The organism is Paenibacillus senegalimassiliensis (assembly GCF_001486585.1).
In the GTDB taxonomy this organism is placed as follows: Bacteria; Bacillota; Bacilli; order Paenibacillales; family Paenibacillaceae; genus Fontibacillus; species Fontibacillus senegalimassiliensis.
Genome location: NZ_LN909044.1, coordinates 1 through 115343, shown reverse-complemented (window position 1 = coordinate 115343; position 115343 = coordinate 1). Strand labels below are relative to the sequence as shown.

Annotated in this window: 100 protein-coding genes, 1 rRNA gene, 1 pseudogene and 1 riboswitch (1 of these 103 running past the window's edge); of the genes and pseudogenes, 81 read left to right on the top strand and 21 right to left on the bottom strand. The window is 50.2% G+C overall.

Annotated features, from left to right (window positions below; genetic code table 11):
- The 16 genes from ctaD to BN3279_RS06235 form a co-directional block, all read left to right on the top strand.
- A protein-coding gene (ctaD, locus tag BN3279_RS06310) for a cytochrome c oxidase subunit I (RefSeq protein ID WP_187377759.1) crosses the window boundary here: on the top strand, window positions 1–324 show its 3' portion. It extends 1527 nt beyond the left edge of the window; only the last 324 of its 1851 coding nucleotides appear in the window; its start codon lies beyond the left edge, outside the window; it ends in the stop codon at window positions 322–324.
- Window positions 321–947 (top strand): cytochrome (ubi)quinol oxidase subunit III, encoded by a 627-nt coding sequence (locus BN3279_RS06305; RefSeq protein ID WP_059049803.1) that lies wholly within the window; start codon window positions 321–323, stop codon window positions 945–947. The genes ctaD and BN3279_RS06305 overlap by 4 nt, the downstream gene beginning before the upstream one ends.
- Before the next feature lie 3 nt (window positions 948–950).
- Entirely contained in the window at window positions 951–1274 is a 324-nt protein-coding gene (locus BN3279_RS06300; RefSeq protein WP_059049802.1) for a cytochrome C oxidase subunit IV family protein, read from the top strand.
- A 174-nt stretch (window positions 1275–1448) separates the two neighbouring features.
- Window positions 1449–2354, top strand: a complete 906-nt coding sequence (ctaG, locus tag BN3279_RS06295; protein ID WP_059049801.1) for a cytochrome c oxidase assembly factor CtaG — start codon at window positions 1449–1451, stop codon at window positions 2352–2354.
- A 237-nt stretch (window positions 2355–2591) separates the two neighbouring features.
- Complete coding sequence (locus tag BN3279_RS06290) at window positions 2592–3056, top strand: DUF420 domain-containing protein (protein WP_059049800.1); 465 nt, start codon at window positions 2592–2594, stop codon at window positions 3054–3056.
- 200 nt (window positions 3057–3256) lie between these two features.
- Window positions 3257–3982, top strand: coding sequence for a hypothetical protein (locus tag BN3279_RS06285; RefSeq protein WP_059049799.1), 726 nt, complete (start codon window positions 3257–3259; stop codon window positions 3980–3982).
- A gap of 39 nt (window positions 3983–4021) precedes the next feature.
- Entirely contained in the window at window positions 4022–4414 is a 393-nt protein-coding gene (locus tag BN3279_RS06280) for a GntR family transcriptional regulator (RefSeq protein ID WP_059049798.1), read from the top strand.
- A gap of 23 nt (window positions 4415–4437) precedes the next feature.
- The gene (locus BN3279_RS06275; protein WP_059049797.1) at window positions 4438–5367 is read left to right on the top strand and encodes an ATP-binding cassette domain-containing protein; all 930 of its coding nucleotides are present in this window, start codon (window positions 4438–4440) and stop codon (window positions 5365–5367) included.
- Window positions 5368–5403: 36 nt separating this feature from the next.
- The gene (locus tag BN3279_RS06270; protein ID WP_059049796.1) at window positions 5404–6309 is read left to right on the top strand and encodes an ABC transporter ATP-binding protein; all 906 of its coding nucleotides are present in this window, start codon (window positions 5404–5406) and stop codon (window positions 6307–6309) included.
- The gene (locus BN3279_RS06265; protein WP_059049795.1) at window positions 6302–7576 is read left to right on the top strand and encodes an ABC transporter permease; all 1275 of its coding nucleotides are present in this window, start codon (window positions 6302–6304) and stop codon (window positions 7574–7576) included. The genes BN3279_RS06270 and BN3279_RS06265 overlap by 8 nt, the downstream gene beginning before the upstream one ends.
- A 30-nt stretch (window positions 7577–7606) precedes the next feature.
- Complete coding sequence (locus BN3279_RS06260) at window positions 7607–8824, top strand: TraB/GumN family protein (protein WP_059049794.1); 1218 nt, start codon at window positions 7607–7609, stop codon at window positions 8822–8824.
- 138 nt (window positions 8825–8962) lie between these two features.
- Window positions 8963–10018 carry an ADP-ribosylglycohydrolase family protein gene (locus BN3279_RS06255; protein ID WP_059049793.1) on the top strand — a complete coding sequence of 352 codons (1056 nt, stop codon included), beginning with the start codon at window positions 8963–8965 and terminating at the stop codon, window positions 10016–10018.
- Between the two features lie 38 nt (window positions 10019–10056).
- On the top strand, window positions 10057–10770 hold the full coding sequence (locus tag BN3279_RS06250; protein WP_059049792.1) for a response regulator transcription factor: 714 nt from the start codon (window positions 10057–10059) through the stop codon (window positions 10768–10770).
- Complete coding sequence (locus tag BN3279_RS06245) at window positions 10767–12203, top strand: sensor histidine kinase (RefSeq protein ID WP_059049791.1); 1437 nt, start codon at window positions 10767–10769, stop codon at window positions 12201–12203. Before BN3279_RS06250 ends, BN3279_RS06245 begins: the two co-directional genes overlap by 4 nt.
- A gap of 31 nt (window positions 12204–12234) precedes the next feature.
- Entirely contained in the window at window positions 12235–12918 is a 684-nt protein-coding gene (locus BN3279_RS06240) for a PepSY domain-containing protein (RefSeq protein WP_059049790.1), read from the top strand.
- A 130-nt stretch (window positions 12919–13048) separates the two neighbouring features.
- A complete protein-coding gene (locus tag BN3279_RS06235) occupies window positions 13049–13669 on the top strand; it encodes a PepSY domain-containing protein (RefSeq protein ID WP_059049789.1) in 621 nt (206 codons plus the stop codon).
- A 69-nt stretch (window positions 13670–13738) separates the two neighbouring features.
- Here the strand turns inward: BN3279_RS06235 and BN3279_RS06230 are convergent, their stop codons facing one another.
- On the bottom strand, window positions 13739–14653 hold the full coding sequence (locus BN3279_RS06230; RefSeq protein WP_059049788.1) for a helix-turn-helix domain-containing protein: 915 nt from the start codon (window positions 14651–14653) through the stop codon (window positions 13739–13741).
- A gap of 145 nt (window positions 14654–14798) precedes the next feature.
- Between BN3279_RS06230 and BN3279_RS06225 the strand changes: the two genes are divergently transcribed.
- Window positions 14799–16223, top strand: coding sequence for an MATE family efflux transporter (locus tag BN3279_RS06225; protein ID WP_082672963.1), 1425 nt, complete (start codon window positions 14799–14801; stop codon window positions 16221–16223).
- Between the two features lie 77 nt (window positions 16224–16300).
- Here BN3279_RS06225 and BN3279_RS06220 read toward each other — a convergent pair whose 3' ends face one another.
- Window positions 16301–18175: an LTA synthase family protein gene (locus tag BN3279_RS06220; protein ID WP_059049786.1), complete on the bottom strand. Its 1875-nt coding sequence runs from the start codon at window positions 18173–18175 to the stop codon at window positions 16301–16303.
- A 371-nt stretch (window positions 18176–18546) separates the two neighbouring features.
- Window positions 18547–19038: a GAF domain-containing protein gene (locus BN3279_RS06215; protein WP_059049785.1), complete on the bottom strand. Its 492-nt coding sequence runs from the start codon at window positions 19036–19038 to the stop codon at window positions 18547–18549.
- Between the two features lie 213 nt (window positions 19039–19251).
- Between BN3279_RS06215 and BN3279_RS06210 the strand changes: the two genes are divergently transcribed.
- The 4 genes from BN3279_RS06210 to BN3279_RS06195 all read left to right on the top strand — a co-directional run bounded on the left by BN3279_RS06210 (window position 19252) and on the right by BN3279_RS06195 (window position 22220).
- Window positions 19252–19416, top strand: coding sequence for an aspartyl-phosphate phosphatase Spo0E family protein (locus BN3279_RS06210; protein WP_232436773.1), 165 nt, complete (start codon window positions 19252–19254; stop codon window positions 19414–19416).
- A gap of 59 nt (window positions 19417–19475) precedes the next feature.
- Entirely contained in the window at window positions 19476–20045 is a 570-nt protein-coding gene (locus tag BN3279_RS06205; protein ID WP_059049783.1) for a GNAT family N-acetyltransferase, read from the top strand.
- Window positions 20046–20195: 150 nt separating this feature from the next.
- Window positions 20196–21719, top strand: coding sequence for an MDR family MFS transporter (locus tag BN3279_RS06200; protein ID WP_059049782.1), 1524 nt, complete (start codon window positions 20196–20198; stop codon window positions 21717–21719).
- Window positions 21720–21878: 159 nt separating this feature from the next.
- Window positions 21879–22220: a hypothetical protein gene (locus BN3279_RS06195; RefSeq protein WP_059049781.1), complete on the top strand. Its 342-nt coding sequence runs from the start codon at window positions 21879–21881 to the stop codon at window positions 22218–22220.
- 69 nt (window positions 22221–22289) lie between these two features.
- Here BN3279_RS06195 and BN3279_RS06190 read toward each other — a convergent pair whose 3' ends face one another.
- Window positions 22290–22757: a MarR family winged helix-turn-helix transcriptional regulator gene (locus BN3279_RS06190; protein WP_059049780.1), complete on the bottom strand. Its 468-nt coding sequence runs from the start codon at window positions 22755–22757 to the stop codon at window positions 22290–22292.
- A 275-nt stretch (window positions 22758–23032) separates the two neighbouring features.
- Here BN3279_RS06190 and BN3279_RS06185 point away from each other — a divergent pair, with 275 nt between their 5' ends.
- Window positions 23033–23737 (top strand): ABC transporter ATP-binding protein, encoded by a 705-nt coding sequence (locus BN3279_RS06185; RefSeq protein ID WP_059049779.1) that lies wholly within the window; start codon window positions 23033–23035, stop codon window positions 23735–23737.
- A gap of 26 nt (window positions 23738–23763) precedes the next feature.
- Window positions 23764–24996: an ABC transporter permease gene (locus BN3279_RS06180; protein WP_232436807.1), complete on the top strand. Its 1233-nt coding sequence runs from the start codon at window positions 23764–23766 to the stop codon at window positions 24994–24996.
- Between the two features lie 8 nt (window positions 24997–25004).
- Here the strand turns inward: BN3279_RS06180 and BN3279_RS06175 are convergent, their stop codons facing one another.
- Entirely contained in the window at window positions 25005–26273 is a 1269-nt protein-coding gene (locus tag BN3279_RS06175; protein WP_059049777.1) for a BaiN/RdsA family NAD(P)/FAD-dependent oxidoreductase, read from the bottom strand.
- A gap of 120 nt (window positions 26274–26393) precedes the next feature.
- On the opposite strand from BN3279_RS06175, the gene BN3279_RS06170 reads away from it, so the two are divergent.
- The 15 genes from BN3279_RS06170 to BN3279_RS06100 all read left to right on the top strand — a co-directional run bounded on the left by BN3279_RS06170 (window position 26394) and on the right by BN3279_RS06100 (window position 45018).
- The gene (locus tag BN3279_RS06170; RefSeq protein ID WP_059049776.1) at window positions 26394–28103 is read left to right on the top strand and encodes a two-component system sensor histidine kinase NtrB; all 1710 of its coding nucleotides are present in this window, start codon (window positions 26394–26396) and stop codon (window positions 28101–28103) included.
- A gap of 86 nt (window positions 28104–28189) precedes the next feature.
- Window positions 28190–28624 (top strand): BrxA/BrxB family bacilliredoxin, encoded by a 435-nt coding sequence (locus BN3279_RS06165; RefSeq protein ID WP_059049775.1) that lies wholly within the window; start codon window positions 28190–28192, stop codon window positions 28622–28624.
- 133 nt (window positions 28625–28757) lie between these two features.
- The gene (gene nadE / locus BN3279_RS06160) at window positions 28758–29567 is read left to right on the top strand and encodes an ammonia-dependent NAD(+) synthetase (protein ID WP_059049774.1); all 810 of its coding nucleotides are present in this window, start codon (window positions 28758–28760) and stop codon (window positions 29565–29567) included.
- Window positions 29568–29791: 224 nt separating this feature from the next.
- Entirely contained in the window at window positions 29792–30427 is a 636-nt protein-coding gene (locus BN3279_RS06155; protein ID WP_059049773.1) for a YIP1 family protein, read from the top strand.
- 60 nt (window positions 30428–30487) lie between these two features.
- Entirely contained in the window at window positions 30488–31555 is a 1068-nt protein-coding gene (locus BN3279_RS06150; RefSeq protein ID WP_232436772.1) for an efflux RND transporter periplasmic adaptor subunit, read from the top strand.
- Window positions 31552–32241 (top strand): ABC transporter ATP-binding protein, encoded by a 690-nt coding sequence (locus BN3279_RS06145; protein WP_059049771.1) that lies wholly within the window; start codon window positions 31552–31554, stop codon window positions 32239–32241. The genes BN3279_RS06150 and BN3279_RS06145 overlap by 4 nt, the downstream gene beginning before the upstream one ends.
- The gene (locus BN3279_RS06140) at window positions 32238–33431 is read left to right on the top strand and encodes an ABC transporter permease (RefSeq protein ID WP_059049770.1); all 1194 of its coding nucleotides are present in this window, start codon (window positions 32238–32240) and stop codon (window positions 33429–33431) included. The genes BN3279_RS06145 and BN3279_RS06140 overlap by 4 nt, the downstream gene beginning before the upstream one ends.
- Window positions 33432–33936: 505 nt before the next feature.
- Window positions 33937–34860, top strand: a complete 924-nt coding sequence (locus tag BN3279_RS06135) for an ArsR/SmtB family transcription factor (protein ID WP_059049769.1) — start codon at window positions 33937–33939, stop codon at window positions 34858–34860.
- A gap of 231 nt (window positions 34861–35091) precedes the next feature.
- Window positions 35092–36852 (top strand): glycoside hydrolase family 2 protein, encoded by a 1761-nt coding sequence (locus BN3279_RS06130; RefSeq protein ID WP_059049768.1) that lies wholly within the window; start codon window positions 35092–35094, stop codon window positions 36850–36852.
- A 24-nt stretch (window positions 36853–36876) separates the two neighbouring features.
- On the top strand, window positions 36877–37845 hold the full coding sequence (locus BN3279_RS06125) for a glycoside hydrolase family 43 protein (protein WP_059049767.1): 969 nt from the start codon (window positions 36877–36879) through the stop codon (window positions 37843–37845).
- A 218-nt stretch (window positions 37846–38063) separates the two neighbouring features.
- Complete coding sequence (locus BN3279_RS06120) at window positions 38064–39803, top strand: extracellular solute-binding protein (protein WP_059049766.1); 1740 nt, start codon at window positions 38064–38066, stop codon at window positions 39801–39803.
- A 118-nt stretch (window positions 39804–39921) separates the two neighbouring features.
- Entirely contained in the window at window positions 39922–40893 is a 972-nt protein-coding gene (locus BN3279_RS06115) for an ABC transporter permease (RefSeq protein WP_059049765.1), read from the top strand.
- A 16-nt stretch (window positions 40894–40909) separates the two neighbouring features.
- The gene (locus BN3279_RS06110) at window positions 40910–41836 is read left to right on the top strand and encodes a carbohydrate ABC transporter permease (RefSeq protein ID WP_059049764.1); all 927 of its coding nucleotides are present in this window, start codon (window positions 40910–40912) and stop codon (window positions 41834–41836) included.
- Between the two features lie 51 nt (window positions 41837–41887).
- Window positions 41888–43666, top strand: a complete 1779-nt coding sequence (locus BN3279_RS06105) for a glycoside hydrolase family 2 protein (RefSeq protein WP_059050463.1) — start codon at window positions 41888–41890, stop codon at window positions 43664–43666.
- Window positions 43667–43692: 26 nt separating this feature from the next.
- On the top strand, window positions 43693–45018 hold the full coding sequence (locus BN3279_RS06100) for a family 43 glycosylhydrolase (RefSeq protein ID WP_089153438.1): 1326 nt from the start codon (window positions 43693–43695) through the stop codon (window positions 45016–45018).
- 380 nt (window positions 45019–45398) lie between these two features.
- Here BN3279_RS06100 and BN3279_RS06095 read toward each other — a convergent pair whose 3' ends face one another.
- Window positions 45399–46301 carry an AraC family transcriptional regulator gene (locus tag BN3279_RS06095; protein ID WP_059049762.1) on the bottom strand — a complete coding sequence of 301 codons (903 nt, stop codon included), beginning with the start codon at window positions 46299–46301 and terminating at the stop codon, window positions 45399–45401.
- Window positions 46302–46508: 207 nt separating this feature from the next.
- On the opposite strand from BN3279_RS06095, the gene acpS reads away from it, so the two are divergent.
- The 9 genes from acpS (at window position 46509) to bglS (ending at window position 56314) form a co-directional block, all read left to right on the top strand.
- Window positions 46509–46907 carry a holo-ACP synthase gene (gene acpS / locus BN3279_RS06090; RefSeq protein ID WP_059049761.1) on the top strand — a complete coding sequence of 133 codons (399 nt, stop codon included), beginning with the start codon at window positions 46509–46511 and terminating at the stop codon, window positions 46905–46907.
- A 12-nt stretch (window positions 46908–46919) separates the two neighbouring features.
- The gene (mutY, locus tag BN3279_RS06085) at window positions 46920–47996 is read left to right on the top strand and encodes an A/G-specific adenine glycosylase (protein ID WP_059049760.1); all 1077 of its coding nucleotides are present in this window, start codon (window positions 46920–46922) and stop codon (window positions 47994–47996) included.
- 545 nt (window positions 47997–48541) lie between these two features.
- Complete coding sequence (locus BN3279_RS06080; protein WP_059049759.1) at window positions 48542–49426, top strand: AraC family transcriptional regulator; 885 nt, start codon at window positions 48542–48544, stop codon at window positions 49424–49426.
- Between the two features lie 334 nt (window positions 49427–49760).
- Entirely contained in the window at window positions 49761–50624 is an 864-nt protein-coding gene (locus BN3279_RS06075) for an ABC transporter permease (protein ID WP_232436805.1), read from the top strand.
- Window positions 50625–50676: 52 nt separating this feature from the next.
- Window positions 50677–51570, top strand: a complete 894-nt coding sequence (locus BN3279_RS06070) for a carbohydrate ABC transporter permease (protein WP_059049757.1) — start codon at window positions 50677–50679, stop codon at window positions 51568–51570.
- 25 nt (window positions 51571–51595) lie between these two features.
- Window positions 51596–53236 carry an extracellular solute-binding protein gene (locus BN3279_RS06065; protein ID WP_059049756.1) on the top strand — a complete coding sequence of 547 codons (1641 nt, stop codon included), beginning with the start codon at window positions 51596–51598 and terminating at the stop codon, window positions 53234–53236.
- 12 nt (window positions 53237–53248) lie between these two features.
- Window positions 53249–54226 carry an N-acetylglucosamine kinase gene (locus BN3279_RS06060; RefSeq protein WP_059049755.1) on the top strand — a complete coding sequence of 326 codons (978 nt, stop codon included), beginning with the start codon at window positions 53249–53251 and terminating at the stop codon, window positions 54224–54226.
- Window positions 54223–55533, top strand: coding sequence for a 6-phospho-beta-glucosidase (locus BN3279_RS06055; RefSeq protein ID WP_059049754.1), 1311 nt, complete (start codon window positions 54223–54225; stop codon window positions 55531–55533). The genes BN3279_RS06060 and BN3279_RS06055 overlap by 4 nt, the downstream gene beginning before the upstream one ends.
- Window positions 55534–55546: 13 nt before the next feature.
- On the top strand, window positions 55547–56314 hold the full coding sequence (gene bglS, locus BN3279_RS06050; RefSeq protein ID WP_059049753.1) for a beta-glucanase: 768 nt from the start codon (window positions 55547–55549) through the stop codon (window positions 56312–56314).
- Window positions 56315–56447: 133 nt separating this feature from the next.
- Here the strand turns inward: bglS and BN3279_RS06045 are convergent, their stop codons facing one another.
- On the bottom strand, window positions 56448–56966 hold the full coding sequence (locus BN3279_RS06045; protein WP_059049752.1) for a MerR family transcriptional regulator: 519 nt from the start codon (window positions 56964–56966) through the stop codon (window positions 56448–56450).
- Window positions 56967–57142: 176 nt separating this feature from the next.
- On the opposite strand from BN3279_RS06045, the gene BN3279_RS06040 reads away from it, so the two are divergent.
- The gene (locus BN3279_RS06040) at window positions 57143–57994 is read left to right on the top strand and encodes an aldo/keto reductase (RefSeq protein WP_059049751.1); all 852 of its coding nucleotides are present in this window, start codon (window positions 57143–57145) and stop codon (window positions 57992–57994) included.
- Between the two features lie 98 nt (window positions 57995–58092).
- On the opposite strand, the gene BN3279_RS06035 is transcribed toward BN3279_RS06040, so the two are convergent.
- Complete coding sequence (locus tag BN3279_RS06035) at window positions 58093–58305, bottom strand: hypothetical protein (RefSeq protein ID WP_059049750.1); 213 nt, start codon at window positions 58303–58305, stop codon at window positions 58093–58095.
- Between the two features lie 60 nt (window positions 58306–58365).
- On the bottom strand, window positions 58366–58980 hold the full coding sequence (locus tag BN3279_RS06030; protein WP_059049749.1) for a superoxide dismutase: 615 nt from the start codon (window positions 58978–58980) through the stop codon (window positions 58366–58368).
- A gap of 418 nt (window positions 58981–59398) precedes the next feature.
- Between BN3279_RS06030 and BN3279_RS06025 the strand changes: the two genes are divergently transcribed.
- From BN3279_RS06025 to folE, 7 genes and pseudogenes are all read left to right on the top strand, one after another.
- On the top strand, window positions 59399–59842 hold the full coding sequence (locus tag BN3279_RS06025) for a GNAT family N-acetyltransferase (RefSeq protein WP_059049748.1): 444 nt from the start codon (window positions 59399–59401) through the stop codon (window positions 59840–59842).
- Window positions 59843–60000: 158 nt separating this feature from the next.
- Window positions 60001–60615: a signal peptidase I gene (gene lepB, locus BN3279_RS06020; protein ID WP_059049747.1), complete on the top strand. Its 615-nt coding sequence runs from the start codon at window positions 60001–60003 to the stop codon at window positions 60613–60615.
- A 23-nt stretch (window positions 60616–60638) separates the two neighbouring features.
- Window positions 60639–61079: a ribonuclease HI gene (gene rnhA, locus BN3279_RS06015; RefSeq protein ID WP_059049746.1), complete on the top strand. Its 441-nt coding sequence runs from the start codon at window positions 60639–60641 to the stop codon at window positions 61077–61079.
- Between the two features lie 82 nt (window positions 61080–61161).
- Window positions 61162–62302 (top strand): annotated as a pseudogene (gene queG / locus BN3279_RS06010) (tRNA epoxyqueuosine(34) reductase QueG); the annotation flags it as partial.
- A gap of 93 nt (window positions 62303–62395) precedes the next feature.
- On the top strand, window positions 62396–63430 hold the full coding sequence (locus BN3279_RS06005; protein ID WP_059049744.1) for an HD-GYP domain-containing protein: 1035 nt from the start codon (window positions 62396–62398) through the stop codon (window positions 63428–63430).
- Window positions 63431–63522: 92 nt separating this feature from the next.
- Window positions 63523–63753 carry a YneF family protein gene (locus BN3279_RS06000; RefSeq protein ID WP_059050462.1) on the top strand — a complete coding sequence of 77 codons (231 nt, stop codon included), beginning with the start codon at window positions 63523–63525 and terminating at the stop codon, window positions 63751–63753.
- A gap of 45 nt (window positions 63754–63798) precedes the next feature.
- On the top strand, window positions 63799–64392 hold the full coding sequence (folE, locus tag BN3279_RS05995; RefSeq protein ID WP_059049743.1) for a GTP cyclohydrolase I FolE: 594 nt from the start codon (window positions 63799–63801) through the stop codon (window positions 64390–64392).
- 115 nt (window positions 64393–64507) lie between these two features.
- On the opposite strand, the gene BN3279_RS05990 is transcribed toward folE, so the two are convergent.
- Both BN3279_RS05990 and BN3279_RS05985 read right to left on the bottom strand, forming a co-directional pair.
- On the bottom strand, window positions 64508–65653 hold the full coding sequence (locus BN3279_RS05990) for a Fe-Mn family superoxide dismutase (RefSeq protein WP_059049742.1): 1146 nt from the start codon (window positions 65651–65653) through the stop codon (window positions 64508–64510).
- Between the two features lie 111 nt (window positions 65654–65764).
- Entirely contained in the window at window positions 65765–66766 is a 1002-nt protein-coding gene (locus BN3279_RS05985; RefSeq protein WP_089153437.1) for an alpha/beta hydrolase, read from the bottom strand.
- Between the two features lie 225 nt (window positions 66767–66991).
- Between BN3279_RS05985 and BN3279_RS05980 the strand changes: the two genes are divergently transcribed.
- On the top strand, window positions 66992–67738 hold the full coding sequence (locus BN3279_RS05980; protein ID WP_059049741.1) for an IclR family transcriptional regulator: 747 nt from the start codon (window positions 66992–66994) through the stop codon (window positions 67736–67738).
- Window positions 67739–67846: 108 nt separating this feature from the next.
- Here the strand turns inward: BN3279_RS05980 and BN3279_RS05975 are convergent, their stop codons facing one another.
- The 4 genes from BN3279_RS05975 to BN3279_RS05960 all read right to left on the bottom strand — a co-directional run bounded on the left by BN3279_RS05975 (window position 67847) and on the right by BN3279_RS05960 (window position 72369).
- Window positions 67847–68890, bottom strand: a complete 1044-nt coding sequence (locus BN3279_RS05975; RefSeq protein WP_059049740.1) for a glycoside hydrolase family 130 protein — start codon at window positions 68888–68890, stop codon at window positions 67847–67849.
- 31 nt (window positions 68891–68921) lie between these two features.
- Window positions 68922–70460, bottom strand: coding sequence for a DUF3502 domain-containing protein (locus BN3279_RS05970; protein ID WP_059049739.1), 1539 nt, complete (start codon window positions 70458–70460; stop codon window positions 68922–68924).
- A gap of 76 nt (window positions 70461–70536) precedes the next feature.
- Window positions 70537–71421 carry a carbohydrate ABC transporter permease gene (locus tag BN3279_RS05965; RefSeq protein ID WP_059049738.1) on the bottom strand — a complete coding sequence of 295 codons (885 nt, stop codon included), beginning with the start codon at window positions 71419–71421 and terminating at the stop codon, window positions 70537–70539.
- A 9-nt stretch (window positions 71422–71430) separates the two neighbouring features.
- Window positions 71431–72369, bottom strand: coding sequence for an ABC transporter permease (locus BN3279_RS05960; RefSeq protein WP_059049737.1), 939 nt, complete (start codon window positions 72367–72369; stop codon window positions 71431–71433).
- Between the two features lie 260 nt (window positions 72370–72629).
- On the opposite strand from BN3279_RS05960, the gene BN3279_RS05955 reads away from it, so the two are divergent.
- Complete coding sequence (locus BN3279_RS05955; protein ID WP_059049736.1) at window positions 72630–74948, top strand: AraC family transcriptional regulator; 2319 nt, start codon at window positions 72630–72632, stop codon at window positions 74946–74948.
- Between the two features lie 70 nt (window positions 74949–75018).
- Here the strand turns inward: BN3279_RS05955 and acnA are convergent, their stop codons facing one another.
- Window positions 75019–77736: an aconitate hydratase AcnA gene (acnA, locus tag BN3279_RS05950; protein WP_059049735.1), complete on the bottom strand. Its 2718-nt coding sequence runs from the start codon at window positions 77734–77736 to the stop codon at window positions 75019–75021.
- 229 nt (window positions 77737–77965) lie between these two features.
- On the opposite strand from acnA, the gene BN3279_RS05945 reads away from it, so the two are divergent.
- From BN3279_RS05945 to BN3279_RS05880, 14 genes are all read left to right on the top strand, one after another.
- Complete coding sequence (locus BN3279_RS05945; RefSeq protein WP_059049734.1) at window positions 77966–78976, top strand: amidase domain-containing protein; 1011 nt, start codon at window positions 77966–77968, stop codon at window positions 78974–78976.
- 334 nt (window positions 78977–79310) lie between these two features.
- Window positions 79311–80408, top strand: coding sequence for a D-alanine--D-alanine ligase (locus tag BN3279_RS05940; RefSeq protein ID WP_059049733.1), 1098 nt, complete (start codon window positions 79311–79313; stop codon window positions 80406–80408).
- Window positions 80409–80455: 47 nt separating this feature from the next.
- Entirely contained in the window at window positions 80456–80779 is a 324-nt protein-coding gene (locus tag BN3279_RS05935) for a hypothetical protein (protein ID WP_059049732.1), read from the top strand.
- On the top strand, window positions 80776–81777 hold the full coding sequence (uvsE, locus tag BN3279_RS05930; RefSeq protein ID WP_059049731.1) for a UV DNA damage repair endonuclease UvsE: 1002 nt from the start codon (window positions 80776–80778) through the stop codon (window positions 81775–81777). Before BN3279_RS05935 ends, uvsE begins: the two co-directional genes overlap by 4 nt.
- Window positions 81778–81857: 80 nt before the next feature.
- Complete coding sequence (fabI, locus tag BN3279_RS05925; protein WP_059049730.1) at window positions 81858–82628, top strand: enoyl-ACP reductase FabI; 771 nt, start codon at window positions 81858–81860, stop codon at window positions 82626–82628.
- Between the two features lie 224 nt (window positions 82629–82852).
- Window positions 82853–83722 (top strand): inositol monophosphatase family protein, encoded by an 870-nt coding sequence (locus tag BN3279_RS05920; protein ID WP_187377745.1) that lies wholly within the window; start codon window positions 82853–82855, stop codon window positions 83720–83722.
- A gap of 1157 nt (window positions 83723–84879) precedes the next feature.
- The gene (locus BN3279_RS05915) at window positions 84880–87183 is read left to right on the top strand and encodes a glycoside hydrolase family 65 protein (protein WP_059049729.1); all 2304 of its coding nucleotides are present in this window, start codon (window positions 84880–84882) and stop codon (window positions 87181–87183) included.
- Entirely contained in the window at window positions 87180–89516 is a 2337-nt protein-coding gene (locus tag BN3279_RS05910) for a glycoside hydrolase family 65 protein (protein WP_059049728.1), read from the top strand. Before BN3279_RS05915 ends, BN3279_RS05910 begins: the two co-directional genes overlap by 4 nt.
- Window positions 89517–89542: 26 nt before the next feature.
- Window positions 89543–90202, top strand: coding sequence for a beta-phosphoglucomutase (gene pgmB / locus BN3279_RS05905; RefSeq protein WP_089153436.1), 660 nt, complete (start codon window positions 89543–89545; stop codon window positions 90200–90202).
- A gap of 319 nt (window positions 90203–90521) precedes the next feature.
- Window positions 90522–92327, top strand: a complete 1806-nt coding sequence (locus BN3279_RS05900; RefSeq protein ID WP_059049726.1) for a sensor histidine kinase — start codon at window positions 90522–90524, stop codon at window positions 92325–92327.
- A gap of 20 nt (window positions 92328–92347) precedes the next feature.
- Window positions 92348–93676, top strand: coding sequence for a response regulator transcription factor (locus BN3279_RS05895; RefSeq protein WP_059049725.1), 1329 nt, complete (start codon window positions 92348–92350; stop codon window positions 93674–93676).
- A 183-nt stretch (window positions 93677–93859) separates the two neighbouring features.
- Entirely contained in the window at window positions 93860–94717 is an 858-nt protein-coding gene (locus BN3279_RS05890) for a carbohydrate ABC transporter permease (protein WP_392396857.1), read from the top strand.
- 1 nt (window position 94718) lies between these two features.
- Entirely contained in the window at window positions 94719–95585 is an 867-nt protein-coding gene (locus tag BN3279_RS05885) for a carbohydrate ABC transporter permease (protein ID WP_059049723.1), read from the top strand.
- 117 nt (window positions 95586–95702) lie between these two features.
- Window positions 95703–97151, top strand: a complete 1449-nt coding sequence (locus BN3279_RS05880) for an ABC transporter substrate-binding protein (protein ID WP_059049722.1) — start codon at window positions 95703–95705, stop codon at window positions 97149–97151.
- A 69-nt stretch (window positions 97152–97220) separates the two neighbouring features.
- Here the strand turns inward: BN3279_RS05880 and BN3279_RS05875 are convergent, their stop codons facing one another.
- The 4 genes from BN3279_RS05875 to BN3279_RS05860 form a co-directional block, all read right to left on the bottom strand.
- A complete protein-coding gene (locus tag BN3279_RS05875) occupies window positions 97221–98339 on the bottom strand; it encodes a 5-methyltetrahydropteroyltriglutamate--homocysteine S-methyltransferase (protein WP_059049721.1) in 1119 nt (372 codons plus the stop codon).
- A 205-nt stretch (window positions 98340–98544) separates the two neighbouring features.
- Entirely contained in the window at window positions 98545–99513 is a 969-nt protein-coding gene (locus tag BN3279_RS05870; RefSeq protein WP_059049720.1) for a bile acid:sodium symporter family protein, read from the bottom strand.
- 21 nt (window positions 99514–99534) lie between these two features.
- On the bottom strand, window positions 99535–100845 hold the full coding sequence (locus BN3279_RS05865) for a glutamate-1-semialdehyde 2,1-aminomutase (RefSeq protein WP_059049719.1): 1311 nt from the start codon (window positions 100843–100845) through the stop codon (window positions 99535–99537).
- A 103-nt stretch (window positions 100846–100948) separates the two neighbouring features.
- On the bottom strand, window positions 100949–102028 hold the full coding sequence (locus BN3279_RS05860) for an LCP family protein (protein ID WP_059049718.1): 1080 nt from the start codon (window positions 102026–102028) through the stop codon (window positions 100949–100951).
- 129 nt (window positions 102029–102157) lie between these two features.
- Here BN3279_RS05860 and bcp point away from each other — a divergent pair, with 129 nt between their 5' ends.
- The 6 genes from bcp (at window position 102158) to guaA (ending at window position 110471) form a co-directional block, all read left to right on the top strand.
- A complete protein-coding gene (gene bcp / locus BN3279_RS05855) occupies window positions 102158–102643 on the top strand; it encodes a thioredoxin-dependent thiol peroxidase (RefSeq protein WP_059049717.1) in 486 nt (161 codons plus the stop codon).
- Between the two features lie 147 nt (window positions 102644–102790).
- Complete coding sequence (locus BN3279_RS05850; protein ID WP_059049716.1) at window positions 102791–104161, top strand: polysaccharide deacetylase family protein; 1371 nt, start codon at window positions 102791–102793, stop codon at window positions 104159–104161.
- Window positions 104162–104303: 142 nt separating this feature from the next.
- Window positions 104304–105269 carry an AAA family ATPase gene (locus BN3279_RS05845; protein ID WP_059049715.1) on the top strand — a complete coding sequence of 322 codons (966 nt, stop codon included), beginning with the start codon at window positions 104304–104306 and terminating at the stop codon, window positions 105267–105269.
- Window positions 105266–106504 carry a DUF58 domain-containing protein gene (locus BN3279_RS05840; RefSeq protein ID WP_059049714.1) on the top strand — a complete coding sequence of 413 codons (1239 nt, stop codon included), beginning with the start codon at window positions 105266–105268 and terminating at the stop codon, window positions 106502–106504. The genes BN3279_RS05845 and BN3279_RS05840 overlap by 4 nt, the downstream gene beginning before the upstream one ends.
- Window positions 106491–108845 (top strand): transglutaminase-like domain-containing protein, encoded by a 2355-nt coding sequence (locus tag BN3279_RS05835; protein WP_059049713.1) that lies wholly within the window; start codon window positions 106491–106493, stop codon window positions 108843–108845. The genes BN3279_RS05840 and BN3279_RS05835 overlap by 14 nt, the downstream gene beginning before the upstream one ends.
- Window positions 108846–108932: 87 nt before the next feature.
- Window positions 108933–110471: a glutamine-hydrolyzing GMP synthase gene (guaA, locus tag BN3279_RS05830; protein ID WP_059049712.1), complete on the top strand. Its 1539-nt coding sequence runs from the start codon at window positions 108933–108935 to the stop codon at window positions 110469–110471.
- Between the two features lie 146 nt (window positions 110472–110617).
- Here guaA and BN3279_RS05825 read toward each other — a convergent pair whose 3' ends face one another.
- Window positions 110618–110935, bottom strand: a complete 318-nt coding sequence (locus BN3279_RS05825) for a MazG nucleotide pyrophosphohydrolase domain-containing protein (protein WP_059050459.1) — start codon at window positions 110933–110935, stop codon at window positions 110618–110620.
- Between the two features lie 70 nt (window positions 110936–111005).
- Here BN3279_RS05825 and BN3279_RS05820 point away from each other — a divergent pair, with 70 nt between their 5' ends.
- From BN3279_RS05820 to BN3279_RS05805, 4 genes are all read left to right on the top strand, one after another.
- The gene (locus BN3279_RS05820; protein WP_059049711.1) at window positions 111006–111569 is read left to right on the top strand and encodes an LOG family protein; all 564 of its coding nucleotides are present in this window, start codon (window positions 111006–111008) and stop codon (window positions 111567–111569) included.
- A gap of 11 nt (window positions 111570–111580) precedes the next feature.
- Window positions 111581–112816, top strand: a complete 1236-nt coding sequence (locus tag BN3279_RS05815; RefSeq protein ID WP_059049710.1) for a mechanosensitive ion channel family protein — start codon at window positions 111581–111583, stop codon at window positions 112814–112816.
- 141 nt (window positions 112817–112957) lie between these two features.
- Window positions 112958–113058, top strand: a riboswitch (purine riboswitch).
- Between the two features lie 168 nt (window positions 113059–113226).
- Window positions 113227–114627 (top strand): NCS2 family permease, encoded by a 1401-nt coding sequence (locus BN3279_RS05810; RefSeq protein WP_059049709.1) that lies wholly within the window; start codon window positions 113227–113229, stop codon window positions 114625–114627.
- Between the two features lie 497 nt (window positions 114628–115124).
- Window positions 115125–115343: ribosomal RNA gene (locus BN3279_RS05805) — 16S ribosomal RNA — on the top strand; the annotation flags it as partial.

Genomic DNA, 115343 nt, shown 5'->3' with positions numbered 1-115343 from the left:
CGTGGTATCGATGCTTTCTGGAAAGAGAAGATGGCTGGTAACCGCGAGATGACACCTGCGGAGCCGGTGGGACCGATTCATATGCCATCACCAACCATTTTACCGTTCATGATGTCCGTAGGGTTATTCATAGCGGGCTTGGGTTTTATGTTCACGAATGATGATTTTGGCAATGGTCTAATTAATTTCCTCTTCAACAAATATATTATTGTTGGCATCGGGCTTGGAATTACGTTCGTTTCGATGTTGCTTCGTTCCTTGAACGATGACCCGGGCTGGCATATTGAGCCGGAGGAACTGAACGGGAAGGAGGTCAAAGCATGACGACGCCACATACGCTAAACACAGCGGAGACGCTTCCGCCCGAGCCGGAGAAGGCAACGCTGGAAGGGCGCAATAAAATATTGGCCTTCTGGTTGTTCCTTGGCGGTGAGGCCGTGCTGTTCGGCACTTTGTTTGCGACCTTCCTGACCCTGCGGAATCAAGTCGCAGATGGTCCATCTGCCAAGGAGTTGTTCCATTTGCCGCTGACAGCGGCAATGACGGTTATTCTCTTAGTCAGCAGTTTGATGAGCGTATTTGCGATTCAGGCAATGCACCGGGGAGATAAGAAGAAGCTGGCTGTTTGGCTGAGCGCGACAGTTGTGCTGGGGTTAGGCTTCCTGGGGATGGAAATTTACGAATTTGCCGAATATGTAATACACAAAGGGTATGGCATGACGACCAGCGCTTTCAGTTCGGCTTTCTACACGCTGGTGGGATTTCACGGAGCGCACGTACTGTTCGGGATCGCTTGGATTGCGCTGCTGATTGGGCAATTGATGAAGAAAGGGCTCACCGTAGTTACTGCACCAAAGATTTATGTGGCCGCGATGTACTGGCACTTTATCGACGTGGTGTGGGTGTTCATCTTTACGGTCGTTTATCTGCTCGGAAGGGTGGTTTAGCATATGGTCAATCAGGAATCGGAAGGCCGGGCTCCGGTGGTGAAGCGGCGTCAGCGACATGAAGGGCCGGAGAAGCATGTCATCGCTTTTATATTCTCCATCGTTCTGACGCTGATTGCATTTGCAGCAGTGGCCGCCGGAGAGGTGAATGTGGCCTTTACCGTAATATTGCTGTTGGTGATGGCTGTATTGCAAGTGTTGGTCCAACTCGGTTACTGGATGCACATGAAGGATAAGGGGCATATGATTCCGATTATCTTTATGGCTGGCGGCTTCTTCGTTGCTTTCTTGGCCATTATTGCCGCATTGTATTGGATGTGGTGGTAGATGTGGTAATATAATTTCAGGCGGAAATTCTTTTTGCAGAAACGGTACCATCCCTCAAAGGTGGGTTCTTGTTGAACCTCCTTCTACAGGGATGCTGTCACCGTTTTTGTCTGTTATTAGGGGCTTGTTCACAATTTGGACAGAACTCACATCGGCAGGAAGGGAGGGATTGACGTGCTGGGATTGGAATATTTTAATTTTGCCGATGTATGGAGTCCGGGATTTCTGGCTGTCATTTTGCTATTGCTCGGAGGGTACATTGTACTGATTGGTCCGGGATCGGAAAGATGGGGTTCGGGCGAGCCGACACCGGCCTTTCGGAAAGTTTTATTTATTCTGGGCTTGTTCTTGCTCTACCTGGCTCAAGGAGGTCCTATAGAGCTGCTCGGACATATCATGTTCAGCTTCCATATGATCAGTATGGCTTTGTCTTATCTGGTCGCTCCTCCGCTGCTTATGTTCGGACTTCCGTCCTGGATATGGAAACGGGTTGTGGACCTGCTAAGTGCGACTCCGCTGAGAAAGCTGCGGTTCATGGTTCATCCGGTAGTCGCTGCGGTGGTGTTCAATGGACTGTTCTCCTTCTATCACCTTCCCGTCGTGCATGACTATGTCATGCTCCATTTCGGGGTACATCGTCTGTATTATATCGTCTTGTTTGTGGCGGCGGTGCTGATGTGGTGGACGCTGGCGTCTCCGTTGCCGGAGAAGGCCGGAGTGCAGGGATTGAAGAAGTTGGGCTTTATTTTTCTCAATATGGTCCTCTTGACGCCGGCCTGTGGTTTGATTATCTTTGCTAAGGGGCCCTTGTACGCAACATACAGCGATCCTGCAATCTGGTCCCAAGCGATGGGATATTGCGTGTCCGGCGATCCTTCTATGCTGCTTAGCCAGTTCGGAGGCCCGGAATTCTTTGGCTATCTGGCGCCCGATATTGACCAGCAGGTAGGGGGCATCCTGATGAAGTTCATTCAGGAGATCATCTTCGCTTCCATGCTGGCTTACGTCTTCGTTCAGTGGTACAAGCAGGAGAACCGGGAGTCTGCGGAAGAAGAAATACCGCCTCGATCTATGCTTTGAGGCTTTAGATTATATTAGTTGAACTAAAGAATAGCTGAATAAGCAAGCGAGAAAAATGATTCTGAAGAAGCGGAGCGCTCGCCTTTGTGAGGGGATTTCAACTGCATAAGATCCTACTAGATAAGAGAAATCCATGAGCAACAGCGATCGTAAGAACATTTTCTCGTCTGCTTCTTTGCGTAAATCATTTGTTTAACTGATATAAATATATAAACTCACCGTTTAGGAGGAAGAAACTTGGATCTATATATGTTGTTCCCGACCATCAGCACTTCTTTTATCGTCATCAGTGCCGTGCTGGTAGCTATCGGATGGTGGCAAATTATTAAGGGCAAGCGGGAAGCCCACAAGAAGACGATGATCGCGGCGGCTATTGCTGCGTTGCTGTTCTTCATCATTTATATGTCCCGTACTGTGTTTATCGGCAACACCTCGTGGGGAGGACCCGACAGCTTGAAGGGCTATTATCAGACCTTCCTGATCTTCCACATTATCTTGGCAACAGTAGCAGCAGTCTTCGGCATTACCACACTGATACTCGGCTTCAAGGCGAAATATGCGAAGCACCGGAAATGGGGCAAGGTTACCTCAGTCATCTGGTTCCTGACGGCAATCACCGGCGTGGCGGTATATGTGCTGTTGTATCTGCTCTATCCGGGCGGTCATACGAAGCCGGTCTGGGAAGTTATTCTCGGCATGTAATAAATTTATGAAGTCATGAAAATAGCGATACGAGGGAGTGTTCCTTCGCATCGCTATTTTTATTTTTGATCATAATCAGGACGTTACTTGACTGCATAACAAAGCACAGTGTATAGTGTGTATAAAGATATATACAGTATACACACCTTTGAGAAATCACATACTGTGATTACTACAAAGAAATGAGGGAAGGTGGATGCATGTTGAATCCATGGAAGGACATATGGGCTATCGTGGAGAGGGAACTCCGTCACGACCGGTTTTACGTAATTGCGAATGTCATTTTTATGATCTATCTCGGGGTAATCATGGGTACGATAATTGATTCTGCGCAAGGAACCCAGTTCAAGTGGGCTCCTCTAGGTAATTATCTGATGCTGACGGTTGTCCCTATGACGGGGCTCTTCTTCTCCCGCAGGAACTTCAATTACATTAAGGAAGATTCCTATACACAAATGCTTCGATACTACCGGACATTGGCGATTCCGCTGAATACGATTATGTGGGGGAGACTGACCCAACTGGCTGTAGCCATGTTCATAAACAATCTGTTTCTTTATACGGCATGTTATGGATTTATACGCATGATGGGTGATTCCCTGTTGGCAGCGGATACGATGGTGGCTTTTGCGTTGACTTGGCTAGGCTGTGGATTGCTGATCAACGGGATGTTCATTTATTATGAATTTCTTACCAGCGGCAAAGTCTATTTCTGGGTTACGCTGCTCATCATGCTCGTGTTGGCCTTGGTGGTTGTTATCTTGAATGTGTGGAGAATTAATCTCTTGGAAATCACATTGGACTTCTCCCTGCGGTATGGCCTATTATCACCGCTCCTGTGGGGAACGTTGCTTGTTGGAGGCATTGGACTTTCTCTTCTAAGCATGATCACAAGGCGGAAAATGGGGATGAGGGATTTGGCATAATGAGGAACAGGCCATCGTGCAAAGGCGGGGGTGAGTAAAGTGTGGATTCCCATACAGATTAATGAGAATAGCGCTGAGCCGCTATATCATCAAATCGAATCGCAGCTTAAATCGCTAATCGTCAGCGGGCAGATTGAAGAAGGAACGTTGTTGCCTTCGATTAGGGAATTTGCAAGTGGATTGAAGTGCAGCGTCATTACGGTTCGTCGAGTCTATCAGGATCTGGAGAACGAAGGCCTGCTTCGTACGAAGCAGGGTACAGGAACCTTCGTAGCCAAGGTTAGTTCGCAGGAACGTGATGAATACCGGGAGGCCGTTGTATTGAAGGCACTTGAGGCCGCAATAGATGCTGCCAAATCACTGAATTATGATGAAGAAGAGCTAATTCGTTTATTTATGCAAATTATGGAGCAAAGATATAAAGCAACGTAAGAGCGATAAGGAGGGGAAGATTTATGGAACAAAGCCTGGCTGTGGAGCTGCGGGGCGTCGTGAAACGCCGCCGAAGAAAGAAGATCGGCCCTATTCACCTGCAAATTCCGCAGGGATACGTCGTTGCGTTGGTAGGATCTAATGGATCGGGAAAGAGTACGATGCTGAAAATGATTCAGCGAACCCTCCAGCCTGATGAAGGAGACATCTGCTGGTTTGGAGAGGCCTATGCTGGTGAACTGCCACTGGAAGTACATCAGCAACTTGGATATGTAGGGGAAGTACCTGAGAGCGAAGAGAGCTTGATGACCGCTGAGGAAGCGGCACGATTTCGTTCGCGTTGGTATCCGGCCTGGGATGAGGAGCGGCTTCAAGAGTTACTGCATCGGTTCGAAGTGCCTTATCATGAGCGCTTAAGTCGAATGTCCAAGGGAGAGCGACGCAAATTTGAGATTGCGGCTACTCTGGCGACCAAGCCCAAGCTACTGTTGCTGGATGAACCATCATCGGGTCTTGACCCCTTTGCCTGGAAGAAATTGATTGATTTACTTCAAGATTGCTTGGAAGAAGAGGATGTAACCATCCTGCTGGCCACGCATGTCATAGATGAAGTGAAACGTTTGGCGGATTACATCGTACTTGTTCATCAAGGGCAGGCACTGGGAATGATAGAGAAGGATCAGCTTTTTGACAGTTGGCGAGAGGTATGGGTTCGTAGCGCCGGAGTGGGGATGAAGGGGTTGCCAGGGGTTGTGGTCATTCGGGAGGAAGGACCTTCCCTTAGCAAGCTGGTTGTGCAGGAACCTCATCTTGATGAACTGGAGCAAGTGCTTGAGAATAACGGAGTTCAGGTATTGCAAACCCGAAGTCTGGAACTGGAAGAAATATTGGAACTGTGGATGCAAGGTTATCCGCCTGCTGGACTTGCTGGAGAAGCAGCAACTTATTCATGAGGTTAATCAATCAGGGAACAGGAAGGGAGAGAGAGCATGACACATCCATTAGTGTTGAATCAGGTCATGAAGCAATTTGGAGACAAGACGGCGGTAAGTCCGATTTCACTTCAGGTCGAAGAAGGGGAAATTTACGGTCTACTGGGGGCCAATGGCGCAGGTAAAACGACAACAATGCGCATGGTGCTCGGCTTGATCTATCCGGACGGTGGACATATAACGTACCATGGCAATCCGTACAGCAAGGAGCTTCAATCCTTGATGGGATACTTACCCGAGGAACGGGGGCTATACCCTAAGGTGAAGGTGAGCGATCAGATTATCTATCTGGCCCGTCTGCGCGGAATGAATGCGGCAGAGGCTGATAAGAATCTGAAATATTGGCTGGACCGATTCGATGTGCCGGAATATTACGATCAGCGAATTGAGGAGCTGTCCAAGGGGAATCAGCAGAAAATGGGCTTTATTGCCGCCATCGTTCACAAGCCGAAGCTGGTTATCATGGATGAAGCATTTAGTGGGCTTGACCCGGTGAATGTGGAGTTGCTGAAGGCCACGGTCAAGGAACTGCGAGATCAGGGAACGAGCATCTTGTTCTCTACGCACCGGATGGAGCATGTGGAGGAATTGTGCCGGAACATTACGATTCTGCACCGTTCACAAACGGTATTGCAAGGTAATCTCAAGGATATTAAGAAGCGTTACCCTCGTGAAGAGGTTATATTGCATACGGCTGGAGAGGTCATAGGGCTACAAGAAATTCCGGGCGTTCAGCGGGTGGATCGTAGCGACCGGGGTTATGTGATTCGTATAACTCAAGAAGCGGTCGCACAGCAAATTTTACGCAAGGCGATGGAACTTAGTGTTGTTGAGCATTTCGAAGTCAAGGAGCCCACTCTGAATCAAATCTTTATCAAAGAGGTAGGTGAATCTAATGAATAAAATGCGCACGGTGATTGCCTTTACATTCATGAATAAGGTGAAAACGAAGTCCTTCGTAATCACTACACTGGTGCTGGCCCTACTGGTATCTGTAGGTCTTCATGTGCCGTACTTTATCGACCGTTTTACCGGCGGCGCTGAGCCGTCGCAGCAGCAGATTGGTGTCGTTTATAACGAACAAGCCGAGCTGGCCAAATCGCTGGAAGCCTATATAGAGAAACAGCCTACGGAAGATTACAAGCTTGTTCCTTACGAGAATGCGGATGAGGCGGTACTGCGTCAGGCGGTCCAATCCGAGGAGATTGATGGCTACCTTATGTTTGGCCAAAGCGCCGAAGGAAGCTTCCCGGCGGTCACCTATACCTCGGAGTCCGGCACAATTAGCCCGGGCCTGCAAATGACGCTGCAAGCCGCTCTGCAAAACGTCAAGGCTGAATACTTGACCAAGGGGATGCTCAGCGAGGAGCAGATCGCGGCCTTGAATGCTCCTGTACAGCTTGGTGTAGCTCAGGTCTCTACCGGTACAGCGCAAGCGGAGGGGGAAAAAGCCGGGGTATTCAATTACGTACTAGTCTACGTGCTGATTATTCTGTTCTTCATGACGATTATGATGACCGGGAATATGATCTCGGCTGAGGTTACTGCGGAAAAGAGTTCGCGGATTATGGAAATCCTCATTACGAGCGTGTCTCCACTGGCCCAGATGTTCGGGAAGATCATTGGCATGTTCTATATCGGACTGCTGCAAATCGGTATCTTCGCCGGGGTCATTGCACTGAACATCTCGTTGCCTTACAATCGGTCGGTCTTGGCTGACTTTAACCTGAATGTATCCGACATTCGCGTCGAAGTGCTCGTTCTGGGGTTAATCTTCTATGTACTTGGTTACTTTTTGTATGCGACGCTGTTTGCAGCAATCGGCTCACTGGTGAGCCGTACAGAGGAGCTGGGGCAGGCGGTTATGCCCATCACCATGCTATCCCTGGCCGCCTTCTATATCGGTATCTTCAGCCTTAGTACACCGAATTCGCTCTTGATGAAGGTGAGTTCCTACATCCCATTCGTCTCGCCGGTATCAATGATCGTGCGGGTAGGTATCGGCTCACCGCCGATCTGGGAGATTGTCATATCGTTGGTAGTGTTAGTTATCGCCATTTTCGTCTTTGGATGGTTATCCGCGAAGATTTATCGCACAGGCGTCTTGCTGTATGGCAAGCGTCCAACCTTCAAGGAACTGCGCAAGGCGATGAAGGCTTACAAAATATAAAAAATACAGAGCAGGGAGAGGATTATTTTGATGAAGCATTGGAAGAGGTTGTTACTGTCTTTAACATTATCGGCAAGCTTACTGGTTACTGCGGTACCGGCTATGGCTGCTCCGCAGGACGCGGCGGTCAAGGTTGACCAGGCTTTGCTGGACTATGATGCCCATACACCAATCGTTGAACAAGGCACGGCCCTCGTTCCGTTACAAGCTACACTTGAAGCCTTAGATGGAACCTTGACGGAAGCTGCGGATGATACGATTACTGCGGTGATTGACGGTCAGACTATCACGCTCAAGAGCAAGCTCGTACAGGTTGATGGTGTAACCTATGCGCCAATTCGTATAGTGGGCCAGGCAGCAGGCTATGATGTGCATTGGGATGCGGCTACGCGTACCGTCTTCCTGCTGTCCAAGAAGGCGCCTGATACCGTCCAGTCAGGTGGACGGGGCTTCCTATGGGAGGTCGAGAGCAATGGCAATACGGTATATCTGGTAGGCTCCATGCATATTGCCGATGACAGCTTCTATCCTTTGCGTGAAGAGTATGAGGAAGCTTTTGCTGAGGCGGATTATCTTGGCGTAGAGATTGATGTCAGCAAGGCGGCTGATGAAGCTAATCAGAAGCTGATTACGGATTTGGGTACCTATCAGGATGGAACCACGTTGAAGGATCATATTTCCGGTGAGACCTACGCCAAGCTGGGGGAGATCTTGGAGCAGGCCGGGGCGGAGGCTAACTCGCTGGATGCCTTTAAGCCTTGGGTAGCGGAGACCACAATCAGCAGTCTGAAATGGATGCAGTCGGGATATGAAGCTTCTGCGGGAGTAGATTTGTATTTTGTTCAGAAAGCGATGGAACGGAATATACCGGTTATTGAACTCGAATCCTATGAATCCCAACTTAGTATGTTCAATGACTTCTCCAAGGAACTGCAAGAGAAGAATCTCAAGGCCGTGTTGGATAATTATGATGTGCTGGACGATAGCGTAGATCAAATGGCCGAGATGTGGAAGACGGGTAGTGATGAGGACCTGCTGGAGATGACCAATAGCATGGCTGAAGACGAGGAATATTATAAGGCTATGCTCGTAGACCGCAATATCGGGATGGCTGATAAGATCGCTGGATACCTGAAGAACGGCCAAAATGAAGAGTATTTCATTGTGGTGGGTGCAGGCCATTACCTGGGTGATCATGGTGTGGTAAAGCTGCTGGAGGAGAAAGGCTACACTGTAGTTCGCAAATAAGAAAGAGTCTGTTCAATTAGAACGTCAACCCCTGAAGTGCGTAAATAAGGTCCCGGGCCTCATTTTTACGTCATTTCTGGAGCGGGTTGACGTTTTTTGTGTATAATGAAGCTTAATTTAAGCGGGAGGGAATGCAGGATGGAGAACGAGGAAAGATTCAAAGCCTGCCTACTGGGCGGGGCCACCGGAGACGCTTTGGGTTATCCTGTGGAGTTTATGAGCCTGGAGCAAATTAGAGAGCGTTACGGACCAGAGGGAATTACAAGGTTCGCTTTGGACAAATATACGAAGAAAGCCCTGGTGTCGGACGACACGCAAATGACGTTGTTTACGGCAGACGGGATTGTACGGGGTTATGAACGTTGCAGTGAACGGGGAATCGGTTCCTTTGTGGGCAGCGGGGTATACCCGGCCTACTTAAGATGGCTGTATACACAAACAGGACGCTTGGATCATGAACAATGGCTGCGTCCTGAGAGGGGCTTGGGAGACGCGGGAAGACGCTGGATTCTGGATGTGGAAGAACTGCACGCTCGCCGGGCGCCGGGACTCACCTGCCTGTCGGCTCTGGAAAGCGGTAAGGTAGGCACGATGGAGCAACCGCTTAACGATAGCAAGGGCTGTGGCGGAGTGATGCGGGTAGCGCCGGTGGGATTGTTTTTGTATAATGATCCCGAATATGCGTTTCGTACAGGATGTGAAGTAGCGGCGCTGACGCATGGGCATCCTACCGGGTACCTGGCGGCTGGAGCCTTGGCACTAATGATTGCCGAATTGTTGAACGGTAACACGATGGAGAGGAGCGCAAGCTCCGCCATGCAAGAGCTGGCCAAATGGAAGCAGAGTGAAGAAACATTGAAGGCCATGGAGCACGCGTTGGAGCTGGCGGGCAGCAGCCTGGCTATAGAAGAAGCCATCACCCGTCTGGGCGAAGGCTGGATTGCCGAGGAAGCGCTCGCGATTGCGTTATACTCCGCCTTACGGGAAGAGGAATTTACGCAGGCCTTGGCCGTGTCCGTGAACCATAACGGAGATAGCGATTCGACCGGGGCCATCTGCGGTAACTTGCTGGGGGCGCGGGACGGAATGGCGGTCATTCCGGAAGCCTGGCTGAGTCAATTGGAGATGAAGGATTTTATTGAGGAGATCTCGGATACGTTACTCCGTACTTGTGAGCGAAAGAACCATAGATAGTTGAAGCAGAAAACTTCTTTGGCGGAGGTGAGAACAGGTTGAGCGAGATTACTATACTGGTTGTGGAGGACGAACGCAAGATTGCCCGGCTTCTGCAAATTGAACTGGAAAGCGAGGGCTATGCCGTTAGCCTGGCCCCGGACGGCGTTGAGGGATGGGCTGCGTACAAGGCGGGTGGAATCGCACTGATTCTGCTGGACGTCATGCTGCCCGGAATCAGTGGCATTGACTTATTGCAGCGAATCCGTGCGGTTGATGCCGAGACACCGGTTATGATGCTGACGGCCAAAGGCTCGGTCACTGACAAGGTCACCGGACTTGATCTAGGGGCTAACGACTATGTGACGAAGCCTTTTGACATGGAAGAACTGTTAGCCCGCATTCGCGTGCTCCTGCGCAAGACGCCAACTACTAACGGTGCCGAGACAGCGGGAGAGCCCGATCCCGATGAGTGGCTAAGCGCTGCCGATCTGCGTCTTAATGAGGCTACCCGGCAGGTAGAGCGGGCGGGACAGGAGATTGCGCTAACCCAGCGGGAATTCGATCTGCTCGCTATGCTCCTTCGTCATAAGCGACTTGTTCTGGGCAGGGAGCAGTTGCTTAACCAGGTGTGGGGGTTTGAATACACAGGCAACACCAATGTGGTGGACGTATATATCCGCTATGTTCGCAAGAAGGTGGATGAAGGCTTTGCCCCTGAATTAATTCATACTGTAAGGGGCGTAGGGTATGTGCTCCGGGATGCCACATGAAGCTGGGGAGCAAGATTCATTTATACTCATCGGTGTTGTTTGCCATCTTGCTGCTGGCGGCGAATGTGACTGTGTATACGGTGTTTCACCGACTGATGATGGACCGGGAGATGAGCCAGCTATTGGCCGAAAGTCAGCAGGCGGCCGACGTACTACGTACAGCGGAAGGACGCACGGCGCTAAATGGGTTATTGCGGGCTTATGTACCGCTGGACGGAACACTCCGCTGGGTGGAGCCCACTGGCGAGGGCAGCGCCTTGGTTGCTTCCGGCAATCAACTGGAGTTGGGACGAGAGGCGCAAGTCTTCTATAGCGAACGCAGGCTGGAGCAAGTGACGATTAACGGGGAACGCTACGGCTTCGTATCGCTTCCGGTGATTGGCCCAAGCGGATCGGTGGCCAATGTCCAGATGATGTCCAGTCTGGTAGAGCTGACGGAGCTCCTGCGTATTTTGCGCCTGGTGCTAATCAGTGTGTCGGCGGCAGTGCTTGTCCCTGTAGTTATTTCCAGCGGCATTTTGGGCCGTCTTGTGATGCGGCCGATTACGAGCATGACAAGTACCATGCGTCGCATTATTCGTAGCGGGGAATTTGCCCGGCTGAAGCAGACCGGCAAATCCCGGGATGAGCTGGCCGAGATGGGCGATACTTTCAACGAAATGATTGGGCTGCTGGAGGACAGCTTTGTCCGTCAGGAGCAATTCGTCTCTAATGCTTCTCATGAGTTGAAGACTCCACTGACGATCATTGAGAGCTATGCCAGTCTCTTAAAGCGGCGGGGAGCAGAACGACCGGATTTACTGGAGGAATCTGTAGAGGCGATTCATTCGGAGGCCGTGCGGATGAAGACGATGACGGAGCAACTGCTGCTCTTGGCGACCTCCAAGCGGGAATGGAAGGCAGATATGCACGAAATCGATTTGCTTGCGTTTGCTAAGCAGGTCTCCACCATGTTCTCTCAGGTACACGATCGCAATGTTACGGTGATCACCCCATTGGAGCCTGAGTCAAAAGGGGGAACAGTCCAGGGCGAAGGCAATACCAACGTGGAGTCTCAGGAAATAATGGCTTGGGCAGACGAGGATATGCTGAAGCAGGTTCTGTTTATCCTGCTGGATAATGCTCGTAAATACAGTCAAGGTGACGTTGATCTTGTGGTAGGGAAATGGCAAGGAGCCGCATTTCTTGCGGTTAAGGATAGGGGGGAGGGAATTCCACCAGAGGATCTTCCCCATGTATTTGAACGGTTTTACCGGGTAGATAAAGCACGCAGCAGGCAGCAAGAGGGGGCCGGTGGAACGGGACTCGGCCTGTCGCTTGGGAAGGAACTGTGCGAAGCGATGGGAGCTCGGCTTGAGCTGGAGAGTGGTCTCGGAACAGGAACTACGGCCACGATCTGGCTGACGGGCTCCAAGCAGGAGGATTTGGCTTGACTATAACCCTGACAGACAGGAGGAGAGAAGCATGCACAGATTCACTTGGAAGAGTAGACGGCTAGCGGCTCTCGTTCTGGCTGGAGGGTTGCTGTTAACCTTCATCGTGGTATGGATGGTATATAGAGCAGATAGCGGTCCCAAGCTCACACTTGCCGAAGTCGAGCGAAGAGTGCTGAACACCTACGAAGGGAGTATTGTGGATAGTCGTCTGCAAGGGTCTGACGTTGTGGTTTTTCTGAAAACGGGACAGGGCTTGTACGAATTGATTGTAAAACGGGACAACGGGGATATTGCGGAGATTCGGCGGCTGGAGGAATATGCTCAGGATGACCTGTCTGCGGGTCCCTCTGATCCTGAGGGTGAACCTGCCACGGAAGAGCCTGGAACGGCACCGCCTGCGACTCAGCCTGATAACAAGCCGCCTGGAGGGGAAGGCACGCAGGGTGAGGGGACATCTCCTCCTCGCACGGACGGATTCATCTCGGAGAAGGAGGCGACTAGCCTGGCCTTGAAGAAAGTGTCAGGCCAGGTGAAGGATATCGACATCGAAGACGAAGGTGGAACGCGGTATTATTTGATTGAGATCGAGACTGGGGACGGCCGTGAGGCGGAAGTACAGTTAAATGCTGCTTCCGGCAAGGTAATCTCCGTAACCTGGGACGATGATGATACCGACGATGATGACGATGACGATGACGATGATTCCGAGTAAGCTTTTTATCATCAAATTCTAATCTTCTTGTAATGCTTCTCTTAGAATGCCCCGGTAATGTAGTAAGCGTACCGAAGATAACCGGTCACCGAAGAGAACGAACAAGAAGAACTGAAGGAGATGAATTCGGATGAAGAACAAGAAATCATGGATGCTTGGCGTTGGACTGGTGGTAGCGTTAGCGGGCACGAGTGCTGTTGTTGCTGCCGAGGCTGCGACCGCCTACATTGGCAAGGAGAAGGCGAAGCAGATTGCACTGAAGGAAGCGCCGGGCAAGGTGACAGACATCGACTTGGAGCGTAAGCGCAGTGTGGTCTACTATGAGGTAGAGATTGATCGGCAAGATAGCGGGCGTGAAGTGGATGTTCATGTAGAGGCTGTGTCCGGAAAGGTCCTTAAGGTAGAAGACGATGATGACGATGATCGTAAATGGGCAGCTACACCCGTAATTGGAAATGATAAAGGCACAGCCTCAAAGCCTGCAACAGCGACCAACAAGTCAATTACCAAGGAGCAAGCGGGCAAATTGGCACAGCAGGCAGTGAAGGGCGAAGTGATTCGCGTGGAGACGGACTGGGATGATGGCGATAAAGAATATGAGGTTACGCTGAGAACCGCCTCCGGTTATGCCGAGGTAGAGATATCGGCTTCTACTGGCAAGGTGCTGGATATTGATTACGACGATGATGACGACTACGATGATGACCATGACGATGATTATGATGACGACGATGACGACGACAGAGATTAAGTTTAGGCCTCCAATCACGCATGGCGTGGGTTGGAGGTTCTTTTTGTATGTTCAGGTGGAGCAGAGAGCTTAAGAGCGAGACTCCTTTCTTCGTGTGAAGCGTTGTCGATACTTGCGCGGGGACAGGCCTTCCAGCCGGGTGAAGCAAGCCGTGAAGTAGGCAGCCTGACTGAAGCCTACTTGCTCAGCGATCCGTTCCACAGCCAAATCGGTTTGCAGCAACAGCAGCTTGGCTTGCTGAATGCGCAGGCGCATCAAGTAGACGGCGGGAGAGCAACCGAACACCTTTTGCATGCAGCGGGCAATATATACCGGGTGAAAGTTAATACTCTCCCCTAATTTTCGGGCAGAGAACGGCTCTTGATAATGCTCACGCAGATAGGAGGCCGCTTTCTCTGCACAGGCTGATGTTGGAGATAGAGTGGTATCGGCAGCAGAGGAGGATAGCTCCACAATGATGTTCTGGAAGAGAGCTTGTTGCCGCAAGCGTATGCCATCCATATGTAGACTTTGATTCATTTCCACCAGCTCATCCAGCCAGCCGAATACCTTCTGGGGCTGTGCCAGCTTGGTGAATTGCCGCAGTGGAACTGTATACGGAGTTGCCGTGAATGCAGGCGGAGATAAATGGCTTTGAAGGTCAGGCTCAACCACCAGGGCTCCCCGTTCCCCTTCCTCATTCTCTTCGATAACTCTCCATTCCCCCAAGAGCTGAAAATGCAGCCAATGATGCAGTGTATTCTCCGTACAGCCGGTAATGGCATAATGATAGCAATCCGGACGGAGAATCAGGGAATGGCCTGCTTGAACCTCATATTCACGTCCTTCTTCACCAATGTATAGACAACCGTATACGACAACCAATAGATCAAATGCGCCGATATGTTGCCGACTGGGGTGCTTGCCGCCAGCAGGAATAATTGATGAACCGCTTACAATGTAGTGGGGCAAGGGAGGAGCTACAAATTCGATAACGGAAGGCATCTTCGGGCATCCTTTCTTAGGTTGGAATAATGAAAGATTGGGTTGATTCATTGATACATTGAGCTTAGTATAACATCTATAATGTGTTTCATGCTAACAAGAAGATAGAGAATTCGTAAGGCTTCTCGTTCTACAGGAGGTTGTAATATTGAAAAAGAATAAGAGCGCCGAAAAGGATAAATTCTCCTTATGGCTGCTCGCCTGGCCCATATTCATCGAGTTGTTTCTGCAAATTTTATTAGGTACTGTCGACACGCTGATGGTCAGCCGCATTTCCGATAACGCGGTGGCGGTCGTTGGCTTCTCGAATCAGCTCTTTAATGCCTTAACCACGTTGTTTGCCACGGTGGCGAGCGGCGCGGGGATTGTTATCGCGCAAAAAATTGGCTCGGGGCAAGAAGAGGCTGCCCGCACAGTAGCCATTATTGCTTTTAAAGTGACGGCCGGAATCGGTATCTTCCTCAGTGTTCTGTTGGTTGCCATACCTGGGCCTATCGCAACGATATTACAACTTCCGGCGGAACTGCTGCCTCTGGCGAGAATATATATATCCATCGTTGGCGGAGGAATGATTCTGACGGCCATGATCTCCATGCTCGGTACGGCCATCCGTAATACGGGGAATACGAAGGGGCCGATGTATACCGCAGTCGCGATGAACGTCATTCATATTATTTTGAACTACGGCTTTATCTTCGGGGCCTTTGGCTTCCCGCAATGGGGCCTGACCGGAGTCGCTATCTCGACAGTTGTCAGTCGTCTATTGGCTACAATTGTCCTGCTATTCATCTTTGTCGGCACGTTCCGGCGAAAGATTGTCTTTAAGGATATGGCCATATTCGACCGTGGCTTGTTCAAGGAAGTGCTGGTGATTGGTTGGCCGCTCGGGGTCAATTCGGCAAGCTGGGTATTCTCGCAATTGGCGATCTTCTCGTTCCTCGCCGTCTTGGGCTCCACCGAGCTTGCGGCGCGAACCTATATGAATACGCTGGAATCGTTTTGCTTTATGTTAGGCTTCTCCCTGGCGATGGCTGCCCAAATTCAGATTGCCCATCTATACGGCGCAGGCAAGACGAAGGAGGCGTACCGGGCTGTATTCCGTGTGTTGATTCTCGGCTTGCCCCTGGTAATCGTTAATGCCTTCATCCTTGTCTTGTTCGGGCCTAAGCTGCTCGGGGTATTCACTCAGGATACAGAGATATTGGCCTTGTGCGCTTCCTTGCTCTGGCTGAATCTACTGCTGCAGCCCGGCAAAATGATTAATATGGCGATCGGCAACTCGCTGAATGCCGTTGGCGATACGCGGTATACCATGAATATTTCCCTAATCTTCATGTCTATCGTAGCAACCGGTGGCTCCTACCTGTTCGGTATTTCACTGGGCTGGGGCATCATCGCCATTTATGCCAGCATGATTGCCGATGAATATATTCGCGGAATATTGTCCTATTTCCGCTGGAAGGGCCGCAAATATTTATTAATGAAGGAAGATGAACTTCTTCGTGAGCAGGCTGCTGAACAAGAGACGGTATTGCAGCCTGGAGTGAAGGGGCTGGCTAGCCCCTTGTAATCTTCTCATAGCAAAAAGCCACAGGTTATTTCCCAATAATGGGAAGTAGCCCGCGGCTTTCTTAATATCCTGTTCAGTTATTCTTCGGGCATCTCCCGATCTGGTAATTGCTGTACATAACTGTCCGACAGCCGGAGCAATTCAAGCGCCCGATTAAACTCGCCTTCGGTTGTTAACGACTGCTGCGGAGTATCTGTGGCCAGTGGATGCTCTGTACCGTCATTGTATCCGGCGCCCGGTATGAACAAGGCCTCATCATTCAGGAAAGAGCCGGAAGGCAGGTAATAACGCTGCGGTAGCAGGTTATATCCTGTTTGGTTCAACAGGTCCTCTCCAAAGTGCAACTGCTGGTCGAGATTAATGCCTAGTAAATTTGCCACTGTCGGCAAAATATCGACCTGACCGCCCACATTGTCCTTCACCGCTGGGGCTTCTCCGGGAATGTGCAAAATCAGTGGGATATTGATCATATCCTTGTACGTATATTCCCGTCCGTAAATCTCCTGCATCAGCGCCAAGCCTTGCTTATCCAGCGAGTACATAGGCAAGCCAAGGTGGTCACCATAAATAACGATGACGCTATTGTCCCAAAGGCCCTTCTGCTGCAAGTCCTCTACAAATTCCCCAAGTGCATAATCCGCATAGCTTTGAGCCCGGAGGTAGTCTCCCACCATATTGTCCTGGTATTGCTCTGGCAATACAATCTTATCCTTCTCCGGCGGTGTCGTGTACGGATGATGTGCGGTCATGGAAATAACATGAGAGTAGAATGGCTGGCCACTTTGCTGAGTTTTGTCCAATACTTCCGCTGTCTTCTTATACAGCACCTCATCGGATGGGCCGAAGAATACAGTATCTTCGGTTCCGAAAAATGGTTGATCATAATACTTATCGAAGCCAATCGCATCGTAGAGCTCCGCACGGTTCCAGAATTCGACCACATTGGTATGGAAGGTTGCTGTATCGTAGCCTTGCTCACGTAGTAATTTCGGCAGGCTCGGCAAGTCCTTGCTAGGATAGTTCTGCGTAGCGGCTTCATTATACGGAATATAGAATGACGTATTAACTACAAATTCGGCGTCAGACGTATTTCCTTGCCCCACCATCTGATAGAAATGCTTGAAGTAGATGTTTTCTTTCGCCAGACGATTCAGGTTAGGCGTAACCTCCTTGCCATCTACCTTCAGATCAATCAGGAAGTTCTGGAACGACTCCAATTGTATAATAATCAGGTTCTTGCCTTCGGCAACGCCAAAATAATTCGGTTCATCTGGAGCCGTAATGCCCTTTAATTGATTGACTTTCGCTTGAGTAATCTCCTTGGCATCGACCAAATCTTCCTTCTTGCTGCTGGAGAAGATCGTATAGGTCTCATAGTTGAGAATACCCATTTGCTCCGCCTTCTTAATCTCGTTCATGCTGGCCCGGTTAGGCCAAATATTAAATATGCAGACCAGAAGCGAGATGCCAAAGATGACAGCAATCACCCCGGTGCTGGCTTTCTTTAAATTAAATAAATTTTTGAGCTTCTCCGCGCCCTTCTTACGGAACAGCCAGAAGCCAATAACAACGATATCCAGGAAAATGAGCAAATAGTAAGGGGCCAACAACGAGAATACGCTGTTCTTCACAGCCGTAACCTGATTGACCTGCTCCAGAGCATGATAGGTTACCATAACTCCATAGTATTTATGATACATGATGGCCGCAAAGAACACGGCAGTAACGATCAGGTTCACCGTCAGGTAGAGCCCGATTTTTCGCTTGGAGGCGAACCATTCAATCAGGCAGAACAGCACCCAGACGAACGGAATTTCCTTGAGCAGTGGCCCCCACGGAGGAACCCCATCAAAGATAGCAATCCAAACGAGATAAATTTTCAAGATCATAATAGCGGAGAAAAAAACAAACGGCTTGATGTTTGCGAGCCGAATGCGATTTAGTTGTAGCACGGCGTGTTCCTTCCTTTCCGCAAAATGGTTCGCTATGACGTACAGGCAGCAATGAACTGCTTTGCACGTTTACACTAGCTTTACATTTTTGACGCTCCTAATATAATACATGAAATGAACGCAAGAAGAAAATAATTCAATTCACTCAATTAGCAGGAATTTCCACGTAAATCCAGGTTTATGTAAGGTTTCTGGTCATTATCAAGAGCTTGCGACCTTTTTGGCCTGATTGATGGAGAAGAATAAAGAGAGAGAAGCCCAGGGGGCGGGAATTGGAGTAGAAGCGTAATGAAGTAGCTGCCTAACATAAGAAAAGGCAACGGCACAAAACGCAGGCCGCTGCCAAATCGGAAAACTTTGCTAGCTGTTGGTTATACGGGTACAGAGAGCTCCGCATTTAATATAGAAACAAACCGTTCCAGGAAGGCTTGATCTTCCGCATCAAACCGTCCCTTGAGCGGGCTGTCTATGTCCAGAACACCTAACAGATGATCGTCCTTAACCAGTGGTATGACAATCTCGCTATTGGAGGCCGCATCACAGGCGATATGTCCCGGGAAGGCGTGAACATCCTCGATGCGTAGTGTTTCCCGGCGCTCCGCACTCGTTCCACAAACACCCTTACCCAGAGGAATGCGTATGCATGCTGGCAAGCCTTGGAACGGACCAAGAACAAGCTCCTTGCCGTCATATAAATAGAAGCCAACCCAATTAATATCTGTTAAATAGAAATTAAGTAATGCAGCAGCATTAGCCAAATTGGCCACCATGCTGCTCTCTCCCGCGATTAACGCTTCTAGCTGCGCTAAAGCCGCCTGTTGCTGCTCTTCACGGGAGCCTGAGTATGTGTCTGCCTGAAACATGTTTATATCCTCCTTGATCGCCCTTTGCTATAGCAGCGAGGCGAGACTAATCTCATTTCATTATAATAAAGTGTGCTAAATTTTATCAAATTTGCAAAATATGTTTTTTGGCATCATGAGGTAAAATAGGGTCAAGATTAAAGAAAAGGTGATCTTATGGTAGCTGAATCCTCAAAGGGCGTACGCCTTAATAATAGAAAAGTAAGCAATGATTTGAAAGCGACTATTGAGCATTTGCGGTTGGAACTGATGAATGCGGCCACGCAGGACAATTTTAGCAGCGGGACTGTGCTGGAATTAAGCCAACGTCTGGACCGTTATATCGTACTGGCCCAAAGTCAAATGCTCGGCAAGCAGGTCTCTTCCTTTGACTCGTAAGGCCCAAGTATGATTAGCTAGAATCATGCTGGCTTGATGAGACAAGGGAGGATGCAGACGTGTACAAATGCGGCGGAGATATTCCCGCGTTGGAAGGAGAACGAATTCGGCTGCGCCGTATGGGGCGCAGGGATGCAGAGATCATGTTCCAGTATTGGAGCGATCCGGTGGTTACGAAGTATATGAACGTTCCAGCCTTTGCTTCCGTACAGGAGGCATGGGAGATGATCAGCTTGCTTAACGGCTTGGCCGAAAGCGAGGATGCGCTGCGCTTTGGCATTGAATTGAAGGAGGATCGCAAGCTGATCGGTAGTTGCGGCTTTAATGTCTGGGAGCTATCTGGTGCCTATCGCGGTGAGATTGGCTATGATTTGGGGCTTGAATATTGGGGGCACGGCTATATGTCGGAGGCACTCCGTATGCTGCTCGCCTACGGCTACGAGACGATGGGGCTGAATCGGATTGAGGCTTTGGTGGACCCCCGTAACAAGGAATCGCGCAAGCTGCTGCAAGCCTTCGGTTTCACAGAAGAAGGTCTGTTGCGTGAATATCAACAAGTGGGTAACGGCTTTGTTGACCTGCTGATGTGCGCTTTGCTCAAGCAGGAATACTATTCGGCAGAAGCGTAGGAGAGAGGCTGTCATAGAGCGTTGGGACGGGCTTGCTTGGGCTGCTAACTGCCTACCTTTCATCTTTCTTTTTTCCACACGTTCCTCTATAATTGAGGCTTATGGAATCATTGACACGTGATGGAAGAAGAAAGGAAGTCAGGTTTGGTTATGGCGAAGGTTACGCTCAGACGCAATTACATACTTATTGGACTGCTCTTGTCCACATTTCTGGCCGCGATTGAAGGTACGGTGATTGGCCCGGCTGGTCCGCGCATCGTGGGGGATTTGGGCGGGGCTCACTTGCTGGGCTGGGTATTTACCGCCTATTTACTCGCTATGGCCGTCACTACGCCTGTTTTTGGCAAGATTAGCGATTTGTTCGGCAGAAAGCCGGTATTCGTAATCAGCTCCCTGTTATTTCTGGCAGGGTCGATCTTGTCCGGAACGGCGCATGGCATGGGGCAACTCATCGCCTTTCGCGCGTTGCAGGGTATTGGTGCCGGAGGTCTTATTCCGGTAACGTTTACGATTATAGGGGATATTTATTCGATTGAAGAACGCTCCAAAATTCAGGGCTGGCTCAGCTCCGTTTGGGGCATTTCGTCGTTGATTGGACCGCTGCTTGGGGGATATGTTGTCGACTCGCTCAATTGGCGCTGGGTGTTCTATTTCAATATTCCGTTTGGACTACTCTCTCTGATCTTTATTATTCGTTATCTGCATGAAGAAATCGAGAAGCGGAAGGCGCGCATCGATTACGCGGGGGCAATCACCTTTACAGTCGGAATATCGGCCTTATTGATTGGGCTGGCTACGGGTGGACAGCAGCTTGCCTGGTCTTCGCCAGCCATGCTGTCGTTGCTAGGCGGAGCGGTGGTCTGCCTGGTCCTGTTCTTCTTCGTAGAGAAGCGGGCGGCGGAGCCACTTGTTCCGCTTAAGCTATTCCGCATACGCGATATAGCGTTCTCGAACCTGGCGAGCCTGCTAGCCAGTGCACTGCTCATAGGCCTAACTTCGTATTTGCCGCTTTGGATTCAAGGCGTACTTGGACAGAACGCGACGATCTCCGGTCTGATTCTGGCGCCGATGTCTATCGGCTGGATGCTGGGATCGGTACTCGGCAGCCGTTGGCTGATTTCTCGCGGTTCTCGCTATACGTCACTCATCGGCATGATTATCATTGGGCTTGGTGCTACGGGCCTTTCCTTAATGAGCGAGAGTACGCCGCTGTGGATCATGCTTGGATGCAATGCTTTGTATGGTATTGGCTTTGGCTTTTCGTTTACCGTCTTCACAATCATTGCTCAGTCTTCGGTGGGTTACAGTCTGCGTGGTGCCTCTACGGCACTCAATTCGTTCGTCAAGTCTATGGGCCAGACGATCGGGGTGACCGCCTTCGGAACGCTGATTAATCTTCATATAGCTGCGCAAACCGTAGGCAAAACGTTCAACGGAACGCCGATTTCTCAGAATGATATCGATCAGTTGCTCTCTCCCGAGAAGGTCCATCTGCTCCCCCCGGAGCTGTGGAGTGAACTCAAGCATGTGCTTGGAGAGAGCCTGCATACCCTATTCATCGTCATGGCGGTCATTGCTGTTGTAGGCGTGATCAGCGTATTCGGTCTGAGAAATCGGACGCCAGGTGAGGAGCAGAACCGTGCATCCGGAGATATTGCGCAACGCGACTTATAGTGCGTGTTCAAATAACCGAAGCTCTAACGAGGTATAAAATAAGCAGCACCTCCACAACTTAAAATGGGAGATCAAAAAGTCGAATTTCACTTCTCGAGTTACTTCGTGATCAGGGAGACGACTTTTTGAACGACCTCTTAAGAAAGGGGGAGGTGCAGCATGAGCAGAGAACTCAACAGAGATCAAACCACGTTGGTCAATGCCTGGCAGACCCAGCTTCCGGAGTATTTGAACCCCGGAGATTCTGCGCAGGTACAGGCCGATCTTGCCGATCCGGATAGCTTGCGAATTCATATCAATGCAGCGGGTCGTCAATTCTATTCTTTTGATTTTCAGTGCTCCTACATGGACCCACGTGAGGTTCGCGTCGAGTTGGTGGATGTGGAGCGGGAGGGCCGCACCGTTGCGGAGAGCAGCACGGAGATTCAAGAACTGACCGGAGACTATGTCCGGCATATTCATGAATGTGCGCAAGCATTGGCATCGTTAACCAATCCGTAGACGAGGCCCATTCAACGAACAGAGGCTGTTCCCCCAATCACTCTAGAGTGAAGGGAGAACAGCCTCCGTTTATTTCCGCAGGAGCGGGGCCAGCTTCTCAGCTTCGCGTCCCATCTTCTTCAATAGCTCAATCATCGTTTGCTTCTCTTCATCGTTCAGGCCACTTAAGGCATGATCGATGCGATCGGAAAATTCCGGATAGAGCTGGTCCATCAGTTCCTGTCCTTGTGGGGTCAACTCCGCATAGATGACGCGGCGGTCACGCGGGCAAGGGGTACGGTGCAGGAGACCGGCGGCTTCCAGCTTATCGATGACATAGGTGACATTGCCGCTTTGCAACAGCAGCTTGGCCCCAATTTGCTGAATCGGCTGAGAGCCCTTGTAGTAAAGAACCTCCAGTACCGCAAATGCAGTAGGATTAAAGCCTTGTATTTTACTTCCCGTAACCGCGTGCTCGTTAACGCTCTTGAACGATTTGGCAAAGACTCTGTACAAATGCAGGGATAAATCCGTCCCGCGTTCTTCGGTTTTTAACATGTGCATCCCGCCTTATATTTTACTTGTGAATATTTGAACTTGGTTGGAATTAGTGTAATCTTAATGCACCGGACAATTAAAAAAAATATAATTTATCACAATTTGCAGTTTTTTAATGTAAATATTTTGCTAATTTTTTAAGGGAGTAGCAAACTGTCCGGGCTGAATTCAAGATTCGATGTCGAATTCACTCCTCAAACAGCTTCGTTCTGGGAAGACGACTTTTTGAAAATCCTCTATAATTGAAAAAACAAGCAGAGACGGAGAGATGAAACATGGAGCAGGCGTGGCTGGAAGTACAAATCGATGAAGCGGGCTATGAACCGGGTCATCCTGCCATTGAGCAAGTGTCGTTCAGCGTCCGACCGGGGGTATTGACGGGGCTGATCGGTCCCAATGGAGCCGGGAAGAGTACAACGCTGAAAGCGATTCTTAATCTGCTTCCCTTTGCGGAGATGTCAGTGGAGTTCCACGGAGGACAGGAGCATTATGCTTATATTCCCGAGCAGCCAGTATTTTATGACAGCCTGACGTTGTGGGAGCATTTGGGGCTGGCGGCAGCGATATACGGGATGGAGGAGCCGGTGTTCGAAGAGGAGGCCGGGGCACTGCTGGACAAGTTCCGGATGACGGAGGCCAGAGATTTGCTGCCGGGAAGCTTCTCCAAGGGAATGCAGCAAAAAATGATGCTGATGATCGGCTTTCTAAGCCGGCCCAATATATATATTGTCGACGAGCCCTTTATCGGGCTTGATCCAAGGGCGACGAAGGATTTTCTTGGCTTGCTGGAGGAAGAGAGGCAGCGCGGTGCAGGGGTGCTCATGTCAACGCATGTCCTTGATACAGCGGAGCGAATTTGTGATGATTTTGTTCTCATTTCCAGTGGTCATATTAAGGCGAAGGGGACACTTGAGGACATTAGGGCAACCGCTAATTTGCCGGACGCTACTTTGTTTGATTGTTTTGACGTATTGACATGAAGGCTCTTACGATAAGTCGTTTGTTTGTGCGACGGTGGAAGGATCGCCTGCGGGAGAAGCGAGATATTTTGCGCTTTACCTTTGATGGAATCGTCATGCTCTATATCGGTGTTCCCGCTCTATTGCTGGGGGGACGGGCCTATTACGGCTTGTGGCAGGATGAACTGCCAAATTGGCTTGCCGGGCTACCCTATTCCTATATCACGGCAGCTCTCATTCTCTTTATGTATGGTACAGGGGGAATTTCGTTCTATATTGAAAGGGCGGACGTATTATTTCTTCGGCAGCGGCCGAAGTGGATCAGGGGCGTGATGCTGCGGGGACTCGTTGTTTCTATAGCTGGGCAGGCTTTATTACTGCTGGCCTTCTGTGTTTTGCTCAGCCCGGTGCTTGTTCGTGTCTTCGGGATGAGCTTGATAGATATGGGGCTGCTTTATGTTTTGCTTCTGGTCGGCAAATGTGTGCATATGCTGCTGGCCCAATTGCTTGGGATATTGACGCGCGGCTGGCGACAAGTGTTGCTTCGCGCTTTAGGCTATTCGATGCTGGCTGCCGGTTTGGGTGTATCCATGACGCTTGAAATCCTTGGCAATGGCGGTAGCGTCTGGCCCGCTATAACGCTGCTTGGCGTGCTGGCGGTCTGTCTCGCCTGGTTTCGGTTCCAGTTGCGAGGGAGATTCGCGGAAGAAGTGCGCGAGGAGGAGCGCGAGAAGACGAGGCTTGTTTCTTTGTTGCTATCCTCCGTGGTGGAGCGCCCCAAAGCCCCCCGTACCGGGGTGCAAAAGCCTTGGCTATTCCTTCGTATGCGCAGATTGACCCGTTCTCGTCTACCGGAGGCCCGCATTGCGGAAGCACTCACTAAAGCTTTTTTTCGCGGAACAGAACGGAAGCAATATATTCAATTTACGCTCATAGGGGTGGGGGCCATTTTACTCATACCTTCTCCCGTCCATCTTATCGTATATGTAGCGCTGCTATTGCTCATGTTGTTTTGGTTGGGAGGGCACCGGCGGGCCTTCTTCCACTCGGAGTGGATGAAGCTTGTCCCGCTAACGGATACAGCAGAGTATCGAAGTGCCGCTACCGCCATGATGCTCTTGCTGCTTCCGGCTGCGATCCTGTTTACGGCTGCGTTCGCGGTCAAGCTGGTTCCCCCGCTATGGGGCTTGCTTGGAAGCGTCCCAGCGGGAGTGCTTATCGCCTGGTGGCTTGGTCATGTGTACGGAAGCGTGGGAATGGCATTTGAACGCACACGCTAAAGAGGCCTTTAACTCTGAGCCTCTTGTCCCGCATGATGTCCTGCTGTATAACCGGTGGTGAAGGCTGCGGTAATGTTATATCCGCCCGTGTAACCGTGAATATCGAGAACCTCTCCACAGAAGTAGAGACCTTCCACCAGCTTGGAGCCCATGGTCCGGGGATCGATTTCCTTAAGATGTACGCCGCCTCCGGTGACGAAGGCTTCTTCGAAGGACCGGGTACCGGATACCTGAATGCTAAAGGCCTTCAGCTCCGCAACAAAGGCTTGCCACGGTCCCTTGGGCAATTGCTCGAAGGTTGTTTCTGCGGGAAGTACCGCTCGGGCGAACAGCAGGGGAAGCAGGCGCTCGGGCAAGGTCCCTTTCAACACATTCTTAAGAGCCTTCTTTGGCTCATCTGCCGCCAGGTTCCGTAATTGTTGCTCCAATTCATCCGTGCTAAGATCCGGGAACAGGTCAAGCATCATGGTGACATCTTGTCCACCGTTCTTCTGCTTCACGCTCCGAATAAAGCCGCTGCAGCGCAAGGCAATAGGTCCGGATAAGCCGAAATGAGTGAACAGCATATCGCCAAGGTGGCTCACCACGATCTTGCCCTTAGCATTCAATACAGACAAGCGGACATTGCGGAGGGATAGGCCTTGTAACTCTCGGCTCTGAATGAACGGTTCGCGGGATACGATTGGTACTTCGGTGGGATACAGATCGGTGATGGTGTGGCCAGCCTGCTGGGCCCAAGGATAGCCATCGCCAGTGGAGCCCGTATGCGGGACCGATTTCCCTCCTGTAGCGACAACGATGGCCCGGGCATCCATAATTTTTCCGCCTTCGAGGGTAACGCCCAAGGTTCTGCCCTCGCCGTAGCGGATTTCCTTGACGGGATGATGGACCAGCAGGTGGACACCCAGGGAACGAGCTTTGCCAATCAAGGCATCAACCACAGATTTGGCCTTATCAGATACGGGGAACATTCTCCCGTTGTCTTCCTCCTTCAAAGCGATGCCCAGCCCTTCAAAGAAAGCGATAATATCCCGGTTGCTGAATAAAGAGAAGGCGCTATACAAGAATCGTCCTCCCCCGGGAATGTAGGTAATTAACTCATCGATTTCTTTGACATTGGTTACGTTGCAGCGGCCGCCGCCGGAAATTCCCAGCTTTCGCCCTAGCTTATTCCCCTTGTCCAGGAGCGCAACCTCTGCGCCTTGCTCTGCGGCGGCGATGGCAGCCATGAGACCGGAGGGCCCCCCTCCGATGACGATGACGTCAACCTTTTTCATACTTTTCTCTCCTTTGTTTGTACTAATATGCTTATTTGAGCAGATGCGTCATTGTAAAACGTCAAGCCCTGTGATTTAATCGAAGCAAGAATGGCATTCTTCCGTCCGGGGAGGGAGAACATGGATGTTGTAAAAGAAATGGTGCTTCAATTGCTGCTCGCCGGCCTGCCTGCATTTTTGTTTCCATTAATATCTGAAAATAGAGGCTCATTCGCTTGGCGGCGTACCGATGTTGCCGAGGGTGCTTCTTTCGTTACCGGACTAACACTGATCTGCACGCTGAGCATCGTGTTATGCAATATCTTTGCTACCCGCTTATGGGACGATGTTCCGCTGAATTTTGCCATACTTCCCTTGTTTGCCCTGATGCTGTATGGCCGACTCAGTGCCGGACTCATCATGACTCTCCTGCAACCTTTGCTTTATTTACTATTGGGCTTGGGTCATACACCCACCGGATTTATATATGAGACAAGCTTACTGCTATACCCCTTCGTGCTGCTGTCCTCACGCTTCTTCAGAAGACAGGGAAGGCAGGGTAAGGTCATCATTCTGTCGTTATTCTTCATGGCTGGAGAACTATTGATAAATGTCTCGCCCTTTCTGACAGGTACCCCTCTGATTCTACCTCAAACTCATTTCCTTATGGCGTTATCTACCGGTATTTTAGTCTCATTGGTGGCTGGCAGTGTATTTGTGCATATGATCGAGAACGCACTGGACAAAGCTAGGCTGCGCGGGCAAGTTGCCCGGCTATCGCGTGAATATTTCCGTGAAGCGGAGAAGCTCCAGCAGATGATGGATGCGGCGCCTCTCAGTATGGTATTGCTCGATCAGCAAGCTTCTATTATAGCGATAAATGAGACATTTCTACAATTATACCGTACTCAGCGTAAGGAGGACGAGCATGTGAGGCGCGAGGATCTATTGCTTCGCAGCCTTAACGATGTTCTTGCAGGGGGGCCTATTGAATCGCTTGCCGCTCGGGTTGATGCCGCGCTAACGGGAAATGCCAAGACCACGGAGTTGTTGAAGAGTAATGATCATATTTATTTTACCAGCATCTCAACACGCTATAAGAGTCATTCCGATGAAGTGCTTGGTGCTGTGGCGATCATTCAGGATATCACGGAGCTTGAGATGCTGCGTATGGAGCTTAACCATGCCGAGCGGCTTAGCCTGGTGGGGCAGATGGCCGCAGGCATTACCCATGAGATACGCAATCCGATGGCTGTTGTCCGGGGATTCCTGCAATTAATGCGGGAGAAGAGTCCACCTACGCTGGATCATTATTACCGCATTGTCATGGAGGAACTGGACCGGGCTAACAGCATTATTAGTGATTTTCTATCCCTGGCTCAGAATAGGCCAATCGTCAGCGAGACATGCCATCTGGAGGACATTGTTAAGGAACTGACGCCGTTGCTGTGGGCTGATGCCAACTTGCGCGGGCAGACCATCGAGGTCAAGCTGGACGATTCGCTGCCAGCATTGATACTGAATCCTAAGGAAATCAAGCAACTCATTCTGAATTTGGCACGTAATGCGATGGAGGCCATGGAGGATAAGGGGGAACTTACGCTTGCGGCAACTACTACGGCCACAGGTGTTGTCCTGATGGTCAGAGATACGGGTCCGGGCATTCCCTCTGAGCAGCGGGACAAGCTGTTCGAGCCATTCTTTACGACGAAGGCGAAGGGAACGGGGCTGGGCCTCAACCTGTGCTTAAGTATTGCGGAGCGTCACGGAGGAACGTTAAGTGTGGATTCCCAAGAGGGACAGGGGACGACGGTCACCGTATTTCTCCCGTTCTCTGCGGCTCCCAATTAAGAGCTTACAACATGGGTGGCAGTGTTGCTATCCGTTGCTAGAAATGTATAATTAAATTTAAGTATTCCTAAGGAGTGATTTGAAAAATGTCGATGTCATTTGACCAATATATGCGTGATATGGTTCAACCGATGAGAGATGAGTTAACGGTATTGGGTATTCAGGAATTGCGTACGCCAGAAGATGTAGAGGAGAAGGTGCCTGCATCGCAAGGAACGGCATTGATTGTTGTGAATTCGGTCTGCGGATGTGCAGCAGGCCAATGCCGTCCGGGTGTTGCGCAGGCGCTGGCGCATGATTTGACGCCGGACCATCTGTTCACTGTATTTGCCGGACAGGACAAGGAAGCGACGGCCAAGGCCCGTGAATATTTTGCACCTTATCCTCCTTCATCCCCATCCATTGCCTTGATGAAGGATGGAGAATTAGTTCATTTCATCGAGCGCCACCAAATTGAAGACCGCTCGGCCGAGGAGATTGCTGCCGACCTTACCGGGGCATTTGATCGCTTCTGCCGATAAGGCAGCGATTGGAGCGGTGAGCGCAGGTATAAGGCTAGCGCCCCGAAGTAACGGTATTTTACCGGTACGTTCGGGGCGCTTTTTTAATTTCTTGTATCTTCATTAAATAGAAATTTGGAGGGGCTGAAGAGAGATGAGTTTACAGCAGGAGATTATTGAACGCTTGGGTGTGAAGCCTGTCATTGATGTGGAGGAGGAAGTACGCAAACGGGTCGATTTTCTGAAAGAGTACGTTAAATCCTCCCGCACGACTGGTTTGCTCATCGCGATTAGCGGTGGCATTGATAGTGCGGTGGCTGCTGCATTATGCAAGCAGGCTACAGATGAGTTGACCTCAGAGACAGGCCAATCTTATATGACACTTGGGGTATTTCAGCCTTATGGCCAACAAGAGGATATCGAGCATAGCTATGAGGTAGCCAAGGCCTTTCATCTGGAGCATACAGTAGAGACCAATATTGAAGAGGCTGTTGATGAGATTGCCCTGGAAGTGGAGCATAACTTCAAGAATATCGGCAAGCCCCGTCACATCAGCCACCAAGGTAAGGGTAATGTCAAGGCGCGGACGCGGATGGTTATGCAGTATGCGCTGGCTTTCGAATTTAATCTGATTGTGGTCGGCACGGATCACGCCTCTGAGGCAATTACGGGCTTCTATACGAAGTGGGGCGACGGGGCGGTTGATATTACTCCGCTCAGTTCATTGAACAAGCGTCAGATTCGGCAGCTTGCTGCTTATCTGGGCGTACCCCAAAGCATTCTGGACAAGGCTCCATCCGCCGGTTTGTGGGAAGGGCAGACCGACGAGAAGGAACTGGGCATCAGCTATGACGATAACAGTGATTATCTCGAAGGCAAGGAGATCGATCCGACCGTCAAGGAGCGCCTGGAGGCTTTCTACCTGCGTACTGAGCATAAACGCAACCCCATTCCCGGGATTTAAAGGCGAAATGCTATCATTTGCAACATATATACGCGAGCAGAAAGGGACACCTGACTGCCGCGTTTTTTTATTTTATGGTGCTTAATAGCTATTGACTGAATCTTTCGAGCGTCTTATTCGTATAAATACATGACTGACTACATAGCGTTTGATTGTGAATTGTGTAACATGTATGGTATGAACTAGTAAGAAGCGGGTTTTACTTTGGTGGGGAGGGAACAGTTTTGAAAAATGTATTTACGGTTTTTGTTTCTCCGGAGGAGACGTTCAAACGGGTAAGGGAGAGCAAGCTTACCTGGCTTTACGCCTTGATTGCAATAGTGGTTTTGTCGGGTGCTGTTATCTTTATTCAATCATCCATTCTGGATAGGGAAATTATGCGGTCGCTGCAAAGTCAGCAAATTGATACTTCATTGCAGGAAACTGTGATGGCCACAGCCAAGACTACTGCCTATGTGATGGCTATCATTGTGCCAGTTATTCTGGCGTTCATCACGGGGCTGCTGCTGATGTTGCTTAATCTGGTCGTTCGCGGAGAAGGCAAGTATATGCAATTCGTATCCGTGGCGGCTCTTTCGGCAATGCCGGGAGTAGTGGGCAGCATCATTGCCAGCGTTGTGGCTCGCGCGGCGGGTGCACAGTCAATGACAGAGGTATCGCTTAGTCTGGGTGCGTTCATCTCGGATAAATCCAGCGCTCTGTATCATTGGCTGTCGATCATTAATCCATTCAGCTTGTGGAGCTTGTTCTTGTATGTTGTCGGTGCGTCGGTCATGATGAAGCGGTCGCGCAAAACGGTAGGGACCTGGATTGTTATAGCTTGGCTGCTTCTGTCGGTCGTTTCGATTCTTATGCTTTGATGCTTGGATACAGTAATTTTTGCTTTGCTCCTTATACATTCTTTAGATACGGGATAGGTGATGGACTTGTTTAAGAAAAAATGGTTCTGGGGCGTTGTAATCGGACTGGTTGTAATCGTCCTTGTGCTGGTAAATCTGCTGAATACGAACGGAACAGCTAAAGTAAGTACTGCTGAAGTAACAGAAGGCTCTATCGTTGAGCAGGTGTATACCAACGGCAAGCTGGAGGCGGGCGAGACTAACTCGGTCTACTCACCGGCCAGCGGTGTGGTGCAAGCGGTCGAGGTCAAGCTGGGTGACACAGTGAAGAAGGGGCAACAGTTGTTGTCCCTTGAGATGGACCAGGTGAAGGAGCAACTGGATAAGGAGCAGATTAACCTTCAGTTGACTCAGGCTGAGCGTCTGGCTGCCAAGAAGCAGCATTTCGAAAGCTTCAAGCAGGCGGTGGGTGAGAATCCGGATCAGGAAATGGAAGAACTCGATCTGACCTCCTTTGATTTGCGTATTCGCAGCAGTGAACTGACGATTCAGTCCTTGAACAAGCAATTGGCTAACTCCAGCGTGCTGGTCCCGGCGGATGGTGTGATTACCGCGCTTGCAGCCGAGGCGGGCCAAATGCTTGCCGAAGGAACCGCGCTTGCTACCATTGCTGATGTGAGTAGCTACAAAGTGACAGCCTATCTTAACGAGCTTGATGCAGGCAAAGTATCCGAAGGGATGCAGGCGGTGGTGACGGGAGAAGCCTTTGAAGGAGAATATGAGGGGAAAGTCACTTATCTCTCGCGAACGGCTGGCCTGGCAGATCAGACCTCCAAGGATACTTCGGTAGAGATGACCGTTACATTGGACAAGGTGTCTCCGGAACTGCGAGCTGGTTATAATGTGACGGTTGAAATGGAGATCCCGGATAAAGAGCGGTTGCTGGTACCCATCAACGCCGTCCAGTATGACGGAGAGAAGGCTTATGTCTATAAGGTGGAAGAAGGCATTGCAACCCGGGTTGAGGTGACCATTGGCAAAGAAAGTGAAGATCAGATTGAATTGGTTACCGGAGCGGTGAGTGGCGATGTTATTGTTACCGAGGGGGCCGATACTCTGCACGACGGAGCCAAGGTGGAGACGAAATGATTACGCTGCATGGTATTACTAAGGTGTATAAGAACGGACCACTAGAGGTGCAGGCCCTAATGCCTTTGGACCTACACATCGAAAGTGGGGAGTTCGTCGCGATTATGGGATCGTCCGGCTCCGGCAAATCGACGCTGATGAATATTATCGGTTGTCTGGATGTGCCTAGTGATGGCAGCTACGAACTGGATGGGGAGCCTGTGCAGACGTTAAGTGAAGAAGAACTCGCCAAGGTGCGCAACCGCAAGATTGGCTTCGTCTTCCAAAGCTTTAACTTATTGGGGCGGCAGACAGTTCTGCAAAATGTGACGCTTCCCATGATGTATGCAGGCCTCTCCCGCGAGAAACGTAACGAGCGAGCCCTTGATTTGCTGGACAAGGTTGGCTTGGCTGAACGAGTTAAGCATCGTCCAACCGAGTTGTCCGGGGGGCAGAAGCAGCGGGTCGCCATAGCGCGGGCATTAACCATGAACGCTCCATTGCTACTGGCAGACGAACCGACAGGGAACCTGGATACCAAGTCTTCCTATGAGATCATGGCCTTATTCAAGCAGATTCATGAAGAAGGAACAACGATTGTACTTGTTACCCATGAGCCAGATATTGCGGAGCATGCCGATCGCGTTATTACGTTTGGGGATGGCAGAATACTGAGCGACAAACGCAAAGGAAGTGAACGCTCATGAGTATATGGGAAAGTATTCTTGTTGCCCTGGACAACCTGAGGATGAACAAGCTGCGCTCCTTCCTGACCATGATTGGTATCGTGTTCGGCGTGGCTGCGGTGGTGACGGTCGTCTCCATTGGGCAGGCAGGACAGTCCTCCATCATTTCCATGGTATCGAATTATAATGATGGCTATTTCGTTGTCTATCAGAATTATTCGGAGGGCGATACGCTGGTGGACTTCCGAATGCGCGACCTTGCTGATATCCGCAAGTTACCCGGAGTACGTTATGTCTCTTCTTCAACCACGTATGGGATGAGCGGTAAGTATAAGAAGGATACACTTAACGTAACCATAACGGGGACAACCGCAGATTTGCACAAGATGCAGAAAGTTGAGATGCTCACCGGGCGCTTCTTCACCGCCCAGGAGGAGCGGGCCCGCCAGAAGGTTATCATCGTAGATAATAAATATGCCGAGAAGCTGTATGGATCTGCTGAGGGTGCCATCGGCCGCAAAGCTACCCTGTCAGGGGGTGTCTTCCGGATCGTGGGCGTATACAAACCGCAGGATAACATTATGAGCGGCATGGGCGGGGAGCAATACAGCGGTTTTGCTCCGGTCACAGCAATGCCTGCTGGAGAAAATGGAGATAATGAGCGGTTCAGCATGATTGAGGTATTGGCCGCTTCTCCCGAAAAAATTGATGACACCGTGGTAGACGTCAAGAAATGGCTGGCTGAGAAGTACAAGCTAGAGGTCGACTCCTTTGCTTCGCAAACAGGCAAGGAGGCCGAGCAAATGGTGGCCAGTACCTTCTCCATACTGCAGACAATCATCGGCTCTATTGCAGGGATTTCCTTGCTGGTCGGGGGGATTGGTGTCATGAACATTATGCTGGTCTCCGTAACAGAACGAACCCGAGAGATCGGGATTCGTAAAGCCATCGGGGCTACGCCGGGTACGATTATGCTGCAATTTATGATTGAGGCCGTTATACTCTCGTTTATCGGAGGAACGCTGGGTGCGCTGTTAGGGCTATTAGCTGCTTTTGTATTTTCACTAATCTCCGGGTTGCCGTTTGTCGTCTCTGTAGGAGCTATCATGCTGGCCTTTGGCTTCTCGGCAGCCGTGGGAATCTTCTTCGGCCTGTACCCGGCCAATAAAGCGTCCAAGCTGCATCCGATTGAATCACTGCGTTACGAATAAAGAGGAAAAAGTGCGAGTTCAAAAAGTCGGGTTTATAGGACCGAGAAGGTTGAATTTAAGATTCGATGTCGAATAGTCTCCTTGCGTAACTCCGTCCTGGGAAGACGACTTTTTGAACAACCTCTAAAAGCATCTATTGTCCATCACCTATGAACGATCTCCTCTTTACTCTTTACAAAATTGTGGTAAACTTGTTTTGTTACAAGAAAAATAAATCAATGCAAGTTATATTCTCATTTTGTTGTAATAAGTGCGAGTTCAAAAAGAGAAGACGACTTTTTTGAACATCCTCTATGAAGTGCGAGTTCAAAAAATCGGGTTAACAGGACCAAGAAGGTTGGATGAAGCCAGGGACTGAGTAGCGGAGCGTAGACAGATCTACGTGAGCAACGGAAGGCCCGGCTGAATTCAAGATTCGATGTCGAATTCACTCCTTGAACTGCTTCGTCCTGGGAAGACGACTTTTTGAACATCCTCTATAAGATGATAAGTAGGTGGACAATAGATGCTGGAACTGTCTATTAATGATCCTGACCGCTTGGTCAAGGTAGCGCATGCGCTGAGCACGCATACAAGAATCGGCATAATTAAGTTGTTGTTGGCCAAGCCCAATGTGAATGTGCTGGAAATCGCGGAGAAGCTTGATATTCCGGTGTCTACAGCGGCCAATAATGTCAAGGTGCTTGAGGATGCCGAGTTGATCGTAACCGAACTTCAGCCGGCAACTCGTGGAGCGATGAAGGTGTGCAGCCGCAACTTTGACGATGTGCACATGATCTTGAATCCGAGCGCCTACGACCACAATCGGGGCAAAGTGCAGGAAGTTGAAATGCCAATCGGCCATTTCATAGATTTTGACATTGTACCGACCTGTGGGATGGCAAACGGGGCCGGAATCATCCTTCAAGAGGATGATCCGAACAATTTCTATCATCCGGACAGCCGGAGTGCTGAGCTTATATGGCTTCGCAAGGGCTGGATCGAGTATCGCTTCCCACGTAAATTCCCTGAAGGGGCAAGGCTTCGCTCATTGGAGTTCTCCGTAGAGTTATGCTCTGAAGCGCCGAATTACAACAATGATTGGCCCTCGGAGATTACCGTATGGGTTAATGATATTGAGATCGGCTCATGGATATCTCCCGGCGATTTCGGGGACCACAGGGGCAAGCTGAACCCTTCATGGTGGTATGACAATAGTACGCAGCATGGACTGCTCAAGACGTGGTCCATTGATATGAACCGTAGCACAATCGACAAAGAGAAGTGCTCGGATGTCACGTTGTTTGATCTGCGTCTGGACATCAAGCCGTTCATTACGTTTCGAATTGGCCTTAAGCCCGATGCCAAGCATCAGGGAGGACTTAATTTATTCGGCAAGGGTTTTGGCGACTACGCACAAGGGATTATCATGCGTCTGGAGTATGATTGACGGCTGCGGTAATAAGCCTGTTGGTTCAAGCTGCAACATTTTTTAAGAGGAAATAGAAGGAAGCCCTCATATCCCCTGATCAGGTGGATAAAAGAGGGCTTCTTTTTTGTGTAAAGAAACAATAATAATAAAAGAAAGCGTTGACAATAAAATAGACGGAGGGTAGTATCTTAATTAAATACGAAATAATTGTAATAAATTAATTATTTTGTGAAGGAGAAAAGAGACTACATGACGACAGAAGTGTATATCAAGGACTATCCTAGGCCGCAGTTTGTTAGGAAGGCTTGGGTCGATTTGAATGGGCAATGGGATTTCAAATTTGATGACGGCAACAAAGGTGAGCTGGAGAAATGGCAGGATAATTTTTCCGGTGATATGAAAATTACCGTTCCTTACACGTATGAAACTCCAGCCAGTGGTATCGGGCAACAGGATCATCATTCGAATGTTTGGTACAATCGTTCCTTCGAGGTTCCAGAGGACCTTCAGGGCAAGCGATTGATCTTGAATTTTCAGGCAGTCGATTATGTCGCTAAGATTTGGGTGAACGGAGTTTACGTAGGCAGCCATCAAGGAGCTTACACGGCTTTCTCATTTGACATTACTCCTTATGTGACGGCAGGCGCGGATAATCGCTTGACGGTGAAGGCTGAGGACAGCATGGATGCCACCCAGCCGAGGGGGAAGCAACGTTGGGTGGAGCAGAATTTCGAATGCTTCTACGTGCAAACGACAGGGATATGGCAATCGGTATGGATGGAGGTCGTCGATCCTGTTCATCTCGGATCAGTGAAGGTTACCCCGGACATTGATCATGCCTCGGTGAAGTTTCAATTTCAGGTCAACGGGCCATTGAATGATCAGGAAGTACGCTTGGAGACGATTATTCGGCTCAAGGGGCGTCAGGTGAAGAAGACAAGTCTGGTTATCGACCGTGCCTGGCTGGATATGGACGTTGATCTAATACATGAAGCCAATGGACCTTGGAAGTTAAGCCTATGGGCACCGGGTAGCCCCAACCTTTATGACGTGGAATTTAATGTCTACCAGGGAGAAGAAAGAGTCGATCAGGTGCATTCCTACTTCGGGATGAGAAAAATTTCGATCGAGAAGGGGAGAATTCTGCTTAATAACCGTCCGCTGTACCAACGTCTGGTGCTGGATCAGGGATATTGGCCGGATACTCATTTAACTCCTCCGTCCGAAGAAGCTTTGATTAAGGATATCGATTTAACCATGGAGATGGGGTATAACGGCGTTCGCAAACATATGAAGGTAGAAGACGCACGCTTCCTTTATTGGTGTGATGTTAAGGGGCTTCTGGTCTGGTCTGAAATGGGAGCTACCTATGAATTTAACGATACAGCTATGCAGAAATTCTCCACCGAGTGGATGGAAGTGGTTCGTCAGCAATACAATCATCCGAGTATTATTACCTGGGTTCCGTTCAACGAGTCCTGGGGCGTCCCGCAAATCTTCAAGAACAAGAACCAGCAAAAATTTACCGAATTTATTTATCACATGACTAAAGCCTTCGATCCAAACCGTCCTGTTATTACGAATGATGGTTGGGAGCATACGGTGTCGGATATTCTCACTTTGCATGACTATATCGGCACTGGAGAAGAATTCACCAAACAATATAAGAACAAAGAGGTCATCGTTAATAATGAGCGGACCTTTAATCATCACAAGTATGCCTTTGCGGACGGTTATTCTTATAAAGGGCAGCCTGTTCTGATCAGTGAATTCGGAGGGATTGCTTTTACCTCGGATGCCGGTTGGGGCTACGGCAAGCAAGAAGCGTCGGAGGAAGCTTTCCTGGAGCGATTCCGGGGTCTGCATGAGGCAATCAAGGATTTGGATTATATTGTAGGCTATTGTTATACGCAAATTACCGATGTGCAACAGGAAACTAATGGCCTGCTGACAGAAGACCGCCAGCCGAAGGTCTCGCTTGAGGCTATCCGTGAGATTAATCTTAAATAAATGCGAGCTTAAGGAGGATACGATATGAGCGCGGCCATATTTCACAACCCGCTTCTGAATAACGGTCCAGACCCCTGGATTGTCAAGCAAAGCGACGGATTCTACTACATGATGGTGACGGCGGGTCGCCACCTGGCCTTGCGGCGAAGTCGTACCATTACGGGATTGGCGGATGAGGAGCCCAAGGTCATATGGGCGCCCTCGTCGCCAGGACCTTATTCACATAATCTATGGGCTCCTGAGCTGCATGAGATAGATGGGACTAAGTATATCTATTATACGGCGAACGACGGGGGAGGGGACGACACGCGTAGAGTATGTGTGTTGCAACTCTCTGGCACGGACCCGATGCAGGATGAATGGATATTTAAGGGAGCGGTGAATGCCGAGCACCCCGGCTTGGATGGCACGGTGCTGCCGCACAAGGGGGAGCTTTATTTCTTCTATTCCGGTTACGGTCATTTCCCTGATTATGGCTCGGCCATCTATGCAGCCCGGATGGCGAATCCCTGGACCTTGGTCGGTCCAAATGTGCTGATTACAGCGCCGACGGCGGATTGGGAGAAGCAAGGCGGCATGGCGATCAATGAAGGTCCAGCCTTTCTGCGGCGATTCGGTCGTATTTTCCTTATATTCTCGGCGAGTGCCACATGGTCTGACGACTATTGTCTGGGACTGACGTCCATTTCAGAGTCAGCGGACTTGCTTGACGCATCTGCCTGGGATAAGCATCCTGGTCCAGTGTTTGCCCAGTATCCTGAGCATGGGGTCTACGCTCCGGGACATAACAGCTTCACTATATCTCCCGACGGACAAGAGGACTGGATTGTTTACCATGCCTATGATTACTCCGAGGTCGATCAGAAACGTTCTGAGTCAAGACCACGTAGTACGCGGGTTCAGCGCTTTGGATGGACGGATAAGGGGATGCCTGATTTCGCCAAGCCTATGGCACTCGATACACCTCTAAATCGTCCTTCCGGCGAGGTATAGGAACGAAATGTGGATATTCAAATAATTTGATACAAAAAAAATGTATCAAATTATTTTTTATCACTATGAAAGCGTTGACATAGAGCGGTGAAGGGCCTATAATTTCGATATAGATACAAAATAATTGTAATAAAACATAATATTAATTTGTATCTGACTTATATCTGAATGAAGGGGGATATCATTTCTTTATGAGATTTGATCATGGGAGGATTACTATGAAAAACACTTCAAAACGCATTCTTCATCTCTTATTGGTTGCGATCCTGGTTATGGTTACGGTGACGGCGTGCAGCGGCGGTGACAACAAGGCTGACAAGGCCTCGAACGAATCGAAGAATACGGAGAACGTCCCGAAAAAAGAAAATAATTTTGCTGATATAAGTCAGGATATTCGTGGAAATACGGCTCCAACGCAGGAGCAAATCGATCAAGTGAACTTATCCTTGAATGATACTTATCTGGGTGATCCGTTTGATGAAGTTATCCCTAGTGATTACTCAGCCTATCCGGTAGAAGGCGATGTGACGCTGGAGGTATGGATGCCAGCCAACTCCGACATCCCCGACATGAACAAACATGCCATTCAGAAGCAAGTAGAGAAGCTTACAGGCATTAAAGTAAATTTCATCACCCCGCCGATCGGACAAGAGGCGGATGCCTTTACCCTGATGATCTCTTCCGGCGACTTGCCAGACATCATCATTGGCCCGGGGCGTTACCCAGGAGGATTTGAAGCCGGTGTGAATGATGGCGCTTATCTAGATTTAACAGATTTGATGGACAAACATGCACCTAATTATACAGCATGGCGCAACTCCGATGAAATGCGTAGAAAGACAACCGTTACGGATAATGGTAAGCTACTGGGCTTCTACGGCATCGCTCCTTATTCGGAGTGGACGTGGTTCGGGATGCTGATTAAGCAAGAAGCGCTGGACAAGACAGGACTGGACGTGCCGAATACGATTGATGAATGGCATACGTTCTTGACGAAGGCGAAAGAAGTAGGGTTTACGGAGCCTTTGAACTATGGCTCGAATTACGGTCAAATCTTTACAGGGATTCTTAATGGCGCCTACGGTGTGTGGGACTGGACCTTCCTTGATGGAGATGGCAAGGTAGCCTGGGGACCTGCACAGCCGAAAGCGAAGGAATACTTGGCAACGATGCAGCAATGGAACAAGGAAGGTCTGCTGAATCGCGACTGGGCTACGGCTGACTTTAACCAAAGAATGGCCTCGGCAGTGTCCAGCAAGACTGCAGTCATGATGGACTCTCCGGATACGATGTGGAGCTATTGGAAGCAGCAAAATGACATTGATTTCGTTGGAGCGCTGAACCCGATACTGAACGAAGGAGATAAGTCCGGTACCACTTACCGGAATTTTAAGAGAGCGGGCATTGAAGCCGCCATCACGACTCAGGCTGAGAATGTCGAGGCAGCCATGGCCTGGCTTGACTTCAACTTCTCCAAGAAGGGCTGGGAAATCCTTAACTATGGCGAGTATGGCACGGTACATTTGATTGACGAAGCCGGGATGCCATATTATCCGGCAGACAGCTACATTTACAAAGACCCGGATGGTCAGCCTGTTTCGGTAGCCTTGAATAAATATCGGCGTCATGCTTGGCCGAGCATTCGCGATGAGCACAACTCTAATCCGTTAATTGTGGCCGAGGGAAGCTACTCAGGAGATATTCGAGAGTATTGGACGGAGAATATGGATGCCAGCATGGCGCCGCCGCCGATCTCCTTTACGAAGGAAGAAGCCTCCAGGGAAGCAGAATTAGGTAATCAGTTATCCACACTTCGGGGAGAATATTTCGCCAAGATCATTAAGGGTGAATTACCGGTGGATGCTTATGATAAATTCCTGACAGAAGCCAAGAAGATGGGGCTGGATGAGTTCCTTAGCATCCATCAGGCCGCACTGGATCGTTATAACGAGAGATAAGGTTGTTCAATTATTTAAATAATAGGTAGGGTGACGAGGGGATGCATCGGCCAAAGCCAGTACCCCCTCGTTAGCTGTACCGACGTCAAATCTGGGACATAAGAGCAGGTGATAGGTCATGGAAATAACCCCGGGATTAGAGAAAGCAAAACCTCCCATTAAGCCCACGAAAACAGGAAATATCGGAAGCGTCATTAAGAAAGATTTCAAGAAGCATTGGTTCGCCTATATGTTGGCGATACCGGTCATTGCCTGGTATTTAATCTTTTGCTACGGACCGATGTGGGGCGTGATGATCGCCTTTAAAGATTTTAAACCGTTGCTTGGTTTTGCACAAAGTGATTGGGTAGGCTTTAAGCATTTCGTTGATTTCTTCCAAGGTCCTTATTTCTGGCGGGTTGTGAAGAATACGTTGATGCTGAATGTGTGGGGCCTTGCCTTTGGGTTTACGGCACCCATTGTTTTGGCGCTACTTCTTAATGAGGTGCGTGACGGAAAGTTCAAGAAGTCCATTCAGACGATTACGTACATGCCTCACTTTATTTCTCTCGTCGTTGTTTGTGGTATTATTCATATCTTTACGGCGGACGAAGGGGTCGTTACTCAAATCGTTCAGTTTTTTACCGGCAAGGAATATACCTCGCTTCTGGGGTATTCCAATTTCTTTAGACCGATCTATACCTTCTCGGGTATATGGCAAAATATAGGCTGGGATAGCATCATCTACCTGGCTGCCATGAGCTCCATCGACCCTGCGTTGTATGAAGCAGCGGACATCGATGGGGTTGGGCGAATCAAGAAAATGTGGTATATTACGCTGCCGCAAATCGCACCGATCATTGTCATTCTGTTCATCTTTGCCGTGGGTGGCCTGATGGCCTCCGGGCATGAGAAGATCATCTTGCTCTATAACCCATTGACCTATGATACAGCGGATGTCATTGCCTCCTACGTGTATCGACGAGGCTTGAGGGAAGCAAGCTTAAGCTTCTCCACGGCCGTTGGCCTATTTAGTGCAGTGATTAACTTTGGCTTGCTGTGGGCGACGAACAAAATCGCCAAGCGGACATCAGAGGTTAGCTTATGGTAAGAAAGAAGGATGCGATATGACAGGACAGGGAGTTATCAGCAGAAGAAGACGGAAGCCGCGGGGAGACCGGGCGTTCGACTATTTGAATTATACGGTGCTGACCGTAATTACATTGGTCTGTTTCTACCCGCTATTGCATATTTTATTTGCTTCAGTCAGTGATCCGAATGCGCTAATTGCTCATAAAGGGGCGCTGTTCAAACCGCTTGGTTTTACGCTGGACGGGTATAGACTCGTATTTAAAGATACCAGCTTGCTCATTGGTTACCGCAATACCATCATTTATGTAGGCCTCGGCACGTTTGTTAACATGGCCATGACCATCATGGGGGCATTCGTGCTGTCGCGGAGAGATTTGTATTTTAAAAATTACATCATGATTATGATTACGGTCACCATGTTCTTTGGCGGCGGGTTGATACCTTGGTTCTTGCTGATGAAGGATATCGGTATGTACAACAATCTGTGGTCCATGGTTCTGCCTACGGCCTTGAGTACATGGAATATCATTATTTTGAGAACCGGATTTCAGGCGCTCCCGGTTGAATTGGAAGAGGCGGCCACCATTGACGGAGCCAGCCAAGCCAAAATTTTGCTGCGCGTTATTCTGCCGTTATCCAAAGCGACCTTGGCCGTTATTTTCCTCTACTATCTCGTAGGGAACTGGAACTCATGGTTTAACGCTATGGTTCTGCTGAAAGATCGCCATCTATTTCCGTTGCAGCTATTAATGAAGGAAATATTGGTAGCCAATGATTCCACCGCGACGACGATTGGTAGTGCGGGCGGTGTAGTGATTAACAGTGCGGAGAGCTCGACAGCTTTCCGGGAACTGGTCAAGTATTGTGCGATTGTCGTATCTACCGTACCGATCCTGATGGTATATCCGTTCCTGCAGAAATACTTCGTTAAGGGTGTATACGTTGGTTCGATTAAAGGTTAAACGCTTCGCTAACCCAAATAAAGCATAGCATTGGAGTCGATAACAGTGACGATGAAAGCTAATGATGTGACCATCCCGCGTTCAGAATATCCGAGGCCTCAATTTGTGCGTCAGGATTGGTTGTGTCTGAACGGGGAATGGGACTTCCAATTTGATGATGCCGATGAAGGAGAAGAGGCAGGCTGGTATTTGGAGGGAGCTTCCGCTCCCTTCGCGCAGAAAATTTCCGTCCCCTTCACCTTTCAAAGCAAGCTGAGCGGCATCGCGGATCCTTCCTTCCATGATATCGTGTGGTATCGCCGTACCTTCGAGGTACCTGAGAAGTGGAGTGGCAAGCGAACGGTGCTACATTTCGGTGCGGTCGATTATGTGGCTAAGGTGTGGGTGAATGGCCAACTAGCGGCAACCCATGAAGGCGGACATACTCCGTTCCATGCGGATATTACTCCGCTGCTGAAGGTCGGAAGCAATACAATTGTATTGCGGGCACAGGATTACAGCCGTGATGTGACCTTGCCACGAGGCAAGCAATATTGGCTGGAGGATTCGGCCAGCATCTTCTATACGCGGACAACGGGCATTTGGCAAAGCGTCTGGCTGGAGCCGGTGTCGGCCGTTCATTTGGGCAAAGTGATGGTTACTCCGGATATCGACCGTAATGAAATTCGCTTGCGTACTTTTATAGAAGGGCTGCCTATCGGTGGTGGTTCCGGTGTTAAATTAAGAGTGCGTATTTCGTTCCAGGGAGAAATGGTAGCCGAAGATGAATATGTGGTTAAGGGTGCTGAGCAGACTCGCACCATCGGCTTGAATGACTTTACTGATCATGGACACGGACGGTTGTGGAGCCCGGAGCATCCGAACCTGTACGATATAGAATACAGTCTGGTACACGCAGGGGAATGTGTAGACGAGGTATCCAGTTATTTTGGGATGCGTAAGGTGTCGATTGAGAATGGCAAATGGTCGTTGAACAACCGTCCTTATTATCAGCGGCTTGTATTGGATCAGGGGTACTTCCCGGAAGGTCTGCTGACGGCTCCTACGGATGAGGATATCAAGCGTGATGTGGAACTGACCAAGGAAATGGGCTTCAATGGGGCGAGAAAACATCAGAAGTCGGAAGATCCGAGATTTCTGTACTGGTGCGACAAGCTGGGCTTGCTGGTCTGGAGCGAGGCAGCGAATGCGTATGAATATTCGGAGCAATATGTTCGCCGTTTTACGAAGGAATGGATCGAGATTATGGAGCGGGACTACAGCCATCCTTGCATCGTAGTTTGGGTGCCGCTGAACGAGAGCTGGGGCGTGCCGAACGTGCAGATTGATCAGCGTCAGCAGCAGCACGGGCTAGCGATGTATCATTTGACCAAATCGCTGGACCTGACCCGTCCTGTCGTATATAACGATGGGTGGGAGCATATGCTTACAGATCTGGTCACGATTCACGATTACGAGAGCCGCCAGGAAGTGCTGGAGGAACGTTATGCAACTGCGGAATCAGCAGTTCAGGCCATGCCAGCGAACCGCCGTATCTTTGTAGGGGGCGCATCCTATCAAGGTCAACCGATCCTCGTGTCTGAGTTTGGCGGCATTGCCTTCAAGAAGAGCGATTGGGAGGGCTGGGGATACTCTGGTGCGGACAATGAAGAAGACTATCTCCGCAAGCTTAAGGCTGTGGTGGACCCGATGTTCTCTTCCCCGATCATTCAGGGGTATTGTTATACCCAATTGACGGATGTGGAGCAGGAAATCAATGGCCTGTTGACGTATGACCGGGTGCCGAAGGCGCCGCTTGACGATATTCGCAAGATCATGACCGGAGCATAACATTCGCGAAAGGCGGGATTGCGACAATGGCAATAGCCGGGACGGGAGTCGTAAACTTTTATAATGTGCTGCTACAGGATGGAGCCGACCCATGGGTGTATAAGCACACGGACGGGTATTACTATTTCACCAAAACCACCGGCAATAACGTGACGATTTGGAAATCCCGGCACTTGACTGATCTGGATGCCGGTCAGACCCGGGCCATTCCAACTGGAGGGCATAATATATGGGCGCCTGAGCTTCACTATGTTAACGGAGCCTGGTATGCGTATTATGCCAAGGATGACGGAGACAATGCCAATCACCGCATGTATGTATTGGAGAATACCAACGCCGATCCACTGCAAGGTACATGGCAGGACAAAGGGCAAATTACCGATGCGACCAATAAGTGGGCTATCGATGGTACGGTATTGCAGGTGAATGGACAATTGTATTTTATCTGGTCTGGCTGGGAAGGCAATGTGAACGTCAGTCAGCAATTATATATCGCTCATATGAGCAATCCATGGACCATTGATTCTGCACGGGTGGAAATCTCGCGTCCTACTCTTGCATGGGAGACCAATCATTCTCCGCTCATTAATGAAGGGCCGCAGGTTGTCGTGCGAGGGAGCCAGATCCATCTGGTGTACTCCGCCAGCGGCAGTTGGACGGATGATTATTGCCTGGGGCTGTTAACAGCGAATATCTCGGCGAATCTGCTTGATCCGGCTTCATGGCACAAGCATAGCCAGCCGATCTTCAAATCGGGCAACGGATTGTATGGACCGGGCCATCACTCCTTTACGAAGTCGCCTGATGGCACCGAGGATTGGATTGTCTACCATGTCGCTAAATACCAAGGGGCAGGCTGGAATCGTGAGGTGCGATTGCAGAAATTCACTTGGCATACTGATGGTACGCCGAACCTGGGGGTGCCAGCTAATCCGAATGCGCCGATTGTCTTGCCTTCGGGCGAAGGCTCTCGTGTTCGGTATGAGGGAGAGCAGGGGACGTTTGCCGGTGTAGCGTATGCCTCGGGAAGTCCAAACGGTTCGGGCGGGCAAAAAGCAGGCCATATTGATACGCCAGAAAGCTATGTACAGTTCGAGATTGAGGTTGCGGTGTCAGGTGAATATGTATTGCTGGCCCGAACAGCCAACGGTACGACAGGTGCTTCATGGTCTCATTTGATGCTCAGTGTAAATTCCGCTCCCGCCAGTCCATTCTATATTACACATAAGGGCTGGGAGAATTGGGGGTTATCGACGGCGAACATTCATCTTACGGCGGGCGTGAATACCATTCGCTTCTCCAAGGGAGATGGATATGGCGAAGTAGACTTCTTCGACATCAAGCCGAAGTAAGGCATAGAGTTTAGAAAGCCAGTGCAGGGAGCTTATCAATGCTTCCCTGACACTGGCTTTTATTGATGTAACCGCTCATTGGGGGGATGCAAATGGGATGCAAGTGCACAGCTAGTGGGAAATTCTCCCGCTAATCTACGGAAAAAGGCTGAATTTTGAGATTTAACTGGAAAACCTCCCTATAAATCCGTACTTTATGGCCATATTTAGCGTTTTAGTCCGAATTATATGGAGGAATTCCCTATAATCATGTTTTATTACTCTCAAAGCGATTTTTATATGGAGATTTTCCCGTTAATTAGAGAGATTCAGAACGTTGAGAATGGCCTCTCTTCCGCAAACAGATTAGTCTGTAGAGATAGAGATGGTAGCTGTATCCATTATGATTTGGCTACGGGTTGAACCGGAATATAGATGTCGATTTGCTTGCCTTCCTTCGGCCAGCACCGTTCGTCGTACCACTCAAAATCAGGGGCAGCTACTTGTTCATAGCCTGATGTAGGGAACCAGTCGGTAAAGATATCGTCCCAGGTTTGCTGAATGGAAGCGACGAATTCGGTCTGGCTAGCCGGGGGCGTCGTGAAGATGGCGTATGTGGTCGCCGGAATGGTGTATTCGGTCAATCCCTCGGGAACGGGCGTTGTTTCACTGACCTCGAAGCCGATGATATAAAGGAAGGAGCCGTCTTCATTTAATGTAGTGCATACGCCTAACTCAACATTGGGATTTGTCTTGCCTGGTACAGTTCTTCCCCATTGTTCCTGGATGTATTGTTGCCAGAAGGCGGGGATCTGGGCGTTGTTCTGTCCTTCAACGGTGGTTGTGTTCATGGAGTAGCCCATAATGTGCATGGCTGGCAATGACTCGACACGATATTGCATGTCATAATCTCTCCGATCATAGGTTATTGGGTTGTTCATGTTACGCAGTAAATTGGCTTTGGAAACAATGCAGGTCAAATGACCTTGCTTACGGCATTCTGTTGGTAACATACCGAACATTTTGCGAAATGCTCGGGTGAAGGCCTCGTGGGAGCTGAAGCCACAGCTCAAAGCGATGTCCAGTACCTTTAACTCGGACGTGGTTAACAGCTCAGCCGCCTTGGAGAGTCGCCGCTTGCGGACATAGGAAGTCATCGTGTCTCCTACAAAATACAGAAAGGTGCGGTGGAAATGGTATTCAGAATAGCCCGCAGCCTTGGACACCCCGGCTAGTGTAAGTTCTTCCCCTAGCCGTTCTTCAATATAGTCGACACTTTGTTGAATAATGGTGATTTGGTTCATGAACCTTTCCTCCAGACCGGTCAAAAAGAGGTAGTGCTTAAGTTAACTATAAGTTTAGTATAGTCCAGTATAACGGTAGTTTCTTGATCATGCTTGCTCTTTATATCACAGATTCGCGTCGTGGGCCGTTCCCTGCTACAATGGGAAATGGCAGTGGCTTGCCCGCGTGGAAGCCCGGCTGGGTAATGAAGGAAGAGGGGATTTGCCTTGATTCTTGGAGTAGGACATGATGTAGTGGAAATTGAACGTATTCAGCGGATGCTGGACGGAGCGGCAGGCGAACGTCTGCGCCGGCGGATCTTAACACCTGCCGAACTGGAGCTACCAGGACAATCCGCTCGCCCGGCTGAATTTCTGGCAGGACGCTTTGCGGCGAAGGAAGCGATTAGTAAGGCTTTTGGCTGTGGCATTGGAGGTGTTCTCGGTTTTGGCGATATGGAGATAATGCCAGATCGGGCTGGCCGTCCTGCTGTCACGCTATCAGCAGCAGCCTGGGATCGCCTGGCTCTGGACAAGCAGGGGACTGGGCGCTGTGTCATACATCTTAGTATTACGCATGAACGGCAGTTGGCTTCGGCTTTTGCTGTTGTGGAACGCGTGGAATAGAAGGAGAGCAGGATGCAGGAGAGCAAGATTTTCTTTAGTACGGAATTGCTGATATGGTACGAAGGGGCGAAGCGGGATCTGCCTTGGCGCAGACATCGCGATCCTTATTATATATGGGTGTCGGAGATTATGCTTCAGCAGACGCGGGTGGATACGGTGATTCCGTACTTCCAGCGTTTCATCGAGCGCTTTCCGACGGTCACCGCTTTATCGGAGGCGCCGGAGGAGGATGTGCTCAAGTGCTGGGAAGGGCTAGGCTATTACTCGCGAGCCCGCAATCTGCAAGCGGCGGCTACGCAGGTTGTAGAGCGGCACGGTGGCATCGTGCCGGATAACAAGGCGGAGGTATCCGCCTTGAAGGGGGTTGGCCCCTATACGACAGGGGCCATCCTGAGCATTGCCTTTAACCGCCCGGAGCCGGCGGTGGATGGCAACGTCATGCGGGTGCTATCGCGTTACTTCATGATTGAAGAGGATATCATGAAGACGGGAACGCGCACCCTCATGGAAGAATTGGCCGCGGAGCTGATTCCGCAGGGGCGGGCCTCGGACTTCAATCAGGCGTTGATGGAACTGGGCGCGCTGATTTGCACGCCCAAATCTCCGCAATGCCTGATCTGCCCGGTCATGGCCCGTTGCACCGGCAGGCTTGAGGGCGCGGAGGAGCGCCTGCCGGTCAAGACCAAGGCGAAGCCGCCCGGCCCGGCGATGGACCGCCTGGCCGCGGAGCTGGCCGGGGCGGGAGTGATCGCCCGGCCGGAAGGGGCGATGATGAACGCGGAGCACACGTTCAGCCACATCCATTGGAACCTCCGCGTCTTCCGGTTTGCGGCGGAGGTTCCAGGTACAACGAGCCGCGGCGTGCCGGACGCGGCCCGGCTCAACAGCGCTAGCACCAGCGGCTTTGCTCAAATGGCTGCCGTTGCCGAGAGCACAGCCGGATACGAGACGGCTGGTGATGCTGGTGACGTTGGCGTTACTGGCAGCACGGGCAGCACGGCCGAATATCGTTGGATTACTCGGCAGGACATGGACAAGCTGGCTTTTCCTAATGTTTTCTTGAAAATATTAAACAGTTACTTTCAATAACTAGGTCGATCCTTATGACTTACGCATTAGCGGGAAATAGTCATGCTAATTGGCTGATATCAGACCTGAAACTCGAATTAAAGGGAAATTGTCCCTATAATTTAAGCGATTTCTCTCGAATCACTGTAATTCGGAAGAATTAGCTGGAGGATTTCCATATAAGAGCAGCAGATATAGGTATGTGCAGCATTTTAGCTGGAGGATTTCCTTCTAATCATAAGCTGAACGAAAGAATAAGCCATCATAATTACATCCAACCCGTACAACAACAGCCTTCTTATCCATGTCAAAAGTAGATAAGGGGCTGTTATTTGTTGGTTTGAGGACGGGTTCTCCCGGCATCGTGCTTTTGAGGAGCAAAAGGGTAAGCTGTGTCGGATATTATTCTCTTCTACCCACCATACTCACCCCTCCACCCTAAGGAGCGGCATCCGTGAACCAAGTATCCGGTAAGTCTCATTAATGGTATATTTATACGTATATTAGTAGTAGTTAACCCTGCGGATGCAGCTTGGACACTTTGCCTCAAAGGAGAGAAGCGAATCATGAAACTGGTCGGATCGGGGGGAGCTATCCCCAGGGAGAAAGTATTGTTGGACAAGAGATATCCACTTTATATTGCAGAAACGGTGGGGGTGAATGCCCAATACCAAAAGCTGCATTGGCATGATGTGCTGGAGATTAACTATATTTCCTCCGGTTGTGGCTACTACATCATTAATGGGAAGACCTTTGAATTCAAGGAGGGTGACATTCTCCTGATTAATTCTAATGACCTGCATTGTGCTTACGAGATGCGTGATCTGGTCATTCTGGTTATTGAATTCGACATCGCCTGGTTCGCCGGGAGCCTACGGTATGATCCGGAGATTCTAGCTCCGTTCAAAGAGATGGGGATTCATTTCACGAACCTGCTGGATCGAAATTCCCCGTACATCGGTGAGCTGCGTATTTTGCTGCAAACTATGTTGAAGGAGCATGAGCAGGGGCAACGTTCTTACATTTCTCTGGTGCATGCCCTGCTGCTGCAATTTCTGTCCTGCGTCAATCGCTATTTTCGTTCAAATGTGGCACATCAAAGCCGTTCAGAAATCGGTTCTATACAGTTGGAGAAGGTGCGGCAGATCATCCATACCATGGAGGAGAAGTTGGCTCATCCCTGGACTCTGGAGGAGTTAGCTGCGTCTGCCTATCTTAGTCCTTCCCGGTTCAGCGATATTTTTCGCCGAGCTGTGGGTCGTCCTCCCCTTGAATACCTCATCCAGCTTCGTCTGGAGTATGCGCTTCGATTACTGGAAACTACCCCGCACAAGGTTAGCGACATTGCGATGGAGTGCGGCTTCCGCAGTCTATCCAACTTCAATCACTTATTCCGCAAACATTTTGATATGTCTCCCAAGCACGCTCGAACTCATATAACATCAAAATAAGGAAAAGCGCTTTTAATTTCCATGAAAATAACATAAACATAACATTGGAAGTTTCATATATACGTATTTAACGTTAATTCTTAAGTTTTCAGTAAAATATCGTTGCTTTTCAGACATTTAACGGGAGAATGTAGCTAGATAAGCTTATAAAATAGTCTCAAATGGAAGAAAACCTTACGCAAGAGAAAGATGCGTAAGGTCTTTTCTTCAAAAAAAGGGGGCGACGCTGCTGCAACCCAGTATACACAAAGAGAAAAAAGGTTTGAAACGGCTTGGCCGGGACCGCAAACCTAATTTGGCGGAGAACTTTCTCAGACAGTGGGATGTTCAACTAATGGTCGTACCGGCACTGTTGTTCATCTTGGTATTCAGCTATATCCCCATGTACGGGGTGTTGATGGCGTTTCAGGATTACAACATTTTTACGGGCTTCATGGCAAGTCCGTGGGTGGGCTTCAAGCATTTCGAAATGTTCTTTCATGCCCCTGAGTTCTGGAGTGTTATCCGTAACACGGTGGTCATCAGTTTGCTTAAACTGTTTATCGGATTTCCAGCCCCGATTCTGCTCGCCCTAATGCTGAACGAAGTGCATAACCGGGTGTTCAAGCGGACCATACAGACCATCAGCTATTTGCCACATTTCATCTCGTGGGTGATCGTTTCCGGGTTTGTTACCTCGCTATTGTCAACGGATAATGGAAGCTTCAATATTTTATTGCAGCAGCTTAACCTGATTGACGAGCCTATCAATTTCTTGTCTATTCCAGAGTATTTCTGGACCATTCTCGTGACGACAGGAGTTTGGAAGGAGATTGGGTTCTCCTCCATCGTGTACCTGGCCGCCATTGCAGGAGTGGACCCCCAACTTTATGAAGCGGGAGCCATGGACGGAGCCAGCCGGTTGCGGCAGATGTTCTCCATTACGCTACCTTCCATCTTACCGGTCATCATCATTTTTCTCATCCTGAACATTGGTAATTTGCTGAATGCGGGCTTCGAGGACATCTTGCTGCTGGGCGCCAATCCGGTGCTACGGGATGTAGCGGATGTCATCGACACTTACGTGTACCGCGTAGGGATCCAGAACAACCGATATTCTTATGCTACGGCTGTCGGATTGTTTAAGGGAGTGCTTAGTGTGGCGCTGCTGGCTGCGGCTAACTATGCCGCCCGTCGGTCGGGGAACAGCCTATGGTAGTAACCGCCGTTTGTTCTGACAAGCACGCCAATCGGAAGAGAGGGAAGACGCAATGAAGCTGGCTCTGGGCGACAAGACGCTGTCCGCGGTCATTTACATCCTGCTGTTCGTGCTGGGGTTTGTCGCTTTTTATCCCTTCTGGAACGCTGCTGTAATCTCCTTCAATAGTGGAAATGACACGATGCGAGGGGGCATTACCTTCTGGCCGCGGGAGTTTACTCTGGAGAACTATGCGGTGGTATTCAAGGACGACCGGCTGCTGGGCGGCTTTGCCGTATCTGTGTTGAGAACGGTAGTGGGTACCTTGTTATCCATTTTGGCTACGGCTATTTTTGCCTATGGGATGACCAAGACCTGGTTGATTGGCCGCAAGTTCTATATGGTGGTATGCATTGTCACTATGTTCTTTAGCGGTGGGCTTATTCCTACGTACTTGCTGATTCGCGAACTGCAACTGATCGATACATTTTGGGTTATGGTCGTGCCAGGACTGATCAGTGTGTGGAACATGATCATATTCCGTACGTTCTTCAAGGGGATGCCCGCAGGTCTCGACGAGTCCGCCCGCATTGATGGTTGCTCCAACTGGGGGGTGTTGTTCCGAATTATCCTACCGCTGTCTGGACCGGTGCTGGCGACGTTGGCCCTGTTCACCGCCGTGTATCACTGGAATGACTGGTTCGCCCCTAGTATCTATATCTCTAACGTTGATTTGCTGCCGATACAAACCAAATTGCAGCAGATATTGAACTCAAACATCATGCTGGAGCAGATGTCACAGATGGATTCGGCGGCTGCCAGCCATTTGAACCGAATGAAGACGGTCACCACCAAATCATTGTCCATGGCAACGATGATGGTCGCGACAGTACCCATTTTGTGCGTATATCCGTTTGTGCAGAAGTATTTTGTGAAGGGTGTCATGATCGGGTCTTTGAAGGAATAGTTCCGCAAATGAGGGGGAGTCTTGGATGAAGCATTGGAAACATTGGATAACAACAAAAAGGCTGATGTTCACCGCCATACTGGCCGCCGTGTTGGCATTAACCGCTTGCTCAAGCGGAGGGGCTGGCAACAAGGCTAATGAAGGAGCTCCGCAAGGCGGAGGGGAAGCTACGGGAGAAGCGGGTCCGCTGACATTCACTTTCTATGGCCACTATGACTGGTACACCATGCCCAACTGGGGAGAAGACTTGTCCACCAAATGGATTCAAGAGAACAAGCAGGTCACCGTGGAGCCCATCAGTTCTGGCGGCAACGCGAAGCAGAAGCTGAGCACCATGATTGTATCCGGAGAACTGCCGGATGTGATCTGGATGGAACGGGGAGCGGATGTGGAGAAGTTGCGCTCTGCTGGCATGCTGGTTCCCTTTGATGATTATTTGGAGAAATATCCGAATTTAAAAAAATGGGCCGGGGACTCCACGCTTGATATGCTCCGGTCACCCGACGGCAAGCTGTATCAGTTCCCTAACTGGTATACGACGCAGCCTAACGGCAATGCAGGGTATCTGGTCAATAAGAAAATCTACAATGAACTTGGCGCTCCATCTTTGGAGACAACCGATGATTTGTATGCTTATCTGAAGCAAGTAAAGGCAAGCTACCCGAATGTTGTGCCTTTGGAGGTCGGGCAGGGAGGCGCTGGGATAGAAATATTGACGACGGCGTTTGGTGAGAATTATCCTGCTACTTTCACCGCAATGAAGGGTGTACCTTCGGAGAATCAATTGAATTCGCTGTTCACCGACCCGGTGTTCAGAGAAGGGATAGCATATGCCAATAAGCTCTACCGTGAAGGGTTAATCTCACAGGATGCATTCACGCAGAAGCTGGAGCAGGTTGAGCAGAAGGTAAGGAATGGACAGGTAGCGATGTACGTAGCCTCAAGTCCGACAGAGTTTGGAGCTATTGGCAATGCGTTGCTGTCGGCAGAAGATCCGGAGGCTGGCTATATCATGGTATGGCCTATTCATAAGGCTGGACTGGATAAGAACAAAATCTATCCCGGCGATTACAAGCAACAGGGCTGGAACGTGAATGTCATTACCCGCTCGGCCAAGGACCCGGAAGCGATCTTTGCCTTCCTGGATTGGATGACTGGTTCCGAAGGACAACGAATCATCATGTGGGGACCGGAGGGGTTGTATTGGGAGGGTGCGGATGAAGAAGAAGCTCCTTTATTTACGGAGAAATTCACTTCGGATACGAAAGGCCGCGATGAATTGATGAATGCCACCGTCAACTTCCAATGGGTGGGCAATACCGTGTATGTAGATAATTCGAAGATGAAATTTGAATCGACTCTTCCGCCGGAGAAGCAGAACTGGGAATCGAGATGGCAGTCGGAGATTACCTGGAAGACGCAATACAATACGACAGAATTTACGAACCTGGATCCAGCGGGAGACAGCGAAGAAGGCATTGCGGCGCAAAGTGTACTCGATATCTATACCAAGGCTCTGGCGTCGGCAGTCATGAATGCGAAGTCTGAGGCGGATGTGGCTTCCACGTTCGATAAGGCAGAAGCGGATGCACAGAAGGCGGGTTATGCCAAATTGTTGAAGTACAAGACAGAAAGATGGCAGGAGAACTTAAGTAAGCTGAAATAGGAGAGGACGGCGTTGAACTACTATTTGGGAATAGACGGTGGTGGGAGCAAAACCTTGGCCGTCGTCACCGATGAGCAGGGCACAATCCTGGGCCGGGGGCTGAGTGGATGCGGTAATCACCAGGTCCAGGTGGAACTGGCGCGGAGCAGCATTCAACAGGCGGCCGAGGAAGCAATGAAGCAAGCCGGTATTACTCGTAATCAGCTTAGTTATGCGATGTTTGGCCTGGCTGGCGCCGACCGGGAAGCAGATTTCCAGGTGCTGCGACCGATGATTGCGAATATGCAATTTCCGGTGTATGGCATTGTATGTGATACAGAGATTGGGCTGCGGGCTGGTACACGGCAAGCGGATGGCGTTGTCTTGGTATGTGGCAGCGGCACTAACTGCTATGGAATTAACAAGCAGGGCGAATCCCTACAGGTCGGAGGCTTCGGATACATGTTCGGCGATTTCGGCGGCGGAGGCGAACTGGCGGTAGAGGTGTTCCGCACGGTGATTCGTGCTTGGGAGGGCAGGGAGAGTTCAACCCTCCTGACCGAAGCGGTTCTGCAAACCCTGGATTATCCCTCAGTGGAGCGTTTGTTCCATGATTATCTAGATCGTGGAGCACGGGCTCCAAGACATTTAACCAAGCTGCTGTTCCAGGTAGCAGAGCAAGATGAAGCAGCGAGAGAAATTCTTCAGCGGCAAGGGCGCGAGCTTGGTAAGGCTGCTGCTGCGGTCATTGGCAAGCTGGACATGATGCAGGATCGCTTCGACCTGGTGTTGGTTGGCAGCGTGTTAACCCGTGGCGATCGTCGGTTCATTACACCGCAGATCGAGGAGATGATCAAGCCGTTAGCTCCAGGGTGCCGCTTGCGACGGTTAACAATGGAACCTGTGGCGGGTGCTGTTCTGCTAGCTATGGAGAAGTCCGGGCATCACGTGGAAGATGTGGTATATGACCGACTTAATGAAGGGTTGTCAGTAAAGGAGGAGCAAGCATGAAGCGGGAACTGAAAATCGCCGTCATCGGTGGAGGCTCATCGTATACACCCGAACTGATAGAAGGGTTTATTCAAAATTATGAGACTCTGCCCGTCACTGAAATCGTACTTGTGGATATTCCGGAAGGAGCGCACAAGCTGAAGATCGTGGGGCAGCTTGCCGGGCGTATGATTGAGGCATCGGGGCTACCTATCAAGCTTGCGATGACGATGGATCGGCGCTCTGCACTGGTCGGGGCAACATTCGTCACCACCCAGATGCGAGTGGGGCTGCTGCAAGCCCGGGCCTGGGACGAGACGATACCGTTGAAATACGGCATGATCGGCCAGGAGACAACGGGACCGGGCGGGATGATGAAGGCCTTGCGGACAATCCCGGTGCTGCTGGATATTTGCAAAGATATCGAAGAGCTCTGCCCCGATGCCTGGATGCTTAACTTCACGAATCCGGCGGGAATGGTGACTGAGGCAATTTACAAGCATTCCCGCGTCCGCTCCGTCGGCTTATGCAATTCACCGATTGCGGCCTACAAATGGCTGTCGTCCTTGTACGAGGTGCCAATTGAGCGAATTCACTGCGAGTTTGTGGGCTTGAACCATCTACATTGGATTAGTCAAATTACTATTGACGGCAAGTCCAAGCTTGCGGAACTGCTTGACAACCAGGAGGGGTACTCCGCGCGCAATGTTCCACAGTTTGCCTGGAACGGCACTTTGCTGCAATCCCTGAAGGCTATCCCGTCTTACTATTTGAAGTATTTCTATTTGCAGCGGGAGATGCTGGAGGAACAGCAGCAAGCAGCCTCCCGTGGGGAGACGCGCGCCGAGACGGTTCAGCGTCTGGAGGATGAACTATTTGAAATCTACAAGGACCCTGAGTTGAAGGAAAAGCCAAAGCAGTTGGAACAACGCGGAGGAGCCTACTACTCCGAAGCGGCTGTGAAATTAATGAATTCTCTGTATAATAATTCCAGAGATATCCAGACACTGAATGTTGCCAATGGAGATACCTTGGACTTTCTCCCGAAGGATGCCTGCATTGAGGTGAATTGCCAAGTAACGAGTGAGGGGCCCCTGGTTCAGCCGGTTACGGTTGTTCCAGAAGCGGCAAAGGGGTTGATTCGATCTGTAAAAACCTATGAGCAACTGGCCATCGAAGCGGCCGTTACCGGTGACCGGGGAATGGCACTGCTGGCTTTGACACATCATCCGTTGACCTATTCCGTAAATGATGTTGAGAAAATGTTGGATGAGATGCTGGAGCAGAACCGGCGTTATCTCCCGCAATTTTTCGCCCAAATCCATTAGGAGGGATAATAAGATGAAGAAGATGATGTTAGGGAAAATTCGCGGTATTCTGAGTGCAATGATGCTAGGTGTAAGCTTGCTGTTGGTCATCCCGGCTTCGGCGGCAACCGGGTTCACAGAGAATTTGAACGCTGCAAACCCAAGCATGTTCTATATTTCAGATGGCTGGGCGAACGGCTCTGACTTTGGCGTGGCCTGGAAAGCCAGCAATGTTGAATTTAACAACGGGGTGATGGCTCTTCGGTTGGATAATGTCGGGTGTCCAGCTAACTGTTTGGGTAAGCCCTATGCTTCAGGAGAGTATGCCACGAATACCAAGTACGGATTTGGACGGGTTGAGGCGCGTATGAAAGTTGCTAAGGGGACAGGTCTTGTGACCTCCTTATTCACGTATTATAATGCGGACCCCAACGTTAATCTGAACGATGAGATTGATATCGAGATTCTCGGGAAGGATACGACCAAATTGGAAGTCAATTATTTTACGGCAGGGGTTGGTAATCACAGCACGATTATAGACCTTGGCTTTGATGCTGCGCTGGACTTCCATAATTATGCCTTTGAATGGTCTCCTACCTTCATTAAATGGTATGTTGACGGTCAACTAGTGCATACGGAGACGGGATCGCGGGGTCCATTGCCTACGAATCCTGGTCATATCATGGTTAACTTCTGGGCGGGGGCAAATGCGGCAGAGCAATACTGGACAGGGAAATTTGTTTATCCAGGCTCCCCGGTACGGGCTTATTATGACTGGATCAAGTTTACGCCAGCCAGCTAAGACCCTCTGACAATATAAATTAAAGTGCGAGTGCAAAAATTATTGAACTTCCTCTTATAAGTAAATTAGACCCTCCTCTTGGGTGACAGGTGAACACACCGTCTACCGAAGGGGAGGGTTCTTTTGGTGAAGCTTAACTTAATAGGGTATTCATCCCTTGGGAAGCGGCTACCGGGCATTGGACTGAAGCTTCGGATTCAGGAAGGTCCGTTGTTCTCAAGCGGGATGCCGGACAATCGTCTGGATCCTCCCGATGGGTCTCCCATTTGGCGGGATTGGTGGTGTCGGGCATACTCCCTTCCATAATGGCCTGATATTGGCGGGCCTTCTCCTCCAGATGGGCCACACGTTGCTTCGCCTCTTCAAGTTGGACCAACGCGGCCTCCCGATACTCCATCATCATTGCGAAGCGCTGGGGAACAGTCGAGTCCCCTTCAAGGCAAAGATCGACATAGGTTTTGATATTTTCAATCGGCAGTCCCGTCTGCTTGAGGCATTTGACACCGTATAGCCAGTTAATTGATTCTTCGTCAAATAACCGAATGTTATTTTTATTACGTTGCACGCTGGGAACAAGACCTTTATCTGTGTAAAAGCGTACCGCGTGTTCGGTCAATCCTGTCATCAGCGCGGCATCTTGGACGGTATACATAGGAAATTCCTCCCCTTAAAAAATATTGTTAAAGACCGCTTGACTTCGTGTAACACGAAGGCGCTAGGCTTATTGTAACGCAAATGAGCCGAAAGCGGAAATCCCCGCTGTGGTGCCAGATTTCAGGGTAAGGCGACCATTTGCCAATTTTATATTTAATACTAGGAGGAATAAATATGCACACCGTAACTCTAAACAATGGAGTGAAAATGCCGATTATTGGCTTTGGTCTCTACCAGGTTCCCGATGCCGAAGAAAGTGAGAATACCGTATACGAAGCGTTGAAGGCTGGTTATCGTCTGATTGATACCGCTGCCGGTTACCAGAATGAGGAGGCAGTTGGGCGGGCCATCAAGCGGAGCGGCGTGGCTCGGGAAGAACTGTTCATCACAACCAAGCTATGGGTTCAGGATGCCGGTTACGAAAAGGCCAAACTGGCGTTTTCCAAGTCTTTGGAGAAGCTGCAGCTTGATTATCTGGATTTGTACCTCATCCACATGCCTTTTGGCGATTACTACGGGGCTTGGCGTGCGATGGAAGAACTGTACGACGAGGGAAAAGTTAAGGCGATTGGTGTTAGCAACTTTTCGTCGGACCGTCTGATGGACCTGATTGGTCATAACAAAATCGTACCTGCGGTTAATCAAATTGAGACGCATCCGTTTCAACAACAGCTTGCAGATGCTGCTTTCCTGAAAGGGCAAGGAGTGCAACATCAGTCATGGGCCCCATTCGCCGAGGGACGCAACAATTTGTTTGGCAATGAGACGCTGGTCACTATTGCACAAAATCACAACAAAAGCGTGGCTCAAGTTGTGCTGCGCTGGCTAACTCAACGTGAAATCGTAGTTATTCCAAAATCAGTACGTAAAGAGCGACTTATCGAAAACATCAATATATTCGACTTTGAATTAAGTTCGGAGGAGATGGCCTCCATTACTGATCTTGATACAGGGAATAGTCTTTTCTTTGCACTCAACGACCCGGAAGTCGCCAAGATGATGGCCAATTGGAAGGTCGAGCTATAAACATTTGAATCAAATAATACAACATAAAAAACAGCCCGCCTGAATATTCAGGTAGGCTGTTTTATTAGAAGTATCCTATGCTTTTCTTCCGCACGTCATCAGTTCCGCAAATTTTCCACTGATTTCATATGGTTCTGCATATCCGGCTCCCGGTGTTCCTCCTCGGATACCTTGCCGGCATTCTCGGAAGCGTTGGTGCTACCAAGCGTCTGAACGAACTCCGTAAATTGTTGCTTTTGGGTATCGTCCGCTTTCTTGGATTTCAACATTTCCTTGGGATCGTTGGTTAGCCGTTCGTTTTCTGGTGTCATAAGTAACCTTCCTCTCTTGGAGTTGGTTTTATTATGGCCTAGCAACCGGCTTTTCAATGCCTATTTTTTGGCTTCTTCGTAGAGTCGATTCACTTCATCCCAGTTCACGACATTCCAGAAGGCTGCGATATAGTCTGGGCGTTTGTTTTGATACTTCAAGTAGTAAGCATGCTCCCACACATCCAGGCCTAGGATTGGAGCCAATCCCTCCGAAATCGGGTTATCCTGATTGGGGGTGCTGGTAACGGCGAGCTTGCCATCCTTGCCAACAACGAGCCAAGCCCAGCCACTGCCGAAGCGGGTTGTTGCGGCTTTGGCGAACTCCTCTTTGAATTTATCGAATCCGCCTAGTTCGCTGTCGATGGCTTTAGCCACTGCTCCTGTTGGTTCGCCTCCCCCTTTGGGGCCGATGACCTTCCAGAAGAGGCTATGGTTCGCATGTCCTCCGCCATTGTTGCGTACAGCGGTGCGAATCGATTCCGGGATGGCGTTCAGGTCGGAAATAAGCTCCTCTACACCCTTGCTTTGCAGCTCCGGTGACTTCTCCAATGCTGCATTCAGGTTCGTTACGTAGGTATTGTGGTGCCGATCATGGTGGATATTCATGGTCTGCTCATCGATATGAGGCTCTAATGCGTTTGCAGGATAGGGTAAAGCCGGTAATTCATGTGCCATGATAATAACCTCCGATTTAATTGGACTAAAAAGTCTCCCACTTTCTATATAAACATGTACAGCGGACTGTAATCATGAAGAAGGTGGCGAAAAGCGTAAACTCAAGATCACAGAATGGTAAAGTCGATAGGTATCTTTACATACTTAACATATTCCTATTATTGGTTCCTCATAAAAATATATGCATTTCTGTGAAGCATCTGAGGACATTTCGTAAAAGTTCACAATTGTAAACGCTTAATATAAAGCGTTTTCAGAAGAAAAATGATGTATTTGGGAGATTTATATGTTTTAATGGACAAGCAAGCAGTTTTTTCTCGTTTTTTGTCTGGATTCAAAATATTAGGTTGATGTAAAAAACAAGGAGCTTGTTTTCCTGCATCAGCCCATCTTGTATGAAGAAAAGGGAGATCATAGCATGCTTATTCGTTCCTTTCAGTTGAGTGATGCAAATCAAGTGATGGAGCTATTGCAGGTGGCCTTATCAGAGGATTGCTACGAAGACACCAAGTACGCGTTTGCCAGACAACTATCTTGGGATTCCGAACTGATTATGGTCGCAGAAGTGGAAGAAGAGATAAAAGGGGTCTTAATCGGAACAATTGATCAGAACACTGGCTGTATCTATCGAATGGCGGTTCACCCGGATTTCCGTCGTCGCGGAGTAGGGCGTAGCCTGGTATCTGCGATGGAGCAACGGTTTCAACAACGGAACGTACGCCGAATCATGGTTGCAGGGGACGAACATAATAAAGCAATCATGCCGTTATACGAAGCGATGGGTTACGGGGCAAGCAAATTTCTGGAGGCTTTCCAGAAGCTTGGTATTGCCGCAACACGTTCCTTATCAGGTTCCAATTGAACGATATTCCCTGGAATATATCGGGAAATGTTGAAGCATATTCTTTATCCATTGCAAATGGATGGAGGATATGCTTTTCTATTATAGAGATTGTTTAAAATTTTGTAGAATACATGAAGGTTACGATGGACATCTATCGAGCTTAGACGAGGTGTAGGATGGAACCGGGCGTATATACGGATAATCGAGAATTGGCGGAGGAGAGCAGCCCTAGGGCGCCTCATCACCCGCCTCATCACCCAGAGACTCATTGGGTTGCTGAATTGTGGGATATACTGAAGACGATGGTAGTGGCGTTTGTCATTATGCTGCTGCTGAATGTGTATGTGTTTAATTTGTCGATGGTTAAGGGGCAATCCATGGAGCCGACGCTGAAAGAGCAAGAGCGTTTATTTGTAGACAAGCTGGTTTACTGGTTCATGGACCCGCGGCAGGGAGAGGTCGTTATTCTTAAGGACCCGAGCATGGATGCTGCCAGGAAGTCATTTCTTGTAAAAAGGGTGGTTGCCGTGCCGGGTGATACGGTAGAGGTGCGCAACCAGCTTCTTATCGTTAATGATCAGCCGTTGAACGAGGTGTATACCGATGCTCTTATCGAGGACGGAGATATGGAAGAACTGAAGCTTGGCGAGGGGCAATATTTTGTCATGGGCGATAATCGTCATGCCGGACGCAGTAAGGACAGTCGCTATTTCGGTAGCGTCAGTGAAGAATTGATTATCGGACGTGCCGAGTTTGTATTTTGGCCTGTCGGAAGAATACGTGGATTATAGCTTTTTACTGTGGAGGGAAAACCGTGAAGGAAGTTACGATTTATACGGATGGAGCCTGCTCTGGCAATCCAGGACCCGGAGGTTGGGGGGCTGTACTGCTGTTTAACGGGCATCGCAAGGACTTGTCCGGCGGGGAAGCAATGACGACCAATAACCGAATGGAGATTCAGGCGGTTATTTCTGCGCTGAGCCAGCTTAAGGAGCCATGCGGGGTGAAGGTCTATAGCGATTCTGCTTATGTCGTGAACTGTTTTCAGCAGAATTGGATACGCGGTTGGTTGAAGAACGGATGGAAGAACAGCAAGAATCAGCCCGTGGAGAACCGTGATTTATGGGAAGAATTATGGCGGCTGATGGGGATTCATCAAGTGGAGTACGTGAAGGTAAAGGGTCATAGCGATAACGAACTCAATAATCATTGTGATCTGTTGGCCCGGGAGGCGATCAAGCGCTTGTCTTCATAAATGAAGGGAAATATGAAGCAAGGGAGTAGAACATCGCCTTCGCTGTGGCAGGAGTACATGAGCAGTCGGGAGGGATCATCGAATGTCAAAGACAGCACCCGAGCAGGTCAGTCTCCAGCAGGGCGAGAACCGCTGGGCCAAATTGAAGAAGGAAATTCAGGACGTAGCCGTGGAGCTTGGCATTGATGACATCGGCTTTGCCTCCGCAGACCCGTTCTTGTCCTTGAAGTCGGTGTTGCAGGATCGTCGTGACAAGGGGTACGAGTCGGGCTTCGAGGAACGCGATATCAATAAGCGCATATATCCGGAGTTGTCCTTGGACCAGCCGGCTTCGCTCATTTCGGTTGCGGTAGCCTACCCGTCAAAGATGGAGAATCCTCCAAAGTCGGAACCGGGTAATCGCCGGGGTATTATGGCACGGTCCGCCTGGGGCCGGGATTATCACTATGTGCTGCGCGAGGCGATGGACCGACTGGAGCGCTTCATTCTGGAACGCGTGCCTGAAGCGAGGATCGAGAACATGGTGGATACCGGCGCACTGGTGGATCGGGCGGTGGCCGAACGGGCCGGGATCGGTTTTAAGGGGAAGAACTGTGCAATCATTTCCCCCAAATGGGGCTCATGGATTTACCTTGGTGAGTTGATTACGAACTTGCCGTTCCCACCAGATACTCCGGTAACGGAAGAAGGATGCGGGGATTGCACCAAATGCATCGATGCTTGTCCGACCGAAGCGCTTGTAGGTCCCGGCGTACTGAATGCCCAGCGGTGCATTTCTTTTTTAACGCAAACCAAGGGCTTTGTAGAGGACGACTTCATGGTCAAGATTGGGAATCGGCTCTATGGTTGTGATACATGCCAGATTGTTTGTCCCAAGAACAAGGGGAAATCATGGAATCATCGGCCAGAGCTACAACCTAATCCTGAGCAAGCCAAGCCATTGCTGCTGCCGTTACTGGACCTTACCAATCGGGAGTTCAAGGAGCGATTCGGAGATACCGCTGCCGCCTGGCGAGGTAAGATGCCGATTCAGCGGAATGCCGTCATTGCGCTGGGCAATTTCAAAGATGCTGCTGCTGTACCGAAATTAATAGATATAATGGTTCGTGATCCCAGACCGGTGCTACGGGGGACCGCGGCATGGGCGCTAAGTCGAATTGGTGGAGAGGAAGCGAGGGAAGCCGTTGAGCAGGCGCTTCGAACCGAACAGGATGAAGAGGTGCTGACGCGATTGAGACGTGCTGCACGGAAGCTGGTAGCCACTGATGATGAGACCGATAAGACATGATCCTAACGTGAGCGTGGAGGGGTGACATATGTTATATATCAGTATCGATGATATTGAACCGGGGCAGTATTTGGGCAAGACCGTCTATTCGGCGAATGGAACCGCCCTCTTGTCGGCAGGCATTCAGCTTACCGTATTTATGATCAATACATTAAGACGGATTGGCGTGACCATGCTGTATATTCAAGATGCCAATTACGAGGATGTAGAGCCGGAAGAGTTGCTTAGTGAAGCGACGAAACAAGCTGTATTTCGGGAGATGTCCGAGACGTTGCAGGTCATTCGGTCGGGAAAGGAATGGAGTGCGCGCAAGGTCAGTGCCAGTGTGGACAGCCTACTGAGCGATGTGCTTGGCAACAAGGAGGCGCTACTCCAACTCACAGATATTCGTACGGCGGATAATGCTGCCTATTTGCACGCTGTGAATGTATGCCTTGTTTCCTCGATGATCGGACTAAATATGGGCTTGAATTTCTCTCAGCTTAAGGATCTGGCCATTGGAGCCATGTTGCATGACATTGGTAAAGCTACGTTAACTTCGGATGATGCCATTTCAGGTGACCCCAAAGATCATCATACCTGGCGAGGGTATGAGCTGCTGCGTCACAAGCGGGAGTTCAATTTGCTGATTGCCCATGCGGCGTTGCAGCATCATGAGCGCCCGGATGGAGCCGGCTTTCCTCGTGGCATCTCGGGGGATGAAATTCATTTGTTCGCCAGAATTGTCGCGGTAGCTAACATGTATGACAACCTCATCAGCGGGGGTGGCAAGGATGGTCGCAGGATGTTGCCCCATGAGGCTTGCGAGCATTTGATGGCTTGCTCGGAGCATGAACTGGATCATGAGGTACTCGTGGAGTTTACACGGATCATATCCGTTTATCCCAATGGTTCCTCTGTCCGGCTATCCACCAAGGAGACCGGGGTGGTCGTAAGACAGCATCGGGGCTTGCCAGGCCGGCCAGTGATTAGAATTGTACGGGGAGCCGGCGATGAGATGAACGTGTCTGAAATTGATCTGGCTACGGAGACCACCTTGTTTATTGAGGCGGTTCTGGCCTAAGCTGTTGAATCAAGGAAGGGTCAATGCTATTATATTTGAAGTGCGCCCGCCCGTCGGAACCGCACGATATTAAGGCAGGGGTGGCAAAAAATATGAATATTGTAATTCCAATTATTACTTTGGTCGTCGGATTAGTTGCTGGGTTTGTAATCGGGATATTCTATCTGCGCAGACAGATGACCAAAATGCAGAGTGATCCGGAAGCGCTGCAGAAAATGGCGAAGCAGATGGGCTATAACTTAAATGGCAAACAGATGCAACGCGCACAACAGATGATGAAGAACCAGAATGGCCCATCTCGTCAACGTCCAAAGAGAAAATAGCAACTTACACATGTTAGATGAAATGAAGGGAAGGAGGCGCTAAGAATGGCCGGAGTAAAGGATTATCTAAATAAGCAGGTAGGCGATAACAGGGAGCAGATCGAACATCATGTTCGCGAGATATTGAAATTGATCGGGGAAGATGTAGAGCGGGAAGGCTTGCTGGATACCCCTGCACGGGTAACCCGAATGTACGAGGAGATTTTTGCCGGATATGCGATAGAACCCCGCGACGTGCTTGGGGTTACCTTCGAAGAGAATCACGAAGAGCTTGTCATCGTCAAGGATATTACGTACTACAGTCAATGCGAACATCATATGGCGCCTTTCTTCGGCAAGGTGCATATCGGCTACATTCCAAGTGGACATATTGCCGGTCTTAGCAAGCTGGCCAGACTCGTTGAGGCAGTATCTCGCAGATTGCAGGTACAAGAGAGAATCACATCGCAAATCGCTGATATTATGGATGAAGTATTACAGCCCCGAGGTGTCATGGTGGTTGTGGAAGGCGAGCATCTTTGCATGTGTGCCCGCGGCGTTAAGAAGCCGGGCAGCAAGACGGTCACCTCAGCCGTGCGGGGAACATTCCGTAAGGATGCAGCTTCGCGTGCGGAGTTCCTGTCATTGTTGAAGGATTAGGCTAGGACACGATATAACGAGAGAGCGCCTTTCGACGCCTAACGGGGATTATACCCACAGGCTGAGAAAGGCGCTCTTTGCCGTATACAATACAATACGATAGGGTGTGCTTTTTTTAGTAGGGCTGCCATTTCAGCTTTCTGGCGGCCTCGAATCGCTGCGCTACAGCAGGCCAGTAGACCACATTCCACCAATCCTTGATGTAGTCGGCCCGGACATTTTGGTGCTTCAAATAATAGGCATGCTCCCAGACGTCAAGGGTAAGCAAGGGTACGACATCCCATTGCGACAAGTTCTGATGCTTCTCGGCCGTAAGTATCTCCAGGCGGTGGCTACGTGGACTCCACACAAGGATGGCCCAGCCGCCTCCTTCTACCTTGGCAGCAGCTTCGGAGAATTGCTTATGGAAGGCATCGTAGCTGCCGAAGTCACGTTTAATTTGCGCCAGAAGCTCACCTTCTGGCTTACCGCCTCCCGCAGGATTCATGATGTCCCAGAAGATGGTGTGAAGATAATGTCCTGCGCCATTAAAGGCCAGTTCTCGTTCCCAATGCTTCACCAGATCGAAGTTCCCGGACTTGCGGGCTTCCTGGAGCTTCTTCTCCGCCTTGTTCAAATCGTCAACATAGGTTTGATGATGTTTGTCATGATGAATGCGCATTGTCTTCTCGTCGATGTAAGGCTCAAGGGCATCATAAGGATAGGGTAGCGGGGGCAGAGTATGCCCGCCGATGGGAACGGGGCTTTCTTCTGCTTGAGGCGAACGCCAGCCGCCTGTCTCCAGGGGAGCCGGGAGCACCGGAGGCGTCCCGCTAATGACGCTACGGGTTATTTCTCCTGGATGATTCCAGCCTGCAAGCCGATTCAGATAGTATTGGGACTTCGGAATGATATGCCCGCGAACGAAGGGAGCTTCCGCGGTTTGAGCAGCACTGCTGTATTCCAGCATGGAATGAAGCTGGCTGATAAATTGCTCTGACTGGCGGAAGGCCGCTCCAAGCAGGCGTTCTGTATGCCGGGGGAGCTCTTCTGCATGAAGCGAGACAGCCGAATCAGAAGACGCAACGCGCAAGAGCCGATCCGCAGCAGCTTCCATATCGGAGAACACCTGGCGCCAATCTTCCAGAGTCTCGTTGTACTCCTCTTCGAGTCCGCCCGTGATGTTGGAGATCAGCTTCGTATGCTCTGCCTCTTCCTGCTTCCAGGAACGGATATCTTCGAGAATACGTATAGGCAAATAAGGTCCATACATGAACAACATCAGGTTTACCTCCTCAGGTACTTAGCGTACACTCTTGATCAGCTTATGCTGGAGAAGGGTTGACCTATGCTATGCAAATATGGACCTATGGCCGGGCTTGATGCGTCACTTCTAGTTCCCTGAAGGCGTTCTGATGTTGCCAAGGAACAGGGAGACTTTGCGAAGATATTCCTTCGGGTGCTCCCGGAAAATTAGCTCATGGTGCGCGCCTTCAACAATCCAGACATCGGAGACGGGGTTGCTCTGATGAGCGGCGAGCTTCTCGGCAATGGGATAAGGTGCCTTCTCATCCTCGGTCCCATGGATAAACAGAATAGGGAACGGATAATCCTCAGACTTCACTTGAGTATAAGGGATTTGCCGCATGCTGGTTCCGTTCAGCACGGGCAGCAGCATACCGATAATCTCCAGCGACGGATGGCGTGGCAAGCCGATATGCTGGCGGATATTGTGGTACATGGTATCCGGCTCCAGCAGGAAGGTGCTGTCCAGAATCATTCCGTCAATATCCTCGTTATTTAGCGTGGCCTGTAATGCAGTTCCGGCCCCCATGGAGAATCCCCATATGATGATCTCTTCTGCGCCACGTTGTTTGGCAACCTGGATGGCTCCGAGTAGCTGCTGGGCTTCCTTCTTGCCACCGGTTGCGACCTCCTTGCTATTCTGGGCAGCAAAGCCGAAGTCAAACATGACGACATTAAAATTTTGGCTATGGGCGTAGTTGGCCAAATCATACATCGGTATCCAGGTTTCCTCGCGATTTGCCCCATATCCGTGACTAAACACGATCGTTTTTGCGGAATCCTCCGCAGGGATATACCACCCTTGCATCATTCGGCTACCATCCGCCGCCGGGAACACGATATCCTCGTACTCCAGATTTTTGGATAGCTTAGGGTTGGAGTACAGTGGCGCTACCGTAGGGTTGGACAGCACCCAGGCGATATAGCCATGAAGAGAAACAAAGCAGAACAGCAGGAAGAACAGCACGGAGAGTAAAAATGCGACTATGACATGCTTAATGCTGATTCGCCGTGTTGCCGTTGCGGAAGTGTCGCCGGTGATGTAAGCCGAAGAGGACAAGGGAAGATCATCCTGGCCGGTGTGGCTCATGTTCTTCCCTCCTTGTATTACGTATATGTGCAACTTGAAAATGTATGGAAATGACAAAATAAAGGAAAAAAATGTCGAAATAACACGATTATCTTAAATTAATCGTAAGGCGATTGACCCCCAAAGTCAATGGAAAACAAGGATGGATTGACGGAAAAGAGCATCTTTCATATAATTTATGTAACCGAGTTTCATATAGTGAAACATAAGGAGAGCTGATGCGGGGTGGAAGATCGAAAGCTAACGGTTCGTGCGGTAGAGCGGGCTTTGGATATATTGATTTGTTTTACCAGATCCAGCAATTTGGGATTGACGGAAATCGCAAGTGAAATTGGCTTGCATAAAAGCACGGTACATCGCTTATTAACTACCCTGGAGGATCGGGGGTTTGTCGTTCGTGATCCCCAGACAGATAAATATCGTTTGGGTCTGAAAATATGGGAGTTATCCGCACATTTGGCCAATAACGATGATCCGGCTATATTACTCTTGCCGCTAATGGAGCGACAGCGGGATCGGCTGGGCGAGACGGTCAGCTTATACTTGCTGGATGGCTATGAACGGCTACGAATTCAAGCGGTGCAGAGTAATCAAGCGGTTCGGCGGGTAGCTCCAGTCGGGGTAAGGCTTCCTCTGTACGTAGGCGCCTCTAGTAAGGTGCTGGTCGCTTATTCGGGTGAAGAAGTGCTGCAAGCGGTGCTGAACAGTCCGGATTGGCCTGTGTCTATTGACCGGGACTCCTATGTGGCCCAGTTGGAGGATATTCGCAAGCAAGGCTACGCTACCAGCTATGAGGAGCGAGAACAGGGGGCAAGTTCAGTTGCTGCTCCCGTCTTTGACCGAAAGGGGAAGCTCGCTGCTGCTTTGTCCGTGTCAGGCCCGGTCAGTCGGCTGACGCGGGAACGCTTGGCCGAATACGGGCCGATTCTCATTGAAGCGGCACGAGAGATGGGCGTGATGATGCCTTCTTAAGGCGCAATATAATGGAATATGTGGATAGCTGAAAATTTTCAAAGTTAGGGTTATTAGCAAACTCCCCCTTCTGTCATCCAGCTAAGGCTGAGGAAGGGGGAGTTTGATTTATTCCAGTGTATCCAGAATGTCTTGCAGAGGGATATCAGCCATGGCCATCACTTCATCGGCTGCGCCGTAATACATGCGGACCGTATTGCCTTCCAGTAAGGAACCGCACGAGAAGACAACCTTGCCAAAAAATCCGTTGACTTCATAATCGGCCTCTGGCTCCAGAAAAGGGCGAGAGGAGCGGGCCAGCACCCGGCCAGGATCATGCAAGTCAAGAAGAACGGCCCCCATGCAGTAGCGGTGCTTGCTGTCCGCCCCATGATACAAGGCCAGCCAACCCTGCTCGGTCTTGAGGGGCACAGCGCCCCCGCCCATGCGGGCGGAATCCCAACCCTGCTCGCTGAGTCCCATCAGGAAGCGGTGATTTCCCCAATGCAGCAAATCTGGCGATTCGGCGATCCACATTTCCGGTTCACCAAAGGATTTGGGGACCGGTCGATGCAAGGCAACATACTTACCTTGAATGGGTTCCGGGAAGAGCATGACGTCCTTATTTTCAGGGGCCAGCATCATCCCGTGCTTCTTAAAGCTGCGGAAGTCCTTTGTTTCAGCCAGAGCGGCACCCACCCCCCGGCTGGAGGCCGAGCTATACGTAATATAGTAAGTATCGCCGATCTGTGTAACCCGTGGGTCTTCGATACCCCAGGCCTCTAATTCATGCTCGGGAAATAAGGCCGGCTTTGGCTCAATTTCAAAGTTAATCCCGTCCTTGCTTCGGGCCACCCGCAAATGGGAAATTGAAGTTAGCATAATCATTCTACCGTCCACCGACACATAACGAGAATCGGAGAAATCATAACGGGAGTCGGATTTGCTATAACGTTGAATTTCAATGCGACCGTCCTGCCCGATTAGGGGAACCAGCACTTCGTTCTCTTGCTGGGCGATGGGGGCTTCCGCTACACGAAGTAGAAGAATGGTCTCATCACCATATTTGGCTACACCCGCATTGAAGGCTCCCAGGACCTTGAAATCCGGCCGGGAAGGAGTTACGTCTGCAACTTGGATGATCGGGTTCTTCTCACAGCGAATGACATGCATGGTTTAATCTCTCCATTCCTATATTTATCCGTTACTTTCCAGCCGTAACCGCATCGACTTGTGCCTGAATTTCTTCGATTACCTTTTGCCCGCCAACACTATTAATTTTGTCCTCCAACTGCGCCTTGCCTTTATCGGCTGCCAGGACGCCTTGGGCTAGCGGCAGGAACAATGAATCATGGAACGGGGTAAGCTTGGCGTATTCCGTCTTGACCTTCTCCGCATCAAATGTGAAGCCAGCGGTAGGACTAAGCGTAAAGTTGGCAGGGTCTGCAGAGAAATCAAACCACTTCTTGTCGTCCTCCATCATCGTATCCGGTGTACGGTTGAGCGTTGGACGCCAAGTCAGCGTATACCCCGGGAAGGAGTAGTTAGAGAGAACCTTATAGCTTGAGTCTCCAACCGCTTCCCAATCCTTGCCCGGAATGCCATATTCCATTAAGTCATGGTTCTCCTTGATGGATAACCAGTTAGCCACATCCATAGCCAAATCGGCATGCTTGGAGGAAGCTGGAATGCAGAGGAAGTTCCATTGCTGGAAGGCGGTGTAAGGCTTAGCCGTGTCTCCGTTAGGGATAAATACCTCCAGCTTGTCGCTGCCATCCGCTAGCATTTCACTATATTTCAAGCCTTCAACCCCATCTGCCGCATAATAAGTCGCAGCATATTTGCCTTGCTTGAACAAGGTTTCTGCATTTTGCTCCTGAGCAATATTTTTGGATAGAATCCCGTCGCTGTAGTATTTGGTTACTCGTTCGAAGGCATCGGCAATCATCGGACTCTCCCACTGGCCAACGATCTTCTTATCCTTAACGGAATAAGCAAACATATTGACTCCGATCTCCAGCACTTCATCCAGGGCCAAGTTAGCCGAATCGCTCAGAATGAACGGAAGCTTATCTGCCTTGATGCCGTTAATGACAAAGGGTCTCACATCGGGTTCCTTCTCCTTGATCGTATACAGGAAGGTCTCCAAGTCCTCCAGTGTCTTGATTTCGGGGAGACCATGCTTCTCGCGAAGGTCCTTGCGAATTAACAAGCCATATACCGGACCTTGCGTGGTTCCTAGCGGAATACCCATAATTTTTCCGTTAAATTTATTGTATTCCCACATCTCATCAGGGATGGAAGCCTTCAACTCCTGGCGCTCCGCTACCATGGCATCCAGCTCTTGCAGTGAATTACTAGCTATCATTTGGTTCATGGACAACCAAGGGGCATCGAGATACATATCGAATTCCTCGCCTGCCGACATTTTGACCGCTACTGAATTACCATAGTCCGACCAGGGCAGGAAGTTAATATTTAACTGTGCTCCAACATTATCGTTCTTCAGCTTATCATTGACGGCTTTCAGCACCTCATCAAAGCCTACCGGCTTGTCACCGGGGAAATAGGCCTTTAATGTAATCGCTTCCTTTGTTTTCGACACGTCTGCCCTCGCGTTGTTCTCTGATCCATCTGAATTACTCTGGCCGTTATTGGTATTTCCATTGCCGCAAGCTGCGAGCAGTAGGGATGAGACCAATAATAGTGATAAGGCCAATCCTGCGAATTTGCTTAACTTCATTGCTGTAACCTCCCTGATTTTGATTGTCTGCATCTATGCTTAACCGGAGGATTCCGGTTAGAGCCGGAATCCGTGGCTATCCTTTGACAGCGCCTACAGTAAGACCTTTGACGAAATACTTTTGCAGCATGGGGTAGAGCAGTATGATCGGTCCGATCGTCAGTACAGTGGTGGCCATTCGTACGCCATAGGTTGGTGGTGTAACCGAAATTGCCGCGCCCGAAGGAATAAGATTCTTGGCCGCTTCCATATTGGATACCATTCTGCGCAAGATCAACTGTAAAGGAAACAGCTTCTCATTGTCCACAAACATAAGACCCATAAACCAATCATTCCAGTAATTCAGAGCATAGAACAAACCTACGGAAGCCAGGATCGGCTTCGAGATCGGGACCATAATCTGAAAGAATATCCTCATCTCGTTGGCGCCATCAATTCGTGCGGCCTCCTCCAGTTCCTCTGGAATGGTGCGGAAGAAGCTAACCAGCAGGAAGACGAGAAAGGGCTGGCATAACAGGGTCAAGATCAGTACCCATACGGTGTTCTGCAAATTCAGCCATTGGCTGACCACAATATAGAAGGGGATAATACCTCCCGAGAACAGCATCGGCAAATAGCAAAATAGTAAAAACGGCGTTTGCAGCACATTGCGTTTGTTCGCCAGAGAATAGGCCAGCATAGCGGAAATGCACAATGCACTCAGCGTACCCACCAGCGTGACAAATATAGTGATGGCATATCCGTTATATAGTACATCGGATTGCAGGACAGCCTCGTAGGCGGCTAGCGATAGCTTGCTGGGGAACAGCGTATAGCCGTGCGCAATCAATTCGCCCTCATCGGTGAAGGAGCCAATGACCATTAGCAGAAACGGAAACAGGCAAAACAAGGTGAATAAGGCCAGAAAGGTGTAGGCGGTCCCAGTAAAGACATGGTCCGACGTACTTTGCTTCTGTTTCATAATTACCTCCTAGAATAAAGCTGATTCTTTCGATAATCGGCGGGTTACAGCATTCGCAGCCAGGACGAACACCAATCCCATGACGGATTGGAACAAGCCGACAGCCGAGGACATCCCGAAATCATGCAGTTGCCGCATGGAACGGAACACAAAGGTATCAATGACATCGGTTGTAGGATACAGCAGCGAATTGTCTCCGATAATCGCGTAGATCATCGCAAAATCACCGTTAAAAATTTTACCAACCGAGAGCAAGGTCATGATCATAATGGTTGGGACGAGCAGTGGCAAGGTAATGCGCAACATAATTTGCAGCTTGGAGGCTCCGTCTATTCTTGCAGCTTCATATAGATCCTCGGGTATGCCCGTAATAGCGGCAAGGAAAATGATAGAAAGGTAGCCAGCACCCTGCCAGACTCGGATCACTGTTAGAATAGCGGGCCATAGCTTTGCTTCAAACATCCAGTTCACCGGCTCCATACCGAGTCCTGACAGCCAGTGATTAATCATAGGCTCCTCGCCCCCGAATAGGGACTGAACAATCATGCCAACTACAATCCATGACATGAAATAGGGGAGGAAGATCAGCGACTGGGAAATTCGCTTGAAGTATTTATTGCGGATTTCATTGAACATTAACGCAATGAGTACCGCCGTGACCGTGGTGAACAGGATGAACAATAGGTTCAATCCCAGGGTGTTACGCAGCACAATCCAGAAGTCGTCGGAGGTAAAGAAGTAGTCGAAATTTTTCAAGCCTACCCATTCACTCCCCGTGATTCCCTTGGAGAAGTTGTAATCCTTGAAGGCAATCGTAATGCCGTAAATCGGCAGATAGCTGAATATCAAGAAGAACAGCAGCCCCGGCGCAGCCATTACATATAGAAATGGATTGTTGGCAATCTGCTTCAGCTTGGCGGTCATTCCTGCCTTTCGCTGCACTTGCATAGTTGTTCATACCCCCTTGTGTCTTTAAGGCTTAGCCGGGAATTTCAGTGCCTTGTGGGCAGCCGCGCGGTTCCCGATGAGGCAACCATAGCAAGCTGTGAGCAGCCAGACAATTCCGACTTGCTCCTCTTCCTCCTAAATGCAAAGAATCAGCGATTCCCAAAAACAACGGTAATCCAGAAATGAACGATTTGCAGGTGGATATATTCCGATATGCTACAATAATGAAGCGCTTTATATAAATACAGGGGGGCCTGTAGATGAAATTTCGTTGGCCTTGGTTAAATTCATTTCGGAAGCATCCGACCTATATGCGCATCATCTTTTATTTCGTTAGCGTCAATGTGTTGGTACTCGCTATTTCGTTCTTAGTGCTCTACTGGCAATCCTCACGTACCCTGGTTGAAGAGATTGGGGAGCATTCAGAGTCCCTGCTGATTAATGGGGCTCAGAATACAGCCCGGCTGCTGGAGTGGTCGCTGGACTTTGCCTTCTCCTCCAGCAATGATAATGATCTGAAAGTGTATGCGCTCTCTGACAAGTACAGCGACTATGAAACCTATAAAGTGTGGAGCCGATTAATGAGCATAAAAATGTCTAATCCCTCTATAGACTCGGTGTATTTAATTAATGACTACACGGACACGGTGATCGATTCCAAGCTTGGGCTCAATGAAGCAGGTGGATTCTATGATCAGGATATCTTGCAGCGACTGCGCAATCCCAGGCAAGCGGATCAAACCGTGTTGATTCCAAGAAAACTACCCGTTCCACTTCGGGCTGATACATACAAAGATGTGATTACGATTATCCGGCTTTATGAGAAGGGCAACTCCATTTCCGCCTTTGTGTTGAACGTGGATACTTTGGAGTTAATGACATTGCTTCAGAGCAATTCCCAGTATCAGAATCGGAACATAGCTGTGCTGAATGATCATGATGAGTTGGTGTTCAGCAACGTTCCACTGGATCAACAACAGATTCAGCAATATCGCAGCCGTATACACGGGACTAGCGGATGGGAGATGTTCAAGCCTGCCCAGCAGGAGACGCAATTAATGGTGTTCTCTAACACCACGGTTAAAGGCATTCAGAACTGGAGCTTTATCGAGACGATACCCAGGGATGTGATTTTGAGGAAAATTGAGGTGCTTCGCAATCTGAGCCTTATTCTGTTCAGTGGCCTATTCTTTGCTTCATTAACGATAACCGTACTCATTTCCAAGCGAGTGTACTCCCCGATTCAGGACTTGGTTCGGAGTGTGATGAAGCAACATCAGGCAGAAAGCTTTGGGCAAGAGAAGTCTGCCGACGAACTGGATTACCTGTCCAGTGTGTTCACCGCTCAGCAGGAGCAAATTGTGGAGCTGACAGCCCATTGGAGGAATAGCAAGGTGCTGGGTAGAGAGCGCTTCCTCCGTGAATTGTTGGAGCGAGGCCTGTTATCTCGTGGGGAAAACCAAGGGCAATTTGCCGAGTGGGGCATTGAACTGCCGGAGAAATACTTGTCGATTGGTCTATTCCGGATTGATCGATTTCAGGAATTTACAGAACGTTATTCTGAGAAGGATCGTCGCTTGCTCCGCTTTGCCATGGGTAATATTGTTCATGAATCTCTTAAGCTCTCAGGGCAACTTGTACAAACGGTAGATATGGGAAATGATCATGTTGCCGTTATTCTTAATATCAGTACCAACAATACAGATCATTTCACGGCCGAGCTTACAAACGCACAGCAGTTGATTAAACAATATTTATCGCTAGGGACCACCGTAGCGTGGGGAGGGGAGGTCGAGCGGCTCAGTGATCTTCATGAGGCTTATATGGAGACCTATGAGCTGTCCCAGGAGCGCTTCCGCTTGGGATATGAATCGGTTATCGTCAAGGCACCTTCCTCAGAGCCAGTCTCCGGTGAAGTCTATCATCTGCCTATTGATAAAGAACGCCAACTGGCACAAGCGATTCACAAGACGGATGGGGAGCAGGCGGTGGCTATTATCCATCAAGCCGTGGAAGCTCTTCGCTCATTGCCTTATTTTGAGAGCAAAATGTCGTTGATTACCTTGTTTATGGATGTACGCAGATTGTTGCAGGATCAGGCCGCAGGGCCGCTGCCTAGCTCATTTGGATTGACCTCGGTAGAGAATCAAATTATTCAGTTGGAAACGCTGGACCGTGTGGTCTCCTGGATGGAGCAGCTTCTGATCAAGGCCCTGGAGGAATTGGCGGCCGCTCGTAGTCAGTCCAAAAATGCGGATTTTGTCCAAGAGGTACAACGTATTATTGCCGAACAGCTTAGCAACCCGAATCTATCATCTAAAATGCTGGCCGATGAGCTTGGCTTGTCCGTCAATTATTTGCGTAGCCTGTACAAGGCGGAAACCAGCCAGTCCATCACAGATACAATCTCTGCCAAGCGACTCGAATGCATCTGCCGTGAGCTGTTGACGTCGGATTCGCCCATCGAGCCGATCATTTCCTCTTACGGCTTTTCCTCTCTGAATACGTTCTATTCTGTTTTTAAAAAGGTGTACGGCATTACTCCGTCCCAATATCGCAAAATGCATAAGGGTGAGTAGCAGCCAATGAAATAAAAAAATCTCCCCTCTTACAAAGAGGGGAGACAGCATAGTTATGTGATAAGGCTAATTAGACATGTGCCTGAATCATTTGTCGCAATACCGTTTGCAGGATGCCTCCGTTATGGTAGTAGTCCACATCCACCATGCTGTCGAGGCGGGCAATGACGGGGAAGGTGAACGTTGTGCCATCCTGGCGTGTAGCTGTGACGGTCAGTTCCTCTCCAGGCTTCACTTCATTGCTAAGCCCGGTAATATGGAACGTCTCCGTACCATCAATTGCCAGCGTGTTCCAGCCGGAGCCTTCCTGGAATTGCAATGGCAATACGCCCATGCCAACCAGGTTGCTACGGTGAATGCGCTCGAAGCTCTCGGCAATGACTGCTTTGACACCAAGCAAATACGTACCCTTAGCGGCCCAGTCGCGGGAGCTACCTGTACCGTATTCCTTACCGGCAATGACGATAAGCTCCTGTCCTTCCGCCTGATATTTCATCGAGGCGTCATAGATAGACATTACTTCGTCCGTTGGCAGATACTTCGTTACTCCGCCTTCGGTGCCCGGAGCCACCTGATTACGAATACGGATGTTAGCGAAGGTACCCCGCATCATGACCTCATGATTCCCCCGGCGTGAGCCGTAGGAGTTAAAGTCCTTGCGTTCTACATGATGGTCGGTCAGGTAACTGCCGGCAGGACTGCTTGGTGAAATATTCCCCGCAGGTGAGATATGGTCTGTCGTGACAGAATCACCGAGCAGAGCCAGCACGCGAGCATTGCGGATATCCGCGATATCGTGCAATCCATCACCAAGTTGCTCGAAGAACGGCGGATTTTGGATATACGTCGATTTGGCATCCCATTCGTACAACTCACCTTGTGGCACAGGAATGGAATTCCAACGTTCATTTTGCGTAAATACATGCTCGTATTTGGCACGGAACATATCCGGACTTACTGAGAGGCCAATTGCCGCCTTAATCTCAGCGGAGGATGGCCAAATGTCTTGCAGATACACCGGTTGATTATCGCGATCATAACCAATCGGGTCATGCTGCAAATCGATATTGACTGTACCGGCAAGGGCATAAGCAACGACGAGCGGAGGAGAGGCCAGATAGTTAGCTTTCACCTGCGCGTGGATGCGGCCCTCAAAGTTCCGGTTACCGGATAATACGGCAGCTACCGTCAAGTCATTGTCCGCAATGGCCGTGCTTACCTCGTCCGGCAACGGACCGGAGTTACCGATACAAGTGGCGCAGCCGTAACCAGCGACGTGGAAGCCAAGTGCTTCCAACGGCTCGATGAGGCCAGCCTTATGCAAATACTCGGTGACGACCAGGGAACCTGGCGTCAAGCTGCTCTTTACGTAACCCGGCTTGGTCAGTCCGCGTTCTACAGCCTTCTTGGCCAAGAGGCCTGCCCCGACCATAACGCTTGGGTTCGAGGTATTCGTGCAGCTTGTAATCGCCGCAATCACGACGGCACCGGTGCTGAGCTTACTGGTGGAACCGTCAGGATGCTTGATCGGTACCGTTTGTTCAATCTTCTCATCGCTCAGCCCGTAACCCCCCTTATCGAGAGGAGTGCGGATAATATCATTGAAGCTTTCCTTCATGGCCGTCAATTCAATACGGTCCTGAGGACGTTTGGGCCCGGCCAGGCTCGGTACCACCGAACCAAGGTCTAGCTCAATGAGGTCGGTGAATTCAGGATCTGGCGTATCACTGGTCCGGAACATGCCTTGCGCTTTATAGTAGGCTTCGACGAGGGCGATTTGTTCCTCAGAGCGGCCGGTGCCACGCAGGTAGGCGAGGGTCTCGCTATCTACCGGGAAGTAGCCGATGGTAGCCCCGTATTCCGGTGCCATATTGGCTACAGTAGCGCGGTCCGCCAATCCGATGTTGGCGAGCCCCGGGCCGTAGAATTCTACGAACTTGCCGACGACGCCTTTCTTACGGAGCATTTGCGTGACCGTGAGAGCAAGGTCAGTTGCAGTTGCGCCTTCAGCCAGGCTGCCAGTTAGCTTGAAGCCGATGACTTCCGGTGCAACAAAGTACAACGGCTGCCCGAGCATGCCTGCTTCTGCTTCAATACCGCCTACGCCCCAGCCAACGACACCCAGGCCGTTAATCATTGTGGTATGCGAGTCGGTTCCTACAAGGGAATCCGGGAATACTACGGTTTCTCCGTCTACCGTTTTGGTAGCAGCAACCGAAGCCAGATATTCCAAATTCACCTGGTGAACGATCCCGGTAGCTGGAGGTACGGCACGGAAATTATCGAAGGCAGTCTGCGCCCAGCGCAGGAACCGGTAACGTTCCTCATTACGTTCAAATTCCACGTTCATGTTGTACTCAAGCGCGTCCTCGGAGCCGAAGGCATCCACCATAACCGAGTGGTCGATGACGAGATCGACAGGCACCAGCGGATTAATCTGCTTGGGATCACCGCCAGCTTTCTTCACGGTGTCGCGCATGGCGGCAAGGTCAACAACGACCGGAACGCCAGTAAAGTCTTGCAACACAATACGAGCGGGGATAAATGGAATCTCTTTGTTATCATCGCGGCCCTCGCTCCAACCGGCGATTTGCTTCACATGTTCTTGGGTGATGGCTCTGCCGTCATATTGGCGAACAGCAGCTTCTAGCAATACCTTAATCGAGAATGGCAGCTTGGCGATATTACCAAGCCCTTGTTGTTCGAGGGCCCGTAGATCGAAGTAACGGTAGCTCTTACCGCCGACTTCCAGCATACGGGCTGCGGAGAAAAAATCACGAACTGACATGGATGAACCTCCTTGTTTCATTAGGTGAAACCATATTTCATAAATGATCTATCTCAAGTATACCTTTCCTGACGCTGCGAGTAAAGAACTTTTTGCCCTAGAAAAAGCTGGTTTATGCCCATTCCATAAGGATGTAGAGGCTTTCAGACCGGCGTAGAAGCGAACATACTTGCCTATGAAGACACATATACATATAGATGAAAGTCATTCGGTTATAGGGGGCGAAGGTGTGGCGGACGATTGGAAAAAGACGTTGTCGGTGTACGTGAATGAGCAGAATCAGGATGAGGTGGATTATCGCGCATCCGGTGGAGGGAGCGTCGTGACCGATGTCGATCATTTGCTGCACCGCGGAGAGCGGAAGCGGAAGCTACAAGCTTGGTATCATGGCCGCAGGGCGGTGCCGTTACGCTGTGAGACCCGGGCCAAACTGATTCGTGAGATCGAGAAGCGCGCAGGAGAGATCGAGGTGGATCTGCAACTGATGCGGAAAATACACTACGAGAAGGGCGGCGCCCGTCATCAGGAGGAACGAATCGACCGGCAGCGTCTGACCTTGCAGCAGGATGGCCTGGGCTGGACAATCTCGCGGGTCGAGCAGCGGGTTCCTGAACGGCACCCGGATTTGGTGTTGCCAACTATTGATGATCCCACTCATTCCGGACGAGGTGAGGTCTTGCCCCGGCCATTCCTGAATCGCAACGTTTTAGGGGATAGGGGGGCGGCTTCCCGAAGCACGCCATACCGCCGTGAGGAGGCCGTTCTGTATGCCGATCGGTGGTGGGATGGATTCAACCCGGAATTTGCCGCCTTCGAGGTGGATTGCACCAATTATATCTCCCAATGCCTCTTTGCAGGCGGTGCCCCAATAAACTATACTGGAAAAAGAGAATCGGGCTGGTGGTACAAAGGTTACATCGGCGGACGGGAAGCCTGGAGCTATAGCTGGTCCGTCTCCAATGCGCTGGAGCGCTACCTGGCACAGAGTCAGACCGGACTTCACGCGCAAGCGCTGGATCGTCCGGAGCAGTTGCAACTCGGAGACGTCATTGTATATGACTGGGACGGCAATGGTGCGTATCAGCACAGTACGATCGTAACGGCATTCGATGCTGGCGGTATGCCGCTGGTGAACGCTCACACGACGCCAAGCAAACATCGCTATTGGGACTATCAGGATTCCTATGCCTGGACGGACCAGACGGTGTACCGTTTCTTTCATATCGCTGACCGTCTTTAGAGGTTGTTCAAAAAGTCATCTTTTGATCACGAAGCGGATCGCAGAAGTGAACTCGGCGTCGAGTCTTGAATTCAGCCGGGCCTAGCGTAGGCTTCCGTAGTATGTTTCCTTCAGAAACATTTCAGATGCTCACGTACCCATGCTTCGAAGTCGTTTTCTCCGCTTATTACGTCCCTAGCTTTATCCAACTCAAGCGTTTTGAAAAAACGCACATCGGAAGCATACACTTTGGTGCTGAAAACCTGACTTTTTGAACTCTTATTTCGATTAAAATCCTGAAACTGTACTTTCAGCATAAGAGAGCAACTGTACAATAAATGAAAAGAGGTTACTCATGGGACAGGACAAATTGACCGTAGGACTTATCTATGGAGGTAAATCGGGAGAGCATGAAGTATCGCTGCAGACGGCACTGGCTGTGTCACAAGCCTTTGATTATGCGAAATACGACTTGCTACCTTTCTATATCGACAAGTTGGGGAAATGGAAAGTAGGCAGCAAACTGGCAGGCCCTTTCACTGAGCTTGCTCAACTTAAGCTGGCGGATGATGCGGGGGATACTACGGCGGCTATGAGCTTGTTATTCTCCAAACTGGCCACGGGTGAATCCAAGATTGATGTGGCTTTCCCGTTGCTACACGGTACGAATGGTGAGGATGGCACGATTCAGGGATTATTTGAAATGGCCGATCTGCCTTACGTTGGAGCTGGTGTGTTGGCATCCGCGGCAGGGATGGATAAAGTAATTATGAAGAAGCTGTTTGCCGATGCGGGCTTGGCCCAATGCAAATACAATTATTTCACCGCTACGGAATGGGAACGCTCCAGTCATGCACTGATTCAGGAGATCGAGGAGAATCTGGGCTACCCTTGCTTCGTCAAGCCGGCTAATTTGGGGTCCAGCGTTGGTATCTCCAAGGCCAGAACCCGCGATGAGCTGGTAGCTTCGGTGGCACTTGCTTTCCGTTATGACATCAAGGTCATCGTTGAGGAATTTGTCGATGCCCGCGAGGTTGAGGTTGGCGTGCTCGGGAATGATGAGCCGATGGCTTCCGTGCCGGGAGAAATTGTGTCTTCTGGTGAATACTACGATTATCAGGCCAAATATCTGGACGGTAAATCTCAAATGCTGATTCCTGCGCAAATGGACACAGAGCTTGCCGACCGGATTGGCGAATTGGCAGTCAAAGCGTTCAAGGCGGTTGCGTGCAGCGGCCTGTGCCGGGCTGACTTCTTCGTTTTGAAGTCTGATCAGACGGTGTGGATTAACGAAGTGAACACCATGCCGGGCTTCACTCCATTTAGTATGTATCCTTTATTATGGAGAGAAACCGGGGTAGCCTATGAAGTATTATTGGATCGTCTAATTGAGCTGGCTCTGGAACGTCATGCCACTCGGCAAAATCTCGAATTCGAAAGCGGCGTGAACTAGGCGGAATAACCGCCGGACCAGACCGCTTGGAAAGGAAGGTACGACGAATGGGTTTTCAAACGGAATTCAACTCGGTGTGTAAGTTCAAGAAGGAGCAAGAGCTTTACGAATTACTGGAATATGGGCGTGGCAAGATGCTTAAGGAGGGACTGCGTGTTTTTCCAACGGGACAAAAGGTTATCGCGTACACTCCTGACAATAAGGCAGTTGCTATCGTAAAAATCACGGCATGTGTCGCTGAAATCAACTTCAATGGAGAGGAAGTTACAGCGGTTGAGCTAGAGCTTATTCGTCAATTGACGGAGGAGGAGTCTGCGGTGCAGACGGCTCTGGCCTACGAAATGTTCTTTGGAGATCCTGCCAGAGCATGATCGTAAGATTTGGTTATGTAGCTATGTCGACCGTAATTGGGGAAGCATCGCCATCCAAGACGATGACGTTCAAGACATTTAGCGGACTTGCTGACCGTGAGGCAGCGGTGCGCAGACTTGAATGGATTGCGGAACACAATCTACATAACACCCTGCGTTTGTTACGGCATAACGTAGGTAATGATATTCGTGTATTTCGCTTCTCTTCGAAGCTAATCCCGCTGGCGACGCATGAGGCGTTAGCTGATTGGAACCCTTATAAAGCGCTCTTGGAGCCATTTGCCCTTGTGGGCGAATACGTGAGGAAGCACAGGCTGCGGGTTTCTTTTCACCCGGATCATTTTACGGTATTGAGCACGCCCCGGCCTGAGGTGCTTCGTTCTTCGCTGCGAGACCTGAACCATCACGTGGCTATGCTGGATGCCATGGGACTGAACGGTCAGGCCAAGAACAATATTCATGTTGGCGGAGCTTATGGGGACAAGCCTTCCGCAGGGGCACGCTTTCGTGAGAACGTGTCGGCCCTGCCGGAGCATATGAAGCAGCGCTTGACGTTCGAGAACGATGACAAGACCTTCAATGTTCCGGAGACGCTGGAGCTTTGCGAGGCCCTTGGCATTCCAATGGTACTGGATATCCATCATCAGGCTGTGAATAACGTTGGCGAGAATTTGCTGGAGCTTTGGCCGCGTATTCAGGCAACCTGGACTTTGCCCTATGCACAAGCTGACTCACCATCGGATCAACCGCTCGCTCCAAAGATTCACGCCTCCAGTCCCAAGAGTGCCGGTGACCCAAGGGCACACGCTGATTATGTTCTCGTGGGGCCTTTACTGGAGTTCTTGCGTGGCATTGCGCCTCACACCGCTCAAGTTGATGTGATGCTGGAAGCCAAGCTGAAGGACAGCGCTTTGTTCATGTTAATGGAGGACTTACAGAAGTTCGGCGGGGACGGTGTAGATATTCTGGATGGAGCCAGCGTGCGTGTTCACCCTTGAAAATTGCAGGGAAATAAGGTAAGTTGGACAAAATGGAACAATTATAATGTATATGTGTTACACCATAAAGGAGGATTATCATGGGGGATTTGTTAGCTGGAAAAAATATTGTCGTCATGGGTGTAGCCAATGACCGCAGTATCGCTTGGGCTATTGCTCAGAGCTTGTCTGCTCAGGGGGCACGCCTTGCATTTACATATGAGAGTGAACGCGTGGAAGGACGGGTGCGCAAGCTGGCCGAAACATTGCCGAATTCACTGGTTCTGCCTTGTAACGTAACGGTAGATAGCGAAATTGATCAATTGGCCGATTCGCTGCGTACGGAGTTTGGCGTATTGCATGGTTTGGTCCACAGCATCGCCTTTGCCAAGGCTGAGGATTTGGCCGGGGATTTCGTAGATACATCTCGTGAGGGCTTCGGCCTGGCTAACGATATCAGCGTCTATTCGCTGGTGGCGGTGTCGCAGCGGTTGTCACCGCTGATGACCGAAGGCGGAAGCATTATGACCATGACCTACATGGGTTCAGAGCGCGTTATGCGCAACTACAACATGATGGGCGTGGCGAAGGCTGCCTTGGAGGCTTCCGTCCGTTATCTGGCTAATGACCTGGGTCCCAAAAATATCCGCGTCAATGCGGTTTCAGCCGGACCGATCCGTACGCTTGCAGCGAAGGGAATCAGTGATTTTAACTCGATTCTTAAGCAAGTAGAGGAGAAGGCTCCACTACGCAGAACGACAGAAACGGCAGAAGTAGGCGACACCGCCATGTTCTTGCTAAGCCCGCTGTCCCGTGGCATTACGGGTGAAGTGATTTTCGTAGATGGCGGCTACAATATCGTCGGTGCGTAAATGAGGATAATGGTTTAACATGAAGAAGAAGTTCGTTTCCGGCGGGGGTGTCCCGCTTTCGGACACGAACTTTTTGTTCGTCGTGACTATTGTAGCGGGTCAGTGCCCGAATGCGGTCTGAACGGGACGAAGGCTCGCAACTTTGCAGTAGCGTCGGCGTATAGTTTTTAAGGGGTTGTTCAAAAGGTTTAAGGGATAGATTAACAGTTTACGAGGAAAGTAGAGTGAATCGATTGGAATCGAATCCGAAAGTTCCATATGTAGTAGGCAGCAAGAGCCCCACAGCCGTCGCGATCAATAGTGCCTCGAAGGCGGGGGAATGGATCAAGAGCCGGCTGGGCGGAATTCATGAGCTGAATACGAAGCAATCCCCCCATGATTTGGTCACTGATGTCGATAAGGGCGCTGAGGCGATGATCCGCAAGTTGATTTTGACGCATTTTCCGGATCACGACATTCTTGGCGAGGAAGGAGTAGCTCCGGGAGCAGCCGCTTCGGCTGCAGCACTGAGCCAGGCAGGTACATCGGATTATTTATGGATTGTTGACCCGGTAGATGGGACCACCAATTTCGTCCATGGATTTCCGTTCTTCTGTGTCTCGATCGCGTTGGCCTATAAAGGCGAAGTCATTATAGGTGTTATCTATGATCCGATGCGTGATGAATTGTTCGTAGCAGAGAAGGGCAAAGGCGCTTATCTGCATGGACAACGGGCCAAAGTATCGGGCGATGGAGTGCTGGCGGAGAGTGTGGTGGCTGTAGGCTTCAATCCGGATCGGAATTTTGCACTGCCAACCAATTTACGTGGGCTTAATGCGCTATCTGGAGAGGTACGTAGCTTGCGTGCTGCGGGTTCGGCTGCGTTGCATCTGGCTTATGTAGCCGCTGGTCGGCTCAGCGGTTACTACGAGGTTGGCCTGAACGCTTGGGACGTGGCAGCGGGTGCGCTGATCGTCGCCGAGTCAGGTGGCCGCGTAACCGATACAGCCGGGGCTCCATACAACCTGGGAGTGCGCCACTTGGTCGCCAGTAACGGCCATGTACATCAAGAGCTGCTGGACGTCATTCAGAAGGCGGATGCTACCGGACTGTAATTGCTTTAGTTGCTAGTTAGTAACTAGTTGGAGCTGGATTGTGGCGTGGGCTATGCAGGGCGCAGGTGTACTGGAAGTTGATGTCTGTCAGAGAAGGGGCCTGTGCTTGGTATAGCTAAGGTGCCGCAGTGGTAAGAACAGTCGTGTTGCTGCCCGGAGAGTAAAGTGCTCTTTGGAACCACAAGTCAGGCTTCAAGGTAAGCGGGGATTCGTCCAGAGTGGGGCGGGTGCCCGCTTTTGCGTTGTGCTAGTTCTTATTTCCTCACACTTCCCATCTCACTCATTCACTCTGCTCTGACTCACTACTACACTCCGTTTTATTTACATTCATAGTTGCACATCCACTCTCATACTCGCAAATCTAAATTAGCAGGAAATGCTCCAGCTATTTTGCTAAAAATTACCGCTGCGGACTGATTATATGGAAATCCTCCAGTTAATTGGGCGCTTTATCGAGAAAATTCTGGTTTTCCTGAAAATTAGACGGAGCTTTTCCATCTAAATAGGGTGAAAACGGCCTTTTGCTCAATATTAGCGGGAGCTTTTCCATATAAGTAATTTAGCTAGTAGGTTGCCATCTTCCCAAATGTCATTAGCTAGTTATCGACCAACCACTCACTCACTCACCACTAATCCACCAGTCACTCTACTCACCCTACTCACCCTACTCACCCCACACATCCATAATTACGTATTTCACGTACCCCACCAATCCCACATCACCACACCCGATTCTACGTAATCGATGCACCCCGCGCATCCCGTGCGTTCTACTATGCTACACACTCGATGCACTATTCCGTCAAGTTGTCTTTCTTAACTAGTTTCTTTCCCCCTCACCTTAGCCCTCCCACCTGGAATCACACTCACTCTTGTTTACTGCAACTCCGTATGATTACACATAAGCTGCTTAGTCCTGGACATTTGGCGGTGTGCGGGGTTTCGGTAAGCTGGAGGGGAGTGGCCTTGCTTATGAAGCATACGCGGTACTGCCGGTGAGAATAGCTGACAGACTTCACAAATGCATCAAGCGAAGCGCGCAGCCGGATGGTGGCCATCATGCTGCATCCATCAGGTCAAGTGTCTAGCCAACTGGCTTCACGTTGCAGCAAGCTGGGCCAAATATCAGGCGATGAAATAGGAGGAGAGGGTGGAGCATGCCGAAAATTGCGGATAAATATTTGCAGATCGATCCTTGGAAGGTTGTGGAGGAAGGTTTTGATGCGGAACGCAACCGGGTGAGTGAGTCGATTTTTTCCTTGGGCAATGAATATATGGGCGTTAGAGGTTATCCGGAGGAAGGGTATGGAGGGGACACGCTGCTGGGTAGCTACTTTAACGGATTGTTCGAGGAGAGCCCGGTTACAGCCCACTATAAAGGAATTATTAAATCACTGCGCTTTATGGTCAATGCGGTAGATTGGCTGCATACACGGATTACACTGGATGGCAAGACTCTGGACCTGGCCAAGAGCAAATTCAGCGGCTTCCGCAGGGAAGTGGATTTTCGCACGGGCGTTTACACTCGGGAGTTTGTCTGGCATTCGGCGGGTGGGAAGGACCTGAAGCTGACGTTTGAGCGCCTGGTCAGTATGAAGGTATCCCATCTGGGGGCGCAGCGCATCACTCTGGAGCCATTGAATTTTTCAGGCACGGTGAGCGTGCGTACAGGGCTGGATTTGGCCGTGCTTCATGAGGACCAAGGTCGGCATTATTGGCAAGTACAGAAGCAAGGAGAAGGAGCGGGCAAAATTGCCGGGCTGCTTGGCGTAACGGCGAACACAGGTAATCGGCTGTTCTCTGCATTCCATGTAGAAGCTACCGAAATGGTAGAGAGCAAACTTGTGAAGGACGAGAGCTACATTGGTCGGGAATTGGTGTTGTCCCTGGAGCAAGGCAAGCCCACCCAAATTGACAAGCTTGTGGTCAATGTGGCGGAGAAGGACCACTCCAAGAGTACGGATGATCTCTGGCAACAGGGAATGGAGCTAGCGGGGACAGTTGTACATGGGGGATATGATGCAGTTGCTGCTGACCAGCGGAGCTACTGGGATCAAGTATGGGCTGATTCGGACATTGCCATTGAGGGTGACCCGGAGAATCAGCAGGGGATTCGCTTTTGCATTTTCCAATTGTATCAGACCTATCATGGGGACAACCCCGGGTTCAATATTGGAGCGAAGGGGCTGACCGGGGAGGCTTATCGTGGTTTGGCCTTCTGGGACACGGAGTCCTACTGCCTGCCGTTCTACATCTTCAACAATCCGAAGGCGGCGAGAAGCTTGTTGGAGTTCCGTTACAAATCGTTGCCCGAAGCTTTGAAGCGGGCTAAGGAGCTTGATTGTGAAGGGGCGTTTTATCCAATTGCGACCATCGATGGCACGGAGAGCTGTGATCTGTGGCAGCATTCCAACTTGCAATTGCATGTCGGTACGGCAGTGGCTTACGGATTACGCCATTATGCGAGAATTACGGGGGATACGGCATTTCTGTATGAAAAAGGGGCGGAAATGCTAATCCAGATCAGCCGCTTCTACGCAACCCGTGGGCAGTGGGGCTCGCAAACGGGGCTTTATGGCTACTACGGCGTAATGGGTCCCGATGAGTTCCAATTGATGGTCAACAATAACTGTTACATCAATCTTATGGCGAAGAAGCTGTTCGAGTACACTTTGGAGGTGCTGAGCGCCATGCAGACGGAAGCGGGCGAGGCTTACCGGGGATTAGCGGCACGTCTGGAACTGACCACGGAAGAACAGGAGGACTGGCGCAATAAGGCCCAGCATATGAAAATACCGCAGGATAAGCAGACCGGGGTCTACGAGGAACATGATGGTTTCTTCGACTTGCCGCATCTGGATATCCACTCTATTCCGGTCACGCAGTTCCCGCTGTATTCGCATTGGTCCTATGATCGCTTGTATCGCTATGACATGATCAAGCAGCCTGATGTGCTGATGTTCATGTTCCTTTATAGCAGCGAATTTACCGCTCAGGAGAAGCAGGCCAACTATGATTATTATGAGCCGCGTTGTATTCATGAGTCGTCTCTGTCTCCATCGATCCATTCGATTCTTGCGGCCGAGATTGGACGATCAGATGAGGCTTACCGCTTCTTCGAATTTGCTACACGTCTGGACCTGGATAACTATAACCGGAACACGCGGGAAGGGCTGCACACCACTTCCATTGCTGCAGCGTGGATGAACATCGTGTATGGCTTCGGCGGCATGCGCTCGGACGGGGATCAGCTTATGCTGAATCCGAGCATTCCCGAACGTTGGAATAGCTATCGCTTCCCGGTAACTTACCGCGGGACCAAGCTGCTTGTGGAAGTTGATCAGGAGCGAGTGTCTATTCAGGCATCCGGCGGAACGGTGGAGATTTTGCTGTATGGGGAGTCCTGCTTAATTGGTGAAGCGGGTGTGCAGGTGCCTGTGCGGAAGGCGGTTGTCTCATGAACTGGATCGTGAATGAGAACGGGTTTGACCCGCAGCGGATTGCGATGAACGGCAACAAGTTTATGATTGGAAACGGGGCATTGGGAGTTCGGGGAACTCTGGAGGAATTCGGAAAAGAAGAACTGACAGCAACAATCATCGCTGGGCTATATGACAAGGTCGGGAACCAATGGCGTGAGCCGGTCAATGCGCCAAATGGCTTAATGACGAAGCTGCATTGGAATGGCACAGCGCTTAGTGTGCTTGAAGCGAAGAGTGGCAAGGTGGAGCTACCTCAGCATGAGCAGTTGCTGGATATCCGTCATGCGGTACATCGTCGTAAGTCGGTATTCAGCACGACAGATGGAGCCCAGGTGACGGTAAGCTCTGAGCGTTGGTGCAGCGCGGCCCGGCCGCAGTTGATCGTTCAACGCTTTACACTACAAAGCAGCCTTGACGGAGAACTCGTCATCAATACGGGGATCGATGGCGAAGTGTGGGACATCAACGGACCGCATCTGGAGCGGCTGGTGAGCGATGTGAACCCGGAGACGGATTCAAATAGAACCACCGACATATTAACGTTGACCGGTTGGACGCATGAACTGAATGTTCCGGTAACCACAGCAGCAGCGTTGGAAGGTAGCGGTCTGCCGGAAGGGTACGAGGAGCAAGTGGAGTTGCAGAGAGAAGGCCACTCCATCTCACGAACTATTCGCCTAAATATCTCTGCTGAAACGCCCTATACTTGGGTCAAATACGTATCTGTAGCCGCTGGGGCAACCGGGGACAGGCAAGTAGAGCCAAGCTCCGCCCAGGCAGCGGTATCCTCCATCTGCGAAGCGCAGCAGCTTGGATATGACAGGCTCTATCAAGAGCATGCCGAGCAGTGGGAGCGGAAGTGGTCTGCTTCGGATATTGTAATTGAGGGTGATGAGGAAGCTCAGTTAGCCCTTCGTTATAGCATGTATCAACTGCATATTATTGCTCCGGACCGCTCCGAGAAGGTGTCTATCCCGGCGCGTGGATTATCCGGTCAGGTCTATAAAGGTGCAGTGTTCTGGGACACGGAAATGTTCATGCTTCCGTTCTTCCTGTACACTCGGCCGGAGGTGGCAAGAAACCTGATGATGTACCGGGTGCACACGCTGGATGGAGCGCGGCGCAAGGCTGCGGAATATGGCTTCGAAGGAGCGTTTTACGCCTGGGAAAGTCAGGAGACAGGGGATGATGCCTGTACACTGTTTAACGTAAACGACGTGTTTACCGGACGTCCGATGCGGACCTTTTTCCGGGATAAGCAGGTGCATATCAGTGCCGATGTCGCTTGCGGGATATGGCAGTATTACGTCTTTACTGGCGACGAGAGTATCTTGCTGGACGGCGGGGCAGAAGTCGTATGGGAGTGTGCGAAATTTTTCTACTCTTACGCCTATTACAATCCCTTCAAGCAACGGTACGAGATTCTTGATGTGACCGGACCTGACGAATACCATGAGCGTGTGGGCAATAATGCGTTTACCAACCGGATGGTTAAGGAAACGTTGCGAATTGCTATTGATGTGATGGAACTGCTGCACAAGCAAGATTCCAGTAAGTATGATCGGCTGCTAACGGGAAGCTCAATTCAGCCAGAGCACATTTGGGAAATGCACGATGGCTTGTATGTGCCACAGCCCGATCCGGCTAGCGGAATTATTGAGCAATTTGATAGATATCATACGCTGGAAGATGTCGCACTGCCTGAGTTAAAAGCACGGATGCTCAATCCCCATGAATATCTGGGGGGAGGCAACGGACTGGCTACGACAACTCAAATTCTCAAGCAGGCGGATGTAGTGCTGATGCTGCATCTGTATAAGGATGAGTACGCTCCGGCGATCAAGCAGGCCAATTGGGAGTTCTATGAACCACGAACAGAGCATGGTTCAAGTCTGAGTTCCTGCATTTATGCCCTGGTAGCTGCCGATATCGGTTCTCCGGATTGGGCGTATCCGTACTTTCTGAAGACGGCGACCATTGATCTGACCGGGGAATCGAAGCAATACGTCGGAGATTTGTATATCGGGGGGACGCATCCGGCTGCTAATGGCGGAGCTTGGATGGCAGCGGTGCTGGGCTTTGCGGGATTGCGATACGACGGAGTTAAGGCTAGCTTGAAGCCTGCGTTGCCTTCTGCATGGCATGCCGTGGAGTTCCCTGTTCGGCTGCGTGAAGGGGGATACCGGGTACGCGTTGGACGTGAGGATATTCTGATATGTGCTGAGGCGGATAATACCGGAGACGCTCGGTTTGTCATTGGCGAACAAGAACTGGTCGTAGCGCCGGGACGACAAGTGAGCCTATCTATTTAATGAGCCTAAAAAAAGGAGAGAATAACATGCTGCAAACGATGAAGGGAGCCATCTTCGATCTCGACGGTGTGATTGTGGATACGGCCAAATACCATTACCTCGCTTGGCGTTCGCTGGCTCAGCGGCTTGGCTTCGAGTTCACGGAGGCTCATAACGAACGTCTTAAGGGAGTCAGTCGGATGGAGTCCCTGCGCATTCTGCTGGAAGTAGGAGGCGTAACAGCCACGGAAGAGGAACGCGAGAACATGGCTGTGACGAAGAATGATGAATATGTCGATTACATCTCCAAGTTGGAGCCAACAGAAATATTGCCGGGAGCAAAAGAATATTTGCTGGAGCTGCGGGAGAGGGGCGTGAAGATTGCGCTGGGCTCGGCCAGCAAGAATGCGGCCTTCATTCTGGCACGGCTAGGAATCAGTGATCTGTTCGACGCGGTGATTGATGGCACGAAGGTATCCAAGGCGAAGCCCGACCCTGAGGTATTCCTCGCGGCCAGCGCAGCCTTGGGGCTTGCACCCTCCGATTGCATCGTGTTCGAGGATGCCGAGACTGGCGTACAAGCCGGGCAAGCGGCTGGCTGTCGCGTCGTTGGTATCGGAAGTCCCGCCATCCTGGGGGCAGCCGATTTGGTTGTTGGCGGTCTGGATGAACTGACAACCCAATCTATTACCAAGACCTCCAACTAGGGGCTATGCGTAACAATAACCAAAGATGATTAGGAGGGCCTTCACCAGTCTGGTGAAGGCCCTTCTTGATGGGCAAAGCAACAGTACCTGACGCAACGAATTCAAGCAGCATAGCCTTAAATCCACGCCATCTCTCGGTTGCTCGGCTATTATAGTGAAAATTGGGACTGGCAAGAACGAAAAAAAACTCTACACTAGGAGGGAGGAGGGCGTTCTTCCCGGGGAGTCATCGGAGGAAATGCCACAATTTCCGTAGAAACGCGCATACCTTGCGCGTTTTCAATCTTGTTATAGTTAAAGGGCCGGAGGTGCCACGCGGATGAATGCAGGATTTAAGAACCCATTGAAGCAAATCAACTTGAAGCAGCAGATTGTCCTCGTATTTCTGGTACTGGTCATCCCTCTGTTCATATTGAATTGGTATGGGAACTATCGAACGGACCAAATTTTGAAGCGCAATGTGTCCAATGCCTATATTGAATTGAATAAACAAAATTTCAAGCTGATTAGTCGGGATATCGAATCGATTAACAAGGTGACATCCACCGTATTTCAGCACCCGACGGTGCAGCAATTAAACCCGGACGTGGATAACAGCATGCTGGAGCGTGTCAAAAATTACGAACGTTTGGAAGGCTTGCTAAACAGCTATTCCCAGGAAGCGGATCAGCAGGCGCCGCTATTTTATTCACTGTTCGTGTACGATCCCTCCAACTCGTATTCCTTTGCCCCTTACTATCCGGAATCTATGAAGGCCGGGGTTTATTTTTTTCTAGAGGAAGAGAAGCCGGAATGGTTTGATGAAGCGGTTGCCAAGAAGGGGAACGGCTACTTGCGGTTAATCGAGCATTTGTCTCCTCCCGTCCAAGGGCAGAAGAACCAGCATACCCTGGCCTATATCAGAGCCATCAATAACATCGATCGAGGCGGCACAATCGGCGTTTTGGTTGTGTCAAATGTAGATGCCAGAATCGGGGAATCTCTGCAAACGGTTTCTATCCCCGATGGAGAGCTTTATTTTACGGATTGGAGCAATCGGGTATTAACTTCTTCGGCCTCAGGAGTAGGCGAGGTGTTGGAATTGCCGCAGGATGGGGAGGTGCTGAGTTCAGGAATCGGTGCCAAGGACATCATTACGAGTGATTTCATTTACGTTGTTAATTATAACGAGGTGCTCCAGCAGAAATTGATTTATAAAGTGCCACTGAAGGCACTACTCCAGCAGCAAAACGAAATAAAGCGGATTATTTTATTGATTTCGGTAGCGTATTTCGTGGTCGGGCTGATTATGATTCTGTACTTCTGGCGGGCCTTGATGACTCCGCTACAGCGTCTTGTTTATTTTGTGAGAAGGTATGAGCCGGGGAAGGTAGTGCCAGAAACTCCAAAATGGCGCAGAAATGATGAAGTCAGCGTCCTGATTTCCACGATTTACGAGATGGCGCGTAGACTAAATAGTCTGGTTCACTACAAGTATCAAATGGACATTAAACAGAAGGAAGCCCAATTGCAAATTTTGTACCAACAGATTAATCCACATTTGCTGTACAACACGCTTGAAAGTATTTATTGGAAGAGCAAGATGGAGGGGAATTCCGATTCCGCCGAAATGATCAAGCAGTTGTCCAAATTGATGAAGATCAGCTTAAGCCGGGGACGGGAGTTAATCAAGCTTGGTGAGGAGCTTGAACATGCGGAAGCCTACCTCAAGTTGCAGGAGTACCGGTATGAATACGGCTTCCGGGTAACCTGGGACGTGCCTGGGGAATTACACGGGTATACCATACCAAAGATTACACTCCAGCCGTTGATTGAGAATGCAATTATTCATGGCGTGAAGCAGATGGGCGAAGATGGCGAAATTTCCATTCGTGCTGTTTTGCAGGAGGATCGGATCGAAATTGTTATTGAGGATAACGGCTATAAGCCCGTTAATTTTGCGGCTATCCACAAGCTGTTAAATCACGAAAGCCCAAGCCCATCTGTAGGGTATGGTATTCGCAATATCCACCAGCGAATTCGGCTGCACTTTGGCCCGGAATACGGACTGGAATATGCTGTGAGAGACGGGGGAGGCACGTCGGTGACCATCACGCTGCCTAGAAAAGAACTATCGGAGGACTAACGAAAGAGGGGAACCCAAGTATGTACAACATCCTGGTCGTTGATGACGAACCGTTAATTTGTAAAGGGTTGACCGGGCTATTATCGGCCTCGGGCCTGGAGATCGGCCAGATTATTACCGCCCATAATGCTCACGAGGCACTGGATTATGTTCGGATGGAGGATATTGATCTGATTGTGACAGATATCCAAATGGGCGAGATGAGCGGGATTGAGCTCATGTATCAGGCCAAAATTTTGAAGCCATGGGTACAGACCATTATCATTTCAGCCCATGAGACCTTCCAATATGCGCAAATGGCGATACGTCTGGGCGCAAGGGATTACCTGATCAAGCCGCTGAACAGCGATCAATTTCTCGATTCCGTACGCAATACGCTGCTTAAGATGGATAAGCCTGTTCTGAAGATTGATGAATGGCTATCAGATAGCCGGGAGAACTTCCGCATGGAGGAAGCGCGACCGGAGCGAGTAGAGTGGCTGCGGCGTCTGCTGGATGCCTCGGCAGAACTGACAGAGGAAGTGTGGCAACAGGAGGAGATCGGGTGGCTGCGGGTGCTGGGACCTTATTTTTCCGTGATCAAAATGAAGCTGGCGCTCCCTTCAGGCAAAGAGACAGCAGGGTACAACGAGCGAGATGTCCAGCTATTCCAATACGCTGCGCTGAATATTATCAAGGAACTGCTGCATGAAGAGTGGAATGCGTTGTCCTTCTACACCCGTGATATGGAAATCGCTATTATCATGCAATGGAGCGAAGGAGAATACGCCGAGTCCAGCGTCAATAAGATCAACCAGCTTGAGATGATTGGCAGAAGCCTGCATCACCATGTACATAAATATCTTGGTATTGTATGCACCGTGGGAATCAGCCAAATTCTTAAAGGAATCCGCTTCTTGAGTGAACTGAATCTTCAAGCGGACAAGGCGATTGAATGGAGCGGCGAGCACGGGGAATACCATATTTTCTATTATGGCGACTACAATTGGCATAACTATGCCAAGGACCCCTCCCAAGAGGAATTGCATACGCAGACGAATCGGATCGTAGACAATGCCAAGGACTATATTGAGCAGAACTATAATCGCAAGGGCTTAACCATTCATGAGGTGGCGAAGGAGAACCATGTCAGCCCGAACTATCTCAGCTATCTGTTCAAGAAGAACACGGGTTACAACCTGTGGGAGTATGTGATTAAGCTGCGGATGGAGGAGAGCAAATCGCTTATTCTGAACACGGACCTTCGTCGTTACGAAATTGCCGAGCGTGTGGGCTATGAATCTCCCGAGCATTTCAGCAAGATTTTTAAAAAATATTTCGGAATCAGCCCCAGCGAATTGAAGAAGTAAGATCAAGCATATTCTACATAGTTTTAGACATGTTCGCGCCTCCGCCTCTTTTCTACAATTAGGGATAGATACAAAAGATACTACAAAGAAAAGAGGGAGAAGATGGGGGATACGACCTTTACGCCGCAGCGCGCGCAGCATGAGCCTGGGGATAAGCCGCTTAGAACCAAACCGCGAAGAGGGATGCAATTTAAAAAATATATGATGGGGTATTTGTTCCTTGTTCCGGCGATTGCTATATTTATCGTCTTTTTATGGGTTCCTATTATTAAGGGAATGGTGTACAGCTTCTATCATATCGACTTTGTTAATGGTAACACGTTTGTTGGGCTGGACAACTATATCAAGGTGCTGAACAATCCGGATGTGCTTATTTCGATTCGGAACACCTTGTATTACATGCTTTTATGTCTGGTTATCGGGTTTTGGGTGCCTATTGCGGCCTCGATCGCCATCTCAGAGCTGAAGTTCTTCCAGGGCTTTGCCCGGATTGCCGCTTACCTGCCGTACGTGGTGCCAGGGGTTGTCCTCTATGGACTGTGGAGATGGATGTACGATCCGGTAGGACCTATTAATGCGTTGCTGAGCTCGTTTGGCGTTGATCCGATTGCGTTCATTTCCGACCCGAGATGGTCGATGGTGTCCTTGGTCTTCATGGAGACGTGGCAACAATTCGGTTCGGCGATGCTCATTTACTTGGCTGGCGTGCTTAGTATTCCTCGGGATTGGTATGAAGCAGCAGAAATCGACGGTGCCGGAGTATGGAGCCGGATCAAGTATATTACTTTGCCATCGATGCGCAATCTGATTGTGCTGATGCTGATCCTCCAGCTAATCGGAACCTCTCAGGCGTATCAGTCGCAACTCGCAATGCTGGATGGTGGTCCGAATAAGGCTACGCTCACCTATGCTCTGCTGACGGTGAAATATGCCTTTACTCAATTGGATTACGGTTCAGGAACGGCGCTGGGTGTGTTGATGTTCCTCGTGCTGGCCATTTTGGGCGTCATCCAATTCAAGCTGAACAGGGAGGAGTACTAGCATGAAGGAAAGAGGCATCTTATCACCCGCTGATCTGCGCAAGCCTTTAAATAAAATTGTGTACGGATTTATGTTGCTATGTCTTGCCGTCATGATCGTGACCATGTTATATCCTATCGCCATGACGATGTTCAACGGACTCAAGAGCAACCCTGAGGTGAACTCCTTCCCTCCGCACTTCTTCCCGCAGGAGTGGCACTGGGAGAACTTTATCAGAGGTTGGCAGTTTATAAATTTGCCGGGCTATTTGAAAAATACGATGTTCGTGTTCCTCGGAAGTCTGGTTGTCACCGTTCTGGTGCTGGGGCTAGCGGCATTCAGCATCTCCCGGATCCGGGTTCCCTTTGGGCGGGCCGTTTATTTCTTCATCCTGATGACCTTGTTCATCCCGGCTTCCAGCTATATGATTCCTAACTTTGTTAATCTGAAGGAATTAGGCCTGCTGAATACATTTTGGGCCTTCTGGCTTCCAGCGGGGGCCAGCGCCTATTACTTCCTGCTGATCAAGAATTTCTTTGACGGGATACACCCGGAAATATTTGAAGCGGCCCGCATTGACGGAGCCTCGGATTGGACCAACTTTATCCGGATAGCCATTCCGTTGTCTGTACCGATCTTTGCTACGCTGTCGATCTTTATTTTCTCAACTGCCTGGAATGACTGGTTCTGGCCGTCACTTGTCATGCAGACCGAGGATAAATACACATTGGCAACAGCCATTTACAAATACGTGGTGAATGCTCGAAGTCTTGATACGAACGTGAAGTTCACCATTTTGTTCATGGCCATGATTCCGCCGATCTTCGTATTTCTGGTGTTCCAGAAATTTATTATGCGCAGCGTCAACCTGTCGGCAGTCAAAGGATAACGCTTACAATATCGTAGGGCTGCACACGAAAGGAATATGATTGCACATCGATTGCCGGAATGTTCTCTTCTATGATGAGAAGGTAACAACAAACAATTTACGAAAAGGGGAGTTTCAATGCGCAAGTTTACTGTACTTCTGATGTGCCTCGTGCTGTTCGGCTCTTTGCTGGCAGCTTGCGGCGGAACTGGGAATCAGACACAAGGAAGCAACACGGGGAATGCCGGTACGGGCGGCAATAGCGGTAATGAAGCTGGAACAGCAGAGGAGCCTGGAGATATCGCAGACCGCAAGGTAACATTGAAGATCCATTATCCGTTGCCGGATGAAACGACACTGCGCAAGCAGGAGGACGACAAGATTGCCCGCTTCCAGGAGAAGTATCCGAACGTGACGATCGTCAAGGACGATTGGGCTTACAACGTGAATGAAATCGGGGCAAAAATGGCGTCCAATGAAGCTCCAACCTTCTATAATACGTGGGCAACAGAAGCCCAATTGCTTGTAGAGCGCGGCTGGGTCGCTGATATTACGGAGCTGTGGAATGGCTGGGAGTACAAGGATGAGATAAATCCTGTACTGCAAAATCAGTTTGTCGTCGATGGCAAGGTGTACGGCGTGACACAAAACGGTTATGTCACTTCGACGGTAGTCAATAAGAAGTTGCTTGACGATAAGGGCGTAGCGGTACCGGCGTTCGACTGGACGTGGGATGATATGTATAACACAGCCAAGGGCGTAGCTGATCCCAAGAAGGGGATTTCCGGGATTGCACCGATGGGTAAGGGCAATGAGGCCGGATGGAACTGGACCAACTTCCTGTTTGAAGCGGGAGGAGACATTCAGCAGAACGATAACGGCAAGCTGACTGCGGTATTCAATTCGGAAGCAGGCGTGAAGGCACTGGACTTCTATAAAAAGCTGAGATGGGAAGCCAACGCCATTCCGCAGGATTGGGCGCTCGGCTGGGGGGATGCAGTTAGCTCCTTCAAGCAAGGTCGTACTGCTATGGTTATTGCCGGGGCATTTGACGTGATTCAGGCTGCACTGAATGAAGGCGGCATGAAGCCGGAGGATGTTATTGCCTATCCAATGCCGGCAGCGGAGAAGGGCGGCAAGCACTATGGTATTCTGGGCGGCAACTATCTGGTAATTAACCCGAATGCCACCAAGGATGAGCAGGAAATGGCCTTCCGCTATATTACATTTGATTACTTCACAGATGATGCGTTGAAATCAGTGGAAGATACCATTAAGGCACGTAAAGAAGAAGGTAAATACTTCATTCCAACTCCGCTTGAATACTTCAGCGAGGATTCGGAATATGCTGCGAAGGTGCAGGCTATTTACGATCAATACGACAACGTGTACAAATACGACCCACAACTGTTCAGCTTACTGGAGGGCAAGCCGGAGGCACAGTTCGGAACGCAGGATTATTATGCGACCATGTCCAACGTAGTACAGGAGTCATTCTCCAAGAAGGACACGGATTCCAAGAAGCAGCTCGATGTAGCGGCGCAATACGTACAGGAGAATTTCTTCGATAAGGCACCACAACAGTAAATCATGAATTTTAAAAAAGCACCCCCCGCCAAGCTCTGTATTGGCGGGGGGTGCTGTCGTTCTAATCGTCTATTTCCACACGTCGTTGGCGATATCCACGACGCTGCGCAGCTTGGCCCATTGTTGTTCCTCGGCTAGCAGATTGCCTTCCTCGGTGGAGGCAAAGCCACATTGCGGACTCAGGCAAAGCTGATGAAGACCGACATAGCGGGAGGCTTCTTCGATCCGGCGTTTGATGGCTTCCTGATCCTCAAGCTCACCGAATTTGGAGGTAACCAGCCCTAGGACAACCTGTAAGTCAGGGCGATGCACGTAGCGAAGTGGCTCAAAGCCGCCGGAGCGCTCATCGTCGAATTCCAGGAACAATCCGTCCAGGTTCAGGCCGGCAAAGATAGCCTCAGCCGCGGCATCATAACCCCCGGAGCCCGTCCAGGTGGAACGGAAGTTACCACGGCAAATGTGCATCGTAATATACATGTCTGCTGGACGATCTGCAATCGCTTCGTTGATCATTCTGGTCGATATTTCAAGCAGTTGCTCTGGATCTTTCCCTTCAGCAATCAGTTTGTCGCGAGATTCCTGGGTGAAGAAGGCGGCCCAGGAGGTGTCGTCCAGTTGCAGGTACCGACAGCCTGCATCGTAGAAAGCGCGAATCGCTTTCTTATAGGCCTTGGTGAGGTCCTGGAAGAATTGCTCCTTGTCTTCATACAGCGGTGTTTCGATTTTACCGCGATAATAAAGCATATTTGGGCTGGGAATCGTCATCTTGGCGGTATGTGTACCTGCCAAACCATGCAGAAATTTATAGTCTTCGAGCATCGGATGATTGTTGAAATCAATTTTGCCCGTAACCTTGATACTGTGAGCCTTGGATTGTACGCCGTGGAACTGAATGCCACTTTCTGCTTCGTAGCCTTCCACGCCGTCCAAATTTTCGAGAAAATCAAAATGCCACCACGCCCGGCGGAATTCACCATCTGTCACCGCCTGGAGGCCGATTTCCTTCTGCTTGTCCACCATACGGCGAATTTCTTCATTCTCGACTTCCCGAAGTTGCTCGGCAGTGATGCGCCCGGTTGCGCGCCCTTCACGGGCTTGCTTGATGGCTTCCGTCCGCAGCAGGCTGCCTACCTGATCGGCCCGGAAGGGAGGGATGTTACGTTGTAGTTGGACTTTAGCTTGGTTCAAGGGACTCCCATCCTTCTGATGTGTATTTGCACCCAATGGCTACTCCAGCCAACGGATGCAGATCTTGTACGTATCTATTCATGATATCGCAATCTATCAACAAAGAACATAGATCTATCTAAGCGGAGCTTTAGATCAACCCGTAGTGCCGTTATCCGTCTGCTGCAACATATTGTTTCTTCATGCTGCCTGCCGGAGCCTGAACTTACGCAGCAGAAGCTGTGTCAGTCTGATGCTGCCTGCGATTTTGACGCCCAAGCACAAGGCCGATCAGCGAGGCTGTCAACTGCTGGAACACCATGCCCAGCACGACTGGAACGGCCACCGGAGCAGGGAAATAGGTTACCGCCAGCACCGCCCCCGCGCTAATGTTGCGCATACCGCCATTGAAGACCAGGGCGACCTTATCTGACTGGTTAAGCCTGGTCAGCCGGGACAAGCCAAAGCCCAGCAGATAGCCGACTAGCGCTAGTAGGATGATGACGGCGGCCAGTCCAAGCAGCTTGGGGCTGAAGTCGCTCAGATAAGGCGCGACCACCGCACCGTTGATGGCAACGACGCAAGCCATTCCTAGCTTGGAGAAGGGATTAAGCCACGGTCCCCAGGACAAGATAATCTTCCCCTTGCTCCATTCGTTGAGCAGCATCCCAAGCAGGGAAGGGGCGACGATCATCCAGAACAAGCTGCCGATCATCGACAAGGCATCCAGGCGAACACTGGCGCCGACCAGCAAGGATAGCACCCCGGGCACAATGAAGGGGGCCAACAGCGTATCAATCAGGATGATTGACAGGGTCAAGGCGATATTGCCTTTGTAAATGCTGACCCAGACAAAGGTGCTGATTCCGGTAGGTATGACGGCTGCAAGGACAAATCCGGTCAGCATATAAGCGTCTCCGGGGAACAACAGATGGCTTACTGTCATCGCCAGTACGGGCATGGCCAGATGTAAAATGAACAGGCAGAGCATTAACGGGAGCGGCTTTTTGAGCACGTTCAGGAAGTCCCTGAAGCTCAGGCTAATGCTGCCGGCAAAGGTCATAAAGGCAAATAACCACGGAGAAAGATAAGTATAGGAGGCCAGACTGCTCCCGCAAAGGATGCCAATGAGAATGCCGGTAGGTGTAATTAAGGGCATTAACTTGTTTAGTTTGCGGTTGAGTTCAATGAGCATAGGTCTGGCCTCCTCTCCAATTTATTGCGAAATTTCTTTAAATGCAGCATCGGCTGCTTCCAGGGTGAAATCAATATCGCTATCCGTATGCGCCGTGGTCAGGAACCAGGCTTCATATTTGGATGGTGCCAGATTCACGCCCCTATTCAGCATTGCTCGGAAGAAGGCAGCAAAAGCCTCACCATCAGTATCCTGCGCTTCCTCATAGTCCGTGACCGGGTGATCGCAGAAATGAGTGGAGAACGAGCCGCGAATACGGTTGATCGTCAGTGGTACGTTATGGCGGCGGGCTGACTCAGCCAGGCCGTCCGTCAGCTTCACGGTCAGCCGATCCATCTCTTCGTAGACGCCAGCGCCTTGGAGAACCTCCAGGCAGGCAATCCCGGCAGAGATGGAAGCAGGGTTACCTGCCATCGTACCGGCCTGATAGGCTGGACCGAGTGGGGCTACCTGCTCCATCACTTCCTTGCTGCCGCCGTAGGCGCCAATCGGCAGACCACCGCCGATGATCTTGCCAAGCGCAGTCAGGTCGGGCTGGATGGCTTCATGATTTTGCAGCCCGGCGAAGGTTTGCGCGGAGCCGTAATGGAAGCGGAAGGCGGTAATCACCTCGTCATAGATGACGAGAGCGCCATGCTGCCGTGCCAGACGGCAGAGGTCTTCCAGGAAGCCTGGCTTGGGCATGACCATGCCGAAGTTGCCGACGATCGGTTCGACCATAACCGCCGCAACATCGTCGCCCCACTTCTCCAGGGCCTCTTGCAAGGCTTCCGTTTGATTAAAAGGCACGGTAATGACTTCATGGGCAATGCTGGTCGGAATTCCTGCACTGTCGGGAATGCCTAGTGTGGACGGGCCAGAGCCTGCCGCAACCAGCACCAGGTCAGAGTGGCCATGGTAGCAACCGGCAAATTTGATAATCTTGTTCCGCTTCGTATAGGCGCGGGCCACGCGAATGGTTGTCATGACGGCTTCGGTGCCCGAATTGACAAACCGCACCTTATCCATGGAAGGGATGGCTTCCTTCAACATCCGGGCCATGCGAATTTCCAGCTCTGTAGGTGTACCGTACAAGGTCCCGTTGGCTGCCGCCTCCTGAATGGCTTTGGTAACGTGCGGATGGGCATGGCCGGTAATAATCGGGCCGTAGGCTGCCAAATAATCGACATAACGGTTGCCGTCCACATCCCAGAAATGGGCTCCTTCGGCTTTTTTCATAAAAACAGGCGCCCCGCCGCCAACCGCTTTGAAAGAGCGGGAGGGACTGTTGACGCCTCCTACGATATGTTGAAGTGCTTCTTCATACAGTCGTTCTGATTGCAATCGATTCATGATTCATGACTTCCTTTCCAGACAAAATAAGGTTTGTAGTTCGTTCTACATAAGTTGAACAAGTTCTTACAGAGTAATATTGACGCAAAAAAACTTCCCCCGGTCATGGACCGGAGGAGTCTTCACTGCTTGCGCTGCCGTTGCCCGAGCCGCCATTATTGTCATTGCTGTTGCCTTCGCTATTTGTACCGTTTCCAGATGTGCTGTCACTATCCGTCCCGGTTTCTTCGCTTTTATTAAATACGTCCTGTACGTATTGCTTCAATCCTTCTTCACTACGTACGCCAAGCACGGATGAGCCGCCAACGGTCATCTCCTCCAGCAATTCCATGGGAGGGATCTGCTCACTCGCCACCATCTGGCTGTCGTAGCCGACAGTTGCCAGCTTCCACATATCCTGAATGGACAGGTTGGTGTCGACATAAGGATTGATCTTCTCCAGGATAGAAGGGAGCTTCATGATGGACGTGGTCGACTTCATTTTGTCTGCCACAGCCTTCAGGAAGTTCCGCTGCCGTTCCGTCCGTGTGTAGTCGGAGAGGGCGTCATGGCGAAACCGTACATATTGCAGGGCGGTATCCCCATCCAGATGCTGCTGCCCTTTCTTGAGGTCGATATCAAATTCGTGATTGTCCGCCTTACTGGTGTAACGCATATCCTTCTCTACATAAAACTCAACACCGCCCACGGCATCCACCAGCTCGATGAATCCCTGGAAATCGGTATAGACGTAATATTGGACGGAAATGCCGAGCAGATCAGACACGGCCTTCATCGCAGTATTAGGACCATGCGTAATGGCTGTATTGATTCGATCCGTACCATATTCCGGTATTTGCGTATAGGTATCGCGCAGGATCGAGAACAGATAGGCCTTCTTGCTCACGGGATCAAGGGAAGCGACCAGCATCGTATCCGAGCGGGGAATTTCTCCTTTTCTGAGCCCGCGGGCATCCACACCCATCAGCAAAATATTAACGCGTTCCGTGCCTTCCCATTTGGGCGGTTCAGGAACCTTTGTTTCCGTCGGAGGTACGTTATAGAATGGAGATTGCTCCCCTTCTTTTTGAAAATTATCCACCTGATTATAGACCGCGGTAAAGAAATAAGCAGCAAAGCCAGCCACGGCAACCAGGACTCCGATCACGGACCAGAGGATGATTCGTTTTGTGCGTTTCGTCATTAGGTTCGTTCCTTTCGCAGAAGGCGATAAATTCGGTTATCATATAGATATACTACACAACATTACATTATAATTTCTTTTAGGGCTACAATCAATTTTAGCTTCATTTCGTTGAAGGAGGAATATATCGTGTCGGAACAAGTACAGTTGGTTAGATTGGACGAGCCGGTCCCGGATTTTCGTCTTCCCGCCAGCGGAGGAGCCGAAGTCTCGTTATCTGAATTTCGTGGCCGTAAGGTGGTCATTTATTTTTATCCCAAGGATATGACGCCAGGATGTACGCAGGAGGCCTGCGATTTCCGCGATCTTCAGCAGGTATTTGGTGAGCATGGCGCAGCAGTCCTGGGCATTAGCGGGGACACGGTCGCCTCGCATGATAAATTCATTCAGAAGAAGGAGCTTAACTTTCCGTTATTGTCGGATGAAGATCATGAGGTGAGCCGCATGTTTGGCGTTTGGCAGCTTAAGAAGCTATATGGACGCGAATATGAGGGAATCGTGCGCTCCACCTTCCTGATTGATGAGGAGGGCAAGCTCATTCGCGAATGGCGTGGAGTGAAGGTCAAGGGGCATGTGGAGGAAGTGCTGGCTGCGATTCAGGAGACGGCCAAGTAGGGAATAGGCAAGAAGGGGCGATGTCCGGAGGAATCCGGCATCGCTCTTTTTTTGAGTCTATTTATTTGTCTAGCTTCATACAATCTACCAGAACGCAACTGAATTCATATAATAACCATTAACTTGAATGGCGGAGGTAGAGGGTAAATGAAACAAAAGTGGATTTCCAAACGATGGTTCGCAGGCATGATCGCAATAGTGTTAGGCAGCATGATTATGCTTCATATGCCGTTCCCGCCCAGTCTTGGGGAAGCCGTTCTTCCCCAGGCCAAGGCTCAAGAGACGGAGAAGCCCTCACCCGCTAAGCCGATGATAGATACAACAATTAAAGGAGTATATGCTGACCCGGTTCAAGCAGACGAGGAGGCCAATTCCGTCCCTGTCCTGGTGAGACTTGCACCCGTGTCCTTGAGTGCCGCAAAGCCGAAGGCAGTGAAAGAGACGAAGAAGGCTGAATCGGATAAAGTTGTCTATTTGACCTTTGATGACGGGCCCAGTCCGCTCACGGATCAGGTGCTGAAAATTTTACAGGAGGAAAAGGTGAAGGCCACCTTCTTCGTGCTTGGCGAGCAGGCTAAGCGTTCCCCGGAAGTAATTACACGCATTGTGGATGGGGGACATGCTCTAGGCAATCATTCGTATGATCACAAATACGATGTGCTGTATGCCAGCTTTGGCCACTTCTGGAAGCAGATCAAGGCGACCGAGGAGGTGCTGCGAGAAATCACAGGTACGCGGACTCCGCTGGTACGAGCGCCCGGAGGCACGTATGGTCATTTCGATCAGACCTATTTCGATCTGCTGGAGCAAGGAGGATATACTGTCTTCGATTGGAATGTGGACAGCGGTGATTCCAAGCGCAAGGGCGTGCCTGCGGCTGAAATCGTGAGTAACGTTAAGGGGTCCAGGCTCCAGAATAATATGATTGTCTTGCTGCATGATGGGAAGGGGCACGCCGAATCGGTCAAGGCGCTTCCGGAAATTATTGATTTCTATAAGAAACAAGGGTACGTCTTCCGAACGTTGTCGTCTGAACAACCCCCTGTTCACTTTGCTGTCTCTCCGGCAATGAAGGACAAGGCCCGGCTCACACCCTCCAAGGCTTGGGTAGCCGCTAACATTGAGCCTAATGCTGCTCTATTTGGTCCAGCATTGCCGCTTAGAGTGGAGGCTGGAGGGGTCCAGACCAGGCTTGCGGCAGGAGAATACGAATTGATGAAGCAGCAGTATTGGGTGCCGGTACGTTCGGCTATGGAGCAGCTTGGTGCGGAGGTACGGTGGAACGGTGATGAACAGACCGCGGTAATTAACTGGGGGGATGCTTCTGTAACCCTGGATGTTAAGGAAGGCGTACTGACGAGTGAGCGGGGCGGAGTGACCTTCGTGACGAAGATTGCCGAAGTGGAACGGAAGAATGACGCCCTGTGGGTTCCTTTGCGACCACTCCTGCAAGCTCTAGGGCATCCAGTGATTCAGGCATCCTCTACGGGAGATGAACATTGGGTCCAGGCTCTTTAGAAGCGTAGTACGCCCGTTGTCTTTCGGTTGATAGATTTCCTGAGATCCTCTATCTTCTATGTCTATTTCCCCTAGTTTGTGGGGACACTGATTCATAGATTACCGGTATGGTAGGTACTTACTGGGATGGAGGGAGTTTACGATGAATCAGGATCACGCACAATATCTGCTAGAGCGTCTGGTTGAACGGGTGGATCGTGTGATTGTCGGCAAGAAGAAGGAAATTGAGCTAGCGGTAGTGGCGATGCTATCAGGTGGTCATATTTTGCTAGAGGATGTGCCTGGAGTAGGGAAGACACTGCTTGCTCGTACACTCGCGGCTTGCATCGGCGGGACACTGGGACGAATTCAGTTCACGTCTGATCTGTTGCCTTCGGATGTAACTGGGGTGAATGTCTATCATGCCAAGCATGGCGAATTTGAATTTCGTCCAGGGCCTGTATTTGCCCATATGCTGCTTGCTGATGAGATTAATCGGGCGGCTCCGCGGACGCAGTCTGCTCTATTGGAGGCGATGGAAGAACGCAAGGTAACGGTGGATGGGGTAACCCGCTCCTTGCCGAAGCCGTTCTTGCTGCTGGCTACGCAGAATCCGCTGGAATATGAAGGGACATACCGCTTGCCGGAGGCGCAGTTGGATCGCTTTCTAATGCGGTTGACACTCGGTTATCCAGAACCCGAGCAGGAGATTAATATGCTGGGACGTATGGATATCTGGTCATCAGAAGCCGAGATCAAGCCGGTGTTGGTGCCGGAGGAAATGATGGCGATGCAGCGACAGGTTCGCAGTGTATTGGTGGATGATGCAATTAAGCGCTATATGGTTAGCGTAGCGGACGCCTCACGGCGGCACCCGCAAATTGCGCTTGGTATCAGTCCGCGCGGAACGCTGGCCTGGATGGGTGCTGCAAAGGCGATGGCATATTATAAAGGGCGCATGTTCGTCACGCCCGATGATGTGCAGGCTGTAGCAGCGGCGGTGTTGCCACACCGGCTTGTATTGAAGACGGAGGCCAAATTGGCTGACCTGCGCGGAGAGCAGGCGCTTGCGGATGTGCTGGCCCGAGTCGACGTGCCCATATACGCCCGGCTAGGGGCTTCATCATGAGGTCTACAGCAGGGGCTTGGCTGATTATCCTTGCGGCTGCCGGTTCTCTAGGAGCCTGGTATGCCTGGCGCGGAGGAGTGTCCACCTTATTTCTGCTGCTGCTAACCGGATTTATTATGATACAGGGTGCGATGCTGGCCTGGTTTGGGCCGCGCCGAATCAAGGTGGAGCGTACATGGCTTCCCGATCATCCCGTGGCAGGCGATGAGATCAGGATGAATATAAATGTAAGCTGCGAGGGTGGTCTGCCACCGCTCTGGCTTCAGGTCGAAGACGAATTGCTTGCTCATGCTGGAGGGGGAAACACGGCTGGTCCTGGTTCGAAAATCTTCCTATCCGGATTGCGCCGGGACTATCAAGCGGAGTATACAATGCCCGGCTTGCCCCGGGGCATATATAAGGAGACAACATTACGGCTTAGCTGGGGTGATCCCTTCGGCTGGTTCAAGCGCAGCCGAAGCATCGGAACAGAGAAGCCGTTGGTGGTATATCCGGCTACCTTGGCAGAAAGTCTGCCGGAGGCATCGGCTCAAGGAGGTCTTGAGGAAGGCGGAGCCTTCTCTCCGAACTCCACATTACTCTCCTCGGCACCCGGAAGGTTGAGAGCCTATATGCCGGGCGACCCGCTGCGCTTCATTCATTGGAAATATTCCGCCAAGAAGGACACATTGCTGTCGCGCATTTCTGAGGAGCAGGAGGCAGAGGCCAGTTATTTGCTGCTAAGCACAAGTACGGACGATTATGTTACCAGTTCTTCGTCTGGTAGCGAGGAGTCCTTTGAGACAGCCGTTTCGGCCGCTGCGTCCTGGCTCCGCCGGGAGGCGGGCACGGGTGACATGGGCAAGGCGCGGTTATGTCTGGGCTCATGGACGGGAGCCTCTGTGCCTACTCCGGGCTCTGCGCTCTACGATCGTCTGGAACCGTTAGCCGGATTACGGCTTGGGATCGGCGGGTCTGCGGAGCATTTGCTTAAGCGAGAGTGGCCGGGATTGTTATCTCAAGGTATGGGCCTGACCGTCATCACGGGACGTATGACCTCGGAATTGGCGGAAGGTGTGCTCCATCTCACCGAGCTTGGGATCGCGGCGGAAATTTGGTGCGCCTGCGGTTTGTCCTCATCGACTCCTTCATCCCTGCTGGCACAGAAGCTTAAGGAACGTGGGGTTGGAGTTGTAGACCTGTCTCTCTTCACACAGCCGCGTCAGAAGGAGGCGAGCCCCTATGTCAGCGCCTGAGCCTGAACGTATGACCGCTACGGCGGGAGCCCACCCAAGGTTGACGATTACTCACGAGACTTTCCCGATTCTTCATGAAGGGCAAGCCGTTCTTTCCGCCGGGATGCGTCTGGCCATTTCATTATTATTGTTTGGTTTGTTCAGCGAGTGGCTTTATCCGCTTCAACATTTGGTTGCAGAAGGCAGCAGCCGGGCAACTATTTTGTTCTTTGTTCTGACGGGACTTTTACTCCTCATGGGTTGTTTTCGTTTACCGTCCAGAATATTTGTCGTGGGGCCGCCGTTGTTGATTGCTGCTTCCATGCTCTATCTTTATGGCAGCGATGAGGGATTGGGTTGGTTCTTTAGCTATGCCGAACTATTTCGCACGGATCTGTCCGAGTTCTTAAGCTCGGGAAGACTTTACGCTGTCAGTATGGAGAGTAGGGCGTTGTTATCACTAATCGGCTGGACCTTGCTGGTGGTATCTGTACAGATGCTGGCGCTTGCCCGTCAGAGCATTTGGCTGTTTCTCGCTGCGACCTTTGTGTATCTGCTGACGCTGGAAGCTGTAGCTGGCCTGGAGCTCTATCTGGGTGTCATTCGTGTAGCTGCGATGGGACTGGTGCTCCAAGCGATGGCCTTTCAGCGAAGTGAATCTGCCGCCTCCAGAGGGACCGGTACGGTGACTGCCGCAGGCTTTGTGCTGGTGGGGGTTGCGGGCGCCGCTTTGCTCAGTTCTCTGCTGCCCTTGCAGCCCATAAGGACTATATCCTGGGAGCAGATGGTCCGAAGCGTATCCACCTGGAGCGGTGCAGAATGGGGTGAAGGGAAAGGGAGCGTGGCAGCGTTCAGTGTGTCCGGCTACGGCTTGGACGATTCCAGACTGGGTGCACCCTTGCAATTGCGACATGATCCTTATTTTACAGCCTTGTCTCCCTACAGCACTTACTGGCGCGGAGAGAGCAAAAGTGTGTATACGGGCCGCGGCTGGGTTCAATCATCAGATATTTCGGGAGAGGCCTTAGAACCGGCAGTCCAAAATATCGATATGGATAGGATTAAACAGACCATCATGTTTGAGGAGCCGATATCCGGAAGAGTCCCCTTGCTGTCCGGGGGGCTTCCCTTCAAGCTGGAAAGAGTCATTACCGGCAATCGGCGTTCTCCTATACAGGTGCAGCCCCGTTATGATGCCCTGTCTGATTCGTTATTCATCGAGGATGCGGCTCTGTCGGAGCAAATTTATGGTTATGAGCTATCGTCGAACATCCCCTCATCTACCAGAGCGGTGCTGCTGGAGAGCCAGGGCGAAGATCCGCCCTATATCAGCGAACGCTTCCTGCAACTTCCCGATTCCTTGCCCGGACGGGTAAGGGAGCTTGGCACACGACTGGTGGCGGAGGAGAGCAGTCGATATGAGGCTACCGCTGCTGTCCAGAAATATTTACAAGAGAATTACGAATATCAGCTTAACTCCACAATTCCGCCGGATGGCGCAGATTTTGTTGACCGCTTCTTGTTCGAGGATGGGATAGGCTACTGTGATCACTTCTCTACGTCGATGATCGTCTTACTGCGCAGCGGAGGGATTCCCGCTCGTTGGGTCAAGGGATTTGCGCCAGGGGAACCGGCGGCAACTAGTAATACGAAGGAGCTTGCCACAGATGACCAAGGCCTGTATCGTTACACGGTCACCTATGCCGATGCCCATTCATGGGTGGAGGTGTATTTTCCTGGCACCGGCTGGGTTCCCTTTGATCCGACTCCTGGTTTTGACGGCTTCACCGGAGCGGCGGGAACGGATACCAAGGCTTCATTAGATGGTCAACTCCAGGGAATCACTGAACAACTTGCTGCCCTACGGGAAATTCGAGCGGATCTACTCAAGTTGTTTATGGTTAAGCTTGCTGCTTTGGCTGCGGATTGGCGAATGGCCGTAGGAACCTGGAGATTAACTCCATTTGTCACGGCGGCGTCGTTGTTGGGCCTGGGGTTTGCCCTTTTATTATTACGGGAAATACCCCATTATGTTCGGGGTATACAGTCCTGGCTGGACCTGCATCCGGCAAGCCGCTGTTTCCCTGGTCGCATGGAGTTGCTGCGGGCAGCAGACCGGGTATGGACGGAGCTTGCCCAGACGCATGGTCCGAAGCCCTTCAGGATGACGGCCAGGGAGTATATGGAGTTTATATTTTCAAGCCAAGCAGGTGTATTGAAAGATTCAGAAGGATTTGTGCAGGCCTGGGAGCGGCTTTATTATGGAAGAGAGCAGTTGAATCGTAGAGAAAGCGTAAAATTTTTGCAGCAATGTCGTGGTTTCGTGGCAAGCTGTGGAGCAAATCCCTCCAAATCGCGATAGAAGGGCTGTACGGTGGCCGCCGGACTTCCTTGACGACCTCTTTTAACCTTGCGTATAATAGGTGTCATAATTCTAGGGAGGCCAGGTATGAATAAGCCAAATGAAATGATTGTGGTGCTTGATTTTGGAGGACAATACAATCAATTGATAGCAAGAAGAATTCGTGATTTGGGCGTGTACAGTGAATTGCTGCCTTACAATACGTCAGTGGAGCGTTTGCGTGAAATTTCGCCAAAAGGAATCGTGTTCTCGGGTGGACCCTCCAGCGTTTATGCGGAGGATGCTCCTCGAATTGATCCTGGCGTGTATGAGCTTGGCGTGCCCATCTTCGGCATCTGCTACGGGATGCAGCTAATGGCGCATCAGCTTGGTGGGAAGGTAGAACGTGCCGAGAAGCGGGAATATGGTAAGGCGGACGTTGATTTTACCGAAAGCTCTGCCCTGACACGCGGACTTGAAGCCAAACAGACCGTTTGGATGAGTCATGGAGATCATGTGACCTTGCTGCCAGAAGGCTTTGTCGTGGATGCTTCAACGGAGCATGCCCCGATTGCCGGGTTCGCCCATCCTGATCGGAAAATGTACGGCGTACAATTTCACCCGGAGGTTCGTCATTCCATTCACGGCAATGAGATGATTCGTAATTTCCTTTATGAGATTTGCGGTTGTGAAGGCAACTGGAGCATGGAGACATTTATCGAGGATGCGGTGCGTGATATTCGTAACCAGGTCGGCGATAGCAACGTGCTTTGTGCTTTGAGTGGTGGCGTGGATTCCTCGGTCGTGGCGATGCTGATTCACAAGGCGATCGGTGATCAATTGACCTGTATGTTCATTGACCACGGACTGCTGCGCAAGGGTGAAGCGGAGAGCGTTATGGAGACGTTCGTTGGCAAGTTTGACATGAAAGTAATCAAGATCGATGCGCGTAATCGCTTCCTGTCGAAGCTGGAAGGTGTAGATGATCCGGAGAAAAAACGGAAAATCATCGGCAACGAATTTATCTATGTGTTTGACGAGGAGTCGGCCAAGTTTGACGATTTCAAATTCCTGGCCCAAGGCACGCTGTATACGGATATCGTAGAGAGCGGCACAGCTACGGCGCAGACGATCAAGTCTCACCATAACGTGGGTGGTTTGCCGGAGGATATGAAGTTTAAGCTGATTGAACCGCTTAGCTCGCTGTTCAAGGACGAAGTGCGTAAGGTCGGCGAAGAGCTCGGTCTGCCGAAGGAAATTGTCTGGAGACAACCCTTCCCGGGTCCAGGACTTGCCATTCGCGTATTGGGCGAAGTCACCGAGGACAAGCTTAAGATCGTTCGGGATTCCGATTACATCCTGCGCGATGAGATTGCCAAAGCCGGTCTTGACCGCGAAATTTGGCAATACTTCACGGCCCTGCCGAACATGCGCAGCGTAGGCGTGATGGGCGATGCTCGTACTTACTCCTACACCGTAGGCATTCGCGCCGTAACCTCCATTGACGGCATGACCGCCGACTGGGCACGTATCCCTTGGGACGTGCTGGAGAAGATTTCGGTACGTATCGTCAACGAAGTAGACAACGTCAACCGCGTGGTGTACGACATTACGTCGAAGCCACCGGCTACGATTGAGTGGGAATAGACTAAATAGAAGTATTATAAAAAAGGTCCTCTGCGAAAACCACTGAGAGGTGGGGCAGAGGACCTTTTTATTATTTAATTAGGAATGCAGATTTCACAAGTGTACCAGGCATTTTGTATTGCTTCTGCCGTATGCGCCCTTAAAATTCAACTCTCAAATCGAGCAATCAACTTGGCCTGATGCAATCGCAAAATATCTTCTACAGAAATATCATATTTATCTGCAAGAATGAGAATGTTGTCCATCACATCTCCCAGTTCTTCAACCAAGTTAGCTTTTAATTGCGCTTGATCCAGCTTTGCCTCATCAGGGCGATCTCTACCGATCTCGATGCTTCTCACTGCACGGGACACTTCCCCAACCTCTTCAGTCAGAAAGCCTATGCGAATAAAGGGTTCATATTGATACCAGTTTCTTGTTTTGTAGAATTCTATAATCCATTGTTGATATTGAGTAATGTCCACCATTTCTAACCCCCGGTATATTTAATATAATATAATGATAGCATAGACAGAATGGAGTGTTATTAGGATCATGCGGGTTACAGTTTATTGCGGGGCAGCTCTTGGACATGATGAGAAGTACCCACGAATAGCCAAGGAATTGGCAGAGTGGATTGCAGGAGAAGGACATGTACTGGTTTACGGCGGGGGAAATGTTGGCTTGATGGGAATGCTTGCAGATTACGTTTTAGCTCGTGGAGGACAAGTGATAGGTGTAATGCCGGAGTTCTTGGTAGGGAGAGAATTGGCTCATCCGGGACTTACGCGTCTTGAAATTGTACAGACCATGCATGAACGGAAAATGAAAATGATTGAACTTGGTGATGTGTATATTGCGCTTCCAGGAGGTCCCGGTACATTGGAGGAAATTACGGAAGTCATCTCATGGGGAAGGATCGGCCAGCATTCGCATCCCTGCATTTTTATGAATCAGACCGGATTTTACGAGGAGTTAAAGCAGCAGTATACAAAGATGGTGCAAGAAGGATTTTTAACTCATACAGATTTCGAGAAGATTTTGTTCGCAGAGGATATAGTGGAGATTGAGCCATTTATTGAAGCTTATACGCCGTGCGCTGTGCGTGAGTATAAATAAAGGAGATAACTATGGAATTCATCCAGAATTGGCTTGCAGAAATGGGAGTTGCTGATGAACTTGTCGGCGGCTTGGCCAATGCTATTGGCATCGTGGGAATTATCATATTAAGCATGGTTGCACATTTTGTGGCTAGAGGGATTATTCTGAGAATTATCACTTATTCAATTCGCAGCAACCGCATCAAGTGGGATAACTATATACTGGAACGCAAGGTGTTTCATAAATTGGTCCATGTGGTTCCGGCCATCATTATTTATTATGCTGCTTCTTTGTTCCCGGCTTATCAGACGCTTATCGTAAAAGGCGTTATTCTGTATATTATCATAATATCGTTAATGGTCGTGAATGCGTTCCTCAATGCAATTCATGATATTTATGCCACGTATGAAATTGCCAAGGCTCGTCCGATTCGCGGTTATATTCAAGTGGCAAAGATTTTTGTGTTCATCGTTGGTGGCATTCTATTGATCTCGACCATGATTGGACAAAGTCCGGTTATTTTGCTTAGCGGCATCGGGGCTCTGTCGGCTATCATCATGCTGATCTTCAAGGACTCCATTCTGGGGCTTGTTGCCGGAGTTCAGCTTACCTCCAACGACATGGTGCGCGTGGGCGATTGGATTGAGATGCCGAAGTATGGGGCAGATGGGGATATCGTTGATATTTCCTTGAACACGGTGAAGGTGCAGAACTTTGATAAGACCATTACGACGATTCCAACGTATGCGCTGATCTCGGACTCCTTCAAGAACTGGAGAGGGATGCAAAGCTCTGGCGGACGGAGAATCAAACGTTCGGTCTTCGTGGATACTAGCAGTATTGTCTTCGTAGGATCGGAGATGCTGGACAAATTCAAGAAAATTCATTATTTGCAGGAATATATTGCTCAAAAAGAGATCGACATCGAGCAGTACAATTTGGAGCATCGAATGGACCGTTCAGTCAAAGTGAATGGCCGGGCCATGACGAATATCGGCATCTTCCGTGCCTATATTCTGCGGTACCTTCAGCATCACCCAAGCATTCATCAGAACATGACCTGTATCGTCAGGCAGTTACAGCCGACCGAAACCGGGATTCCGCTGGAGATCTACGCCTTTGTTAACGATATTAACTGGGCTGTTTATGAAGAGGTGCAATCGGATATTTTTGACCATATTTTTGCCGTAGCGCCTGAATTCGGCCTAAGAATCTTCCAGAACCCGACGGGATACGATTTGCAGCATCTGCTCAAGAACGAGTAATTCATGACATATTTGTCTAGATGTCGAACGTTAAAGTGTAAAACCTTGTTGAATATTCGTTTTTTCTGTTGACATCTCCAGCGTGTCCGCCTAGAATGAATCATGTGATAAGCCTTCATTGCAGGGCTTTCGAGGATATCGACAAAGAAAATTAAATCCTTTCGTATAATTCCGGGAATAGGCCCGGAAGTCTCTACGAGGTCACCGTAAATGATCTGGCTACGAAAAGAGGAACCGCTGGTTTTGGCCGCTCCGATGACGTGTCGTTACGTGAATTTTTCGGAATGGGGCCGGACTTCCACCAAGGCTTTACGCCTTTGGAGCGATTCTTCTGGATGTACGGAACCCGGGGGAGAACACCTCGGCTTTTTGTCGTTGTCCGACTCATCATAAGGGGGAGTATTTTAATCATGGATCGGTTTTTTAAACTGAAACAGAATGGTACAACGGTGCGTACGGAGATTATGGCCGGCTTGACCACATTTATGGCTATGGCCTACATCCTGACAGTCAACCCGAATACGCTGACCGCCTTTGGTCAAATTGACATGGGCTGGTATTCTGTATTTCTGGCAACGGCTCTTGCCGCCGGGATCTTCACCATCGCCATGGGGCTGTTCATTAACTTTCCCGTAGCGCTTGCACCAGGCATGGGGTTGAACGCCTATTTTGCCTCCGTAGTTCTTTCATCAGCATCAACAGATCATCCTTTTACTTGGGAAATGGGTTTGACCGCCGTCTTTATCTCCGGTTTGATCTTCATTCTCTTGACCGTGACCAAGATTCGCCAAATGCTGCTGGATGCCATTCCGGATTCGCTGAAGCATGCTATTACGGTCGGGATCGGTTTGTTTATTACGATTATCGGCCTGAAGAACAGTGGCCTCATGACAGTGGGCGTAGAAGCGGGCAGCGACATTCCTGCACATACGTTTACGGATGTGCTTTCCTTTGAAACAGTAATTCATTTGGGGAGCCTGCATAATACAGATGTACAGCTTGCCTTGATCGGTCTGCTCCTGATCGGCATTCTGATGGTTCTGAACGTGCGTGGTGCAATTTTGCTAGGTATTGTCGGAACAACGATTGCAGCTATCCTGATGGGTGCGGTTGATTTCAACTCGGTATCGGCCAGCGAAGCCAAATGGATTCCAGATTTCACTCAAATCAACTTTATGAAGTTTGACTGGGAAGGTATTCTGCATACCGGGATTATCTCAGCCATCGCCACATTTACATTCGTTGAATTGTTCGATACTTTCGGTACTTTGGTGGGTACAGCTACTCGCGCCGGTATCATGAAGGACCCACAAGAGGGCAAGAAACGCGTAGGTAAAGCGATGCTGGTTGACGCCGTTGCTGTAACGGGCGGCGCTATGCTGGGAACCTCAACTACGACAGCTTATGTAGAGAGCGCAGCGGGGGTTGCCGAAGGTGGACGTACTGGTTTGACCGCAGTAACCACAGGCGTGTGCTTCCTGCTTGCCTTGTTCCTGGCTCCAGTTATCGCTTTGATTCCAGGTTCAGCTACAGCAGCAGCCTTGATTATCGTAGGTGTGCTGATGGTTCAATCCATCAAGGAAATTGACTTCCAGGACATGGTCGTTGCAATTCCTGCCTTCCTGACCGTAACGATGATGCCTTTCACTTACAACATCGCTAACGGGATTTCGTTCGGGGTTGTATTCTATGTAGTTCTGGCGTTTGTCGCCAACCTGTTGGGCAAGAAGAAATACGATATTCACTGGTTAATGTGGGTGCTGTTTGTTCTGATTATTCTGCGCTACGTATTCCTTGGAAGCGCAGGCTAACATATGGCATAGTGTTATAGCAACTTTATTGGCGTAAGGCCAAGTAACTCCCCTTTCCAAGCAGATGGGTTCATTTCTGGACAACCGCTGCTGAGAAAGGGGAGTTTTTTCTTTTATAGTACCTAAAAGTAATAAACGTGTTTGTCCAGCCGAACGAGATATTTTATATATAATAGAAGAAAGGTTCATAGCCGACCCTATCTAATAGATTGGTCCGGTTTTTTAACATGAATATATTAGCTTATCGGAGAGCATTGGCATCAGGGGGTAAGAGACTGAAAGTATCGCTGCTGATAGACCTATTTGCTTGGTATATATCTTTTTTGAAAAAAACTCTTGCATTTATATTGAGCAGTTGATATTATATAGAAGTTGCCGCTGAAACACGGCGGTCGACACGAAGACAAGTTGATCTTTGAAAACTGAACAACGAGTGAGTAAGAAATAAAGAGAACGAAAGTTCTCGTCAGCAAGTTTACATGAGCAAGTCAAACACTTTATTGGAGAGTTTGATCCTGGCTCAGGACGAACGCTGGCGGCGTGCCTAATACATGCAAGTCGAGCGGAGTTATTTGGGAGCTTGCTCCTAAATAACTTAGCGGCGGACGGGTGAGTAACACGTAGGTAACCTGCCTGTAAGCCTGGGATAACTAACGGAAACGTTAGCTAATACCGGATACGCAAGCCTCTCGCATGGGAGACTTGGGAAAGACGGA

Excerpts from the sequence above, each read along its gene's own strand:
- BN3279_RS06305 (WP_059049803.1), top strand. The coding sequence starts at position 321 with ATGACGACGCCACATACGCTAAACACAGCGGAGACGCTTCCGCCCGAG.
- BN3279_RS06300 (WP_059049802.1), top strand. The coding sequence starts at position 951 with ATGGTCAATCAGGAATCGGAAGGCCGGGCTCCGGTGGTGAAGCGGCGT.
- BN3279_RS06285 (WP_059049799.1), top strand. The coding sequence starts at position 3,257 with ATGTTGAATCCATGGAAGGACATATGGGCTATCGTGGAGAGGGAACTC.
- BN3279_RS06275 (WP_059049797.1), top strand. The coding sequence starts at position 4,438 with ATGGAACAAAGCCTGGCTGTGGAGCTGCGGGGCGTCGTGAAACGCCGC.
- BN3279_RS06270 (WP_059049796.1), top strand. The coding sequence starts at position 5,404 with ATGACACATCCATTAGTGTTGAATCAGGTCATGAAGCAATTTGGAGAC.
- BN3279_RS06265 (WP_059049795.1), top strand. The coding sequence starts at position 6,302 with ATGAATAAAATGCGCACGGTGATTGCCTTTACATTCATGAATAAGGTG.
- BN3279_RS06260 (WP_059049794.1), top strand. The coding sequence starts at position 7,607 with ATGAAGCATTGGAAGAGGTTGTTACTGTCTTTAACATTATCGGCAAGC.
- BN3279_RS06255 (WP_059049793.1), top strand. The coding sequence starts at position 8,963 with ATGGAGAACGAGGAAAGATTCAAAGCCTGCCTACTGGGCGGGGCCACC.
- BN3279_RS06245 (WP_059049791.1), top strand. The coding sequence starts at position 10,767 with ATGAAGCTGGGGAGCAAGATTCATTTATACTCATCGGTGTTGTTTGCC.
- BN3279_RS06240 (WP_059049790.1), top strand. The coding sequence starts at position 12,235 with ATGCACAGATTCACTTGGAAGAGTAGACGGCTAGCGGCTCTCGTTCTG.
- BN3279_RS06235 (WP_059049789.1), top strand. The coding sequence starts at position 13,049 with ATGAAGAACAAGAAATCATGGATGCTTGGCGTTGGACTGGTGGTAGCG.
- BN3279_RS06230 (WP_059049788.1), bottom strand. The coding sequence starts at position 14,653 with ATGCCTTCCGTTATCGAATTTGTAGCTCCTCCCTTGCCCCACTACATT.
- BN3279_RS06215 (WP_059049785.1), bottom strand. The coding sequence starts at position 19,038 with ATGTTTCAGGCAGACACATACTCAGGCTCCCGTGAAGAGCAGCAACAG.
- BN3279_RS06200 (WP_059049782.1), top strand. The coding sequence starts at position 20,196 with ATGGCGAAGGTTACGCTCAGACGCAATTACATACTTATTGGACTGCTC.
- BN3279_RS06195 (WP_059049781.1), top strand. The coding sequence starts at position 21,879 with ATGAGCAGAGAACTCAACAGAGATCAAACCACGTTGGTCAATGCCTGG.
- BN3279_RS06190 (WP_059049780.1), bottom strand. The coding sequence starts at position 22,757 with ATGTTAAAAACCGAAGAACGCGGGACGGATTTATCCCTGCATTTGTAC.
- BN3279_RS06185 (WP_059049779.1), top strand. The coding sequence starts at position 23,033 with ATGGAGCAGGCGTGGCTGGAAGTACAAATCGATGAAGCGGGCTATGAA.
- BN3279_RS06175 (WP_059049777.1), bottom strand. The coding sequence starts at position 26,273 with ATGAAAAAGGTTGACGTCATCGTCATCGGAGGGGGGCCCTCCGGTCTC.
- BN3279_RS06170 (WP_059049776.1), top strand. The coding sequence starts at position 26,394 with ATGGATGTTGTAAAAGAAATGGTGCTTCAATTGCTGCTCGCCGGCCTG.
- BN3279_RS06165 (WP_059049775.1), top strand. The coding sequence starts at position 28,190 with ATGTCGATGTCATTTGACCAATATATGCGTGATATGGTTCAACCGATG.
- nadE (WP_059049774.1), top strand. The coding sequence starts at position 28,758 with ATGAGTTTACAGCAGGAGATTATTGAACGCTTGGGTGTGAAGCCTGTC.
- BN3279_RS06150 (WP_232436772.1), top strand. The coding sequence starts at position 30,488 with ATGGACTTGTTTAAGAAAAAATGGTTCTGGGGCGTTGTAATCGGACTG.
- BN3279_RS06145 (WP_059049771.1), top strand. The coding sequence starts at position 31,552 with ATGATTACGCTGCATGGTATTACTAAGGTGTATAAGAACGGACCACTA.
- BN3279_RS06140 (WP_059049770.1), top strand. The coding sequence starts at position 32,238 with ATGAGTATATGGGAAAGTATTCTTGTTGCCCTGGACAACCTGAGGATG.
- BN3279_RS06135 (WP_059049769.1), top strand. The coding sequence starts at position 33,937 with ATGCTGGAACTGTCTATTAATGATCCTGACCGCTTGGTCAAGGTAGCG.
- BN3279_RS06130 (WP_059049768.1), top strand. The coding sequence starts at position 35,092 with ATGACGACAGAAGTGTATATCAAGGACTATCCTAGGCCGCAGTTTGTT.
- BN3279_RS06125 (WP_059049767.1), top strand. The coding sequence starts at position 36,877 with ATGAGCGCGGCCATATTTCACAACCCGCTTCTGAATAACGGTCCAGAC.
- BN3279_RS06120 (WP_059049766.1), top strand. The coding sequence starts at position 38,064 with ATGAAAAACACTTCAAAACGCATTCTTCATCTCTTATTGGTTGCGATC.
- BN3279_RS06115 (WP_059049765.1), top strand. The coding sequence starts at position 39,922 with ATGGAAATAACCCCGGGATTAGAGAAAGCAAAACCTCCCATTAAGCCC.
- BN3279_RS06110 (WP_059049764.1), top strand. The coding sequence starts at position 40,910 with ATGACAGGACAGGGAGTTATCAGCAGAAGAAGACGGAAGCCGCGGGGA.
- BN3279_RS06105 (WP_059050463.1), top strand. The coding sequence starts at position 41,888 with ATGAAAGCTAATGATGTGACCATCCCGCGTTCAGAATATCCGAGGCCT.
- BN3279_RS06100 (WP_089153438.1), top strand. The coding sequence starts at position 43,693 with ATGGCAATAGCCGGGACGGGAGTCGTAAACTTTTATAATGTGCTGCTA.
- BN3279_RS06095 (WP_059049762.1), bottom strand. The coding sequence starts at position 46,301 with ATGAACCAAATCACCATTATTCAACAAAGTGTCGACTATATTGAAGAA.
- mutY (WP_059049760.1), top strand. The coding sequence starts at position 46,920 with ATGCAGGAGAGCAAGATTTTCTTTAGTACGGAATTGCTGATATGGTAC.
- BN3279_RS06080 (WP_059049759.1), top strand. The coding sequence starts at position 48,542 with ATGAAACTGGTCGGATCGGGGGGAGCTATCCCCAGGGAGAAAGTATTG.
- BN3279_RS06075 (WP_232436805.1), top strand. The coding sequence starts at position 49,761 with ATGGTCGTACCGGCACTGTTGTTCATCTTGGTATTCAGCTATATCCCC.
- BN3279_RS06070 (WP_059049757.1), top strand. The coding sequence starts at position 50,677 with ATGAAGCTGGCTCTGGGCGACAAGACGCTGTCCGCGGTCATTTACATC.
- BN3279_RS06065 (WP_059049756.1), top strand. The coding sequence starts at position 51,596 with ATGAAGCATTGGAAACATTGGATAACAACAAAAAGGCTGATGTTCACC.
- BN3279_RS06055 (WP_059049754.1), top strand. The coding sequence starts at position 54,223 with ATGAAGCGGGAACTGAAAATCGCCGTCATCGGTGGAGGCTCATCGTAT.
- bglS (WP_059049753.1), top strand. The coding sequence starts at position 55,547 with ATGAAGAAGATGATGTTAGGGAAAATTCGCGGTATTCTGAGTGCAATG.
- BN3279_RS06045 (WP_059049752.1), bottom strand. The coding sequence starts at position 56,966 with ATGTATACCGTCCAAGATGCCGCGCTGATGACAGGATTGACCGAACAC.
- BN3279_RS06040 (WP_059049751.1), top strand. The coding sequence starts at position 57,143 with ATGCACACCGTAACTCTAAACAATGGAGTGAAAATGCCGATTATTGGC.
- BN3279_RS06035 (WP_059049750.1), bottom strand. The coding sequence starts at position 58,305 with ATGACACCAGAAAACGAACGGCTAACCAACGATCCCAAGGAAATGTTG.
- BN3279_RS06030 (WP_059049749.1), bottom strand. The coding sequence starts at position 58,980 with ATGGCACATGAATTACCGGCTTTACCCTATCCTGCAAACGCATTAGAG.
- BN3279_RS06025 (WP_059049748.1), top strand. The coding sequence starts at position 59,399 with ATGCTTATTCGTTCCTTTCAGTTGAGTGATGCAAATCAAGTGATGGAG.
- lepB (WP_059049747.1), top strand. The coding sequence starts at position 60,001 with ATGGAACCGGGCGTATATACGGATAATCGAGAATTGGCGGAGGAGAGC.
- BN3279_RS06005 (WP_059049744.1), top strand. The coding sequence starts at position 62,396 with ATGTTATATATCAGTATCGATGATATTGAACCGGGGCAGTATTTGGGC.
- BN3279_RS06000 (WP_059050462.1), top strand. The coding sequence starts at position 63,523 with ATGAATATTGTAATTCCAATTATTACTTTGGTCGTCGGATTAGTTGCT.
- folE (WP_059049743.1), top strand. The coding sequence starts at position 63,799 with ATGGCCGGAGTAAAGGATTATCTAAATAAGCAGGTAGGCGATAACAGG.
- BN3279_RS05990 (WP_059049742.1), bottom strand. The coding sequence starts at position 65,653 with ATGTTGTTCATGTATGGACCTTATTTGCCTATACGTATTCTCGAAGAT.
- BN3279_RS05985 (WP_089153437.1), bottom strand. The coding sequence starts at position 66,766 with ATGAGCCACACCGGCCAGGATGATCTTCCCTTGTCCTCTTCGGCTTAC.
- BN3279_RS05975 (WP_059049740.1), bottom strand. The coding sequence starts at position 68,890 with ATGCATGTCATTCGCTGTGAGAAGAACCCGATCATCCAAGTTGCAGAC.
- BN3279_RS05970 (WP_059049739.1), bottom strand. The coding sequence starts at position 70,460 with ATGAAGTTAAGCAAATTCGCAGGATTGGCCTTATCACTATTATTGGTC.
- BN3279_RS05965 (WP_059049738.1), bottom strand. The coding sequence starts at position 71,421 with ATGAAACAGAAGCAAAGTACGTCGGACCATGTCTTTACTGGGACCGCC.
- BN3279_RS05960 (WP_059049737.1), bottom strand. The coding sequence starts at position 72,369 with ATGCAAGTGCAGCGAAAGGCAGGAATGACCGCCAAGCTGAAGCAGATT.
- BN3279_RS05955 (WP_059049736.1), top strand. The coding sequence starts at position 72,630 with ATGAAATTTCGTTGGCCTTGGTTAAATTCATTTCGGAAGCATCCGACC.
- acnA (WP_059049735.1), bottom strand. The coding sequence starts at position 77,736 with ATGTCAGTTCGTGATTTTTTCTCCGCAGCCCGTATGCTGGAAGTCGGC.
- BN3279_RS05940 (WP_059049733.1), top strand. The coding sequence starts at position 79,311 with ATGGGACAGGACAAATTGACCGTAGGACTTATCTATGGAGGTAAATCG.
- BN3279_RS05935 (WP_059049732.1), top strand. The coding sequence starts at position 80,456 with ATGGGTTTTCAAACGGAATTCAACTCGGTGTGTAAGTTCAAGAAGGAG.
- uvsE (WP_059049731.1), top strand. The coding sequence starts at position 80,776 with ATGATCGTAAGATTTGGTTATGTAGCTATGTCGACCGTAATTGGGGAA.
- fabI (WP_059049730.1), top strand. The coding sequence starts at position 81,858 with ATGGGGGATTTGTTAGCTGGAAAAAATATTGTCGTCATGGGTGTAGCC.
- BN3279_RS05915 (WP_059049729.1), top strand. The coding sequence starts at position 84,880 with ATGCCGAAAATTGCGGATAAATATTTGCAGATCGATCCTTGGAAGGTT.
- BN3279_RS05910 (WP_059049728.1), top strand. The coding sequence starts at position 87,180 with ATGAACTGGATCGTGAATGAGAACGGGTTTGACCCGCAGCGGATTGCG.
- pgmB (WP_089153436.1), top strand. The coding sequence starts at position 89,543 with ATGCTGCAAACGATGAAGGGAGCCATCTTCGATCTCGACGGTGTGATT.
- BN3279_RS05900 (WP_059049726.1), top strand. The coding sequence starts at position 90,522 with ATGAATGCAGGATTTAAGAACCCATTGAAGCAAATCAACTTGAAGCAG.
- BN3279_RS05895 (WP_059049725.1), top strand. The coding sequence starts at position 92,348 with ATGTACAACATCCTGGTCGTTGATGACGAACCGTTAATTTGTAAAGGG.
- BN3279_RS05890 (WP_392396857.1), top strand. The coding sequence starts at position 93,860 with ATGCAATTTAAAAAATATATGATGGGGTATTTGTTCCTTGTTCCGGCG.
- BN3279_RS05885 (WP_059049723.1), top strand. The coding sequence starts at position 94,719 with ATGAAGGAAAGAGGCATCTTATCACCCGCTGATCTGCGCAAGCCTTTA.
- BN3279_RS05880 (WP_059049722.1), top strand. The coding sequence starts at position 95,703 with ATGCGCAAGTTTACTGTACTTCTGATGTGCCTCGTGCTGTTCGGCTCT.
- BN3279_RS05870 (WP_059049720.1), bottom strand. The coding sequence starts at position 99,513 with ATGCTCATTGAACTCAACCGCAAACTAAACAAGTTAATGCCCTTAATT.
- BN3279_RS05865 (WP_059049719.1), bottom strand. The coding sequence starts at position 100,845 with ATGAATCGATTGCAATCAGAACGACTGTATGAAGAAGCACTTCAACAT.
- BN3279_RS05860 (WP_059049718.1), bottom strand. The coding sequence starts at position 102,028 with ATGACGAAACGCACAAAACGAATCATCCTCTGGTCCGTGATCGGAGTC.
- BN3279_RS05850 (WP_059049716.1), top strand. The coding sequence starts at position 102,791 with ATGAAACAAAAGTGGATTTCCAAACGATGGTTCGCAGGCATGATCGCA.
- BN3279_RS05845 (WP_059049715.1), top strand. The coding sequence starts at position 104,304 with ATGAATCAGGATCACGCACAATATCTGCTAGAGCGTCTGGTTGAACGG.
- BN3279_RS05840 (WP_059049714.1), top strand. The coding sequence starts at position 105,266 with ATGAGGTCTACAGCAGGGGCTTGGCTGATTATCCTTGCGGCTGCCGGT.
- BN3279_RS05835 (WP_059049713.1), top strand. The coding sequence starts at position 106,491 with ATGTCAGCGCCTGAGCCTGAACGTATGACCGCTACGGCGGGAGCCCAC.
- guaA (WP_059049712.1), top strand. The coding sequence starts at position 108,933 with ATGAATAAGCCAAATGAAATGATTGTGGTGCTTGATTTTGGAGGACAA.
- BN3279_RS05820 (WP_059049711.1), top strand. The coding sequence starts at position 111,006 with ATGCGGGTTACAGTTTATTGCGGGGCAGCTCTTGGACATGATGAGAAG.
- BN3279_RS05815 (WP_059049710.1), top strand. The coding sequence starts at position 111,581 with ATGGAATTCATCCAGAATTGGCTTGCAGAAATGGGAGTTGCTGATGAA.
- BN3279_RS05810 (WP_059049709.1), top strand. The coding sequence starts at position 113,227 with ATGGATCGGTTTTTTAAACTGAAACAGAATGGTACAACGGTGCGTACG.